This window comes from Bradyrhizobium sp. BR 10261, assembly GCF_019455395.1.
Lineage (GTDB): Bacteria > Pseudomonadota > Alphaproteobacteria > Rhizobiales > Xanthobacteraceae > Bradyrhizobium > Bradyrhizobium manausense.
This window is the reverse complement of record NZ_JACOFQ010000010.1, coordinates 1-113,487: the sequence shown is the minus strand read 5'-3', so window position 1 is coordinate 113,487 and position 113,487 is coordinate 1. Positions and strand designations below refer to the sequence as shown.

General features: G+C 64.2%; 108 protein-coding genes and 1 riboswitch (1 of these 109 only partly in view). Of the genes, 62 read left to right on the top strand and 46 right to left on the bottom strand.

Annotated features, from left to right (window positions below; genetic code table 11):
• From msrB to HYH07_RS13920, 8 genes are all read left to right on the top strand, one after another.
• On the top strand, positions 1-156 hold the 3' portion of the coding sequence (msrB, locus tag HYH07_RS13955) for a peptide-methionine (R)-S-oxide reductase MsrB (protein ID WP_057749122.1). 357 nt of this gene lie to the left of the window's left edge; 156 of the gene's 513 nt are visible here — the last part of the coding sequence; its start codon lies off the left edge, out of view; its stop codon occupies positions 154-156.
• Positions 157-424: 268 nt separating this feature from the next.
• Entirely contained in the window at positions 425-2,689 is a 2,265-nt protein-coding gene (locus tag HYH07_RS13950) for a flagellar hook-basal body complex protein (protein ID WP_220003031.1), read from the top strand.
• 34 nt (positions 2,690-2,723) lie between these two features.
• The gene (gene flgK / locus HYH07_RS13945) at positions 2,724-4,604 is read left to right on the top strand and encodes a flagellar hook-associated protein FlgK (RefSeq protein WP_220003030.1); all 1,881 of its coding nucleotides are present in this window, start codon (positions 2,724-2,726) and stop codon (positions 4,602-4,604) included.
• Positions 4,605-4,622: 18 nt separating this feature from the next.
• Positions 4,623-7,016, top strand: a complete 2,394-nt coding sequence (locus HYH07_RS13940; protein WP_220003029.1) for a flagellar hook associated protein — start codon at positions 4,623-4,625, stop codon at positions 7,014-7,016.
• A 70-nt stretch (positions 7,017-7,086) separates the two neighbouring features.
• A complete protein-coding gene (locus tag HYH07_RS13935; protein ID WP_220003028.1) occupies positions 7,087-7,866 on the top strand; it encodes a hypothetical protein in 780 nt (259 codons plus the stop codon).
• 10 nt (positions 7,867-7,876) lie between these two features.
• Positions 7,877-9,481, top strand: coding sequence for a hypothetical protein (locus HYH07_RS13930; RefSeq protein ID WP_220003027.1), 1,605 nt, complete (start codon positions 7,877-7,879; stop codon positions 9,479-9,481).
• A 16-nt stretch (positions 9,482-9,497) separates the two neighbouring features.
• Complete coding sequence (locus HYH07_RS13925; RefSeq protein WP_220003026.1) at positions 9,498-10,745, top strand: hypothetical protein; 1,248 nt, start codon at positions 9,498-9,500, stop codon at positions 10,743-10,745.
• Positions 10,742-12,238 (top strand): aspartate aminotransferase family protein, encoded by a 1,497-nt coding sequence (locus HYH07_RS13920; protein ID WP_220003025.1) that lies wholly within the window; start codon positions 10,742-10,744, stop codon positions 12,236-12,238. The genes HYH07_RS13925 and HYH07_RS13920 overlap by 4 nt, the downstream gene beginning before the upstream one ends.
• Before the next feature lie 68 nt (positions 12,239-12,306).
• On the opposite strand, the gene flbT is transcribed toward HYH07_RS13920, so the two are convergent.
• The gene (gene flbT, locus HYH07_RS13915) at positions 12,307-12,744 is read right to left on the bottom strand and encodes a flagellar biosynthesis repressor FlbT (RefSeq protein WP_220003024.1); all 438 of its coding nucleotides are present in this window, start codon (positions 12,742-12,744) and stop codon (positions 12,307-12,309) included.
• 322 nt (positions 12,745-13,066) lie between these two features.
• On the opposite strand from flbT, the gene HYH07_RS13910 reads away from it, so the two are divergent.
• The 4 genes from HYH07_RS13910 (at position 13,067) to flaF (ending at position 21,056) form a co-directional block, all read left to right on the top strand.
• Entirely contained in the window at positions 13,067-15,340 is a 2,274-nt protein-coding gene (locus HYH07_RS13910) for a DUF1522 domain-containing protein (RefSeq protein ID WP_220003023.1), read from the top strand.
• 322 nt (positions 15,341-15,662) lie between these two features.
• On the top strand, positions 15,663-17,936 hold the full coding sequence (locus HYH07_RS13905) for a DUF1522 domain-containing protein (RefSeq protein ID WP_220003022.1): 2,274 nt from the start codon (positions 15,663-15,665) through the stop codon (positions 17,934-17,936).
• A 217-nt stretch (positions 17,937-18,153) separates the two neighbouring features.
• Positions 18,154-20,394 (top strand): DUF1522 domain-containing protein, encoded by a 2,241-nt coding sequence (locus HYH07_RS13900; protein ID WP_220003021.1) that lies wholly within the window; start codon positions 18,154-18,156, stop codon positions 20,392-20,394.
• 293 nt (positions 20,395-20,687) lie between these two features.
• Positions 20,688-21,056 carry a flagellar biosynthesis regulator FlaF gene (gene flaF / locus HYH07_RS13895; RefSeq protein ID WP_220003020.1) on the top strand — a complete coding sequence of 123 codons (369 nt, stop codon included), beginning with the start codon at positions 20,688-20,690 and terminating at the stop codon, positions 21,054-21,056.
• Positions 21,057-21,095: 39 nt separating this feature from the next.
• Here the strand turns inward: flaF and HYH07_RS13890 are convergent, their stop codons facing one another.
• The 4 genes from HYH07_RS13890 to HYH07_RS13875 all read right to left on the bottom strand — a co-directional run bounded on the left by HYH07_RS13890 (position 21,096) and on the right by HYH07_RS13875 (position 23,634).
• Positions 21,096-21,455 (bottom strand): hypothetical protein, encoded by a 360-nt coding sequence (locus HYH07_RS13890; RefSeq protein ID WP_057747395.1) that lies wholly within the window; start codon positions 21,453-21,455, stop codon positions 21,096-21,098.
• 159 nt (positions 21,456-21,614) lie between these two features.
• A complete protein-coding gene (locus HYH07_RS13885) occupies positions 21,615-22,112 on the bottom strand; it encodes a hypothetical protein (RefSeq protein ID WP_220003019.1) in 498 nt (165 codons plus the stop codon).
• An 11-nt stretch (positions 22,113-22,123) separates the two neighbouring features.
• Positions 22,124-22,510 carry a flagellar assembly peptidoglycan hydrolase FlgJ gene (gene flgJ / locus HYH07_RS13880; protein ID WP_057747393.1) on the bottom strand — a complete coding sequence of 129 codons (387 nt, stop codon included), beginning with the start codon at positions 22,508-22,510 and terminating at the stop codon, positions 22,124-22,126.
• Positions 22,510-23,634, bottom strand: a complete 1,125-nt coding sequence (locus HYH07_RS13875; RefSeq protein ID WP_220003018.1) for a flagellar basal body P-ring protein FlgI — start codon at positions 23,632-23,634, stop codon at positions 22,510-22,512. Before HYH07_RS13875 ends, flgJ begins: the two co-directional genes overlap by 1 nt.
• Before the next feature lie 282 nt (positions 23,635-23,916).
• Here HYH07_RS13875 and HYH07_RS13870 point away from each other — a divergent pair, with 282 nt between their 5' ends.
• Positions 23,917-24,330, top strand: coding sequence for a flagellar assembly protein FliX (locus tag HYH07_RS13870; protein WP_220003017.1), 414 nt, complete (start codon positions 23,917-23,919; stop codon positions 24,328-24,330).
• Positions 24,331-24,492: 162 nt separating this feature from the next.
• Here HYH07_RS13870 and HYH07_RS13865 read toward each other — a convergent pair whose 3' ends face one another.
• The gene (locus HYH07_RS13865; protein WP_220003016.1) at positions 24,493-24,864 is read right to left on the bottom strand and encodes a helix-turn-helix domain-containing protein; all 372 of its coding nucleotides are present in this window, start codon (positions 24,862-24,864) and stop codon (positions 24,493-24,495) included.
• A gap of 135 nt (positions 24,865-24,999) precedes the next feature.
• Here HYH07_RS13865 and HYH07_RS13860 point away from each other — a divergent pair, with 135 nt between their 5' ends.
• From HYH07_RS13860 to HYH07_RS13850, 3 genes are all read left to right on the top strand, one after another.
• Positions 25,000-25,611, top strand: coding sequence for an NAD(P)-dependent oxidoreductase (locus HYH07_RS13860; RefSeq protein ID WP_220003015.1), 612 nt, complete (start codon positions 25,000-25,002; stop codon positions 25,609-25,611).
• Between the two features lie 216 nt (positions 25,612-25,827).
• Positions 25,828-26,193, top strand: coding sequence for an RNA polymerase-binding protein DksA (gene dksA / locus HYH07_RS13855; protein ID WP_008554760.1), 366 nt, complete (start codon positions 25,828-25,830; stop codon positions 26,191-26,193).
• 536 nt (positions 26,194-26,729) lie between these two features.
• Complete coding sequence (locus HYH07_RS13850) at positions 26,730-27,509, top strand: 2-keto-4-pentenoate hydratase (protein ID WP_220003014.1); 780 nt, start codon at positions 26,730-26,732, stop codon at positions 27,507-27,509.
• A gap of 294 nt (positions 27,510-27,803) precedes the next feature.
• On the opposite strand, the gene flgH is transcribed toward HYH07_RS13850, so the two are convergent.
• From flgH to flgF, 4 genes are read right to left on the bottom strand one after another with little or no spacing between them, the layout of a single operon-like run.
• Positions 27,804-28,565 (bottom strand): flagellar basal body L-ring protein FlgH, encoded by a 762-nt coding sequence (flgH, locus tag HYH07_RS13845; protein ID WP_220003013.1) that lies wholly within the window; start codon positions 28,563-28,565, stop codon positions 27,804-27,806.
• A gap of 9 nt (positions 28,566-28,574) precedes the next feature.
• Complete coding sequence (gene flgA, locus HYH07_RS13840) at positions 28,575-29,708, bottom strand: flagellar basal body P-ring formation chaperone FlgA (protein WP_220003012.1); 1,134 nt, start codon at positions 29,706-29,708, stop codon at positions 28,575-28,577.
• 10 nt (positions 29,709-29,718) lie between these two features.
• The gene (flgG, locus tag HYH07_RS13835; RefSeq protein ID WP_057747386.1) at positions 29,719-30,507 is read right to left on the bottom strand and encodes a flagellar basal-body rod protein FlgG; all 789 of its coding nucleotides are present in this window, start codon (positions 30,505-30,507) and stop codon (positions 29,719-29,721) included.
• A gap of 16 nt (positions 30,508-30,523) precedes the next feature.
• Positions 30,524-31,285 (bottom strand): flagellar basal-body rod protein FlgF, encoded by a 762-nt coding sequence (gene flgF, locus HYH07_RS13830; protein ID WP_220003011.1) that lies wholly within the window; start codon positions 31,283-31,285, stop codon positions 30,524-30,526.
• A gap of 386 nt (positions 31,286-31,671) precedes the next feature.
• On the opposite strand from flgF, the gene fliL reads away from it, so the two are divergent.
• The 6 genes from fliL to HYH07_RS13800 all read left to right on the top strand — a co-directional run bounded on the left by fliL (position 31,672) and on the right by HYH07_RS13800 (position 38,782).
• Positions 31,672-32,172 (top strand): flagellar basal body-associated protein FliL, encoded by a 501-nt coding sequence (gene fliL, locus HYH07_RS13825; protein ID WP_220003010.1) that lies wholly within the window; start codon positions 31,672-31,674, stop codon positions 32,170-32,172.
• Between the two features lie 30 nt (positions 32,173-32,202).
• Positions 32,203-33,405, top strand: a complete 1,203-nt coding sequence (gene fliM, locus HYH07_RS13820; protein ID WP_220003009.1) for a flagellar motor switch protein FliM — start codon at positions 32,203-32,205, stop codon at positions 33,403-33,405.
• Positions 33,402-33,848: a DUF6468 domain-containing protein gene (locus HYH07_RS13815; RefSeq protein WP_220003008.1), complete on the top strand. Its 447-nt coding sequence runs from the start codon at positions 33,402-33,404 to the stop codon at positions 33,846-33,848. Before fliM ends, HYH07_RS13815 begins: the two co-directional genes overlap by 4 nt.
• Positions 33,849-33,857: 9 nt before the next feature.
• Positions 33,858-34,619, top strand: a complete 762-nt coding sequence (locus HYH07_RS13810) for a MotE family protein (RefSeq protein WP_220003007.1) — start codon at positions 33,858-33,860, stop codon at positions 34,617-34,619.
• 102 nt (positions 34,620-34,721) lie between these two features.
• Complete coding sequence (locus HYH07_RS13805; RefSeq protein ID WP_220003006.1) at positions 34,722-38,468, top strand: tetratricopeptide repeat protein; 3,747 nt, start codon at positions 34,722-34,724, stop codon at positions 38,466-38,468.
• Between the two features lie 80 nt (positions 38,469-38,548).
• Positions 38,549-38,782 (top strand): hypothetical protein, encoded by a 234-nt coding sequence (locus HYH07_RS13800; protein ID WP_220003005.1) that lies wholly within the window; start codon positions 38,549-38,551, stop codon positions 38,780-38,782.
• A gap of 233 nt (positions 38,783-39,015) precedes the next feature.
• Here HYH07_RS13800 and fliP read toward each other — a convergent pair whose 3' ends face one another.
• Both fliP and HYH07_RS13790 read right to left on the bottom strand, forming a co-directional pair.
• Complete coding sequence (gene fliP, locus HYH07_RS13795) at positions 39,016-39,777, bottom strand: flagellar type III secretion system pore protein FliP (RefSeq protein ID WP_220003004.1); 762 nt, start codon at positions 39,775-39,777, stop codon at positions 39,016-39,018.
• Positions 39,774-40,742, bottom strand: coding sequence for a flagellar biosynthetic protein FliO (locus HYH07_RS13790; RefSeq protein WP_220003003.1), 969 nt, complete (start codon positions 40,740-40,742; stop codon positions 39,774-39,776). The genes fliP and HYH07_RS13790 overlap by 4 nt, the downstream gene beginning before the upstream one ends.
• A gap of 351 nt (positions 40,743-41,093) precedes the next feature.
• Here HYH07_RS13790 and flgB point away from each other — a divergent pair, with 351 nt between their 5' ends.
• The 9 genes from flgB (at position 41,094) to atzF (ending at position 50,127) form a co-directional block, all read left to right on the top strand.
• Positions 41,094-41,498 (top strand): flagellar basal body rod protein FlgB, encoded by a 405-nt coding sequence (flgB, locus tag HYH07_RS13785; protein WP_220003002.1) that lies wholly within the window; start codon positions 41,094-41,096, stop codon positions 41,496-41,498.
• Between the two features lie 18 nt (positions 41,499-41,516).
• Positions 41,517-41,942: a flagellar basal body rod protein FlgC gene (flgC, locus tag HYH07_RS13780; RefSeq protein WP_220003001.1), complete on the top strand. Its 426-nt coding sequence runs from the start codon at positions 41,517-41,519 to the stop codon at positions 41,940-41,942.
• A gap of 17 nt (positions 41,943-41,959) precedes the next feature.
• On the top strand, positions 41,960-42,268 hold the full coding sequence (gene fliE / locus HYH07_RS13775) for a flagellar hook-basal body complex protein FliE (protein WP_057747375.1): 309 nt from the start codon (positions 41,960-41,962) through the stop codon (positions 42,266-42,268).
• Positions 42,269-42,394: 126 nt separating this feature from the next.
• A complete protein-coding gene (fliQ, locus tag HYH07_RS13770; RefSeq protein WP_027534765.1) occupies positions 42,395-42,658 on the top strand; it encodes a flagellar biosynthesis protein FliQ in 264 nt (87 codons plus the stop codon).
• A gap of 17 nt (positions 42,659-42,675) precedes the next feature.
• On the top strand, positions 42,676-43,446 hold the full coding sequence (fliR, locus tag HYH07_RS13765; RefSeq protein ID WP_057747374.1) for a flagellar biosynthetic protein FliR: 771 nt from the start codon (positions 42,676-42,678) through the stop codon (positions 43,444-43,446).
• A gap of 10 nt (positions 43,447-43,456) precedes the next feature.
• Complete coding sequence (flhB, locus tag HYH07_RS13760; protein WP_220003000.1) at positions 43,457-44,536, top strand: flagellar biosynthesis protein FlhB; 1,080 nt, start codon at positions 43,457-43,459, stop codon at positions 44,534-44,536.
• A 154-nt stretch (positions 44,537-44,690) separates the two neighbouring features.
• Complete coding sequence (gene cckA, locus HYH07_RS13755; RefSeq protein WP_220002999.1) at positions 44,691-47,276, top strand: cell cycle histidine kinase CckA; 2,586 nt, start codon at positions 44,691-44,693, stop codon at positions 47,274-47,276.
• Positions 47,277-47,577: 301 nt separating this feature from the next.
• Positions 47,578-48,570: a Tim44 domain-containing protein gene (locus tag HYH07_RS13750; RefSeq protein ID WP_220002998.1), complete on the top strand. Its 993-nt coding sequence runs from the start codon at positions 47,578-47,580 to the stop codon at positions 48,568-48,570.
• A gap of 171 nt (positions 48,571-48,741) precedes the next feature.
• On the top strand, positions 48,742-50,127 hold the full coding sequence (gene atzF / locus HYH07_RS13745) for an allophanate hydrolase (protein ID WP_220002997.1): 1,386 nt from the start codon (positions 48,742-48,744) through the stop codon (positions 50,125-50,127).
• Between the two features lie 9 nt (positions 50,128-50,136).
• Here atzF and HYH07_RS13740 read toward each other — a convergent pair whose 3' ends face one another.
• From HYH07_RS13740 to HYH07_RS13725, 4 genes are all read right to left on the bottom strand, one after another.
• The gene (locus tag HYH07_RS13740; protein ID WP_220002996.1) at positions 50,137-50,862 is read right to left on the bottom strand and encodes a Crp/Fnr family transcriptional regulator; all 726 of its coding nucleotides are present in this window, start codon (positions 50,860-50,862) and stop codon (positions 50,137-50,139) included.
• A gap of 90 nt (positions 50,863-50,952) precedes the next feature.
• Positions 50,953-51,813 carry an ABC transporter ATP-binding protein gene (locus tag HYH07_RS13735; protein WP_228749524.1) on the bottom strand — a complete coding sequence of 287 codons (861 nt, stop codon included), beginning with the start codon at positions 51,811-51,813 and terminating at the stop codon, positions 50,953-50,955.
• Complete coding sequence (locus HYH07_RS13730; RefSeq protein WP_228749523.1) at positions 51,813-52,637, bottom strand: ABC transporter permease; 825 nt, start codon at positions 52,635-52,637, stop codon at positions 51,813-51,815. The genes HYH07_RS13735 and HYH07_RS13730 overlap by 1 nt, the downstream gene beginning before the upstream one ends.
• Before the next feature lie 14 nt (positions 52,638-52,651).
• Positions 52,652-53,641 carry an ABC transporter substrate-binding protein gene (locus HYH07_RS13725; RefSeq protein WP_220002994.1) on the bottom strand — a complete coding sequence of 330 codons (990 nt, stop codon included), beginning with the start codon at positions 53,639-53,641 and terminating at the stop codon, positions 52,652-52,654.
• A gap of 286 nt (positions 53,642-53,927) precedes the next feature.
• On the opposite strand from HYH07_RS13725, the gene HYH07_RS13720 reads away from it, so the two are divergent.
• Entirely contained in the window at positions 53,928-54,635 is a 708-nt protein-coding gene (locus tag HYH07_RS13720) for a glutathione S-transferase (protein WP_220002993.1), read from the top strand.
• Positions 54,636-54,718: 83 nt separating this feature from the next.
• Here the strand turns inward: HYH07_RS13720 and HYH07_RS13715 are convergent, their stop codons facing one another.
• Together HYH07_RS13715 and HYH07_RS13710 are read right to left on the bottom strand one after the other, a co-directional pair.
• Positions 54,719-54,892 (bottom strand): hypothetical protein, encoded by a 174-nt coding sequence (locus HYH07_RS13715; RefSeq protein WP_167353975.1) that lies wholly within the window; start codon positions 54,890-54,892, stop codon positions 54,719-54,721.
• Positions 54,893-55,190: 298 nt separating this feature from the next.
• Positions 55,191-55,670, bottom strand: a complete 480-nt coding sequence (locus HYH07_RS13710; RefSeq protein WP_220002992.1) for a hypothetical protein — start codon at positions 55,668-55,670, stop codon at positions 55,191-55,193.
• Positions 55,671-55,920: 250 nt separating this feature from the next.
• On the opposite strand from HYH07_RS13710, the gene HYH07_RS13705 reads away from it, so the two are divergent.
• Positions 55,921-57,576, top strand: coding sequence for a fumarate hydratase (locus HYH07_RS13705; RefSeq protein WP_220002991.1), 1,656 nt, complete (start codon positions 55,921-55,923; stop codon positions 57,574-57,576).
• 155 nt (positions 57,577-57,731) lie between these two features.
• Here the strand turns inward: HYH07_RS13705 and HYH07_RS13700 are convergent, their stop codons facing one another.
• The 5 genes from HYH07_RS13700 to HYH07_RS13680 all read right to left on the bottom strand — a co-directional run bounded on the left by HYH07_RS13700 (position 57,732) and on the right by HYH07_RS13680 (position 61,385).
• A complete protein-coding gene (locus tag HYH07_RS13700; RefSeq protein ID WP_220002990.1) occupies positions 57,732-58,028 on the bottom strand; it encodes a hypothetical protein in 297 nt (98 codons plus the stop codon).
• A 107-nt stretch (positions 58,029-58,135) separates the two neighbouring features.
• Positions 58,136-58,690 carry an inner membrane-spanning protein YciB gene (locus HYH07_RS13695; protein ID WP_220002989.1) on the bottom strand — a complete coding sequence of 185 codons (555 nt, stop codon included), beginning with the start codon at positions 58,688-58,690 and terminating at the stop codon, positions 58,136-58,138.
• A 13-nt stretch (positions 58,691-58,703) separates the two neighbouring features.
• Entirely contained in the window at positions 58,704-59,276 is a 573-nt protein-coding gene (locus tag HYH07_RS13690) for a hypothetical protein (RefSeq protein WP_220002988.1), read from the bottom strand.
• A gap of 75 nt (positions 59,277-59,351) precedes the next feature.
• On the bottom strand, positions 59,352-59,834 hold the full coding sequence (locus tag HYH07_RS13685; protein WP_220002987.1) for an MAPEG family protein: 483 nt from the start codon (positions 59,832-59,834) through the stop codon (positions 59,352-59,354).
• Positions 59,835-59,987: 153 nt separating this feature from the next.
• Positions 59,988-61,385 carry a carotenoid oxygenase family protein gene (locus tag HYH07_RS13680; protein WP_220002986.1) on the bottom strand — a complete coding sequence of 466 codons (1,398 nt, stop codon included), beginning with the start codon at positions 61,383-61,385 and terminating at the stop codon, positions 59,988-59,990.
• 101 nt (positions 61,386-61,486) lie between these two features.
• Between HYH07_RS13680 and HYH07_RS13675 the strand changes: the two genes are divergently transcribed.
• Both HYH07_RS13675 and HYH07_RS13670 read left to right on the top strand, forming a co-directional pair.
• Positions 61,487-62,227 (top strand): TetR/AcrR family transcriptional regulator, encoded by a 741-nt coding sequence (locus HYH07_RS13675; RefSeq protein ID WP_220002985.1) that lies wholly within the window; start codon positions 61,487-61,489, stop codon positions 62,225-62,227.
• Positions 62,228-62,394: 167 nt separating this feature from the next.
• A complete protein-coding gene (locus HYH07_RS13670) occupies positions 62,395-62,961 on the top strand; it encodes an SET domain-containing protein (protein ID WP_220002984.1) in 567 nt (188 codons plus the stop codon).
• Between the two features lie 315 nt (positions 62,962-63,276).
• Here HYH07_RS13670 and HYH07_RS13665 read toward each other — a convergent pair whose 3' ends face one another.
• Positions 63,277-63,675, bottom strand: coding sequence for a hypothetical protein (locus HYH07_RS13665; protein ID WP_220002983.1), 399 nt, complete (start codon positions 63,673-63,675; stop codon positions 63,277-63,279).
• 34 nt (positions 63,676-63,709) lie between these two features.
• The gene (locus HYH07_RS13660; RefSeq protein ID WP_220003133.1) at positions 63,710-63,940 is read right to left on the bottom strand and encodes a hypothetical protein; all 231 of its coding nucleotides are present in this window, start codon (positions 63,938-63,940) and stop codon (positions 63,710-63,712) included.
• A 101-nt stretch (positions 63,941-64,041) separates the two neighbouring features.
• Between HYH07_RS13660 and HYH07_RS13655 the strand changes: the two genes are divergently transcribed.
• Entirely contained in the window at positions 64,042-64,863 is an 822-nt protein-coding gene (locus HYH07_RS13655; RefSeq protein WP_220002982.1) for a helix-turn-helix domain-containing protein, read from the top strand.
• A 77-nt stretch (positions 64,864-64,940) separates the two neighbouring features.
• A complete protein-coding gene (locus tag HYH07_RS13650) occupies positions 64,941-65,606 on the top strand; it encodes a DsbA family oxidoreductase (RefSeq protein ID WP_057747357.1) in 666 nt (221 codons plus the stop codon).
• On the opposite strand, the gene HYH07_RS13645 is transcribed toward HYH07_RS13650, so the two are convergent.
• Entirely contained in the window at positions 65,584-66,777 is a 1,194-nt protein-coding gene (locus tag HYH07_RS13645) for a GNAT family N-acetyltransferase (RefSeq protein ID WP_220002981.1), read from the bottom strand. The genes HYH07_RS13650 and HYH07_RS13645 overlap by 23 nt on opposite strands.
• Positions 66,778-66,944: 167 nt before the next feature.
• Here HYH07_RS13645 and HYH07_RS13640 point away from each other — a divergent pair, with 167 nt between their 5' ends.
• Both HYH07_RS13640 and HYH07_RS13635 read left to right on the top strand, forming a co-directional pair.
• Positions 66,945-67,373: a YeeE/YedE family protein gene (locus HYH07_RS13640; protein ID WP_220002980.1), complete on the top strand. Its 429-nt coding sequence runs from the start codon at positions 66,945-66,947 to the stop codon at positions 67,371-67,373.
• Between the two features lie 5 nt (positions 67,374-67,378).
• Positions 67,379-67,846: a YeeE/YedE family protein gene (locus tag HYH07_RS13635; RefSeq protein WP_220002979.1), complete on the top strand. Its 468-nt coding sequence runs from the start codon at positions 67,379-67,381 to the stop codon at positions 67,844-67,846.
• Positions 67,847-67,911: 65 nt separating this feature from the next.
• On the opposite strand, the gene HYH07_RS13630 is transcribed toward HYH07_RS13635, so the two are convergent.
• From HYH07_RS13630 to HYH07_RS13620, 3 genes are all read right to left on the bottom strand, one after another.
• The gene (locus HYH07_RS13630; RefSeq protein ID WP_220002978.1) at positions 67,912-68,241 is read right to left on the bottom strand and encodes a hypothetical protein; all 330 of its coding nucleotides are present in this window, start codon (positions 68,239-68,241) and stop codon (positions 67,912-67,914) included.
• Between the two features lie 114 nt (positions 68,242-68,355).
• Positions 68,356-68,739 carry a hypothetical protein gene (locus HYH07_RS13625; protein ID WP_228749522.1) on the bottom strand — a complete coding sequence of 128 codons (384 nt, stop codon included), beginning with the start codon at positions 68,737-68,739 and terminating at the stop codon, positions 68,356-68,358.
• A 354-nt stretch (positions 68,740-69,093) separates the two neighbouring features.
• A complete protein-coding gene (locus tag HYH07_RS13620; protein WP_220002976.1) occupies positions 69,094-69,336 on the bottom strand; it encodes a PilZ domain-containing protein in 243 nt (80 codons plus the stop codon).
• Between the two features lie 181 nt (positions 69,337-69,517).
• Here HYH07_RS13620 and HYH07_RS13615 point away from each other — a divergent pair, with 181 nt between their 5' ends.
• Complete coding sequence (locus HYH07_RS13615; protein ID WP_220002975.1) at positions 69,518-69,811, top strand: HdeA family protein; 294 nt, start codon at positions 69,518-69,520, stop codon at positions 69,809-69,811.
• A gap of 135 nt (positions 69,812-69,946) precedes the next feature.
• Here the strand turns inward: HYH07_RS13615 and HYH07_RS13610 are convergent, their stop codons facing one another.
• Entirely contained in the window at positions 69,947-70,411 is a 465-nt protein-coding gene (locus tag HYH07_RS13610) for a PaaI family thioesterase (RefSeq protein WP_220002974.1), read from the bottom strand.
• Positions 70,412-70,756: 345 nt separating this feature from the next.
• Here HYH07_RS13610 and HYH07_RS13605 point away from each other — a divergent pair, with 345 nt between their 5' ends.
• Together HYH07_RS13605 and HYH07_RS13600 are read left to right on the top strand one after the other, a co-directional pair.
• Entirely contained in the window at positions 70,757-71,059 is a 303-nt protein-coding gene (locus tag HYH07_RS13605) for a hypothetical protein (protein ID WP_220002973.1), read from the top strand.
• A gap of 96 nt (positions 71,060-71,155) precedes the next feature.
• Positions 71,156-71,410, top strand: a complete 255-nt coding sequence (locus HYH07_RS13600; protein ID WP_220002972.1) for a hypothetical protein — start codon at positions 71,156-71,158, stop codon at positions 71,408-71,410.
• A 30-nt stretch (positions 71,411-71,440) separates the two neighbouring features.
• Here HYH07_RS13600 and HYH07_RS13595 read toward each other — a convergent pair whose 3' ends face one another.
• Entirely contained in the window at positions 71,441-71,629 is a 189-nt protein-coding gene (locus HYH07_RS13595; RefSeq protein WP_148751438.1) for a hypothetical protein, read from the bottom strand.
• 711 nt (positions 71,630-72,340) lie between these two features.
• Positions 72,341-72,508: a hypothetical protein gene (locus HYH07_RS13590; protein ID WP_220002971.1), complete on the bottom strand. Its 168-nt coding sequence runs from the start codon at positions 72,506-72,508 to the stop codon at positions 72,341-72,343.
• A 501-nt stretch (positions 72,509-73,009) separates the two neighbouring features.
• On the opposite strand from HYH07_RS13590, the gene recA reads away from it, so the two are divergent.
• Positions 73,010-74,098, top strand: coding sequence for a recombinase RecA (gene recA / locus HYH07_RS13585; protein WP_057747344.1), 1,089 nt, complete (start codon positions 73,010-73,012; stop codon positions 74,096-74,098).
• A gap of 437 nt (positions 74,099-74,535) precedes the next feature.
• Here recA and gcvP read toward each other — a convergent pair whose 3' ends face one another.
• The 3 genes from gcvP to gcvT all read right to left on the bottom strand — a co-directional run bounded on the left by gcvP (position 74,536) and on the right by gcvT (position 79,089).
• On the bottom strand, positions 74,536-77,400 hold the full coding sequence (gene gcvP / locus HYH07_RS13580; RefSeq protein ID WP_220003132.1) for an aminomethyl-transferring glycine dehydrogenase: 2,865 nt from the start codon (positions 77,398-77,400) through the stop codon (positions 74,536-74,538).
• Between the two features lie 162 nt (positions 77,401-77,562).
• Complete coding sequence (gene gcvH, locus HYH07_RS13575; RefSeq protein ID WP_220002970.1) at positions 77,563-77,931, bottom strand: glycine cleavage system protein GcvH; 369 nt, start codon at positions 77,929-77,931, stop codon at positions 77,563-77,565.
• Between the two features lie 9 nt (positions 77,932-77,940).
• On the bottom strand, positions 77,941-79,089 hold the full coding sequence (gcvT, locus tag HYH07_RS13570) for a glycine cleavage system aminomethyltransferase GcvT (protein ID WP_220003131.1): 1,149 nt from the start codon (positions 79,087-79,089) through the stop codon (positions 77,941-77,943).
• 146 nt (positions 79,090-79,235) lie between these two features.
• Positions 79,236-79,325: riboswitch (glycine riboswitch) on the bottom strand.
• Positions 79,326-79,645: 320 nt separating this feature from the next.
• Here gcvT and alaS point away from each other — a divergent pair.
• Together alaS and HYH07_RS13560 are read left to right on the top strand one after the other, a co-directional pair.
• Positions 79,646-82,324: an alanine--tRNA ligase gene (gene alaS / locus HYH07_RS13565; RefSeq protein WP_220002969.1), complete on the top strand. Its 2,679-nt coding sequence runs from the start codon at positions 79,646-79,648 to the stop codon at positions 82,322-82,324.
• 4 nt (positions 82,325-82,328) lie between these two features.
• Positions 82,329-83,555: a cyclic nucleotide-gated ion channel gene (locus tag HYH07_RS13560; RefSeq protein WP_220002968.1), complete on the top strand. Its 1,227-nt coding sequence runs from the start codon at positions 82,329-82,331 to the stop codon at positions 83,553-83,555.
• Between the two features lie 4 nt (positions 83,556-83,559).
• Here HYH07_RS13560 and HYH07_RS13555 read toward each other — a convergent pair whose 3' ends face one another.
• Together HYH07_RS13555 and HYH07_RS13550 are read right to left on the bottom strand one after the other, a co-directional pair.
• On the bottom strand, positions 83,560-84,060 hold the full coding sequence (locus HYH07_RS13555) for a DUF3455 domain-containing protein (protein WP_220002967.1): 501 nt from the start codon (positions 84,058-84,060) through the stop codon (positions 83,560-83,562).
• Positions 84,061-84,213: 153 nt separating this feature from the next.
• Positions 84,214-85,428 carry an NADP-dependent isocitrate dehydrogenase gene (locus HYH07_RS13550; RefSeq protein WP_057747340.1) on the bottom strand — a complete coding sequence of 405 codons (1,215 nt, stop codon included), beginning with the start codon at positions 85,426-85,428 and terminating at the stop codon, positions 84,214-84,216.
• Between the two features lie 328 nt (positions 85,429-85,756).
• Here HYH07_RS13550 and HYH07_RS13545 point away from each other — a divergent pair, with 328 nt between their 5' ends.
• The 3 genes from HYH07_RS13545 to HYH07_RS13535 all read left to right on the top strand — a co-directional run bounded on the left by HYH07_RS13545 (position 85,757) and on the right by HYH07_RS13535 (position 90,824).
• A complete protein-coding gene (locus HYH07_RS13545) occupies positions 85,757-86,956 on the top strand; it encodes a TrmJ/YjtD family RNA methyltransferase (protein ID WP_220002966.1) in 1,200 nt (399 codons plus the stop codon).
• Between the two features lie 97 nt (positions 86,957-87,053).
• Positions 87,054-88,736 carry a tetratricopeptide repeat protein gene (locus HYH07_RS13540; protein ID WP_228749521.1) on the top strand — a complete coding sequence of 561 codons (1,683 nt, stop codon included), beginning with the start codon at positions 87,054-87,056 and terminating at the stop codon, positions 88,734-88,736.
• Positions 88,737-89,081: 345 nt separating this feature from the next.
• Complete coding sequence (locus HYH07_RS13535) at positions 89,082-90,824, top strand: serine hydrolase (RefSeq protein WP_220002965.1); 1,743 nt, start codon at positions 89,082-89,084, stop codon at positions 90,822-90,824.
• 387 nt (positions 90,825-91,211) lie between these two features.
• Here the strand turns inward: HYH07_RS13535 and HYH07_RS13530 are convergent, their stop codons facing one another.
• Positions 91,212-93,137, bottom strand: a complete 1,926-nt coding sequence (locus tag HYH07_RS13530) for a sigma 54-interacting transcriptional regulator (protein ID WP_220002964.1) — start codon at positions 93,135-93,137, stop codon at positions 91,212-91,214.
• Positions 93,138-93,297: 160 nt separating this feature from the next.
• On the opposite strand from HYH07_RS13530, the gene HYH07_RS13525 reads away from it, so the two are divergent.
• From HYH07_RS13525 to cynS, 4 genes are all read left to right on the top strand, one after another.
• The gene (locus tag HYH07_RS13525) at positions 93,298-94,677 is read left to right on the top strand and encodes a CmpA/NrtA family ABC transporter substrate-binding protein (protein ID WP_220002963.1); all 1,380 of its coding nucleotides are present in this window, start codon (positions 93,298-93,300) and stop codon (positions 94,675-94,677) included.
• Between the two features lie 169 nt (positions 94,678-94,846).
• The gene (gene ntrB, locus HYH07_RS13520; protein WP_220002962.1) at positions 94,847-95,686 is read left to right on the top strand and encodes a nitrate ABC transporter permease; all 840 of its coding nucleotides are present in this window, start codon (positions 94,847-94,849) and stop codon (positions 95,684-95,686) included.
• Between the two features lie 3 nt (positions 95,687-95,689).
• On the top strand, positions 95,690-96,616 hold the full coding sequence (locus HYH07_RS13515; RefSeq protein WP_220002961.1) for an ABC transporter ATP-binding protein: 927 nt from the start codon (positions 95,690-95,692) through the stop codon (positions 96,614-96,616).
• A gap of 13 nt (positions 96,617-96,629) precedes the next feature.
• A complete protein-coding gene (gene cynS, locus HYH07_RS13510) occupies positions 96,630-97,118 on the top strand; it encodes a cyanase (RefSeq protein WP_183240316.1) in 489 nt (162 codons plus the stop codon).
• A 211-nt stretch (positions 97,119-97,329) separates the two neighbouring features.
• Here the strand turns inward: cynS and purB are convergent, their stop codons facing one another.
• Both purB and HYH07_RS13500 read right to left on the bottom strand, forming a co-directional pair.
• Positions 97,330-98,760, bottom strand: coding sequence for an adenylosuccinate lyase (gene purB / locus HYH07_RS13505; protein ID WP_220003129.1), 1,431 nt, complete (start codon positions 98,758-98,760; stop codon positions 97,330-97,332).
• Between the two features lie 73 nt (positions 98,761-98,833).
• Entirely contained in the window at positions 98,834-99,157 is a 324-nt protein-coding gene (locus tag HYH07_RS13500; protein ID WP_220002960.1) for a DUF1476 domain-containing protein, read from the bottom strand.
• 333 nt (positions 99,158-99,490) lie between these two features.
• On the opposite strand from HYH07_RS13500, the gene purC reads away from it, so the two are divergent.
• Both purC and purS read left to right on the top strand, forming a co-directional pair.
• Positions 99,491-100,258 (top strand): phosphoribosylaminoimidazolesuccinocarboxamide synthase, encoded by a 768-nt coding sequence (purC, locus tag HYH07_RS13495; protein WP_172782948.1) that lies wholly within the window; start codon positions 99,491-99,493, stop codon positions 100,256-100,258.
• 13 nt (positions 100,259-100,271) lie between these two features.
• The gene (gene purS / locus HYH07_RS13490; protein ID WP_057747331.1) at positions 100,272-100,511 is read left to right on the top strand and encodes a phosphoribosylformylglycinamidine synthase subunit PurS; all 240 of its coding nucleotides are present in this window, start codon (positions 100,272-100,274) and stop codon (positions 100,509-100,511) included.
• A 37-nt stretch (positions 100,512-100,548) separates the two neighbouring features.
• On the opposite strand, the gene HYH07_RS13485 is transcribed toward purS, so the two are convergent.
• On the bottom strand, positions 100,549-101,565 hold the full coding sequence (locus tag HYH07_RS13485; protein WP_220002959.1) for a magnesium and cobalt transport protein CorA: 1,017 nt from the start codon (positions 101,563-101,565) through the stop codon (positions 100,549-100,551).
• 165 nt (positions 101,566-101,730) lie between these two features.
• Here HYH07_RS13485 and purQ point away from each other — a divergent pair, with 165 nt between their 5' ends.
• Both purQ and HYH07_RS13475 read left to right on the top strand, forming a co-directional pair.
• Positions 101,731-102,432: a phosphoribosylformylglycinamidine synthase subunit PurQ gene (gene purQ, locus HYH07_RS13480; protein WP_220002958.1), complete on the top strand. Its 702-nt coding sequence runs from the start codon at positions 101,731-101,733 to the stop codon at positions 102,430-102,432.
• Positions 102,429-103,403 (top strand): tripartite tricarboxylate transporter substrate binding protein BugD, encoded by a 975-nt coding sequence (locus HYH07_RS13475; RefSeq protein WP_220002957.1) that lies wholly within the window; start codon positions 102,429-102,431, stop codon positions 103,401-103,403. The genes purQ and HYH07_RS13475 overlap by 4 nt, the downstream gene beginning before the upstream one ends.
• A gap of 39 nt (positions 103,404-103,442) precedes the next feature.
• Here the strand turns inward: HYH07_RS13475 and HYH07_RS13470 are convergent, their stop codons facing one another.
• Positions 103,443-103,916, bottom strand: coding sequence for a PaaI family thioesterase (locus HYH07_RS13470; protein ID WP_220002956.1), 474 nt, complete (start codon positions 103,914-103,916; stop codon positions 103,443-103,445).
• Positions 103,917-104,103: 187 nt separating this feature from the next.
• Here HYH07_RS13470 and purL point away from each other — a divergent pair, with 187 nt between their 5' ends.
• Positions 104,104-106,314, top strand: coding sequence for a phosphoribosylformylglycinamidine synthase subunit PurL (gene purL / locus HYH07_RS13465; protein WP_220002955.1), 2,211 nt, complete (start codon positions 104,104-104,106; stop codon positions 106,312-106,314).
• An 89-nt stretch (positions 106,315-106,403) separates the two neighbouring features.
• On the opposite strand, the gene HYH07_RS13460 is transcribed toward purL, so the two are convergent.
• Positions 106,404-107,594, bottom strand: coding sequence for an acyltransferase (locus tag HYH07_RS13460; protein WP_220003128.1), 1,191 nt, complete (start codon positions 107,592-107,594; stop codon positions 106,404-106,406).
• Between the two features lie 182 nt (positions 107,595-107,776).
• Between HYH07_RS13460 and HYH07_RS13455 the strand changes: the two genes are divergently transcribed.
• Positions 107,777-107,950 carry a DUF1328 domain-containing protein gene (locus HYH07_RS13455; protein WP_220002954.1) on the top strand — a complete coding sequence of 58 codons (174 nt, stop codon included), beginning with the start codon at positions 107,777-107,779 and terminating at the stop codon, positions 107,948-107,950.
• 133 nt (positions 107,951-108,083) lie between these two features.
• Here HYH07_RS13455 and HYH07_RS13450 read toward each other — a convergent pair whose 3' ends face one another.
• Positions 108,084-108,443 carry a DUF427 domain-containing protein gene (locus HYH07_RS13450; RefSeq protein ID WP_057747324.1) on the bottom strand — a complete coding sequence of 120 codons (360 nt, stop codon included), beginning with the start codon at positions 108,441-108,443 and terminating at the stop codon, positions 108,084-108,086.
• A 224-nt stretch (positions 108,444-108,667) separates the two neighbouring features.
• On the opposite strand from HYH07_RS13450, the gene HYH07_RS13445 reads away from it, so the two are divergent.
• Positions 108,668-108,904: a BolA/IbaG family iron-sulfur metabolism protein gene (locus tag HYH07_RS13445; RefSeq protein WP_057747323.1), complete on the top strand. Its 237-nt coding sequence runs from the start codon at positions 108,668-108,670 to the stop codon at positions 108,902-108,904.
• 39 nt (positions 108,905-108,943) lie between these two features.
• Complete coding sequence (locus tag HYH07_RS13440; protein ID WP_220002953.1) at positions 108,944-110,146, top strand: low temperature requirement protein A; 1,203 nt, start codon at positions 108,944-108,946, stop codon at positions 110,144-110,146.
• Between the two features lie 169 nt (positions 110,147-110,315).
• On the opposite strand, the gene egtD is transcribed toward HYH07_RS13440, so the two are convergent.
• Entirely contained in the window at positions 110,316-111,287 is a 972-nt protein-coding gene (egtD, locus tag HYH07_RS13435; RefSeq protein ID WP_220002952.1) for an L-histidine N(alpha)-methyltransferase, read from the bottom strand.
• Between the two features lie 50 nt (positions 111,288-111,337).
• Positions 111,338-112,636 (bottom strand): ergothioneine biosynthesis protein EgtB, encoded by a 1,299-nt coding sequence (gene egtB / locus HYH07_RS13430; protein ID WP_220003127.1) that lies wholly within the window; start codon positions 112,634-112,636, stop codon positions 111,338-111,340.
• 240 nt (positions 112,637-112,876) lie between these two features.
• Here egtB and grxD point away from each other — a divergent pair, with 240 nt between their 5' ends.
• Together grxD and HYH07_RS13420 are read left to right on the top strand one after the other, a co-directional pair.
• Positions 112,877-113,203, top strand: coding sequence for a Grx4 family monothiol glutaredoxin (grxD, locus tag HYH07_RS13425; RefSeq protein WP_018647423.1), 327 nt, complete (start codon positions 112,877-112,879; stop codon positions 113,201-113,203).
• A gap of 3 nt (positions 113,204-113,206) precedes the next feature.
• Positions 113,207-113,487: macro domain-containing protein (locus HYH07_RS13420; protein WP_220002951.1), on the top strand; the 281-nt coding region annotated here is incomplete at its 3' end.

The following is a 113,487-nucleotide window of genomic DNA, read 5'->3' as shown; positions in this document are numbered from 1 at the left end:
CGCAGCTTCGGCATGGTGCGCACCGAGGTGCACTGCCGGCGCTGCGGCGGCCATCTCGGCCACGTCTTCGACGACGGTCCGAAGCCGACCGGCTTGCGCTATTGCATCGACGGTTTCGGGCTGGTCTTCCACCCGGCGACGCCGTCGGCGACATAGCTTTCTCCTCGTCATTCCGGGGCGGTCCGCAGGACCGAACCCGGAATCTCGAGGTTCCGGATTCGATGCTGACGCATCGCTCCGGAACGACTTTAGCCCCGGCAATTGTTGCCGGTCCGGCAATTATGCCCCGGTCATCCGACCGGGGCATTTCTGTTTAAGTCATTGATTTCGTGAGAATACCCGCCTTGGCATAGGCCTTGCGACGTCTCCTCCGACTGCGGCCACGGGTCTGCCGGCCGCCGAGATCGGATTTGGAGACAAAGTTATGGGTATCTTCGATGCAATGAACACCTCGGTGGGTGGCCTGCAGGCGCAGTCCTACGCGCTTCAGAACATCTCGGGCAACATCGCGAACGCATCCACCACCGGTTACAAGGGCATCGGCACCAGCTTCGAGGATCTCATTCCCGACGCCTCCGTGCCGAGCAAGCAGGTCGCCGGCGGTGTCACCGCCCATGCTCAGGCCACCATCACCACGCAGGGCACCATCTCGTCCTCCACCGTCGCCACCAACATGGCGATCACGGGCGACGGCTTCTTCTCGATCCAGAAGGCGACCGGCGTTGTCGACAACGTGCCGGTGTTCAGCGGCGTCACCTATTATACCCGCCGCGGCGACTTCCAGCTCAACGCCAACGGCAACCTCGTCAACGGCGCCGGCTATTACCTGATGGGCACCACGGTCGACCCGAAAACCGGCAACCCGACCGGCAACGTCGCCACCGTGCTGAAATTCCAGAACAACTTCATCCCGGCGCAGGCCACCACCTCGATCCAGTACGCCGCGAACCTGCCGAGCGTGCCGAACACGGCGGCGAGCTCGACCGCATCGACCGGTTCGCTGCTGGCGGCCGGCGGCCTGAACCCGTCGGATTTCGCAGCGAACCCGCTGATCATCGGCACGCCGCCGCCGCCCTATACGAATGCGACGATCTCCGGCGCGGCGGCCACCGGCAATCTGCGATCGGCCTATACGGCGACGACCGCGACCGGCACGGTGGCGCTGATAGACAGCGCTTCGGCGGTGGCAACCGGCGCCACGTCGCTCGATTCCGCCGTGACCCCGCATCTCAACACCACCCTTCTCACCAGCCTGGCCAACAAGACGCTGAAGGTCAACGGCCAGACCATCAACTTCGACCCCACCGTTTCCGGCGCCTCGACCTCCGGCAGCACCACCACGATCGGCCTGCTCTCGCCGACCGGCTCAAAGATCTCGGACATCCTGAATGCAATCGCCCTGGGCGGCGGCGCCGGCGCCACCGCGACAATCAACTCCAGCGGCAACATCCAGATCACGACCAGCACCACTGCGGACGTCACGATCAGCGGCAGTGCGGCAAGCCTGCTCGGCGTCAGCAGCGTGACGCGCGGCGGCAACGTGCTGTCCACGCCTGCGATTACGGGTGCGACGCAGCTCGGCGGCACCGCGCAGCCCGGCCAGGCGGAAGTCCTCTCGACGCCCTTCGTGGTCGGCAACACGATCCAGGTCAACGGCACGGGACCCGCCAATACGATCACCTTCGTGGCGTCGGGCGCTACCGCTCCGAACCAGATCAACATCACCGACGACATCTCGACCCTGCTCAACCAGATCGACCAGCTCAGCGGTGCAAGCGGTTCTTCGATCAGCAACGGCGTGATCACCCTGAATACCGGCATCGCCAATCCCACTTTGACGGTGACCAGCAACAACAGCAGCGCCTTCGCCGCGCTCGGCTTCACCTCGACTGTCACCAAGAACCGCGGCGGTGGCGGCACCGCCGGCACCGGCACCGTGATCGGCAACGACATCGCCACCTTCACCAAGGAGACGATCAGCGGCGGTGCGGTCACCGCCTACAACGCCGCCGGCACGCCGGTAAACCTGCAGCTGCGTTGGGCCAAGACCGACAGCGCCTCGCTGGGGACCGGCCATTCCGACACCTGGAACCTGTTCTACCAGACCGATCCGAACGCGACCGGCACGACGGTCGGCTGGGTCAATACCGGGCAGGCCTTCACCTTCGCCGCGGACGGCTCGCTGACCTCGCCGAGCGGCTCGGGCGTCACCATCAACAATGTCAGCGTCGGCGGCCAGTCGCTCGGCTCGCTCGCCTTCAACATCTCCTCGGGCGGACTGACGCAATATGCGAGCACCAGCGGTGCGGTGACCATCAACACCATCACGCAGAACGGCTACGCCGCCGGCCAGCTCCGTTCGGTCGCGGTCAACAACAACGGCCTCGTGGTCGGCACCTTCTCCAACGGCCAGAATCTCGATCTCGCACAAGTGTCGTTGTCGCACTTCAACGGCACCAACTACCTCAAGGCGCTCGATGGCGGCGCCTACGCTGCGACGGACCAGTCGGGCCCGGCGATCGACGGTGCCTCGGGCTCCATCAGCGGCTCCTCGCTCGAAGGCTCGAACACCGACATCGCGGACGAGTTCACCAAGCTGATCGTGACCCAGCAGGCCTATTCGGCCAACACCAAGGTGATCACGACGGCGAATTCGATGGTCCAGGATCTCCTCAACGTGTTGCGCTGATCGGCGCGTAACGTAACCAAAGGCGGCAAGTAAGATGGGTTTGAGTTCAGCCCTTGCCAGTGCGATGAGCGGTCTGCGTGCCAACCAGGCTGCGCTGTCGATCGTCTCGTCGAACGTCGCAAACTCGCAGACGCCGGGTTACGTTGCCCAGACGCCGAACCAGATCGAAGTCAGCACCGGTGACTTCGGCGCGACGGCGAAGACGACAGGCGTCAGCCGCGACATCGACAGCTATGTGCAGAACCAGCTGCGCACCGAGACCGGCGGCAGCGGCTATGCCGACCAGATGGCCAACATTCTGAAGCAGCTTCAGAGTGTCTATGGCACGCCCGGCAACAGCGGCACGCTCGAAAACGCGCTGAACGATTTCACCTCCTCGCTCCAGGCACTCTCCACCAGCGCTGGCTCCTCGTCGGCGCAGCGCGTCGCGCTCGGCGCCGCGCAGGCGCTGGCAACGCAGCTCAACGTCACCACCAAGGGCATCCAGTCGCTCCGCTCCAACGTCGAGCAGGATCTTAGCACCTCGTCGCAAGCCGCCAACGCGGCATTGAACCAGATCGCCGACATCAACATCAAGCTGCAAGGCCTGGCGCCGACCGATCCGTCCGCGGCAAACCTGATGGACCAGCGCGACCAGGCCATCAACGCGCTGTCGAAATATGTCGACGTCCGCGTCACCACCGACGGATCGAACCAGGCCAATATCTATACCACGACAGGCATCCAGCTGGTCGGTGCGGGCCTCGCCTCGCAATTCTCGTTCGCGTCCGTGGGCGCGCTGAGTGCGACGTCGCTCTATAATATTGATCCCGCCAAATCAGGCGTTGGCGCGCTCAGCATCAAGCTGCCGAACGGCTCGTCCATCGACGTCGCCGGCAACAACGTCGTCTCCTCCGGCCAGATCGCGGCCGATTTGAAGCTGCGCGACCAGACGCTGGTGCAGGCGCAGAACCAGGTCGACCAGCTCGCCGCGACGATGTCGAGCGCGCTGTCGGACAAAACCACTGCGGGCACCACCGTTTCCGGTCCGCCCGCGGGTTTCGACATCGATCTTGCCGGCGCGCAACCGGGCAACACCGTCAACATCACCTATATCGACTCCACCAACACCCAGCGCCAGATCACGCTGGTGAACGTGACCGATCCGACCGCGCTGCCGCTCCAGAACGCCACCAATGCCAATCCGATGCAGATCGGCGTCAATTTTTCCAGCGGCATGGGCGCGATCGCATCCGCGCTCAACACCGCGCTGTCGGGCTCGCATTTGTCGTTCTCCGCAGCGCCGTCGCCGGCGACCGCGACGACGCTGCGCGTCACTGACGACAATTCCGGCCTCGCCAAGGTCACCGCCGCGTCGAGTAGCAAGACGGTCTCGTCGTTGACCTCGGGCGGTCCCCAGCTGCCGCTGTTCACCGACGGCGGCCAGGCGCTCTACACCGGCGCGATCACAGGGACTGGCTTGCAGATGACCGGCCTTGCCGGCCGCATCGCCGTGAACACGCAGCTCACAGCCGACCCGACCCGGTTGTCGATCTACAGCACCTCGCCGCTGACCCCCACCGGCGACACCACGCGCTCGGACTATCTCTACTCGCAGCTCACCACGGCGGTGTATTCCTATTCGCCGCAGACCGGCCTCGGCTCGGCGAGCCAGCCGTTCACCGGCAGCGTCTCGAACTACCTCCAGCAGTTCCTGAGCGTGCAGGCCAACGCCTCGACCCAGGCGACCCAGCTCCAGCAGGGGCAGAGCGTCGTGGTTTCGACGCTGCAGGCCAAGTTCAATTCGACCTCCAGCGTCAATCTCGACACGGAGATGTCGAACCTGATCCAGCTCCAGAATGCCTATGCCGCCAACGCCCACGTCATGTCGGTGGTGCAGAGCATGATGAACACGTTGATCCAGGCTCAAGGGTAATCAGTAGGGCTCTGAAACATGTCGATCAGCAGCATCAATTACGGCTCGTCAGTCCTCGGCGCGCAGATCCGCAATATCAACCAGCAGCTCACCGACCTGTCGACGCAGCTCTCGACCGGCAAGCTGTCGCAGAACTATTCCGGCATGGGCACCAACGAGGGCTTTGCGATCGCCTCGCGCGCGCACCTTTCGAACATCGCCGCCTATACCGACACGATCACCAACGTCAACGTCAACATCAACCTCGCCAACACAGCGCTGCAGTCGCTGACGACGATCCGCAACACGGTGCAGACGGGCTCGGCCGGCACCTCGCAGGATCTCAACGTCAACGGCCAGACGGTCGCGCAGAACACCGCCGCCGCGCAGTTCGGCTCGATGGTCGGCGTCCTCAACACGCAGTCGGGCAACCGCTATCTGTTCTCCGGGACCGCCTACAACACGCAATCGGTGGCCGATGCCGGCGACATCATCAACGGCACCACCACCCAGGCGGGCCTCAAGACCGTGATGGCGGAGCGCCAGGCCGCCGATCTCGGCGCCAACGGCATGGGGCGGCTGGTGCAGTCGACGCTGGTGTCCGGCGCGATACAGGTGCAGGAGGATTCGCCGACGTCGCCGTTCGGGCTGAAGATCGCCGCGGTGTCCTCGACGCTGACGGGCGCGACCGTAACAGGCCCGAGCGGCTCGCCGGTATCGTTCTCGGTCAATCTCAACGGCGTCAATCCGAACAATGGTGACAAGCTCAGCGTGAAGTTCACGCTGCCTGACGGTTCGACCGAACAGATCGACCTGACCGCGTCCACCGCGACGCCGACGCCGGTCGGGAGCTTTGCGATCGACCCCGGTAATCCCAATATCATTCCAGCGGTTCCTTCCAACCCGACCATCACGTCAGCGAACCTGAACACCGCGCTGAACACCGCGATCAAGAAGCTCGCAGGCACCTCGCTGGTGGCGGCTTCCGCCGTGGCGGCCGGCGACAATTTCTTCAACACGGCGGGATCAGCCACCGCGAATGCGGCAGCCATTGGCAATCTGGTCTCCTATACCTCGACGACCGGGACAGGCTCGGTCGCGTTGCAGGACAGCGCATCGGCGTCGGCGTCGGCGACCACGTCGCTCGATCCTGCGGCGACACCCCATCTCAACGGCGCCACGCTCACCGCGCTCGCCAATGCTCCGACCGGCACCACTCTGACCATCACCGGCGCGAACGGCGCCCACACGATCACCTTCGACCCCACCGTCACCACTGTCACGACGGCGAGCGGCAATACCACGATCGGATTGGCTTCGGGCAGCACCGCGAAGGTGTCTGATATCTTGAATGCGATCGCGACGGCTGCCGGCGTCCCCTCCGCCAACGTCACTCTGAGCGCCAGCGGCAATATCCAGATCGCGACCGGCACCGCCACCGACGTGGCGGTCACCGGCGGCCCGGCGGCCACGGCGCTCGGTCTCAGCAGCGTGACGCGCGGCAGCGTGCTGTCGACGCCTCCGATCACCGGTTCAACGGTGTTGAGCGGCCCTGCGACCGCTGGCGGCCCGGAAGTCCTCGCAACGGCGTTCCAGGCGGGGTCGTCGGGGCCGCCTGCCGTCAGCCCCGATACGATCACGGTGAACGGTCAGACGCTGACTTTCGTCGCCTCGGGCGCCAGCGGCCCGAACCAGATCAACATTACCGACACCGTCACAACTCTGCTTGGCAAGATCGACCAGATCACCGGCACCACGAAGCCGTCGACCATCCATGGCGGCGTGATCACGATCAACACGGACGATCCCGGGAGCCTCAACATCACGAGCTCGAACGGCGCGGCGTTCGCGGCGCTCGGCTTCACGACCTCGCCGGTCACGGCGGCAAAGGCTCCGCTGCGCGTCGGCTCTTCGCCATCAGGCTCGGCGACGACGCTGGTGAACGGCTCGGCCACCACTGTGAAATGGTACACCGGCAATGACGGGCCGGGATCGGCGCGCTCCACCGCAGTGGCGCGGGTGGATGACTCCGTCACGGTGCAATATGGCGCGCAGGCCGACGAGAGCGCGATCCGCAAGCAGTTGCAGGCGATCGCCGTGTTCGGCACGTTCTCGACCTCGCCCACCGGGCAGTATGCCGGCGGGCAGGTGGCCGCGCTGGCCTTGCGCACCACGCAGGCGCTGACGCCGCAGCCGGGCCAACAGAAGATCGAGGACATTCAGACCGACATCGCGATGGCCCAGAACACGATGAAGGATGCGTCCACGCGCCAGACCCAGGCCAAGGCGCAACTCCAGACCATTGTCGACCAGGCGGAATCGGCCTCGCCCGACCAGGTCGCGAGCGAGATCCTGTCGCTTCAGAACGCGCTGCAGGCGTCCTACCAGACTACCGCCAACCTCGCGCAGCTCTCGCTGGTCAAATTCCTGTAACGGCGCATTAAGGCGCCGTTAACCATGCCTCTTTACCTCTTGGAGAGGATTTGGGCGGGCGGAGCTGTCGATGTCTGACAAGATGCAATTGGTGGTGGCGACACCCTGCTTCGGCGGGCAGGTGTCGAGCATTTACGCGAGCTCCATCTTCGCGCTCCAGCGCGCCGTGCACGGCATGTCCAACCTCGGGCTCAAGGTGCTGTTGCGGGATGGCGATGCGCTGATCACGCGCGCACGCGCCAATCTGGTCGCGATGTTCCTGGACGACCCCCAGGCAACGCATTTTCTGTTCATCGACGCCGATATCGGCTTCAAGGCCGAGCAGGTGTTCCGGCTGATCGAATGCGGCGCCGACGTCGTCGCCGGCTGCTATCCGATCAAGCGGGTCAACTGGGACAAGGCGAGGCGGGCGATCCAGGCCGGCCGGACCGATGTGACGGCGGCCTCGCTCGACTACGTGCTCGAGATCGAGGACCCCGATCGCATCGTGGTGGTCAACGGTTTTACCCGCGTGCGCTATGCCGGCACCGGCTTCCTCATGATCCGCCGCCAGGCGCTGGAGGCGATGTGCCGCCATCCTGATTACGCCAATCTGCAGTTCTTCCGCGAGCATTCGCACGACACGCTGGCTGCGAGCCGGAACCGGTTCGCGCTGTTCGAATGCATGATCGATCCGGCGACCGGCACCTACCTCTCCGAGGACTTCGCCTTCTGCAAGCGCTGGACCGATATCGGTGGCGAGATCTGGGCTGACATCCAGGGCTCGCTCGACCATGTCGGTCCCTCGGTGTTCCACGGCGACATCGCCTCGCAATTCGCTGCCGTGCCTGCGGCGGCCGACGCGGCGTGAGCTTGTCGGGATGAGCATCGGCGCATCCCGCCCGGCAGACATCGCGCGCGCATCCGAGGGCGGCTCGCGCTATCGTCTGCGCGATCTGTTCACGCCGCTGGATACGCTGCTCGTCTCCGGCGGTGACGGGCGGCTGGCGCTTGATCCGAAACAGCGCGCCAACGCCTATGGCTGCGGATCCTCGCCTGAGCCCGAGATCTGGAATTTCGCCTCTTCGACCGCATCGACGATCTCGCAAGGAGCCTATGACCGCGCGGCGCTGGCGCGCGAGGAACTGGTCCACAAATCGCTGTTCGACGAGATCGAGATCGCCTTCGACCGGCGCTGCGAGGACATGCGCGCGGAGCTGCGCGGCCACTTCCTGCTCCCGCCGGGCGTCGATGTCGTGTTCTCCCCATCGGGTACGGATTCCCAGCTGCACGCTCTGTTCCTTGCCCACGCGGTGCTCGGCGCGCCGCCGGTGTCGATCGTGGTCGGTGCCGACCAGACCGGTAGCGGCACTGTTCATACCGCGCGCGGGCACCATTTCAGCACGGTGACGGCGAGTGGCGTTGCGGTGCGCAAGGACGCAGCGATCTCGGGCCTCGCCGGCGACTCGATCGCGGTGTCGCTGCTTGACGCCACTTCCGGCTTCGCGATGCGTCCTGACGCAGATGATGCTGTCATCCGTGCAATCGAAGCCAGCCTCGCGCAAGGCCGGCGCGTACTGTTGCACATCATGGATTCGTCAAAGCTCGGCTGGCGCGCGCCAAGTTTCGCCTGTCTTAATGAGATCGCGCGGCGCTGGCCGCGCGAGGTTCAGATCGTCGTCGATGCCTGCCAGGCGCGGCTCGGCCGCCGCCGGCTGCGTCTCTATCTCGATCGCGGCTACATGGTGCTGATAACAGGCTCCAAATTCTTCGGCGGTCCCGCCTTCAGCGGCGCGCTGCTGCTGCCGAAGGGGTTGTCGCGGGCGCTCGACCGGATCGACCGGATCGCGCCTGATTTCTTCGACTATGCCGGCCGCTGTGACTGGCCGATGGCGTGGACGGCGCTGCGCTCGCGCTTCGAACGCCGTCCCAATTTCGGTCAATGGCTGCGCTGGGAAGCGGCCCTGGCCGAGATCGGCACCTATTATGCTGTGCCCGGCGCCTTCCGCACCACGGCGATGGCCGAGCTGGCAGCCGGCATCGACAGCATGATCGCGCTATCGCCGTCGCTGCGTGCCGTCCCGCAACCCGTCGGCACTGCTGATGCCGATGATGAAGAATTTATGCAGCGATCGATCTTTCCGTTCACCCTGGTGCGCCACAATAGGCCGGTGTCGATCTCGGATACCAGCACCGTCCATCGCGCGCTCGCGCGCGCCATGAACGATGACATCGGCGGCAGCGCCGCGGACCGGCAGGTCGCGGCGCAACGCTGCCTCCTCGGCCAGCCGGTGCGGCTGGAGCAGCCGGACGGTGCGCCGCAGACTGCGTTGCGGCTCTGTGTCGGCGCGCGAGACGTCACCGAGGCCTGGTCGGCCGACAGCGCGCAAGCGCAACGCAATGTGCAGCACATTCTCGATCGCATCGCCCACGTCCTGGTGAAGATCGAGCTGCTGCTTGACCGTACAGCCGCTGTGCCGGCGTAGTCCGTATAGGTGTGAAATGTTGCATCCGCTTGCCGCGCCCGACTATGCCGACCGTATCGGCTTTGCGCATTTGACGCGCCAGGCCTTCGAGGGCGTCGATCTGCTGCCGTTGCGCGAGCATCTGCTGACGCGGATCGCGGAGGGAACGGCGCAGGCCGGCGAGGGCCTGGATCTGTCCCTGATCGCCCAGCTGATGGGGGAGAAGGAAGCCGGGCTCGTCATCCAGTCCGAGGTGCTCTCGTTCCACCAGCTGTTTCGTACCCCTACCGCTGCGCCGAAGCCGGGCCTGCGCGTGCTTGCTCTGGCAGCGGACATCGACATGGGCGGCAACACGCCGATCGAATTCCTGCTCGAAGGTTCCGACATCGAGCTCCTGACACTTTATGTGACCAAGGACAAGGGCCTGCCGGAAACGCTGCCCGAGCACGACGTTGCCATCGTGGTCGCATCCGATTCCGAGGAATGCCGCGAAGCGCTTGCGCTGATCGCAAAGGCTGCGCCGAACTGGCCGCGGCCGTTGCTCAATCGCCCCGAGCTGATCGGCAATCTCGATCGCGACAAATTATTCCGGCTGCTCGCCGGTATTCCCGGTCTCGACATTCCCGTGACCGCCCACGCGACCCGTGCACAATTGACCGCTCTGGCGGAAGGCCGGATTGCCTGCTCGGAGATCACCGGCGAGTTGCACTTTCCGATGATTGCGCGGCCGCGCGGTACGCATGCCGGCGTAGGACTTGCCAAGCTCGACGATGCCGCTGCGCTCGCGGCCTATCTCGCCGAGCGACAGGAGCAGGACTTCTTCGTGGCGCGTTTTGTCAACTACGCGAGCCCCGACGGGCTCTATCGAAAAATCCGGCTCACCGTGGTCGACGGCAAGCCCTATGCCTGCCACATGGCGATCGCCGATCGCTGGGACATCTGGTATCTCAACGCCTACATGGCGTTCAGCGAAGAGAAGCGGGCTGAAGAGGCCATCTTCATGCAGGACTTCGATCGCGCTTTCGCCGCGCGCCACAGATCCGCCCTTGACGAAATGAGCCGGCGCGTCGGGCTCGATTACTTCATCGTCGATTGCGCCGAGAACCAGAAAGGCGAGCTGTTGGTGTTCGAAGCCGACAACACCGCCGTCGTGCACAACATGGATTCGCCCGTCGTGTTTCCATACAAGCCGCCGCAGATGCGCAAGATCTTTGCCGCATTCACGGCGATGCTGTCGCGGCATGCCGAGGGGACCGCAACGGCGGACGTGGGAAGCGCAGCATGAACGAGGTCATCCGCAAGCCGAAGGCCGGCGCCACGAACGGATCGCTCGATCCGCAGGACTGGCGCGCGTTTCGCGACCTCGCCCATCGCATGCTGGACGAGGCGATCGACGGCATTGCCAATGTCCGCGCGCGGCCAGTCTGGCAGCCGATCCCCAACGAGGTCCGTGCGGCTATTCGAACCGACATGCCGCGCGAGGCAACCGATCTCGCTGACGTCTATCGCGAGTTCTCCGAGCACGTCGCCCCTTACGCGACGGGCAACGTTCATCCCGGCTTCATGGGCTGGGTGCACGGCGGCGGCACCGCCGTCGGCATGGTCGCGGAGATGCTTGCAGCTGGCCTCAACGCCAATCTCGGCGGGCGCGATCACATGCCGATCGAGGTCGAGCGCCAGATCGTCGAGTGGATGCGCGGCCTGTTTGGCTTTCCGCAAGGTGCGAGCGGCATCTTCGTCACCGGCACGTCGATGGCGAATCTGATGGCGGTGCTGGTGGCGCGCACCAATGCGCTCGGCACGCTGGCACGGCAGCACGGCATCGGCAGCGACGGTGCGCTGCTCACAGCCTACGCGTCGAAGGCCGCGCATGGCTGCATCTCTCGCGCCATGGACATTGCCGGCTTCGGCACCGATGCGCTGCGCAAGATCGAAGTCGATGCCGATCATCGGATCGATGTCGCTGCTCTGCGCGCAAGGATTGCTGTTGATCGCGAAGTCGGTTTCAAGCCGTTCCTGGTCACGGCGTCGGCCGGCACGGTCGACATCGGTGCGATCGACGATCTCAGGGCGATCGCGGAGCTGTGTCGCGAGGAAGGCATCTGGTTTCACATCGACGGCGCCTTCGGTGCGCTCGCGATCCTGTCGCCGGAGCTCGCGCCGTTGCTCGATGGCATCGCGCTTGCGGATTCGATCGCACTCGACTTCCACAAATGGGGACAGGTGCCTTACGACGCCGGCTTCCTGCTGGTGCGCGACGGCGAACGTCACAAGCAGGCGTTTGCGCAGCCGGCGGCCTATCTGAGCCGCGAAGCGAGGGGGCTTGCGGCCGGCACTGTCTGGCCTTGCGATCTCGGCCCCGATCTGTCGCGCGGCTTCCGTGCGCTGAAGACGTGGTTCACGCTGAAGACGTTCGGCACTGACCGACTTGGCGAGGTGATCGCGCGAAGCTGTGCGCTCGCAAGATATCTGGAGACGCGTGTGCTCGCCGAGCCTCGGCTCGAGCTGCTGGCGCCCGTCAATCTCAATATCGTCTGCTTCCGTTACCGGGCCGACGACGCGGTCAATCGTGAGATCGTCGCCGATGTCCAGGAATCCGGCATCGCTGCGCCGTCGAGCACGATTTTGGACGGCAAGTTCGCGATCCGCGCCGCGCTCGTCAATCATCGTACCGCCGAGAGCGATATCGATGCGCTGGTAGCGGCCGTGATCAGGTTCGGTATGCAGCGGACCGGCGGATTGATCGAGGTCGAGGCGCCGCCGCTCGCCACGGGCTGATGGTCAGGACAAAATAAAAACGCCCCGGACCTGGTCCGGGGCGTTCTTGCTTGGGACGCGCGAAGCGCTCAGGCGGCCGAGCTGACGTCGTTCTTGATATCGCTCTTGGGATGCGTCGCCTCGTACTGGTCACGCAGCTTTTCTTCATAGGCGATTAGCTTGCGGGCATCCTTCAGCGCGCGGTAGAGATCGCCGCTCATGATGTTGTTGTTGATGCCTTCGATGATCGGCCAGGAGCTCGGTACGGCGGTGACGATGTCCCGCACCAGGTTGAAATAGGTGCCGTGCTGGGTCTGTGGGTCCGGCGAGATGTACATCAGCTGGACCGCCAGATAGACGAGCTTGGCCGGCGTATCGGCGGTCTCGGGTGTGAGGATGTCGCGCTCACGCAGGATCGGCACGTTATCGCCGTCGATCAGAAGGCGGGCGCGCTGGTCGGTGTTGGTGATGACGCAGTTCCCGACGATGATGCGTTCGTGCGGTCTGAGCTCGACCTTGAGGGCCATGCCTGTTCTCCATCAACGCTTTTGTAACGAGCGGCGCACGCTTGCCGAATAATGGCTGCCCGCCCTGATTTGGGTCCAATCCTTGCCGAATGTGGTTAACGGGTCGTTAACATTTTCGCGGCAGCCAAAAAATCAAGCGGTGCCAATGCGTTGCGCCCCTGCGACGACGCCGGTCAGAACCCTTGTGGCGCGGGGTTTCCGTCCGACGCGGAGAAAACCCCGTTTTCATTTCACGGATTGTTAGAGGCTCGGAGGCACCGTCCGCCGGTCGTTTGATCAATGGCGGTCAAACAGGACGCGTAGCTACCAGAAAGGTAACAGTATGTCCGGTATCGTTCTCTCCGCATCGGTTCGCCAGAACCTGCTCTCCCTCCAGTCCACCGCTGATCTTCTCGCCACCACCCAGTCCCGTCTGTCGACCGGCAAGAAGGTGAACTCGGCGCTGGACAATCCCACCAACTTCTTCACGGCCCAGTCGCTCGACAACCGCGCCAGCGACATCAACAATTTGCTCGATGGCATCGCCAACGGCGTGCAGGTGCTGCAGGCCGCCAACACCGGCATCACCTCGCTGCAGAAGCTGCTGGACTCCGCCAAGTCGATCGCCAACCAGGCGCTGCAGACCACGGTCGGCTATTCGACCAAGTCGAACGTCTCGACCACGATCGCCGGAGCGACCTCGTCCGACCTGCGCGGCACCACGACCTACTCCAGCACCAGCGCACTGACCAACGTGCTGTTCTCCGGCGCTGCGGGCGGTGCAACGGCTGCGACCAGCGGCACCACGCTCGGTGGCACGGTGGCGACCTTCACGGCCGTCGCCGCCGTCAACGACACGTCGGCTGCTGCGATCACGACCGCCACCAAGCTGTTCGATGCGGCCAGCGGCTTGACCACCGGTGCCAACACCAAGTTCACTGACGGCACCAGCTTCACCGTCAACGGTCATACCATCACGATCTCGGCGACCGCCGTTCCCGCGGCTGCATCCGCGCCGGCTGGCTATGGCGTCACCGGCAACTTCGCCACGGACGGCAATGGCAACTCGATCATCTACACGGGCACGAGCGCGACCACTACGGCCGCGACCGTCGGTGACCTGCTGAACGCGATCGACGTCGCCAGCGGCGCCCAGAACGCGGTCGTCTCCGCCGGCGCTGCGACGCTCAGCACGCCGACCGGCAACACCGCGGCCTCCATCACCGCCGGCAAGATCTCCTTCGTGACCTCGACCGGCGGCGATCTCAACATCACCGGCAAGGCCGACATTCTGAAGGCTCTCGGTCTGACGACCGCGACCGGCTCGGGCAATGCTACGGTCTCGGCGACCCGCACCACCACCTCGGCCTCGCTCGGCTCGTTGATCTCCGACGGATCCACGCTGAACGTCGACGGCAAAACCATCACGTTCAAGAACGCGGTGGTGCCGGCGGCAGCCAACGTTCCGACCGGCTCCAGCATTGCCGGCACCGGCAGCAACGTCGTGACTGACGGCAGCGGCAATTCGACGGTGTATCTGCAGGCGGCGACGGTTGCCGACGTGCTGACCGCAGTCGATCTCGCCACCGGCGTGCAGTCGGTCAAGTCCGTCTCCTCGGGCACTGCGACTCTGCAGACCGCAACCGGTGCGACGAACTCCTCGATCGTTGCTGGTGCGCTGCACATCTCGACCGGTGCGAACTCGGATCTGTCGATCACGGGTACGGGAAATGCGTTGGCCTCGCTCGGTCTGACCGGCACGACCGGCACCGGCACCGCCTTCACAGCGAGCCGCGCCGCAGCTTCCGGCGGCGTCTCCGGCAAGACCTTGACCTTCACCTCCTTCAATGGCGGCACGGCGGTCAACGTCACCTTCGGCGATGGTACCGGCGGCACGGTCAAGACACTCGATCAGCTCAACACGCAGCTTCAGGCCAACAACCTGACTGCCACGATCGACGCCAACGGCCGGCTGACGATCTCGGCGACCAACGACTACGCATCGTCGACGATCGGTTCGGCTACCTCTGGCGGTACCATTGGCGGCACGCTTACCACGGCGCTGACCTTCTCGAATGCGACCGCGCCGGTTGCCGATCCTATTGCCCAGGCCACCCGTACCAACCTGGTCTCGCAGTACAACAACATCCTGACGCAGATCGACACGACCTCGCTGGACGCTTCGTTCAACGGTGTCAACCTGCTCAACGGTGACCAGCTCAAGCTGGTGTTCGACGAGACCGGCAAGTCGAACCTGAACATCACTGGCGTGACCTTCAACTCGAAGGGTCTGGGTCTCGCTGGTCTGGTGCAGGGCACCGACTTCATCGACAACTCGGCCACCAACAAGGTGCTGGCCAATCTGAACACGGCGTCGAGCACGCTGCGTTCGGAGGCTTCCACCCTGGGTTCGAACCTCTCGGTCGTGCAGGTGCGTCAGGACTTCAACAAGAACCTGATCAACGTGCTGCAGACCGGCTCGTCCAACCTGACGCTGGCCGACACCAACGAGGAAGCGGCCAACAGCCAGGCGCTGTCGACCCGCCAGTCGATCGCGGTCTCCGCGCTGTCGCTGGCCAACCAGTCGCAGCAGAGCGTGCTCCAGCTGCTCCGCTAATAGCTGACGACATCGCAAGCAAGTCATGGCGGCGGGGCTTCGGCCCCGCCGCTTTCTTTTTGCTGGAGCGATCGAGAGGTGGTCTGGCGTGACTGAAAAAGTAACCGTTGGTTATGGTTAACGGGGAGCAAACGCCGAAAAAGCTGAAGAGTTTCAGATCGATCGTCACCCATCTCGGCGCGCTCGCACCGCCTTATGGTGAACCGGCGCTTACGGTTCGCAAGCAGGTTTCACCCTTTGTTAGCCATGTCCCCTCAGGCTGTGCCCGTCACTCGATCCGAAGCGATCGAACGAAGACGCGTAAACCAGAAGGGTAAGAGTCATGTCCGGTATCGTTCTCTCTGCGTCGGTTCGCCAGAACCTGCTCTCTCTCCAGTCCACCGCCGATCTCCTCGCCACCACCCAGTCGCGTCTGTCGACCGGCAAGAAGGTGAACACGGCGCTGGATAATCCCACCAACTTCTTCACCGCACAGTCGCTCGACAACCGCGCCAGCGACATCAACAATTTGCTCGATGGCATTGCCAACGGCGTGCAGGTGCTGCAGGCCGCCAACACCGGCATCACCTCGCTGTCGAAGCTGCTCGACAGCGCCAAGTCGATCGCCAACCAGGCGCTGCAGACCACGGTCGGCTACTCGACCAAGTCGAACGTCTCGACCACGATCGCGGGCGCGACCTCGTCCGACCTGCGCGGCACCACGACCTATACCAGCACCAGCGCGCTGTCGAACGTGCTGTTCTCCGGCGCCGCCGGCGGTGCCACGGCTGCGACCAGCGGCACCACGCTCGGTGGCACGGTGGCGACCTTCACGGCCGTCGCCGCCGTCAACGACACGTCGGCTGCTGCGATCACGACCGCCACCAAGCTGTTCGATGCGGCCAGCGGCTTGACCACCGGTGCCAACACCAAGTTCACTGACGGCACCAGCTTCACCGTCAACGGTCATACCATCACGATCTCGGCGACCGCCGTTCCCGCGGCTGCATCCGCGCCGGCTGGCTATGGCGTCACCGGCAACATCGCCACGGACGGCAATGGCAACTCGATCATCTACACGGGCACGAGCTCGACCACTACGGCCGCAACCGTCGGTGACCTGCTGAATGCGATCGACCTCGCCAGCGGCGCCCAGAACGCGGTCGTCTCCGCCGGTGCTGCGACGCTCAGCACGCCGGCCGGCAACACCGCGGCCTCCATCACCGCCGGCAAGATCTCCTTCGTGACCTCGACCGGCGGCGATCTCAACATCACTGCCAGGGCCGACATCCTGAAGGCTCTCGGTCTGACGACCGCGACCGGCTCGGGCAATGCCACGGTCTCGGCGACTCGCACCACCACCTCGGCCTCGCTCGGCACGTTGATCTCCGACGGCTCCACGCTGAACGTCGACGGCAAAACCATCACCTTCAAGAACGCGGTGGTGCCGGCGGCAGCCAACGTTCCGACCGGCTCCAGCATTGCCGGCACCGGCAGCAACGTCGTGACTGACGGCAGCGGCAATTCGACGGTGTATCTGCAGGCGGCGACGGTTGCCGACGTGCTGACCGCAGTCGATCTCGCCACCGGCGTGCAGTCGGTCAAGTCCGTCTCCTCGGGCACTGCGACTCTGCAGACCGCAACCGGTGCGACGAACTCCTCGATCGTTGCTGGTGCGCTGCACATCTCGACCGGTGCGAACTCGGATCTGTCGATCACGGGTACGGGAAATGCGTTGGCCTCGCTCGGTCTGACCGGCACGACCGGCACCGGCACCGCCTTCACAGCGAGCCGCGCCGCAGCTTCCGGCGGCGTCTCCGGCAAGACCTTGACCTTCACCTCCTTCAATGGCGGCACGGCGGTCAACGTCACCTTCGGCGATGGCACCGGCGGCACGGTCAAGACACTGGACCAGTTGAATGCCAAGCTGCAGGCCAATAATTTGGCCGCCACGATCGACGCCAACGGCCTGCTCACGGTGTCCGTGATCAACGACTACGCCTCCTCGACGATCGGCTCGGTTGCGGCTGGTGGCACGATCGGCGGCACGATCACGTCGGCCTTGACCTGGACCAACGCGACGACGCCGACTGTCGATGCGGTCGCTCAGGCCACGCGTTCCAATCTCGTTGCGCAGTACAACAACATCATGTCGCAGATCGATACGACTTCGGTCGACTCGTCCTTCAACGGCGTCAACCTGCTCAACGGCGATCAGCTCAAGCTGGTGTTCGACGAGACCGGCAAGTCGAGCCTGAACATCACCGGCGTGACCTTCAACTCGAAGGGCCTCGGTCTCGCTGCGCTGCTGCAGGGCACCGACTTCATCGACAACGCCGCGACCAACCGCGTGCTCACCAGCCTGAATGCCGCCTCGAGCACGCTGCGTTCGGAAGCTTCTACCCTCGGTTCGAACCTCTCGGTCGTGCAGGTCCGTCAGGATTTCAACAAGAACCTGATCAACGTGCTGCAGACCGGCTCGTCCAACCTGACGCTGGCCGACACCAACGAGGAAGCGGCCAACAGCCAGGCGCTGTCGACCCGCCAGTCGATCGCGGTCTCCGCGCTCTCCCTGGCCAATACTTCGCAGCAGAGCGTGCTCCAGCTGCTCCGCTAATAAGTAGCTGATATCGCGGAATAAAATAGGGCGGCGGGGCTTCGGCCCCGCCGCCTTTCTTGTCGTTCTGGAGGGCCTGCGAGCCGTCAACCCCGCATTAACCCTATCCCTTAAGTCGCCGTTAACCATACTTTAAAGGACAGCCCCTAAGACTCCACCAAAGCACGTTCCAGATCGGCGAGCCCGATTCGTATCCGGTTCAAGAGGAAGACCGCCAATGTCCAACATCGTTCTCTCGGCGTCAGTTCGCCAGAACCTGTTGTCGCTGCAATCCACGGCCGATCTGCTCGCCACCACCCAGTCGCGTTTGTCGACCGGCAAGAAGGTCAACACCGCGCTCGATAACCCGACCAACTTCTTCACAGCGCAGGGGCTGGACAACCGGGCGAGCGACATCAGCAACCTGCTCGATGGCATCAACAACGGTGTGCAGGTGCTGCAGGCCGCGAATACCGGCATCACCTCGCTGCAGAAGCTCATCGACAGCGCCAAATCGATCGCCAACCAGGCGCTTCAGACCACGGTCGGCTACTCGACCAAGTCGAACATCTCGACCACGATTCCCGGGGCGACCCCCGCGGATCTTCGCGGCACCACCAGCTACACCTATGCCACCGCGACCGGCAATGTCGTCACCAACGGCACCGCCGGCGGTACCACCCCGATCACCGGTGCGACCACGCTCGGTGGCATCTCGCAATCCCTGACCGGTAATGCCGCTCCCGACGGTGCCGGCAATGCGGCAAGCCTTGCGACGACCCTCACCTTGCTCGGTACGCCGAGCGCCACCACCATCGCAACCAACGGCGCGCCGTCCGATGGCGATGTGTTGATCGTCGACGGCAAGACGATCACATTCAGGGCAGGGGCGGCACCGGCGGTGGCCAATGTTCCGGCCGGCTTCGGCAAGAACAACAACGTCGTCACCGATGGCAACGGCAATTCCACGGTTTACCTCGGAACGAACGCCGCTCCGGCCGCAACCGTCCAGGATGTGATGGACGCGATCGACCTTGCCAGCGGCGTGAAAACGGCGGCCATTACGGGCGGCACCGCGACGCTGTCGAACTCGTCAGGCACCAACGCCTCCATCGCCGGCGGTCAGCTCACCCTCACCACCGGTACCGGCGCCGACCTCAGCATCACCGGCAAGGCCGACTTCCTCAAGGCGCTCGGTCTGACCACCGCGACCGGCTCCGGCAATGTCAACGTGACGAAGGCGCGTCTCACCAACTCGACGACGCTGGGCACGCTGGTTCAGGACGGCTCCACGCTCAACGTCGACGGCAAGACCGTTACGTTCAAGAACGCGGCCGTCCCTGCTGCCGCTCCGACCGGGTCGACCAAGATCGGCAACCTCGTTACGGACAACAACGGCAACTCCGTCGTCTATCTCCAGGGCGCGACCGTTCAGGACTCGCTGAATGCGATCGACCTGGCCTCGGGTGCCGGCATCGTCAGCGCCGGCGCCGTGGCCGCCGCGAGCGGTTCATCCTTGTCCACCGTCGTCAACGGAGCTCTCAAACTCAGCACCGGCACCACGGCCGATCTGTCGATCACGGGAACGGGTAATGCGCTGTCCACGTTCGGGCTGACCGGCCCGACCGGCACCGGCACGGCCTTCACCGCGGGTCGCTCGCCCGGTCCAGGCAGCATCTCGGGCAAGACCCTGACCTTCACGTCCTTCAACGGCGGCAAGCCGGTGAACGTCACCTTTGGCGACGGCACAAATGGCACCGTGAAGACGCTCGATCAGCTCAACAACCAGCTCCAGGCCAACCACCTGACCGCGACGATCGACGCGAACGGCGTGCTCACGATCACCACCGTCAACGAATATGCGTCCTCGACACTCGGCTCCGTCACCGCTGGGGGCGTCGTCGGCGGCACGATCACCGGCACGGTTGCCTTCACCACCGCGCAGCCGCCGGTGCAGGACCCCGTCGCGCAGACCGCGCGCTCCAACCTGGTCAACCAGTTCAACAACATCCTGGCGCAGATCGACACCACCTCGCAGGACTCCTCGTTCAACGGCGTCAACCTGCTCAATGGCGATACGCTCAAGCTCGTGTTCAACGAGACCGGCAGCTCCACACTCAGCATCAACGGTGTGGTGTTCAACGCGGCGGGTCTCGGCCTCAGCAATCTCGTCAACGGCGTCGACTTCATCGACAATGGCGCGACCAACAAGGTGCTCGCCAGCCTGAACGCCGCCTCCAGCACGCTGCGCTCGGAAGGCTCCGCGCTCGGCTCCAATCTCTCGATCGTGCAGGTGCGCCAGGACTTCTCCAAGAACCTGATCAACGTGCTGCAGACCGGCTCGTCCAACCTCACGCTCGCCGACACCAACGAGGAAGCGGCCAACAGCCAGGCGCTGTCGACCCGCCAGTCGATCGCGGTCTCCGCGCTGTCGCTGGCCAACCAGTCGCAGCAGAGCGTGCTGCAGCTGCTCCGCTAGTTCGAAAGCGCGAACACAAAGTTTGAGACGGCGCGGCGGGGCTAATGCTCCGCCGTTGTTTTGAGGGAGTCCGCTAACACGGGATTAGCTGCGATCGATGCGCATGGTGAGTGCAAGTTTACAGCTTGCATGTTGCGCATCTATCATCGCGCTCATGAAGCACTCTGCGACCCGTAATAATCCGGAGTCCTTCCAAGCGCACATGTAAGCAAATCTTAAGCGCTGCTGCATAGGGTTGGGAAAGAAATCCTTAAGTCCGTTCAAAGGGCTAGGAAGCTTCCAAGGTGTGATTGATGTCGAATTCCGCTGCCTCGGCCTACGCGCGTGTCGCAACGACCACCGCATCTCCTCGCGACATCGAAGCGCAGACTCTGCTGAAGGCTGCCAACAAGCTCCAGGATGCGGTCAACGCCGCTGATCCGTTCAGCGAGCAGACCACGCAGGCGCTGCTGTTCAATCGCAAGCTCTGGACCATCTTCCTCAGCGAGGCGATGCGCGACAACAATCCGCAGCCGCTCGAAGTCAGGCAGAAGATCGCCAATATCAGCGTGTTCGTTTTGAGCCAGACCGCTGCGCTGCAGATGAGCCCGCAGTTCGATCACTTCCGCCCGCTGATCGAGATCAACCGCAACATCGCCGCCGGTCTGTCCGGCCGGCCGTGACGGAGCGAGCCCGGCCACGCTCGACAAATGAGCGGCCGGTTAAGCGCTGAGGTCCGTGTTGAGCGGACGCGTGGGCTCCGACTTCAAATCCAGTGCGTGGAAATAGGCTCGCCGGCGCAGGATCGCCTCGTCGGGAAATTGAGTGACCACTGCCTCGGTCTTTTCGTTGACGACCTGGAAGACCATGGATGCAGCGGCCTGGTCGAACACGACCTGACGCGAGATGTTCGCATTGCTCTGCAGATCATTGCTCGCGGGCGCGCTCGTATCGCTCGCGGCGACCGTCTGGCTCAGCGGCAGATCGGTTTGCACGGCATCGTTCGCCGCCGAATTCGACGTCGTTACGAACTGCACGGGGGCCGGGATCCCCACCGGCCGGATGCTGAAATCTGTACTCATGGCAGCCTCCTGGTTGCCTTGCGTGAGTCAAATCCCAACCCCTCTCAATGCGCAACCATGGAACACCAGGATTGAAGACCCGGTTAGCAAACGTGCCTAACCGCGCGATGCTTTTGCCGCGCGGTTTTTCGTAAAATTTGAAGCAGTTTTGGTGTGTGGCTAGAGCGTGCGACTAACCGCGAGCGGGGTGATGTGACGGGGCCCCGGCGCGGCGCGGCGGCCTGCTGCGGTATAGGTGTTCGGAACATTGCGCTTCTGGATCTCGGCGTTGACGCCGCGCACGACGCTTTCCGAGACCGCATGCGCGGTCGCGAGCACGGTGAGGTTGACCTGGAGCATGGCGCGGAAGGCGTCGTGGTGCCGGTGCAGTGTCGACAGCAGCTCGGGCGCCGATTTTGCAAGCTTGTCCTGGTTCGCCTTCAACTGGCCGACGGCGGCGACATAGCGCTTCGACAGCTCCTGCTTCTTGCCTTCCATCGTCATCGCCTCGCGGACCTTGCCGGCGCGGACCAGTTCGGTCTCGCGCTCGATCAGGCCGAGCAGGGCGTTCATCGCATCCATCAGATCTTCGGCGAGCTTGCGCGCCTCGGCACTGCCGGGCGTGTTGTGCGGGCGCTGCGCTGGCATCGGCTGACGTGACGCGTTGAAATGGTTCATCTCGTTTGACCTTATGCCGTACGAAGAGTGGTTTTGGCCTGCTGCATGATCAGGGTACGGTAGACGTCGCGCGCGACGCCGACGCCGCCGGCGCTGGCAAAGTTCTTGGAATATTGCTCGGTCAGCATCGAGCGCCATACGCCGGTGCCGGGCGTGTCGCCGAACGGACCTTCGCCCTTCAGGCCCGAAGTCATCTGCGCGAACATGCTGTTGAGGAACATGCCTTCGAAATCGGTGGCGGTCTTCTGCGCCTTGGCCTGCTGCTGCGGCGAGACCTTCTGGAGCGCTGCGGCGAGCTCGAAGTCGGGCCGGCCGTTGCGGCTTTCCACCGCGAAGGCGGGGTTCGAGGAAACAGCAGCGGTGGCGAGACGCGCGGTGTTGATCGTGCCAGTCTGCATCACATCACCTCGATGTCGGCTTCGATCGCGCCGGCGGCCTTGATCGCCTGCAGGATGCTGATGAGGTCGCGCGGGCCGATGCCGAGGCCGTTGAGGCCGTCGACGAGCTGTTGCAGCGAGACACCGTCCTTGACGACGGCGAACTTCTTGCCGTCCTCGGTGACGCCGACGCTGGAGCGCGGCGTCACCACGGTCCGCCCCCGCGACAGCGGGTTGGGCTGGCTCACTTGCGGGCTCTCGGAGATCGTCACCGTGAGATTGCCCTGCGCGACCGCGACGGTGGCGACGCGGACGTCGCGGCCCATCACGATGATGCCGGAGCGCTCGTCGATGATGATCTTGGCGGCAAGATCGGGATCGACCTGGAGCTGCTCGATCTCGGTCAGGAAGGCGACGACGTTGCCCTTGAACTCGGGTGGGATCGTCAGCTGCACCGTCGAGGGATCGATCGGCTCGGCACTCTTGACGCCGAGATAGTCGTTGATCGCGGCGGCAATGCGCTTGGCCGTGGTGAAGTCGGCGTTGCGCAGCGCGAGCCGGACATTCGGCAGGCGATTGAGCGCGAACTCGATCTCGCGCTCGATGATGGCCCCGTTGGCGATGCGCCCGACGGTCGGGACACCGCGCACGATTTTCGCCGCTTCGCCCTCGGCCTGGAAGCCGGAGATCGCGAGCGAGCCCTGCGCGACCGCATAGACATTGCCGTCGGCACCTAACAGGGGGGTGACGAGCAGGGTGCCGCCGCGCAGATCCTTGGCATCGCCAAGGGCGGAGACGGTGACGTCCATGCGCGTGCCCTGCGTGGCGAAAGCCGGCAGGTTGCCGGTCACCATCACGGCGGCGACGTTGCCGGTCCGGATCGTGGCGCCGCGGATGTTGACGCCCATGCGTTCCAGCATCGCTTGCAGCGACTGCTTGGTGAAGGGAATGTTGTTGAGGGTGTCGCCGGTGCCGTTGAGGCCGACCACGAGGCCGTAGCCGATGAGTTGGTTCTGCCGCACGCCTTCGATATTGGCGAGATCCTTGATGCGCGAGGTTGCGTTTGCGGGCGCGGCCGATAGCGCCAGCGCTGACAGCGCGGCAAAGGCCACCCCAAAAATCCTCACCCAACGAACGCCTGGCATCCTGTGCTCCCCAAGGCTTTCCGAAAAGCCTCCTCACGTCTCGGACCACCTGCGACACTCCCATGACGAGCTGGTCCGACGCTGTCCTTGCGAGCGTTGTGCCAACCAGGTGAAGAGGGATTAGATGTTTGAATAGGTTGAGTAAATTTGTTTGCTCCGATGTCAGCGGCTGTTGCCGCTAAGGAGCGAAAGTGCCGTGTGTCGGCAGATTTTGCCGGGCCGTTTACGCCTCGTTAACCATAATGCGGCGAATGTGGCGTATCGATCACCCGGATTGCTTCGATGCGCATCTACGGACCGAATGGCACCACGCTTGGGACGCCGGCCAGCCAGGCCAGGCGGACGAGCTCCGGCACCTTCGTGTTGCCGGACACCTCATCGGCGCAGGAGACGCGGAGCGCGGCTGCGCCGAAGGCCACCGCCAACATCGACGGGCTGCTCGCGCTGCAAGGTATCGAGGAAGATCCGATCGAGCGCCGCAAGCGTTCGGTCGCCCGCGGCAAGACCGCCCTGGACGTACTCGACGATCTCAAGATGGGATTGTTGTCGGGCAATCTCGACAAGTCGACCGTGATGCGGTTGCGTGATGCGGCGGCGAATTTGAAATCGTCCTCGGGCGATGCTGGCCTTGATTCCGTGCTGGCCGAGATCGAGCTGCGGGTCGAGGTCGAGCTGGCCAAAGCCGGGCAGGGCTAGTCAGGCATCGCGCGCTGTCATCGCCCGCAAAGGGGGGGCGATCCAGTATCCCAGAGACAGCAATAATTGAGCCGCGAAGCCGCGGCGTACTGGATGCCCCGGTCAAGCCGGGGCATGACAGCCGCGTTTGGAGGGCGCTCTGTGCGTCGCGTTGGCATACGCCTACGCTGCTTCCTCCTTCTGCTGCGCGTCGTAGCGGCGCTGGGCGGCGAGCACGTCTTTCAGATTCTCCTCGGCCCAATCGCGCAGCGGATCGACCGCGGCGGCGAGCGTCACGCCGAGCTGCGTGATCGAATATTCGACCGTGACCGGCACGGTCGCGATGGCTCGGCGCTTGAGCAGGCCATCGCGTTCCAGCGACTTGAGAACCTGGCTCAGCATCTTCTGCGAAATCCCTTCAATCGTGCGGCGCAACTGATTGAAGCGCATCGGCTCGTCGCGCAGCAGCAACAGGATCAGCACGGCCCATTTGTCGCCGACACGATCGAGGACTTGGCGTGTTGGGCACTCGGCGGCATAGACATTGGGTTTCATCTCGGTTTCTCGCGCTTGGCTCTATTGTTCCGGTTACTCCTGCGTAATCAGGTAAGCACAAAGTGCGCTCTTAACACTAGCATTCTTTGCGATATCTAGTCACTGATAGTTACTTAAGGAGCAAAGGAGCCTTTCATGAAAATCGCAGTTGCCGGCGCCTCGGGCCGGGCCGGGTCGGAGATCACCAAGGAACTGTCTCGCCGGGGCCACACGGTTACCGCCATCGCCCGGAACCCCGAAAAAATTGCGGCGCTGCCGAACGTCACCCCGACCAAGGGAGACGTGCTCGACCAGCTCGGCCTGACGAAACTCTGGAGTGGGCACGACGTTGCGGTGAGTTCCGTGCACTTCCTGGCGAGCGACCCGCACAAGCTGATTGGCGCGGCCAAGGCGTCCGGCGTCGGACGCTATCTGGTTGTCGGCGGCGCCGGCAGCCTCGAGGTCGCGCCCGGCGTCAAACTGGTCACAACTCCGGGCTTTCCGGCTCAATACAAGGCCGAGGCAGAGGCGGGGTCCGCGTTCCTCGACCTGTTGCGGCAGGAAGAGAAGCTGAACTGGACCTTCATCTCGCCTTCGGCGCTGTTCGTCGAGGAGGCGCGGACGGGCAAGTTCCGGCTCGGCACCGACCAGCTTCTCGCAGATGCGAACGGCAAGAGCTGGATCAGCTTCGCCGACTACGCCATCGCGCTCGCCGACGAGATCGAGAAGCCGGCCCATCAGAGGCAGCGTTTTACGGTCGGGTACTAGGCTTTTGGCCGCCCCCGGGCTTCTGCTGGATAAACCTTCCTGTGCAAGGGCTTGGGGGCGGTAACCGCGCCATTAAGGAAATATTGTCTGTCACAAGTGGTAGCTATATAAGCCCCGGCTCAACGGACCCCGTTCCGTTCTTGAGTCGTTGCTTAAGAAGATAGGCCGCCCTTGGAAAAGTTGAAAAACTACCGACCGACCGAAAAAGAGCCTTTCATGAACGACCGGCAGAAGGAGTACTTCCGTTTGAAGCTCCTCGCCTGGAAGGATGAGATCCTCAAAGAGTCCAAGCTCACCCTGCAAGCCCTGCAGGAGGAGAACGTGAACCACCCCGATCTTGCCGATCGGGCATCGTCCGAAACCGACCGCGCCATCGAACTCCGCGCCCGCGACCGCCAGCGCAAGTTGATCGCCAAGATCGACGCCGCGCTCCAGCGTATCGAGGACAACACCTACGGCTATTGCGAGGATACCGGCGAGCCGATCTCGTTGAAACGGCTTGAAGCCCGGCCCATCGCGACGCTCTCGGTGGAAGCGCAGGAGCGCCACGAGAAACGCGAGAAGGTCTATCGCGACGAATAGAGTCCGAGCCGCAGCGATGCGGCTCTTTGTTTTTGGGACGCAAGGCGCCGTTTGGCGCCGTCATCAGCGTTTTGCCTGTCGCTTGCCCCCAAGCGCCTCGAGGTATGGGCGCGATCGCGAAAAGTGAATCGCGATCAATGACCTAGAGTCCACTCTTGCAAGCTCACGTGAGTTCACATGAGAAACAGCCTTCACTTCAGGTGCGGGAGGTTTTGCGAGTCGCATCAACGGGATCGGCCCGGATGCTGTGAAGCTGAGCCAGCAGCATCAATTTTCGCTGCAATCAGGCTTCCTGCGACGCGGCAAGGCGCGCATCCCCATAAAGCCTGGCGCAGCTCAAAATTTCCTTAAACGCCGGCAGCAGCGGCGGATCCGGTTTCGTCGGCACCCGACGAGGCGATCCTCGCCACTGCCGAAAGCTGATCCGGCTCGGCCTCGCAAGGCTTGAGGCCGCACCCCCGGCCGCGCTTGTCAGGCCCGGGCGGGGATGCTCCACTGCCGCCCTTGATTTGCGTAGCGTGGGAGAGGCGGCGCCGATGGACAAGATACTCGAAGCCGCAAAGGCGATCGCGCTGGCGCGCCGGAACCATGCGCCACTGGCGGTGCTGGAACATCCGCCTGGTGACGAGGCCGAGGGCTATCAGGTCCAGCGCGCGCTGCATGATCTGCTGCTGCCGCATGCAGGTCCGCTGGTCGGCTACAAGATCGGCTGTACCAGCCAGGTGATGCAGGACTACATCGGCATCCCGCACCCCTGCGGCGGCGGCGTGTTCCAGAAGGGCATGCACGACAGCGGCGTCAAGCTCGCGGCTTCCGACTATGTCCGCGTCGGCGTCGAATGCGAGATCGCCGTGCGGCTGAAGCGGAACCTTGCCGCCGGCGAGGCGCCGTTCACGGCGGAATGGGTCGGCGAGGCCGTCGAGGCCTACCATCCCGCCATCGAGATCGTCGACGACCGCTATGTGAAGTGGGAGACGATGGGCGCGCCGACGCTGATTGCCGACGATTTCTTCGCCGCCGGCTGCGTGCTGGGCCCCTCCGTCCCCCGCTCGTCGGTGCCGGACCTGAAAGCGGTCAAGGGTCGCGCCATCGTCAACGACGAGGAAGTCAGCCACGGCACCGGCGCCGACGTGCTCGGCCATCCCCACAACGCACTCGCCTGGCTCGCCAACCACCTCGCCGCGGAAGGCAAGGGGCTGCATGCGGGACAACTCGTGCTGACGGGGAGCCTGGTGAAGACGCTGTGGCTGAAAGCCGGCGACAAGGTGCGGATGGAGCTGGATGGGCTCGGAATGGTGGAGGCGCAGTTTACTTAGGAAGTGGCGGCCAGTCCCGGCCGTCATTCCCCGCGAAAGCGGGGAATCCAGTACGCCGCGCTGTCCCGATCCAGAAACGAAGGCCTCGAAGTACTGGATCATTCGCCTTCGCGGACGATGACAGCAGAGGGCTTGGCTTGCGCTACTGCTCATCACAATCGCTGACGACAGACAGGGCAAAGCGCCTTCGCCAAAAATACATGCGGCCCTCGCCAGGGGAGCTAGCGAGGGCCGCGTAGTACATCGTCGTTCGCGCCTAGGTTCGCGAGCACGATGTGGGAGCTCGGGAGAAGGCTAGAAGGGCAGCAGCACGTCCATGACTTGCTGGCCGTAGCGCGGCTGCTGCACGTCCATGATCTGGCCACGGCCGCCATAGGCGATGCGGGCCTGCGCGATCTTGGTGGAATCGATGGTGTTGTCGCTCTGGATGTCTTCGGGGCGGACGATGCCGGCAACGATGAGTTCGCGGATCTCGTAGTTGACGCGGATCTCCTGCTTGCCCTCGACCACCAGGTTGCCGTTCGGCAGCACCTGCGTCACGACGGCAGCGACGTTGGTCTGCAAGGCCTCCTTGCGGTCGACGCTACCCTTGCCCTCGCTGGACGCAGTGGAGTCGGCGGTGAGAATGCGGCCGGGCAGGATCTTGTTGGCCTGCGTGATCGTCTTGGCGCCGATGAAATCGGTGATGCCCGAATCTTCCCTGTTGGAGCGGCTGCGCTGCGTATCGTTCTCGATATTGGCCTTGTCGGTGATGTTCACGGTCACGGTCAGGAGGTCGCCGACCTGATGGGCGCGCTGGTCCTTGAAGAAGGCGCGGCTGCCGTTGCGCCACAGCGAGTTCGGATTGTAGGAGGCGACTTCCGGCTTGGGCATCGGCATCTGCACCGGCTTGTAGCCGGGCTGCGTCGTCGGATTGTCGATCGCCGACAGCTTCGGTTGCTCGCCGATCTGGGACAGGCGGTCGATCGAGGAGCAGCCGCCCAGCGCGCTCGCTGTCAGCAACAGTGCGGAGATCGCGATGGCACGAAGACGGGAAGCCGAACTGAAAACGGACATGACGAACTCTTACTTTGCTTGTGCTTGCGAGGCGCGAGCTTGCGGGATCTGGGCTTCTGCGATCTGGCCCGGCGAATTCGGCGTCTGGACCAGGTTGCGGAGGAGGGCTGCGGTGTCGACGGGGGCGGGCGCGTCGTCCCGCTTGAGGGAGGAGGTCTGCTCGACCGCAGGTTCCATCGGCGCGGACTGGCTGGCGCCCTGCACGGTCACTTGGCCCCGGCCGGTGACGACACCGGTCAGCGTGCGCTTGGTCTGCAGATTGAGGACGCTCACCGTGTCGCCCTCGGCACCGCCCTCGATCGCCTTGCCGCGGGTGGTGAGGTAGATCCCCGGGACCTGGTAGATGACGGTGACGCTCTGGTCGCGCGACACGAATTCGGGCTTGGCGATGTCGGCGACGCGGATCGGCGTGCCGGCGCGCATCGGCCGGCGCAGCTGCATGCCGATGGCGCGGTCGCGCCGCGCGGGCTCCCCCGTCACTTCGGCCTTTGGCCGTCGCTCCAGCGCGACGTCGGAGGATTTCAGCATCTCGGTGCGATCGACGTCGCGGGTCAGGACAGCGACCTCGATGGTCTCGATCGCGGTGCCGGTCAGGCGCAGCTTGGTCGGCGCCGCGTTGCTGTCGTTGTTGATCTCGAACGAGATGTCGAAGCGGCCGCCGCGTGCATCGTAGCGGGTCGCAACCGGCTGCAGCGTGCCAGTGTTGGAGGCTTCCAGCCTGATGTCGGAGATGCCACGGTCGAAGGTGACGGTGATGTTGGCGGCATCGCCCAGGCCGAAGCGATGGTCGAGCGCGGAAGCGACCGCGTTTTCGAGGTCCTTGTTGGCCAGCGTGCGGGCAAGCCGCGTCACCTGGACTTCCTTGATGTCGCCGGTCATCACGCCGATCACCTGCTTGGCGCGGAGCACGCTCAGGACCTGGGCGACCGGCAGCGCGCCGGTGGTGCCGAGATCGGGCGAGCGGTAGACCGGAACCTGCGCCGCCGAACCGGCATTGTCGATGAGGTCGCCGACCCGCACCACGTCCGAGCTGACCGTGACGCTGGCGCGCAGCGTCGGCACGGCGATGCCGTCGTCGGCGGCCTGCGCCGGCACGGCCAGCACGAGCAGGGCGGAGATTGTGACAAGTGCGGTGCGGATCATGGTCATCACCTCAGCGGAACAGCGCCGTGGTCGATTGCATCATCTGGTCGGCGGCGCTGATCACCTTGGCATTCATCTCATAGGCGCGCTGCGCGGCGATTAGGTCGCTCATCTCCGAGACGACGTCGACATTGGCCTGCTCAAGGCTGCCCTGGGTGATCTTGCCGTAGCCTTCCGAATTCGCGATACCGTCCTGCGGCGTGCCTGACGACGTCGTCTCAATGAACTGGTTGCTGCCGACCGGCTGCAAGCCCGCCTTGTTGATGAAACGGGTCACGCCGATCTGGCCGAGAACGGTGTTGGTCGACGAGCCCGGCAGCGTCACGGTCACCTGGCCCTGCTCGTTGACGGTGATGCCCGAGGCGTTGTTCGGAATCGTGATGGTCGGCTGCACCGGGTTGCCGCCGGCGGTGACGACGCGGCCCTGATTGTCCATCTGGAACGTGCCGTCGCGGGTGTACTGGAAGGTGCCGTCCGGCATCAGGATCTTGAAGAAGCCTTCGCCCGAGATGGCGAGATCGAGGTCGTTGCCGGTCTGCGACAGCGTACCTTGCGTCATGCTGCGCGGCGTGCCGACGGTCTTGACGCCGCCACCGATGTCGACGCCGACGGGCAGGATGGTGCCCTGGTCCGAGGCCTGGGCGCCGACGCGGCGGACGTGCTCGTAGATCAGGTCCTCGAACGCCGCGGTCTGTTTCTTGAAGCCGGTGGTGCGCAAATTGGCGATGTTGTTGGAGATCACCTGAACGTTCAGTTCCTGTGCCGCCATTCCGGTCGCTGCGGTGTGAAGCGCCTGCATGTCAGTTCTCTCCTAATCAGGCCGGAACGTCGGCGAGCTTTTCGATCGCCGATTTGTGGAGGTCGCTCTGCTGCTGGAGCAGGTTGGCGATGGCGGTGTAGCTGCGCATCACCTCGACCATGCGGCTCATCTCGCCGACCGAATTCACGTTCGACTTCTCGATGTAGCCCTGCTGCAGGGTGGACTTGGCGTCGGGCTGCTGGGTCGCAGAGCCTGTGTCATAGAGATTGGCGCCGAGCTTGGTCAGCTTGGCCGGATCGTCGAACGTCACCATGCGGATCTTGCCGCGGATCGTGTCGGTCTTGGCCGTGCCCTCGAGCACCGTCACGGTGCCGTCGGGGGCGACGTTGATGTCGTGGTCGGTCGGCTGGAACACGATCGGGCCGGCGGTGCCGAGCACGAGGTTGCCGTCCGAGGTCATCAGTTGGCCGGTGCTGCTGAGCGCGAACTTGCCGTCGCGGGTGTAGCGCTCGGCGCCGTTGGCCTGCACGGCGAAGAAGGCGTTGCCGCTGATCGCCATGTCGAGCGGGTTGTTGGTCGCCTCCATCGGCCCCTGGCCGACGTCGCGATAAGTGCCGCGGTCCTGCACGTAGGAGACCCGGCGGTCGGAGCCGATGAAATTGTCCTCATGCGCGTTCGAGCGGAGATACTCTTCGAACAGCGAATGGTCGGCCTTGAAGCCGTTGGTGTTGACGTTGGCGACGTTGTTGGCGATGACATCCATCTGCCGCTCCAACGTCATTTGCCGTGACAATCCGATCAGAAGCGCATTCTGCATCGGTCGATCTCCCCTTGCGTGAGACCTGCCATCTCGCTCTCCCAAGCGCACTGGCCGATCCCGTGAACGAGGCCGTCAGGTTCTCCCAAACCATCCGGTCTCGCCCCTCTCTCAGCGAAAGCCGTGCCAAGTCGGAAAGATGTGCGATTACAGTCGCTTGATTATTTTTCGGCCGACAAAGCAGGGGGCAGAAAGGTTCTGTTAGCCATGTTTGCCCGGCAGATTTTTCCTAGCGGAGGCCCGATTGAAAGGTTCCGTTAACCATTATTACCGTAGCGTTTGCGTGTGAGAGGAGCGCTTTGCGCTGGGGCATTTGTATCGCGTCACTGTCTGCCAGGAGGCTTCGCCCTTTCGACCCTTTATGAGATGAGCGGGCCCGGACGATCATGGCAGAGAATGAAGCGGAAGGCGGTGCAGCCGCCGAAGGCGCGGAAGCCGCTGCCCCCAAGAGCAAGTTCAAGCTGATCCTGATCATCGTCGGCGTGCTGGTCGTGCTCGGCGGCGGTGCCGCCACCTGGTTCCTGTTCTTCCGTCATGGCGACGACGAGCACCATGCCGAGGTCGTGCCGCCGCCCAAGCCGCCGGCCTTCGTCGAAGTGCCCGACATGATGGTCAACCTCGCCGGCGCGCCCGGCGAGCGTGTGCAATATCTCAAGCTCAAGATCGTGCTCGAGCTGAAGGAAGAGAAGCAGATCGAGGCGATCAAGCCGTCGATGCCGCGGGTCACCGACATCTTCCAGACCTATGTGCGCGAGCTCCGCTCCTCCGACCTCAATGGCTCCGCCGGCATCTTCCGCCTCAAGGAAGAGCTGACCAAGCGCGTCAACGCCGCGGTCGCGCCGATCCAGGTCAGCGCGGTGCTGTTCAAGGAAGTCGTGCTCCAGTGAGGATGCAGCGGAAGGGTACAGGCTAGCGTCATGGCCGGCAACGAGCAGATGGACCAGGATGCGATTGCCGCCCAATGGGAGGCGTCGCTCGATTCCGAGGATCCCGCAGAGGCCGCGAAGGCCGCTGCCGAAAACGAACTTTCGGAGACCATGGCCCTGCAATGGGCGGCCATGGTCGAGGACGGCAGCCGCGATCTCGGCAACGGCAAAAACTCCGGCGAGCGGGTGCTGTCGCAGGAGGAGATCGACAATCTCCTCGGCTTCACCGTCGGCGACGTCACGCTCGACGATCACAGCGGCATTCGCGCGATCATCGATTCGGCGATGGTCTCCTACGAGCGTTTGCCGATGCTCGAAATCGTCTTCGACCGCTTGGTGCGGCTGTTGACGACCTCCTTGCGCAATTTCACCTCCGACAACGTCGAAGTCTCGCTCGACCGCATCACCTCGGTGCGCTTTGGCGATTACATGAACTCGATCCCGCTGCCTGCCGTGCTCTCGGTGTTCAAGGCCGAGGAGTGGGAGAACTTCGGCATGGCGACGGTGGATTCCAGCCTGATCTACTCGATGATCGACGTGCTGCTCGGCGGCCGCCGCGGCTCGAGCCAGCTGCGCATCGAGGGCCGGCCCTACACCACGATCGAGACCGAGCTGGTCAAGCGCCTGGTCGAGGTGGTGCTGACCGATGCCGAGCAGGCGTTCCGCCCGCTGTCGCCGGTGACCTTCACGATCGACCGGCTCGAGACCAATCCGCGCTTCGCCGCCATCAGCCGTCCCGCCAACGCCGCGATCCTGGTGCGCCTGCGCATCGACATGGAAGACCGCGGCGGCAACATCGAGCTCTTGCTTCCCTACGCGACCATCGAACCGATCCGGCCCGTTCTGCTCCAGATGTTCATGGGCGAAAAGTTCGGCCGTGATCCGATCTGGGAAGGCCATTTCGCCACCGAGATCGCCCAGGCCGAGATTTCCGTTGATGCCGTGCTCTACGAGGCCGACATTCCGCTCAAGCAGCTGATGCGGCTCAAGGTCGGCGACACGCTGCCGCTGGACATGCGCGCGGATGCCAACGTCACCGTGCGCTGCGGCGACGTCACCATCACCGAAGGACGCATGGGCCGGGTCGGCGAGCGCGTCGCGATCCGCGTGACGAAACCCCTGCGCAAGCCAAGTACGACACTTGCGATGTTCGAGAAGGTGGACGAACAGAATAAGCTGATGGAGGCCCCATGAACCACTCCCTAGGAATGGCGATCGAGACGCTGGTGGCCATCCTGCTGATGCTCACGATCGGCTACTGCATCCTGCTCAACAAGCGGCTGACGCGGTTGAAGGCGGACGAGCATTCGCTGAAGGCCGTGATCGCAGAGCTGATCACCGCGACCGAGATCGCCGAACGCGCGATCGGCGGGCTCAAGCTCGCCGTGCGCGACGTCAACGAGAATCTCGGCAGCCAGCTTGCGGCCGCGACGCAAATGTCCGATCAGCTCTACAAGCAGCTCGGCGAAGCCGACAATGTGGTGCGCCGCCTCTCCAAGATCGCGATCGCGGCGCGCCCCGTGACCAATCCGGAAGCCGCCGCTGCCCCCGTGGCCAAGCCGTCGCCCGCGAAAGCGGTGGCCGCCGCCGCCGAAGCCTTCTCGGAACGACGCAGGTCCAACGGTATCGCCGCATAAAGTCAGGGTATGAAGTCCTTTCGTAACATCCGCGTCATTCCGGTCGTGCTGGTTGCCGTCGCAGGTCTCGCCACGCTGAAAGTGGCGGGGCTCGTGATCAATGGCGGCTACGTGTTCGACTACCAGCCGAACACGTTGAAGAAGTCCTGGGCGCAGCAGAATTTGAACTTCCCGACCGGGCGAGAGGACCCTGACATCACCGGCTCCACGCATGGCGAGCCGAAGGAAACGCCGAAGCCGGCCGCACCCGAGAGCAAGCCCGAGGGCACTTCGGTCAAGATGGACGAAGCCCAGCCGCAGGTCTCGGCCTCGGAGCGGGCGATCCTGGAACGGCTGCAATCGCGCCGCCAGGAGATCGAGGCCCGCCAGCGCGAGATCGACATCCGCGAGAGCCTGTTGAAGTCGGCCGAAAAGCGCATCGAAGGCAAGGTCGAGGAAATGAAGGCCGTGGAGTCCCGCATCAGCGCGACCCAGGCCGAGCAGAAGGCCGCCGAGGCCCAGCGCCTGAAGGGCCTTGTGACCATGTATGAAGGCATGAAGCCGAAAGACGCCGCGCGGGTGTTCGACCGGCTTGAGATGAGCGTGCTGATCGAGATCGCCTCGGCGATCGCCCCCCGCAAGATGTCCGACATCCTGGGACTGATGTCGTCGGAAGCCGCCGAGCGGCTGACGGTCGAGATGGCGCGCCGTGCCAATGGGGGTGGGGATCAGGCTGCTTCCGCCGGGGATCTCCCCAAGATCGACGGCAAGCCGACGCAAAAGCCGAATTGAGGGCTCATACTTAAGAAGTCCTTAATTGGCAAAACCTACATTCGAAGGCATGGGCCGGCCATAGCGCCGGCGTGGACCGTCGAACCGGAAGAAATGCCGCCAATGGCGCGAGAGGCTGCCGCTGGATTTGTGTCGCGAGCCCGCGCCCTGGCGCTGGCGCTGTCGCGCCATGTCCGGAAAGCGGTCTTGCTCGGCGCCTGCGCGCTGGTCATTCTTAATTCTTTTGCCCGCGCCGCCGACCCGATCCGGGGCGAGGCGACTCTCTCGGCCGGCGGCGGCTTCGCCCGCCTCGTCATCAAGCTCGGCGAGGATGTTCCCTCCGAGGTGACGACCGCCGGCTCCATTCTCGTCATCCGCTTCGACCGCCCGGTCGACGTTCCCGTCGATCGCGTGCCGGAGGGCGCGCCCGACTATATCAACTCCGCGCGTCGCGACCCTGATGGCAGCGCCATCAGGCTGTCGCTGGCGCGGCGCGTCACCGTCAACACCATGAATGCGGGCGAGCGCACCTTCATCGACCTGCTGCCGGAGGGATGGAAGGGCCCGCCACCGAGCCTGCCGATGGATGTGGTGAAGGAGCTCGCCGAGCGCGCCCGTGTTGCCGAGCGCGCACTGCGCGCCCAGCGCGCCGCAGCCGAAAGCAAGAAGCGTCCGCCGATCCGCGTGCGCGCCTCGGTCCAGCCGACCTTCGTGCGCTTCGTGTTCGAGATGCCCGACGGCGTCGGCGTTTCCTCCGTGCTCAATGAGCAGAAGCTCACGCTCGTCTTCAATGCCAATCTCAACTTCGATCTCGCCGATGCCGTCGTCGCCGCGCCGCCGAACGTCGCTTCGATCAAGCAGAAGGCTGACATCGATACGACCAGCGTCGAGATCGCGCTGATCGGCGATTCCGACGTGCACTCCTTCCGTGACGACAAGAACTATGTCGTCGACATCGCCTTCCAGCCCGACAAGGGCAAGACCGCGGCGACGCCGGAGGCCGCGATCGCAAAGGCTGAGGCCGGCGGTCACGGACCGGCGCCGGCGGCTGAAAAGGCTGCGGCCGCCAAGCCGAAGGAGGCTCATAGCGAGATCAAGCCGCCGACCTCGGAGGCGATCGCGCGCGAAGCCAAGATCGAGGTGAAGCCCGAAACGCCCGCCGCGATGCCGGCAGCCGAAGCGCCGAAACCTGCTGCTGCCGTCAACTCGACCGAAGCTCCGCATGTCACGGATGCGCCCAAGCCCGCGCCGCCCGCAATGGAAGCCGCTGCACCTGCCAAGCCAATGGCTGCCGAAGCGCCTAAAGAGGTCGCGAAGGAATCCGCGAAGGAGCCGGTCAAGGAACAGACCAAGGAGACGGTCAAGGAAGCAGCAAAGGACGCGCCCAAACCGGCTCCGGTCGAGGCGCAAGCCGGCCCGCCGTCCCCTGTTGCCAGCGTCGATGCGCGGCGCGACAGCGACGGCTTGCGCGTGACGTTCCCGCTTTCCGTTGCAACGCCGGCGGCAGCGTTCCGCCGCGGCGACACGGTGTGGCTGGTGTTCGACTCGCCAAAGCCCATCGATGTCGAAGCGATCCGCGCCCGGGGTGGTGCGATGATCGGCGAGGTCAGCCGCATGCCGCTCGAGAAGGGACAGGCGGTGCGAATCCGTCTCACCCGTCCGCTGGTCTATTCGCTGACCAGCGAGGAGATCGGCAAGGAGACCAACTGGCTGCTGACGCTCGCCGACAAGATCCAGGCACCGCCGTTGCCGCTGATGATGTCTCGCAACATCACCGATCCCGCACTCGCCAACATCGCCATCCCCTTTGCCAATCCGGGCCAGCTGCACAAGCTTACCGACCCTGACGCCGGTGACATGCTCTACGTCGTCACCGCGCAGCGGCCGGTCCGCGGCTTCATCAAGCGACAGGATCTCGTCGATCTCTCGCTGCTGGAATCCGCGCACGGTATCGCGATCCGGCCGAATTCTGACGATGTCGGCGTCGAGGTCGGACAGGACAAGGTCATTCTCGGCAAGAAGGGCGGCCTGACGCTGTCGCCGGTCGACGTCTCTGCGGAGCGCGCACCGACTGCGGTGCGGCCGGTCTTCAGTCCCGAGAGCTGGCGCAAGGGCCAGTCGGAAGATTTCTGGACGCGCCAGAGCGATCTGATCACGGCGATCTCGGCCGTCGAGCCGGCGCAGCGCTCGCTGCCGCGGCTCGATCTCGCCCAGTTCTACATGTCGCGCGCGATGTATTACGAAGCCAAGTCCGTGACCGAGGTGATGCTTTCAGATCCACTCAACAAGGAGGAGAGCAGCGCGCTGATCATCCATGCGATCGCGAGCATCCTGATCGGGCGTACGACCCAGGGCCTGAAGGATCTCGCCAACCCCGTGATCGGCAACAGCCACGATTCCCAGCTCTGGAAGGCGCTCGCTTATGCGCGCCAGGGCAAATGGGCGGACGCCCGCGAAAAATTCAAGAACGTCGAGTTCGCCATCGCCTCGCTGCCGCTGGACATCCAGCGCATCGTGACGATGGATGCGATGCGCGCCTCGCTCGAGGTCAAGGACTATGCCGGCGCGTCCAAGCGCCGCGGCGAGATCGAAGTGGTCGGCGTGCCGCCGGAGGCGGCGCCGGGCTTTGCGGTGCTGCGCGGCCGGCTCGCCGAAGCGCTCGGGCACGACAAGGACGCACTCGACGACTATAAATTCGCGGTTGCCTCGGCCGACCGGCAGGCCGCCGCCGAAGCCAAGCAGCTCGAGGTCGCGTTGCGCCAGAAGCGCGACGAGATCGGCAAGGAAGAGGCACTGAAGGAGCTCGAGACGCTGTCGATGACCTGGCGCGGCGACTCGATCGAGGTCAAGACGCTGCAGATGCTATCGCAGCTCTATTCCGAAAACGGGCGCTACCGCGACGCGCTCACCGCGGCGCGCACCGCGACGAAGATGCAGCCGAACTCGGAAGCCTCGCGCCAGGCGCAGGATCTGGCGTCGGATCTGTTTACGCAGATCTTCCTGGGGCCCAAAGGCGATGAACTGCCGCCGGTCGAGGCGCTCGGGATGTTCTACGAGTTTCGCGAGCTGACGCCCATCGGCCGCCGCGGCGACGAACTGATCCGCCGTCTTGCCGATCGTCTCGCTTCGATCGACCTGCTCGACCAGGCCGCCGAACTCTTGCAATACCAGGTCGACCACCGCCTCGAAGGTGCAGCGCGCGCGCAGGTCGCCGCGCGCCTTGCCATGATCTACCTCGCCAACCGCAAGCCGGACATGGCGATCACGGCGCTGCGCGCCAGCCGCATCAGCGACCTCTCCGGTGAGCTGCGGCAGCAGCGCCTGCTGCTCGAGGCGCGGGCGCAGAGCGACGTCGGCCGCCATGACCTCGCGCTCGACATCGTTTCCAACGTAGCGGGGCGTGAAGTGCTGCGGCTGCGGTCGGATATCTTCTGGGCGGCGCGGCGCTGGCGCGAGTCCGCCGAGCAGATCGAGCTCTATTACGGCGATCGCTTCCGCGACTTCAAGCCGCTCAACGCAGTCGAGAAGAGCGACATCATCCGCGCCGCCGTCGGCTATGCGCTCGCCGACGATTCGATCGGGCTGTCGCGTTTTCGCGAGAAATACGCGCCCTTGATGAGCGAGAGCGCCGACCGGATTGCCTTCGACATCGCCAGCAAGCCGGCCGCCGCCTCCAGCGCCGAATTCGCCGAGATCGCAAAACTCGCCGCAAGCGTCGACACGCTCGACGGTTTCCTCCGCGAGATGAAGCAGCGCTTCCCCGACGCCACCGCCCGCGCCCCGGCCTCGCCGCAGGCCAAGGACGGGACCGAGCACACCGGCTCGCTGCCGACGATCCCCGTCGTGCGGCAGATCAAGATGACGCGGTAGAAATTCTGCTGCTTCTGGCCTCTCGACAGGTGCCGGCCGAGGCGGCAACCTGCCCACCTTCATGCCGGGAGAGCGACGATATGAGCAAGCCTGCCAAGACCGAAGCCGAACTCATCGCCATGGCGCGGGCCGAATTGAAGGTCCATGCCGACGGCCCTGACAGCCTCGTCATCTCTGTTGTCCGCGACGGCGACAGCTGGGAGTTCCGCGGCGACGCCGACCAGGCCACACGTGACAAGCCCGGCTTCCCGGAGAGTGTCGCCATGCTGGTGCAGATCGGCGATCACCTCAGCAAGCAGTATGACGTGAAGTAGGAGCGTCACTCCGCGCGACGCGCGGCCCGAGGCGTCGCCACACACTCGTCATTGCGAGCCAACGGGTCCGCGCAAAGCGCGGCCCGATGACAGGCTCCGCGAAGCAACCCAGAATTTTTCCGCGGAGGCAGTCTGGATTGCTTCGTCGCAAGGGCTCCTCGCAATGACGGGCAAACGTCGGTGGCAATCATTGGCGCCGGGTGGATGCGCCACATGTTGCGCCCGGCGCCCGACTATCCCCCGTAGCTCTGCACCAGGCTCCCCGCCACTAGCGACCAGCCGTCGACCAGCACGAAGAAGATCAGCTTGAACGGCAGCGAGATCGTCGCGGGCGGCAGCATCATCATGCCCATCGACATCAGCACCGAGGCGACGACGAGGTCGATGATCAGGAAGGGGAGGAACAGCAGGAAGCCGATCTCGAAGGCGCGCTTCAGCTCCGAGATCATGAAGGCCGGGACCAGGATGCGCAACGCGAGCTCGTCGGGCGTCGCCGGTGGCGGCTCGCCGGAGAGATCGAGAAACAGCTTCAAATCCTTCTCGCGCACGTTCTTCTGCATGAAGCCGCGCAACGGGACGGAGGCGCGCTGGAACGCGTCCTCGACGCTGATCTGGTTGGCGACCAGCGGGCGGATGCCGTCGTCATAGGATTTCTGCAGCACTGGTCCCATCACGAAGAAGGTGAGGAACATCGCCAGCGCCAGGATCACGGAGTTCGGTGGCGCGGTCGCCGTGCCCATCGCAGTGCGCAGCAGCGACAGCACGACCACGATGCGCGTGAACGACGTCATCATGATCAGGATCGACGGGGCGATCGACAGCACCGTGAGCAGCGCAATCAGCTGGATCGCACGCTCGGTGACGCCGCCACCACCAGCCCCGCCGCCGCCGAGATTGATGCTGATGTCCTGCGCATGCACGGGCATCGCGAGCGACGTCGCGGCGATCAGGACAGAAAAAAAGAATACTCTACGCGGGAACGACGGCAGCCTCACGAAGACGGCTTCGGACGGCCGAGCAGCGAGGCCATCTCGTCTTCGAGATTTTCAAAGCTGGTCTTCTCCTGAGCCGGCCTTGCCGGCGGAGCCGGAGGTGCGGGCGGCTCGGCGCGGGCAGCGCGCGGGGCAGGCGCATCCGGTGCCACCGGCGGGGCGATGGGCTCGCCGGCCGGACGGCGCAAGGCAGCCTCGAGGCGCTGGGCCATCTCGGCGAGATTCTGCTCGGCGCTCGACGGCGCGGCGGCAACGGGGGCCGGCGGCGGAACGGGGGGAGCGGCCTGCGGTACGGGCGGAGGAGGTGGCGGCGCAGCTGCACGCTCGGCGCGTACCGGCGGCATTTTCGCCGGATCGCTCTGGCGCGGCGGGCGCGGCATCAGCGGCGGTTCGTTGCGTGCAACGCGCGGCATTGGCTCGTGACGAGACTCACGCTCGGGACGCGGCATCGGTTCAGGCGGGAAGCCGCCGAGCTGCGGCTCACTGCGGCGCTCGGCCAGTGCAGGCGCCGGCCGGCGGACCTCGTCGGCGAACGACGGACGCGCGGGCCGGGGCGGCGGCTCGGGCATCTGCGGTTCGGGATGGTCGAGCACTTCGGGGCGCGGCGCCTCGTCGGCCCAGCTGCCGGCATCGGGCATCGGAGCGAGGCGCGGCGGCTCGGCGGCGCTGGGACGCTGCGGAATCTGGTCACGGCCGGCGGCGGCGCGCACGATATTCGGTTCGACGACGATGTCGGTGGGGCCCCCGATCATCAGGAGATGCTCGACATTGTCACGGCGGACCAGCACCAGGCGCCGGCGGCCGTCGACCGCGGCGGCGTCGATCACGGCGAGCCGGGGCATCCTGCCGCGCTGGGTGTTGGCGCCGAGCCGGGTGGTCGCGAATCGGCGGACCAGCCACGCCGCGACGCCGATCAACGCCAGAACGACGATGAACGCGACGATGAAGGTGATAGGACTACCGTTCATACCTGTCCCCGGTAATTGGCGCTTCTGTCGTGCCTATGGTCGGATCCCGACCATAGGCCTGCGATGCCCCAAACCTCTGATTTCTTAACGTCCCGCGGCAAGTTTTGCCGTCCCCAACTCTTAATAACCCATGAATCGCCCGATCCAAAACGACTTCTTGGCCTGTGCGTGCGTCGCCAAGCGGTTGGGTTAATGCGGCTTTTGGAACGGGGCGAATCGCGGGGAGGGGGTTGCATGTCTCAATCGGAAACATGGATCCGCCGTGCCTTAACCACCTGTTAACCATACACGCGGCAAATTCTGCCTAGCTTCGGATCTCAGCGTCCGCAAGAGGCGGAAGGAGCCGCAACCATGTCCATCAACGATCTTCCGGTGCTGTCGGCGCTTCGCACCAAGATGCAGTGGCACCAGGAACGCCAGCGCGTCCTGTCCGAGAACGTCTCCAATTCCGATACCCCCAATTTCCGGCCACGCGACCTGGTCGAGCCGAAGTTCGACAAGAACGGAGCCACCACAGGATTGATGGGGACCCTGGCCATGACTGTCACCAGCGCCTCCCACATGACGCCATCGGGTGCGGCCTCAAGCTTCGACCAGAACAAGAACGCGGGTTTCGAGACCCGCCCCGCAGGCAACGCCGTCAATCTCGAAGACGAGATGATGAAGTCCGCCAACAACCAGATGGATTACGCGGCGGTGACCTCGCTCTACTCGAAGAGCCTGCATCTTCTGAAGACCGCGATCGGCAAAGGCTAGAGCGGGAGGAGCTAAATCATGGCGAATGACAGCAGTGACTTTGCCCGCTCCATGGCGATCGCGACCTCGGGCCTGCGGGCCCAGGCCGGGCGCATGCGGGTGATCTCCGAGAACATCGCGAATGCGGACTCGACCTCGCCCACCGCAGGCGGCGATCCCTATCGGCGCAAAGTGCCGACGTTCTCCTCCGCGCTCGACCGCACGCTCGACGCGCAGGTGGTCACGCTCGGCAGGATCAAGCCCGACCAGTCCGACTTCCGCGTCAAATACGAGCCGACAAATCCGGCGGCGGACGCCAGCGGCAACGTCAAATATCCCAATGTGAATTCGGTGGTCGAGATGACCGACATGCGCGATGCGCAGCGGTCCTACGAGGCCAATGTCAACATCATCAGTGCAACGCGCCGGATGATCCAGCGCACGCTCGACATCCTCAAGGCCTGAACAGGAAATTTTAAGCCATGGCAACACCGACAATCGCGGCCAATGCCTACGCCAATCTTGCGCGCGTGCTGGAAAACACCGGCGCGGGCAAGGGCAGCGAGCCGAACGGGCAGTCCTTTGCCGCGCTGCTGAAAGACGCCGTCGGCAGCGTCATGGAATCCGGCCGCAAGTCCGACGCGCAGACCGTGGCGATGGCCAACGGCAAGGCCAACGTCATGGACGTGGTGACGGCGGTCGCCGACACCGATGTCGCGGTGTCCACGCTGGTCTCGGTCCGCGACCGCGTGATCGCGGCGTATGAAGACATCATGAAGATGCCGATCTGATCGTCATTCCGGGGCGCGACGAAGTCGCGAGCCCGGAATCTATGGTGCTCAGATGACGCGGCTGAATGGATTCCGGGTTCTCGCTTCGCGAGCCCCGGAATGACAAGACAGAGTGAGAAATTGAAAATGACCGGACCCGAGACCCTCGATGTCGCCCGCGATGCGATCTGGACCATCGTGATCGTGTCCTCGCCGCTGATGGTGGTCGGGCTGGTGGTCGGCGTGATCGTGTCGCTGTTCCAGGCGCTGACACAGATCCAGGAGCAGACGCTGGTCTATGTGCCGAAGATTCTGGCCATCTTTGCCACAATGCTGCTGGCGCTGCCGTTCATGGCCGACGCGCTGCATTCCCACATGCTGCGGATCTCGTCGCGAATCATCGGCGGCTGAGGCACAATGCGCTCACCATGCGCATCGACGTCTCGCTGCTGCCGGCACTTGCCGCGGCCTTCATGCTCGCTTTCGCCCGGGTCGGCGCGATGGTGATGCTGCTGCCGGGGCTTGGCGAGACCAACATCCCGACGCGGGTGAAGCTGTCGATCGCGCTGCTGCTCACGCTGATCATCCTGCCGCTGCATCGCAATGCCTATCAGGTCGACATGGGCTCGCTCGCGCCGATGCTGGTCCTGATGCTGCATGAGATCGTGATCGGCATCGTGCTCGGCGCCACCGCGCGCGTGACGCTCGCGGCGCTCCAGGTCGCGGGCGCGGTGATCGCGCAGCAGATGGGACTTGGCTTCGTCACCTCGGTCGATCCGACCCAGGGGCAGCAGGGCGTTCTGGTCGGCAACTTCCTCACCATGCTGGGCGTGACCTTGCTGTTCGCCACCGACAGCCATCATCTGGTGATCGCGGCGCTGAACGACAGCTATTCGATCTTTGCCCCGGGCGAGACCGTCTCGAGCGGCGACGTCGCCTCGCTGGCGACGCGCGCCTTCTCCGCCGCGTTCCTGCTCGGCCTGCAGTTGTCGGGGCCGTTCCTGGTGTTCGGCCTCGTCTTCAACATCGGACTTGGGGTGCTGGCGCGCCTGATGCCGCAGATGCAGGTCTATTTCGTCGGCGTGCCGCTGTCGATCTTCGCGGGCTTCATGGTGCTGGCCGTGGTGCTCACCGCGATGATGGGCACCTATCTCGACTACTTCATCGGCGTCATGCACCAGATGCTGCCGCTCAAGTGACGGGTGATCGATGGCGGAAGACAACGATCCAGAGAGTCAAACAGAAGACCCGACACAAAAGCGCCTCGACCAGGCGCTCGAACGCGGCGACGTCGCCAAAAGCCAGGAGATCAACACCTGGTTCATGATCGCGGGCGGCACGCTGGTGGTCTCGACCTTCTCGGGCTCGGTCGGCAGCGGCCTGCTGACGCCGTTGCGCAATCTGCTCGCCAATTCCTGGATGATCAAAACCGATTCCGGCAATCTGCTCGCGCTGATGCAGCAGATCGAGGTCGCGGTGCTGGCTGCGGTCGGCGTGCCGCTCTTGATGCTGGTGATCGCGGCCATTGCCGGCAACATGCTGCAGCACAGGCTGGTGTGGTCGACCGAATCCCTCATTCCCAAATTCAGCAAGCTCTCGCCGGCTGCCGGCTTCAAGCGCATCTTCGGCAAGCAGGCGGGGGTCAATTTTCTCAAGGGCATCGGCAAGCTGGTCGTGCTCGGTGTGGTCATGACCACGATCCTGTGGCCGGAGCGGCACCGCATGGAGGCGATGGTCAAGTTCGATCCGATGGCCATGTTGGGCGCCTCCACCAGCCTGACCGTCCATCTGCTCGGCGCGGTGGTTGCAGCGCTCGCGATCATCGCCATCGGGGATTATTTCTTCCAGTATCGCAGCTGGTTCCAGCGGCAGAAGATGTCGCTGCAGGAGATCAAGGAAGAGTTCAAGCAGTCCGAAGGTGATCCGCACATCAAGGGCAAGCTCAGGCAGTTGCGGCAGCAGCGCTCCAAGAAGCGCATGATGGCGGCGGTTCCCAAGGCGTCGGTGATCATCACCAACCCGACCCACTATTCGGTGGCGCTATCCTACGAACGCGGCATGTCGGCGCCGATCTGCGTCGCCAAGGGCGTCGACAACCTCGCTTTCAAGATCCGGGAGATCGCGCGCGAGCACGACATCCCGATCGTCGAGAACGTGCCATTGGCCCGCGCGCTCTATGCGACCGCAGAAATCGACAAGGAAATCCCCGTCGAGCACTACCATGCGGTCGCCGAAGTCATCGGCTATGTCATCCGGCTGAAGCGCGGTTTCAGTGCCGCGCGGCAATAAAACCCCGGAAAAGTACCGGAAATGGCCGTAAACTGGGAATCAGCGTACCTTTCGCCCCTGTCGCCCTTGCGTCTGCGGGTCCGATTCAGGCAGGGAGGACCCGACGTGCCCTGTGGCACGTTGATTCTCTGCCGACAGGCTGCCCTAGCGTGAAATGACCGCCGAGACCGACCACGATCTGTCACGCGAGCCCGTTGCGGCGCATGAGCCGTCGCCGCGCTCGGGCAGCATTGCGCTGGTGCTGCTGGTGGCCGCCGGCCTCGTCGCGGTCGCCGTCGGCCTGATGACGCTCGGGCGCGCGCAGGCGCAGCCCTACATCCTCGGCATCCTCGCCGTGCTGGCGATGATCGGCCTGTTCAACCTGTTCGCCTTCGCCGCCGGGATCATCCGCTTCGCCGACCGTAATCTCGACGATCCCATCATCGGCCGCATCTCCGACCATGCGTTCGACGGCCTGGCCGTGACCGATCCGCGCGGCCATGTGGTCTATTCCAACGCGGCCTATCTGACGTTGACCGGTGCCGCCGGCCCGCAGGACGTGCGCCCCGTGGAGCGCGTCTTCATCGGCAATCCTGACGTTTCCGAAGCCGTGTTCCGCCTGCTGAAAGCCGCCCGCGAAGGAAAACGGCAGCAGGAAGAGGTGCGCATTTCCGGCCAGGACGGCAGCCACGGGCGTTGGCTGCGCATGCGGGTGCGTCCGCTCGGCACCGGCAAGCGCGAGGCCAAATATGCGGTGTGGTCGATCGCCGACATCACCCGCGACCGCGAGCGCCAGGAAGACGTGTTCCAGGAGCTCCAGCACGCGATCGAATATCTCGATCACGCGCCGTGCGGCTTCTTCTCGGTCAATCCCGCCGGCGAGCTCGCTTATGTCAACGCGACGCTGGCCAACTGGCTCGACTATGATCTCGCCGAGATCGGCTCGGGCGGCCTGAAGCTCGCCGACATCGTCTCGGGCGACGGCGCTTCGCTGCTGTCTTCGATCGTGGCGGTGCCGGGCGAGGTGAAGACTGAAGTCTTCGACATCGATCTGCGCATGCGCACCGGCAAGACCATGCCGGTCCGGCTCTATCACAAGCTCGCCTTCGGCGCCGACGGCGCGCCAGGACCCTCGCGCACGCTCGTCATCAGCCGCGCCCGTGACGAGCGCGGCGATCCTGATCGTGCGGCCGAAGTGCGCTTCATGCGCTTCTTCGACCACACGCCGATGGCGATCGCCACCGTCGATCGCGGCGGCAACGTCGTGCGCGCGAATGCGCGCTACGCCAAGCTCGCGCAGGGCCTCGGGCTCGACAGCGCCTCCAAGTCGATCTTCCGCGCGGTCAATGCGCGCGATCGGCACCTTTTGATTGCAGCCATCAATCAGGCCGCCGAAAACCAGGCGGACATCGCGCCGGTCGAAGTGGCGTTGGAAGGACCCAAGGAGCGCTGGGGCCAGTTCTTCGTCACGCCGGTCGATGCCGCCGAGAACGACGCGGAAGCCGCGATCGTGCACATGCTCGAGACCACCGAGCGGCGTGCGCTGGAAAACCAGATCAACCAGTCGCAGAAGATGGAGACGGTCGGCCAACTTGCCGGCGGCATCGCTCACGACTTCAACAACGTGCTCTCCGCCATCATGATGGCGAACGACTTCCTGCTGAACGCGCACAAGCCGACCGATCCATCGTTCCAGGACATCATGCAGATCAAGCAGAACGCGACGCGGGCTGCGACCTTGGTGCGGCAGCTGCTCGCCTTCTCGCGGCGGCAGACGCTGCGGCCGCAGGTGCTCGATCTCGGCGATGCGCTCTCCGATCTCACCATGCTGCTGCGCCGGCTGATCGGCGAGAAGGTCAAGCTCGACCTGATCCACGGCCGCGACCTCTGGCCGGTCAAGGTCGACGTCTCCCAGTTCGAGCAGGTCATCGTCAATCTCGCGGTGAACGCGCGCGATGCCATGCCCGACGGCGGCAAGCTGATCATCCGTACCGCCAACGTCGCGACGGAAGAGGCGGGCAAGCTCGCCTACAAGGGCATGCCGGCGGCGGATTATGTGCGGATTGAAGTTGCCGACACCGGCACCGGCATTCCTGCTGATATCAGGGACAAGATCTTCGAGCCGTTCTTCTCGACCAAGGAAGTCGGCAAGGGCACTGGCCTTGGCCTTTCAACCGTCTACGGCATCGTCAAGCAGACCGGCGGCTTCATCTACGTCGATTCCGAGCCGGGGCAGGGCACCTCGTTCCACATCTTCCTGCCGCGTCACCACGCCGAGCCGGAAGTCCAGGTCGAGCAGCCTGCGGCCGTGGCGGCCGCGACCAACGGCGCCGCCAAGGACGCTGCGCCCGCCGCTGTGGAGGCCAAGCCTCGCACCGATCTCACCGGGCAGGGCACCATCCTGCTGGTCGAGGACGAAGAGGGCCTGCGCGCGCTGAACGCTCGCGGCCTGCGCTCGCGCGGCTATACCGTGGTCGAGGCAGAGAATGGCGTCGAGGCGATGGAGGTGCTGGACGAGCAGAGCGGCGCGATCGATCTCGTCGTTTCTGACGTCGTCATGCCGGAAATGGATGGTCCGACGCTGCTCAAGGCGATGCGGGAGAAGAACCCTGATATCCGCTTCATCTTCGTCTCCGGCTATGCCGAGGATGCTTTCGAGAAGAGCCTGCCCGAGGGCCAGCAGTTCGACTTCCTGCCAAAGCCGTTCACGCTCAGCCAGCTCGTGGCGGCGGTGAAGGAGACGATGACGAAGCAGGGGTGAGTGAGGTAGGGGCGGAGGCGCCTCAGACTCCGTCATTGCGAGCGTAGCGAAGCAATCCAGACTGCTACCGCGGAGGGATTCTGGATTGCTTCGTCGCAAGGGCTCCTCGCAATGACGGGGAGGGAGCGGAATTCCCCCTCGGTAGACCACCGGTACCCCGCGACCACGGTTCCCGCCCATATCCGGCCAACCCCGCGTCAAATATGGACTTTTACCGTCCCCGCGACCGAGGGCCGCAGCCGCGGGTTCCGAAACCGGCTTCCTTTTTGGTGAAGTCTGCCCATGTTACTGGCACGTCCCCATGCCGGGGATTTGGGAAACGAACATGAATTTCTCGCAATGGTCCCGCAGTCTCGTGAAGACGATTGCCGTCGTTCTGGCGCTCGCGCTGCCGACGGCGCTGGCGATCTCGTCCGCTGACGCCCGCGTCGGCGGCGGCTTCTCGTCGGGTTCGCGCGGTTCGCGGACGTTCTCGGCCCCGCCGTCGACCACGACCGCGCCGGGCTCGACCTCGCAATTCAACCGCACCTATAGCCAGCCGGGCGCCGGCATGAATAATGCTGCGCCCTCGCGCGGCGGCCTGTTCGGCCGCGGCGGCGGTTTCCTGGGTGGTCTTGCGGCCGGCTTCCTCGGCGCAGGCCTTTTCGGCATGCTGTTCGGTGGCGGTCTGTTCGGTGGTCTTGGCGGCCTGTCGTCGATCCTGGGCCTGATCATCCAGATCGTGCTCGTCGTGTTCGTGGTGCGGCTGGCGATGTCCTGGTGGCAGCGCCGCAATTCGCCGCAGGCGGCCTATGCCGGTGCGGGACCGCAGACGAACTATCGCAGCGGTCTTGGTGGCGGTCTTGGCTCTGGTCTGGGCGGCGGCTTGGGCTTCGGCGCCAACAACGCGCCGCTCGAGATCAAGCCTGCTGATTATGAGGCGTTCGAGCGTCTGCTCGGCGACATCCAGTCGGCGTGGTCGAATGAGGACATTGCAAAGCTGCACACGCTCGCGACGCCGGAAATGGTCTCCTATTTCGAGCAGGACCTTGCCCAGAACCGCGCGCGCAACGTCGTCAACAAGGTGACCAACGTGAAGCTGTTGCAGGGCGATCTCGCGGAAGCCTGGCGTGAAGGCGAGACTGATTACGCGACCGTGGCGATGCGCTTTTCGCTCACCGACACGACGGTCGACCGCAACACCGGCGCGATCGTTGCCGGCAGCGAGCAGCCTGGCGAGGTCACCGAAGTCTGGACCTTCGCGCGCCGCCCGGGCAGCCCCTGGGAGTTGTCGGCGATCCAGCAGACCAACTGAGCGCACGCAGAGCAACAAACGAGGGCGTCGTGCCTCAAGCACGGCGCCCTTTTTCGTTGAGCCGCCGATGTCCTGCTACGGCCGAGCATTTTCCGGGAAGCACTTAATTGCTTGTTGCCTCCGCCGAGCTCCCGCAACTTCGCGCCAGCCAGGTGCAGAAGGAGATATTCGGTGAGCCAGTCCGTCGCGCACTCCAGGACACATCATGACAACCCCGCCAGGAATTCGTCCTTGCCGTTGGAGGCGATTGAAGCTGCCTATGACCGGATCGAGGCTGAGCGCGACCGCAATTGCTGGATCTATGTCCGCCCGCGCGAGGAGGCGCTCGAAGCATGCCGCAAGCTCGTGGCGCGCGCGCGGACCGGCGAACATCTTCCGCTGCTCGGCATTCCCTTTGGCGTAAAGGACAATATCGACGTCGAGGGAATGCCGACCACCGCCGCATGCCCGGCGTTCAGCTACACGCCCTGGCATTCCGCGCGCAGCGTCGAACGCCTCAGCGCGGCCGGCGCAATTTGCCTCGGAAAGACCAATCTCGATCAGTTTGCCACAGGCTTGTCCGGCGCGCGTTCGCCCTATGGCCCGTGCGCGTCGGTTGCAGATAGCCGCTATGTCTCGGGCGGCTCAAGTTCCGGGTCTGCGGTCGCCGTCGCGGCGGGGCACGTGGCGTTCGCGCTCGGCACCGACACCGGCGGGTCCGGCCGCATACCCGCCGGTTTCAACAACATCGTCGGAATCAAGCCGACCGTTGGGCTGGTGTCGTCACGCGGGCTGGTGCCGAATTGTCCGACGATCGATTGCGTTTCGGTGTTCTGCAATACCGTCAGCGATGGCGAGGCGATCCTCGACATCATCGAAGGGTTCGACTTCGAAGACCCCTACAGCCGCCGGCCAAGGGCGTTTTCCTTCGCCGGCGGATCGTTGTCATCGTTCCGGTTCGGCCGCATTGCATCCGCCGATCTCGAATGCTTCGGCATGCCGGAATGCGGCGAGCTCTATGAGCGCGCCTGCGCGCGTTTCAACGAGATCGGCGGAACGGCTGTTGAGGTGGACTTCACCCCGTTCCGCCAGGCCGGGGAGTTGATGTTCAGCGGACCTTGGGTTGCCGAGCGGCACTCGGCAATCGCTGCGCTCCTGGACATTGAGTCCGGCTCCCTGCTCGATGTCACCAGGACCGTGCTGGCCTCGGCCGCCGGCTATTCGGCGATCGATACGTTCGGCGCGATTCACCGTTTGCACCGGCTGCGCCGCGACGCCGAGGCGATCTTTGCGGGGATCGATGCATTGGTGGTCCCGACCGCACCGCGGCCCTTCACATTGGAGGAGATGCTGCGCGATCCGGTCACCCTCAACAATCACCTCGGCTACTATTCGTACTTTGCCAATCTGCTTGATCTCTGCGGCGTAGCGGTTCCGAACGCGACATTGCCTGATGGCATGCCGATGGGCGTGACCCTGCTGGCGCCGGCCTGGCACGATCGCGCGCTGATCGGACTGGCGCGGCGATTCGAGGCTGGTGCAGACCGAGCGGCGTTCGAATTGAAGTCCAGCGCCTGAAAGGCGAGATTATTCCATCTCCTGCCCGAGCATCGAAAGATCCAGGATCGAAATCACGGATCTGTCGTACCGGATCGCGCCTTCCTCCTGGAGCCGCGCGAGTTGCACGGTCACCCATTGGCGGGTGGACCCGATGAGATTGGCGAGATCGCCATGGGTAAACGGCATGCCGACGACGATCTCGTTGTCGCGCTTCACGCCGTAGACGTGCGACAGGAAGATCAGCAGGCTGTGCAGTCGCTCGGTCACCGAGCGCGTCCCAAGCATCTGGGCCATCGCCGAATAGCATCGCGCCTTGAACGCCAGGGCATCCAGCAAGGCGACGGCGATCGCCGCCGATTCCAGCGCAAGCCGCCGCAGCGCCGGTCCGGGCATGAACGTCAGCTGGCTGCGTTCGGCCGCAACCGACGTCCACATATGTGGGCCCGTTCCGAACATGTCGGGGCCGCCGACGAAGTTGCCGGGAAACCAGTAGGCGAGGGTGACCTCGCGCCCCGACGGCGCCGCATAATAGCTGCGGATGCGCCCCTCGCTGATCAGGTAGATCCCGACCTGTGCGTCGCCCTGAGACCAGACCAGCTGGCCGGCTTCCAGCGTCTTCTCGCGTCCGATCGCACGCAGGCGATTGCGATCGGCCCGGTTGAGGCCATCGAGCAGGCCAGGCAGCGGCCTGACGAGGTCGTCCGACTCGGCCAGCATCACACCTGCCGCTATCGCGCTGTTCGCCCTGTGCATCGCCGGCTCCACCGTGAGACCCGGCGTCGATTATTCAAGAACCATGCCAGCGCAATGCGATTCTTCTCTCGATTTGCGAGGTCGAGGCGATCAGCTCGCGTCCGACTGATTAAACGCCCGCAATCCTTCGGCGCGGATGACGTCGAGACAATCCTTCTTGAGGGAAAGATAGGATGGTTCGACCATGACCGAACTCGACCGCGGACGCGGCAGCTTGACCGCGACCTCGCGCAGGATGCGGCCGGGTCCCGCGCTCATGATGAGAACGCGGTCGGCCAGCACGATGGCTTCATCGATGTCATGGGTGACGAACACGATTGTCGCCTTGATCCGGTCGCGCAGCTCCAGCAGATTGTCTTGCATCACCGCCCGGGTCTGCGCATCGAGGGCCCCGAAGGGCTCGTCCATCAGCAGCACGCGGGGCTTGTTGGCCAGCGCCCGCGCGATTGCCACGCGCTGTTGCATGCCGCCGGACAGCGTGTTTGGATAGGCGTCGGCGAAACGCTTGAGACCGATCATCGCGATCAGATCGTCGGCGATCGCATTCGCTTCCTTCCTGGACTTGCCATTCATCCTGGGGCCGTGCGCGATGTTCCTGCGGACCGACTTCCAGGGGAAAAGGTGCGGCTGCTGGAACACCATGCCGACATCGGGCCGCGGGCCGCCAACAGGCGAGCCTTCCACCAGGATGTCGCCTTCATAAGGCACTTCCAGTCCGGCGATCGTGTTGAGCACCGTCGACTTGCCGCAGCCCGAGGGCCCGACGATGCAGACGAACTCGCCAGGCGCGACGTCAAAGGACACGCGATCCACCGCGATGGTCTGCGCGCGGTTGGTGTCGAACACGATGCTCAGGTTCGAGACTTGAATGGCCGGTTGCTTCCGCGCCGCCTCCACGGAGGCCGGTGAGCTTGCCAGCGCCAGTTTCACGATCGATCGAGATCCCGACATCAGCGCCACCAGACGGTACGTTCGGCAAGAACCGCAAACAGCCGGTCGGCAATGAATGATATCAGCCCGAGCGCGGCGAGCCCGCCCATGACCTGGCCCGTCTGCATGTTCTGCTGCGCAATCTCGATCCGGTAGACGATGCCGGCGAAAGTGCCGGCAAGCTCGGCCGCGACCAGCGTGTAAAAGGAGATGCTGACAGCGGTGCGCAAGCCCACCACGATGTAGGGCAGCGCGCCCAGCAGCACGATCTCCTGCAGCATCTGCCGCCGCGGCGTGCCGAGCATCAAGGCCGCCCGGATCAGGCCGCGGTCGACCTTCTGCACGCCGATATGGGTCGAAAGCCAGACCGTGAAGAACACGCCCCATACGACGAGGAACAGTTTGCCCGCCTCCGACAGGCCGAACCAGAGAATGACGATCGGCACGAAAGCGATCGGCGGAATTGGCCGCAGGATATGGAAGAGCGGTGACAGCAGGCTCGACATGACCGGGAATTGGCCGGTGAGGATGCCGAGCAGGATGCCGAGCGCGCCGCCGACGATGAAGCCCGTGGTGACGCGATAGAGGCTGGCCGTGAGATCGCCGAGGAATTGTCCGCTTCGTATCCACTCGAGCACGGCCGCGGCAACCACCGTCGGCGGCGGAAACAGCACCATGTTGACGGCCCCGGAGCGCGACGCCAATTCCCAGAGGCCGACGAACAGCGGCAGCGACAGCGCCCCGACCAGAATATTGAGGCGGCGAAGACGGGCTGAATCCGGCCGCCGATTGCGGCCGCTACTGCGAACAGCAATCTGTTGTGGCGCTGACGTGCCGTCCTGCATGGTTGTCCGGGGGCCTATTTCCACGAAAGAGTGACCCGTTCGGGGGCAATCTTTTTCAGCGGCTCGCTGATGATGACCTTGCTGAAATCGGGCATCACAGCTCCCGGAGGATGGTTGCCGCTCTCGAGGCGCCATGCGGAGTGGGTCTTGAGAATCTCGACCAGACGGTCGTCGAGACGCACCCGGTAGACATAATCGGTCCAGATCGGCGCGAACTCGTCCCGCTTCATGCCGACAGCGTCCGCCACCACCGTGATCGCGTCATCCGGATGTGCCTTCATCCAGACTTCGGCATCGATCAGCGCGGCGATGAACTTCTCGATCAGCGCGGGGTTGGCGTCCAGATAGGGCCTCATGACGACGATGTTGAACGTCTCGGAATAAGTGCCTGAAGTATCGAGCTCGGCGACGGCTTCACCCAGGGCCTTCTTCGCGTTGGCGATGTGGGGCTCCCAGGTGTCGATCGCATCGATGCTTCCGGCTGCGAGCGCCGGCAGCATCTCCTGCGGCCGCAGGTTGACGAGGGTGACATCCTTGGCCGTCAATCCCGCCGACTTCAGCAAGGTCGCCGTGTAAACCTCGCTGCCGGTGCCGGCGGTGAATCCGATTCGCTTGCCGCGAAGATCTGCCCTGGTCTTGATGGCGGCCTTGGCCGTGACGACCGTCTTGAGGTCGGAATATTCCATGCCGGCGACGAAGGCGATGGGCTGGCCAGCCATCGCTGCAGCGGTGACCGGCGCCTCGGCCGTCGTCGCGATGTCGGCGCCGCCTCCGATCACGGTGTCCAGGCATTGCTTGCCGGACGTGAAGTTCGAGACCGTGATGTCCAGTCCGTTCCTTTCGAAAATCCCCTTCGATTTGGCGACGATCGCAAGGCCGGAGATCGGCCCGAGGTTTTGCGCAAGCCGGGCTTTGAGCAATTCCGCGGCCGAGGCGCCGCCTGGACTGATGGCAAGGCAGCAAAGCGCAAGTGCTGCGATTGGGCGGACGGTGTTCCAGTGCATGACGATCTCCCCTCGCGCCGCGCCTGGCGGCAGCCCCGATGCGACCGCGGAGACCGCCCTGAACGGTTCCGCCACAGACTCCCGCATCCTCCCTGGCCGGTCGCTTGAGGATCGGCTGATGTTGGCATGCTCGCCCGGCGCCACGATCTCGGGAAGCAATTAATCGACACGGCGTTCGGGGACCGGCGTGATGGAGCGTCAGCAAGGCGGCGCCGTCTCATCCTGACGGAACATTCGACCGCATGCTACATTGGGTCCGTCGCTCCCACGCTCACGGACCCTTCCCATGAAATACGAGCTCTATTACTGGCCCGAGATCCAGGGCCGCGGCGAATATGTGCGGCTGGCGCTGGAGGAGGCGGGTGCGGCTTACGTCGACGTCGCACGCGGCCCGCGCGGCAGCGACGCCATGATGAAGATGATGGAGGCCCGCAAGGGCACGCCGCCCTTTGCGCCGCCATTCCTGAAAGCGGGCAAGCTCGTCATCGGCCAGACCGCCAACATCCTGCTCTATCTCGGCGCGCGACATGGCCTCGCGCCGAAGACGGAAGCGGGCAAACTCTGGGTGCACCAGCTTCAGCTCACCATCACCGATTTCGTGGTCGAAATCCACGACACCCATCATCCGCTCGGACCGTCGCTCTATTATGAGGACCAGAAACCGCCGGCCAAGAAGCGCACGGCCGCTTTCTGGAACGAGCGCGTGCCGAAATATCTCGGCTATTTCGAGCAGCTTCTCGACAGTAACGGCGGTGCCCATGTCACCGGTCGACGCTTGACTTACGTCGATCTCTCGCTGTTCCAGATCGTCGCCGGACTGCGATATGCCTTTCCCAGGCGCATGAAAGCGTTCGAGAAGGATATTCCTGGTCTCGTCGGCCTGCACGACCGCGTCTCCGCACGGCCGAACATCAAGGCCTATCTCGCCAGCGAGCGCCGCATTCCCTTCAACGAGCAGGGCATCTTCCGGCGCTATCGCGAGCTCGACGCCTGAGGTTGCGCTATCCGGCAAGTTGCGGCCGGGCACGCCGAAGGCCCGGTCGTCAGGACCGGGCGATCCATCGCAGAAAGGCTTGATCAGGCGAGCTGATCGATCCGGGTGCCCTGACCCGGGGGCAGCGGCGCCGGCGGCGTCGGCTGGTAAGTCGGGTCGTTGTCCTGGGTCTTGGTCTGGTCGTCCGGCTGCTTGGTCGTGTCGTAGCTCGGGACCACGATCGTGACAGGCGGCGGCGCAACGCTGGAAACGCTCATCCACAGATCCTCACAGATTGAACCTGGTGACGCTGCCCTGCGAGGGACGAAGTTTCCTTCAAGCCAATCGTTAAAATGCGAGGAATCTGGTGGGTTGAATGACGTTTTCTCGCGCCAATCGCCCCGATGTCCCGGCGAGCCAGTGGCCTCTCCTCGTCATTGCGAGCGCAGCGAAGCAATCCAGAATCCCTCCGTGGAAAGACGCTGGATTGCTTCGCTGCGCTCGCAATGACGGAGTACGTCGTGGGCAGCGTCGCGATGCCCTCTACACTCGGGGAAGGAGTGAAGGTAGCCCGGCCTATTCGTCCTTCGGCCGTGTGATCGTGATCGCGGCTTCCGTCTTGGTGCGGGTGCATTCCATGTTGAGGCGCTTGTAGCGCATGGTGATCTTGTCGCCGCGGAGCAGGCCCATGCGCTTCAGGCAGCGCGTCGCGCCAGTCGTGGTGTCGTCCTTGGTCACTGTGAAGATGATCGCGGCCGCGGAGGCCACGAGGTCATAGAACTGCGGCGTCGGCTTGCGGTCGCCCTTGGCGTAGAGCTCGTTGGAATAGGCCTGTCCCTGGGAGCGGCAGCCGAGCGACAGCTCCTTCGCCGCGGGATGGGTGAGGTAGATGATGTTGGCGGCCTTGAAATTGACCTTCAGCCCGTCGATGCCGCCGGCAAGCTGCTTGGCGATGTCGTCGCACTGGTCGGCACGCGCGGGCGCGGCGAGGGTTACAAGGCCGGTGATTGCGGCGGCGACAACAATCGCGCCGCGGACGTGCAGTCTGGAAATCATGATGAAAAGCCCCTTGAGGGCGCGCATTCAACCGTCGCCGCGCGCGAAGCGCAAGGGGTGCAACCCGGCTCGACCGGGCACAACTCCAGCTATTGCACGCAGGCGGCAAAAATGGCCGTCATGGCACCCAAATATGGCACCGAATCGGGATGCCCCGGCCGCGCCAGGACGCCTTCCCTTTGTGGCAAAAAAGCTTAGAACGCTTCCATGCTGAGAGGCCCGCCAGGGCTGCAAAACCCGAGATCGCCCCATGAACGCTCCCACCGCCTTCCCCGACCAGTCCAAGCCCGTCCCGCCCTACAAGCACACCCCGCTGTTCCCGCTGGGCAAGGACGAGACGCCCTACAAGAAGATTTCGTCCGAGGGCGTCAGGGTCGAGAAGGTGCTGGGCAAGGACATGCTGGTGGTGTCGCGCGAGGCGCTGCGGGCGCTGTCGGAAGCGGCTTTCGGCGACATCAATCATTATTTGCGCCCCGGCCATCTGAAGCAGCTCCGCGCCATCCTGGAGGACGGCGAGGCCAGCCCGAACGACAAGTTTGTCGCACTGGATTTTCTGAAGAACGCCAACATCGCCGCCGGCGGCGTGCTGCCGATGTGCCAGGACACCGGCACCGCGATCATCATGGGCAAGAAGGGCTGCAACGTCATCACCGATGGTGAGGACGAGGCGGCGCTCTCGGAAGGCGCGCGCGACGCCTATTTGCGCCGTAACCTGCGCTACTCGCAGGTTGCTCCCTTGTCGATGTATGAGGAGAAGAACACCGCCAACAACATGCCGGCGCAGTGCGAGATCTACGCCGAGGGCGACGACGCCTACAAATTCATGTTCATGGCGAAGGGCGGCGGCTCCGCCAACAAGAGCTTTCTGTTCCAGGCCACGCCCTCGGTGCTGACCAAGGATCGGTTGCTGGCCTTCCTGAGGGAGAAGATCCTGACGCTCGGCACCGCCGCGTGCCCGCCTTATCACCTCGCCATCGTGATCGGCGGCACCTCGGCCGAACTCTGCATGAAGACGGTGAAGCTCGCCTCCGCCCGTTATCTCGATGCGCTGCCGACCCACGGCTCGCCCGATGGCAACGCCTTCCGCGACGTCGAGATGGAGAAGGAAATCCACAAGATGACGCAGTCGCTCGGAGTAGGCGCGCAGTTCGGCGGAAAATATTTCTGCCACGACGTGCGGGTCATCCGCATGCCGCGCCACGGCGCCTCGCTGCCGATCGGGCTTGGCGTGTCCTGCTCGGCCGACCGCCAGGTGCTCGGCAAGATCACCAAGGACGGCGTCTATCTCGAGGAGCTCGAGCATAACCCGGCGCAGTACCTGCCGCAGGTCGAAGAGGCGCTCGGCGGCGAGGTGGTCAAGATCGACCTCAACCAGCCGATGAAAGACATCCTGGCGACGTTCTCGAAATATCCGATCAAGACGCGGGTCTCGATGACCGGCACCATGATCGTCGCGCGCGACTCTGCGCATGCCAAGTTGCGCGAGCGGCTGGAGAAGGGCGAGCCGCTGCCCGACTATTTCAAGAACCATCCGGTCTACTACGCCGGCCCGGCCAAGACGCCCGAGGGCTACGCCTCCGGCGCGTTCGGTCCGACCACGGCGGGCCGCATGGATTCCTTCGTCGACCAGTTCCAGGCCGCCGGCGGCTCGATGGTGATGGTCGCGAAGGGCAACCGCGCACCTGCCGTGCGCGAAGCCTGCAAGAAATATGGCGGCTTCTATCTCGGCTCGATCGGCGGTGCGGCGGCGAACCTCGCCGAGCACTGCATCAAGAAGGTCGAGGTGCTCGAATATCCCGAGCTCGGCATGGAAGCGATCTGGCGCATCGAGGTCGTCGACTTCCCGGCGTTCATCATCATCGATGACAAGGGGAACGACTTCTTCAAGGAGTTGAATCTGGGCTGAGGCGGCGCTCCAGCGCCGTCATTCCGGGGCGCGCCTCTTGGCGCCAGCTATGATGCGCAATTGCGCATCTGAGAATCCATCGGGCTTCAACGTTGGTGGAAGAATGGATTCCGGGCCTGCGTGCTGCGCACGCATCCCGGAATGACCGAGTAGCCTCACGTCCTCGCGCCGGTGAACGGGAAGCTGCCCATCGGGCCGATGCCCATCTCGCCGTTGATGCTGTCGCCGGAGACCGTGCCGGTGAATTCGAGCGTCAGCGGCATCGGATTGGTGATCGAGACTTTCCAGGAGACGTTGTCGCCGCTGACGGTGCCGTCAAAAATCTCGGCGGTATTGCCGTCCGCCCCCTGCGTGCCCGTGAGCGTGCCGCCCGCTTGCTTCAGGCTCAGCGTTGCCTGGCGCTCGCCCATCGGCGTCGTCATGGTCAGATTCCAGTTGCCGTCCACGGCCATTCGCGTCTCCCGAACATTGTCCCGGCGGTTGCGACGACCCGCAACCAGTCCCGGGCCGAGCCTATAGCGCAACTCGGCCCGCGCGCCTAATGTCGTGTCAGCGGCAATCAGGCGCGGGCGGCGGCGCGGCGGCGATTGGTGACGACGATCCGAAACACCACGTACTGCACGGCAAAGGCCAAAACCTTGGCGCCGCCCGCGATCACCGAGATATAGAACGCCCACAGCTTCAGATCGCCGGTCGAGGCGACGATGATCGTGCCGGCACCGAGGGCGAACATCAGCGCGGCCCAGGCATAGCCCGCAGCGATGACATATTCCGGCGCGGTCTCGACCACCATCGGCGGCATGTAGCGCAGCATCCAGCCGCGCTTGAGCATGATCGCGCCGATCGCGAAATGCGCAATCGCGGGCTTGGCCAGCATGAAGCGGGGATCGTTGGTGAGCAGCGTCACCGTGCCGAGCACGACGACGAGCGCGACGCTCGCATAGGTCATGTAGCCGAGCTCGCGCCCCTTGACGCGGGCAAAGATCACCTGCGCGATCGCGCCGGCGACCGCCACCGACGTCGCCAGGATGACGTTGTCGGTGATCAGATAGATCACCAGGAAGACGATGGCCGAGAGGAAGTCGGAGGCGAGGCGGGCGAATACGTCCCTCATTGTCGGTCCTGTTTCACTGCGCTTCCGGCAGCGCGGCGGCCTGCGCACCATACTTGATCTGACGATATTCGGGATACCATTTGGTGAAATAGATCGCGCTGTTGCGGGCGGCGAAGGCGACCGCGAGGCCCGACCACACCGGCAGGCCCGGGAAGTAGAGCAGCGCGATGTTGGCGGCCATCATCAGCAGCGCGGCGACGGTCCATGCCGCGGTGATGATGTAGTTGGCGGTGAGGAAGCCGGGCATTGCCGCCGTCTCGGCGGGAACGGACTCGATCGCGTATTGCAGCGTGAAGGGCCGCCGCGCCAGCATCGAGCCGAGCGAGATGACGAAGATGCCGATATCGACCGAGAGCTTGACGCCGAGCGTGCCGAGCGTGGGGTGCAGCACGAGGAAGAGGCCGATGCCGGCGAACAGGATCGCCGAGCCCGCGGCCAGGATTTTCACCGACCGGCCGCGGGCAACATCGATCACGATCGTGGCGAGACAGATCGCGGAGCCCGCGAACACGCTGATCGTGGCCGAGGTCATGAACATCAGGAAAGTGTAGACGCCATAGGGGGCAAGGATCAGGAAGATCGTCATGGTCGCCTCGGTCGCACCAATCTTTACGATGTCAAGATTGATAGTTCAGCGCCGACGCCGGGTCAAGCAAAATCTTTACAGTGTCAAAATGACGTGAATGACTTGTAAAAACTCAATTGTTGCAATGGTTTGTTCCGACATCTCCTCCGCCATGGCGGCCCAGGGCAGGCGCGACAGGATGGTCAGCGCGGAGGCAATCAGAACGCCGATGGTCAGGAAGATGCTGCCGCCGCGGCAGATCGTGAATTTGCGCGAGCCCGGCTTTGCGTACATGCCGAGCGGATGCAGCAGCCGCGACAGCAGAAGCATGCCCATCAACACGTGAATGCGCAAGACCGATGCGCCTGACATTTCGAGCAGCGCGACCATCAGCGTGATGATGGGGACGTACTCCATGAAATTGCCATGGGCCCGGATCGCGCTGCGCAGGTTTTCGTCGCCGCCATCGTCGAAGGGCGCCTTGCTGCTCCATCGCAGCCGAATGACCTGCAGCGCGAGCGCGGCGTAGATCAGCGCGAGGATGGCGAGATAGTTCGCGGTGATCGAAGGCATATGCATCGAGATCTCCTCTACCCGTCATTCCGGGGCGGCGCGAAGCGTCGAGCTACGGTGCGCAATTGCGCACCTGAGAATCCATCGGGCGGCATCACCTGAAGCGAAATGGATTCCGGGCTCGCGCCAAGTGGCGCGACCCGGAATGACAGGTGAGAGCTATCGCGTTCCCACCCAATTGCCGTGGAAGCCGTCGGGCACGCGATGGCCGAGTTGCACAAGCGCGGCGGGCCCGGCTTCGATGTCGGTGGCGTTGAACACGGCGAGGTCGCTACGGTTCTCCCGCGCGCGCCAGACCACCGCCAGCAGCCAGCCGTCGCCTTCCGCCGCATCCTTCGATCGTTCGACGAACACAGGCTCGGAGACGGTGTCGCCCGCCGGGAGCAGATACTGCCCGAGCCGCTTGCCCGTGCCGTCGACATGAACGATGCCCGATAGGGCGCCGAACATCGGCAGACGCGGATTGGCGCAGGCGTACCAGCCGTGACGGCTCTTCAAGCCGGCACGGCGATCGTCGATGCGCGGGAATTCGCCGGTGAGATCGTCCAGATAAGTCTGCTGAAAGTGGTCGGTCTTGCCGGAGAGATCGAAGCTCCAGCGGCAGTGGCGGGCGCGCGATTTCTCCGGATCCGTCGGCCGTCCATCGGGATGCGGAAACAGCGGCGCTTGCTCGAATTGCATGACGTCGGCGATGATGCGGTCGCCGTCCTCCCACGCATTCATGACGTGGAAGACGTAGCAGGCCTCGGCGCGGAACCAGACGATGTCCTTTGCCGTGCCGTTGCGCTTCATCACGCCGACATAGGCGCCTTTCTCGGGCTCCCAGGCATAGGGCGGCTTGCCGCTCATCGCGCGCTCCAAGCTGCCGGTGAGGGGCAGGATCGGAAACAGCACGTGATGTTCGGTGACGATGAAGTCATGCACCATACTGGCATAGGGCGTCTCGAAGCGCTCGAAGCGCGTGACCTTGCCGCCCGCGTCGATCGATCCGTAGGAGAGGGCAGCGGTCAGCGGGCCCGCCGCATTGTAGCCGAAGAACACCAGCTCGCCCGTGACAGGATCGACCTTCGGATGCGCGGTGAAAGGGCCGGCAATGCGGCTCTGGTAATTGCAATAGCCGCGCGTTGCCAGCGTGTCCGGCTCGATCTCGGTCGGCAGATGTCCTTCTTCAAGCGCGAGCAGCTTGCCGGCATGGAAGATGATGTTGGTATTGGCGACGCCGCCGTCGGTCAGGTTCGTGGGCGCATCCGGCAACCTGCGTCCAAAGCCGCCGAACAGCGCGCGGCCGGCATCGTGCTCGGCGAGCCATTTCGGGGTGCGGACCCAGCGATTGCGGTAAGAGGCGCGTCCCTCCTCCAGATGGAAGGCGTGCAGCATGCCGTCGCCGACGAACCAGTGGGCGCCGGGGGAATCGAACTGCGGATTGGGGCCGTTGCGATAGAGCGTGCCGTTCAGCTCGCGCGGCAATTCGCCGACGATCTTGAGGAAAGGCGCGTCCGCCTCGAACGGGATCGGGGCGATATTGTTGCGGCGCTCGGCGATCACGTCATGGTGCACGGCGTATCCTTATCTTTACATCGTAAAGATGGATAGAGCCGGCCGAGGCTTCCGTCAAGTGAAATCTTTACACTGTCAATATTGCGTCATATAGCTTGCAAATGGCCAAGAGCGACACCAGGGGCGACACCAAGGGCGGAACGGCACGTAGGCCGCGCAGCCCCAAAAGGACATCACAGGCATCTCGTGCCGCGCGCCGCCCGGCAGCAGCGAAGACCGAGACGCCCTATCATCATGGCGCCTTGCGCGAGGCACTGCTGCAGGCGGCCGAACGGGTGCTGGAGCGCGATGGGCTCGGCGGCCTGACGCTGCGCGCGGTGGCGCGCGAGGCCGGCGTCTCGCATGCCGCGCCGACCCATCATTTCGGAGATCTCACCGGCCTCGTCAGCGAGCTCGCGGCGATCGGCTTTCGTCAGTTCAATGCAGCGATGGCCTCTGCTTGCGATACGGCCACCTCGCCGCTGGAGCGGGCCCTGGCGCGGCCAAAAGCCTATGTTGCCTATGCCCAGGCGCATCCCGGCATGTACGGGTTGATGTTCCGCACCGAGCGGCTCGACTATTCGAGGCCCTCGTTGCACGAGGCTGCGGAATCCTCGTTTGCCGGGCTTGCCAATGCCATCAGCGCGATGCGACAGGAGCCGATCAGCGGCAACGCCCTGACTATCGACCAGGGTGCCGCGATCGTGCGGGCCTGGTCGATGGTGCATGGCTTCACCATGCTGCTGCTGGACGGGCGGCTCGAGGATATCCTGGAGCGGCTGCCCGCAGGCACCACGGCGGAGCAACTTCTGGAAGCGATCCTGAAGTCGACGGTGGCGGCCAGAATGCCCTCAGGCACCTGATCGAACGAAACGTTCGATGCCACGGAACTCACGCCTTTGCACATTGTTCACTGTGGGCAAGCATCAAACGATCCAGGGATAGGCCTGACAGCGGTGCGGAATCGTTCTAGAAGAGCGGCTTCGCTCGGGCTCACGCAGCCTGCTCCGCGTCCTCTGTACACTCGATCATGCCAGATATCGCTCCCCGCAAAGCCTATCGCGTCGGCAAGTCCAAGACGGGACTTGGCCTCTTCGCCACCATGCCGATCAAGAAGGGCACCAGGATCATCCGTTATTTCGGACCGCTCCTGGATTCGCGGATCCCCGCGCACGAGGAGATCGAGAACAAATATCTGTTCGAGCTCAACAACCGCTGGACTATCGACGGCTCGGTGCGCAAGAACCTTGCGCGCTACATCAACCATTCCTGCCGGCCCAATGCCGAATCCGACGTACGCCCACGCGAGCGAAAAGTGTTCATCCGCGCCATCAAGAACATCGAGCCCGGCGAGGAGATCAACTACGACTACGGCACCGATTATTTCAAAGCCTATTTGAAGCCGATCGGCTGCAAGTGCCCGTCCTGCGAAAACAAGCGCAAGAAGCAGCGCGCAGAGGCCCGGGCCGAACGCGCCAAGGTGAAGGCGCGCGCGGAGCGCAAGGCGCAGAAAGCGGGTACAAAAACCACCGCGACGAAAAAGAAGAAGCTGAACGGCAAGCATTTTGCCGGCAAGGTCGGCCGCGCGAAGGGGTAGTTCCCGCCGGGTGGCTGGCTCTCACATCGGTTCCCCCGATTGGTCCTCAGGCTGCAACCGCTCCATGCGCAGTGGCCAGGACATTTACGCGAGCTGCCAGCCCGTCGGGCAAAACACCCTGTCGACCCGCGCCCTAAATGGCGCGTTTCCCGATCGTCACGACGTACGGCGGGGAGCAGCTTGCCACACACGCGGATATCGTAGGGTGGGCAAAGCGAAGCGTGCCCACGACAACCGGAGCGGTGGGCATGGCGCCTTGCGCCTTTGCCCACCCTACGGCACCGCACGTTGCAGCGCGTGCGGGACGCGAGCGCTTCACGCAGCGACCGCACCGCCGCTCTTGCGCAAACCCACATACTGCAACTCGGCGAACACGCCGGTCGCGATCGCCTGCGCCACGACCATGAGTTCGCCGAGAAGGTTCGGCGACACCGCGCCCGAGAACAAGAGCGCGACGCTGCCGATTGTCCAGGCGGCATTGCCGACCACGACCAGCAACACCAGCGGCCTCAGCACCGCTGTGCGTGAAGCGAGCCAGCCGACCAGCGCGGTGTAGGCGATCAGGAACAGGCCGGTTTCGCGCAGCAGTGCCTCGGGCAGATTGAACAGGGTGGCAAATGCGCCTGCACCAAAAGTGAAGCCGAGTGCGGCGACGCCGCTGAAGACGGCGTCGGCGAGCAGGGCGCGGCGCAGGAAGGTGGATGCGTCGATCATCAGAAGTCTCCTAGGTTGGGGTGGCTTGGGGAACTCAATGCCTGCAGCGCCACCAGGCGCGGAGCAGGCGGGCGAGGCGGGACGGGCAGAGGCTCCTGCCGACGTTGTGCTCGAAGGCCGTGACATGTGCGACGACATAGTCGCCGGTCGAATGCACCAGCGGCTCCGGCATGTTGAGGCCGCGCGCCAGCATCCGGGTCGCGAGCGTCATCGCCCAGGGAAGAAGGTGGTCTGCAAGGGTGCGGTAGAGCAGCAGCGCGATCATGGTCATTCTCCTGTGCTCAGGAAGATGCGCTGGCCGGGGGCCCAATTCGATTACCTCGCGGGTAATGGAAGGGGTGAATTACGCATGGTAGGTTTTGGGCCATGAACGCACATGCATCCACGGCACACGCCGAATCCAGCCAGCCGATCCATATCGGTGATCATTTGCGCGAATGGCGGCAGCGCCGCCGCATGAGCCAGCTCGACCTTGCCAGCGAGGCGGAGATTTCGGCGAGGCATCTGAGCTTCGTCGAAACCGGCCGCGCCGCGCCCTCGCGCGACATGGTGCTGCGGCTCGCCGAGCGCCTCGATGTGCCCTTGCGCGAACGTAACGTGCTGCTGGTCGCCGCAGGCTTTGCGCCGGCTTTTCCGCAGCGCTCGCTGGAGGATCCCGCCTTGAAATCAGCCCGCCAGGCGATCGACCTCGTCCTGAAGGCGCACGAGCCAAATCCGGCGCTGGCCTATGATCGGCACTGGAACCTGGTTTCCGCCAACCGCATGGTGGCGCCGCTGCTCGCCGGCGTTCCGGAGCGGCTGCTGGCGCAGCCTCTCAACGTGCTCCGGCTCGCCTTTCATCCCGAGGCACTGGCGCCACGCACGGTCAATCTCGCGGAATGGTGCGCGCATCTGCTCGAGCGTTTGCACCGGCAATGTGAGGCGACGGCCGATCCCGAGCTCGTCAAGCTCTATCAGGACCTCAAGAGCTATCCCATCCCGGCGCGCTCGGGGCCGCTGTCCGGCGACAATGTCGCCATTCCCTTCAAGCTGCGCCAGAATGGAGAGATACTAAGTTTCTTCTCCACCACCATGGTGTTCGGTACGCCCGTCGACATTACCCTGTCGGAACTGGCGCTGGAGACGTTCTTCCCGGCAGACGAGCGCACCGCGGAGCGGCTCAGGCAGATGGCCGCGGCCATGACCTAGCGCCTCATGCGTGACCCTTGCCTCGGGGCGGGTTCGGCTTATCTTGGAGCAAACCCGCACCGCCCAAGGAGGCGCTCATGAGCACCCTCAAACCGCTCCAGATCGATGTCGTCTCCGACGTGGTGTGCCCCTGGTGCTATATCGGCAAGCACCGGATCGAGAGCGCGCTCGCGCTTGTGCCCGACGTTCCGGTCAAGCTGAACTTCCGTCCGTTCTTTCTCAATCCCTGGGTGCCGCGCGAGGGCATCAGCCGCGAGGATTATCTCACCACCAAATTCGGCTCGGTCGAGGCCTATAAGGGCATAGCGGGGCGCGTCGTCGCTGCGGCAAGCGAAGAGGGCCTCGTTTACAAGCCCGAGCTGGTCGCACGGCAGCCCAACACGACCGATTGCCATCGCCTGATCCTGTGGGCCGAGGCGATCGGCAAAGCGCCGGAAATGAAGCAGCGGCTGATGGAGCTGTATTTCCGCGATGGCGGCGATCTCACCGATGTGAACGTCCTGATCCAGGCGGCCGCCGATGTCGGCCTCGATGCCGATGACGTGCGCAAGCGCCTTGCCACCGACGAGGACGTCGCGCGTGTGTCGGCCGATGCGCAGGAGGCCGCCGACAAGGGCATCTCCGGTGTGCCGACCTATGTCTTCGCGCAGAAATACGCCGTTTCCGGCGCGCAGGATCCGAACCTGCTCGCCCGCGCCATTCGCCAGGTGTCGGCGGAGATCAACGCGCAGGCGGCGGAGTAGCGTCGGCTCGGTTGCGGAGCAGACGGATCGCGCGGCGCGCGGCCTCGCGCGCATAGCCGCGTGTGATGAGCGCCGCATGAATGAGCGCCACCATCGGACCATGTCGTCGCAGCGGGATCAACACGTCGCCAATCGCAAGGCGGTCGCGCCAGATCGGGTTGATCATGGGATGGTCGGCGCTCGCGGTCGAATCCGCACTTGCGATGGTCGGATCTGCGCAAAGATGGCGAGTCAGATCGAGCGTGAGCTGGACGCCCGGCGAATATTTTGCGAAGCGCTCGTCGATGCCGAGCTTGAAGAAGAAGGCGCGGTTCTGGTGGCGCAGCACGATGCCGGCCGCCACCGGAATTGTCCCGGCGCGCAAGCTGACGATCTCGCATTGCGCGGTCTCGGCAAGCGCAGGGACGGCGCGGCGAATGAAGGCCGCATCGCCCGTGTCCTGAAGCAGCGCGGTGCCGCGCTTGCCCTTCCAGCCGCTGGCCTCGAGTTGCAGGAAAATTTCGAGCGCGGGCCTGATCTCCTCGACCTTGCGCGCGACGTCGAAGCTGATCGCGCCATGTTCAGCCAGGCGACGACGCTGCCGGCGCAGCTCCTTGAGCCTCTTGGCACCGAGCGCCGCGTGCAGCAGCCTGTCGCCATCCTGTGTTGCATCGAGACTGGCACGGACATGGGCGCCGAGCACGCGCGGCTTCAGGCCGGCCCGGCCAAGCGCTTCCTTGATCGCGCCCATCGCGGCGCCGTCAAGCACAACGTCGCGCAGAACCAGCGCATGCGCACCAGCTTCGCGTGCCCGCTGCAGCAGGCCTGTCGCGGCCTCGGCCGAGACGTCGCGGTCGATCAGCGGACTGCACAGCGTGCCATAGGGATGCGCGCTTACCAGGGCGGGCAGGGGGATCTTGCAGGCCCGCCAGAGCGAGACCACCGGCATCAAGCCGATCAGTCGCCTCGAGGCGCCGGCGCGTACGGACAGGGCCGAGGCACCGATACGGCCGCGCGCGGTCGCGCTGACGGCGAGCTCCCAAGCGGGCAAATAATAGCCGTTCGGCTCGGCCGCCCGCTGCGCCAGCGCGCGCCACTGGCCGGGCTCGATGGCTGTGAGCGGGACGAGCGCAGCCGTTGCATCCTCTGGCGATGCCGGATTGATCGCAGCCTGGTGCGCGATGTCGACCACGTCCGTCGTCCCCGTTCACGCTGGCTCAACCGGCGTTAGGTCGTTATGCTTAGCGCAAAGATTGGAAAATACCGTTGGGACGCCGCTTCATTTCGAGCGGTATTGTTAACGTCTCATTGAGCATCGGGCCGCCTGCTGGCGGATGCCCTCTCGCTGCGGAGGATCAAATGGTCGCCACGTCTTTCACGCCGATTGCCTCGCTCCTCGGCGGTGCGCTGATTGGCCTGTCCGCCGTGCTGCTGATGTGGACGACGGGGCGGATCGCCGGGATCAGCGGCATCGTGGCGCGATTGTTTCCGCCTTACGAGGACCGCGAATTGGCCGGGCGGCTCGCTTTCGTCGTGGGCCTTGTTGCCGCTCCAGTGCTGGTGCGGCTCGTCACCGGAAGCCTGCCGGCGCAGACGATCGCGGCGGGGACGCCGCTATTGGTGATTGCGGGGCTGCTCACCGGATTCGGCGCGGTGTGGGGCTCTGGCTGCACGTCCGGCCACGGTGTCTGCGGTCTGTCACGATTGTCAATGCGTTCGCTGGTCGCGACCATGACCTTCATGGCGACGGGCGTTGCCACCGTCTTCGTGATGCTACACTGGGGCTGAGTGCGATGGCCATCCTCGTCCAATTTGCAATCGGCTTGCTGTTCGGCCTTGGACTTGTCATGTCAGGCATGTCGAATCCGGCAAAGGTGCTGAACTTCCTCGACCTCGGCGGCATCCCGGCAGGGACATGGGACGCGAGCCTCGCCTTCGTGATGGCGGGCGCGGTCGCGGTGACCTTCGTCGGTTTCAGATATGTCCTGAAGCTCGCTCACCCATTTTTCGCGGATCGCTTCCACGTGCCGACGCGCAACGACATCGATCCGAAGATCATCGTTGGTCCCGCGATTTTCGGCATCGGCTGGGGATTGGCGGGCTTCTGTCCGGGACCGGCGCTGACCGCGCTCGGGTTTGGTTCGAGGCCGGCAGTGGTCTTCGTCGTCGCGATGTGCGCCGGCATGGTGCTTGCCCGCTTCATCGCACAGCTGCCGTCAGGGACGCGCGCCGCCTCGCCGGTTCATCCGCTCGAGACCTGACATCCAGACGGGACCGGACGAACTGTCTCATCCGGTCCCTTCAGTCGCTACAGTAGGCGTGTCGATTACCAGCGATCGTCGCCGACTCCGACGCCCACGCTGACACCGGGCGCGCGAATGCCGACGCCGGCCCGCGGGCTGTCATCCCAGTCGCGATAGGTGCGGCGCTCGTAATAGCGTTCACGCGGAATGCGGGCGTAGGAATCGCGCACGATCACGCGTGCGCCGCCATGGGTGCGGTAGCAATTGCCGGCGTCATCGCAGACGAGCCGGACCTCCTGAATGAGATCGGGGCTGGTGTATTCGCTGGTCGTGTAGATATCCGCAGCCTTCGCGCCGCTCCCCGCCGCCAGAGCGCCGACACCGGCCAGCAGTGCAATCGTGAACATCCTCATCCTGTCCTCCTCCGAAACTGCCCTCGGCGGTAACAAGAATGAGAGACCGCGATCGTTCCCGGTTGAATTTCAGGTTTTTCCCGGAACCGGATTGTCGTGCGGCGTGAAGTTTCGCTAGATCGGCTGGTAGGCTTCCGACCCGCAGATATCATCTGCTTCCGCGCGCCGCCGGTCGATGATCTTCCCGCCCGATATCGTGACGATGTAGGTCTGGGTGCCCAGTGCCGAGCCGGTGGCGGCGGTGAGGCTCGCGCGGACGCAGGCCGTCCAGCCCGATCCGCGGACCTCGTGATGGGGCAGGGCGACCTGAACTTCGCGCGGATAGGATGTGTTGAGAAAGACCACGTCAATCTGCTCGCGGACCACGCGCTTGACATCCGGCGGCGGCTCGGGCGGCGGCTGTTCGGCCTCCTTGATGCGCATGAACTCGGGCACTGGCGCGCGGCTGTCGGCAAAGCCGCACGCACCGAGCGCGAGCACGCAGGCAAGCAGCGCCATATGAGCAACAATCCGCAACATTCGTGAAGGTCCCCGCGGGCCAACAGATAGGCGCGAATTCGAACGGAACGAAGTCCTGCCCGATCAACATTTGCTGAAGGGCTGGGGTGCGCCGCGTTAGCTATGATTCGTCGCAGGCGCAGATGGGCGGCGGCCAGCGCCATTCGAACGAGGCGGACAACACGCCCAAGGCCGACGAAAGGCCCAAGCTGGGGTAGCGACCCCGGCGGTTCAGGCCTTTCGCCCTTCAACCAGGTGATCGCGCTCGATGCCGCTGGGATGGCCCGGCGAAGTCCGGATCACAAATTGATGCTTGCGTGCGTGTCGTGCGAACCGTCATTCACATCGTGCGCGCTATTGCACGAAGGCGAGGCCGACGCGCCTGTCGTTTCGCCACACCGCGCGGCAATGCCGCACGAAATTGTCGCATGAAATCGACAGGGTGAACGAATGCGGCAATAAAACAGGATTTTCAAGGTCGATCGCGGCACCGCGGTCCGAGATGTTGCGCACCGTGCAAGCCACGCCGCTGCCTTCATAGGTGACCGTACCACCCTTGAAAACCCGATGACGTTGCGTTGCACGTTTTTCGATCATCCGCGTTGGTCCATAGTGACGATTGTGAAAATAGCGCATAGAAATTGCGTTGATCTAAACTCAATACTGGCGCTACTTGCACGGCGCTTAAGATTTCGTTTACGACGTTGAGGCGGCGGGCTCCGCCGTGTTTATCCCGCAAGCCTTTCCTTTATGGCGTTACGCGCCCATGGAGATTTCGATGAAGACCAAGCTTTCCCTTTTGTTCGCCGCAGCGCTCTCTTTGACATCGATGCCCGCCCACGCCGTCAAGTGGGATCTCTCGACCATGACCTGCAAGCAGTTCCTCGAGAGCGGCGAGGACAACATCGCCGTCGTGCTGACCTGGATGGACGGCTGGTACAAGGGCGACGAGGACAACGCGATCATCGATACCGAGGTCTTCATCGAAAACGCCAAGAAGTTCGGAGCCTATTGCGGAAAGAATCCGACCGTCAGCGTCGTCACCGCGGCCGACGAAATTCTCGGCAAGTAAACCTTGAAGTAGTCCTTGAAGCGAGCGGGCCGAGGCGTGATTGCGACCACGCCTCGCCTCTCGCTTCGATATCATTGTCACCGAAAGCCGCGGTGCGCCTTGCGCGCACGCGGCTCTCCTCGATTCGGACGATGCTCAGCCCGGCAGCATCGCGAACGCGCTCGACACCATCGCGACCTGCTTGTTGTCGGCTGCGGAGAGCAGGGTGACGCGACCGAAGCTCATGGTGCGTCCCAGTCGCACCACGCGCGCATCCGCCAGCACGTCTGACGAGGCGACCGCGCGCATGAAATGCGTGGTCTGGTCCACCGTCGTCATCGGACGATAGCCTTTGTTGGCGGCGAGGTTCGCGATCACCATCGCGGTGTCGGCCAGCGCCATCAAAGCCTGGCCGCAGACAACGCCGCCGTTGCGGCATAGCTTCTCCGCGAACGGCATGCGGAGCAGCGCGCCAGGCTGCCAGTCCTGCGCATCGGCCGGCGGCGCGTCCTCGATGCGCTCGACGGAGAGGTTGAGATCCTGGACCCAGGGCGCAAAGACCTCGCTGAGGATGCGTCTGGCCTCGGCGATGCCGAACTCGGCTTCAGGCTGTGATGGCATTGCGGTCGTTCCCTCCTGTGTTGCCCGATGTTTCGTCCACTCTGCCCGCTCGGCGCGGTGACGTCACTGCTGCGGTCGGCTTGAAAATGCCTGACTTCGCCCGATATGATGCCATGCTTGGGAGCGGGTGGACGATGTTGCGTCGATGTGTCCTGGTTTTTTGCTTGGCCGCGCTTGGCCTGGCGCTGAACGGCTGCACCAAATGCGGTCCGATTTGGGACGACTGGCTCCATGAGCCGAAATCGTGCAGGTCGAATCGGCTCTAGCGGGCTGTAGCGGCGCCCGGCGCTGCGCAGAGGGGCAGGGTGTGGTATCCGCCTTCCATCCATGATCAAGGAGTGAGTGATGAAGCTTTTGCGTATGGCGGCGGTGCTGGCGCTGGTGGCTGGACCGGCCTTCGCGCAGGATGGGGCGGCGCCCCATATCAATTTGATGGCCGATGGCCCGCCCAAGACCGATGATGAGAAGGCCGCGGATGCTGCGCGTGAGAAGGCCTACAAGGAAACGCTGAAGAAGATTCCGGATGCCAAGGCGTCCAACGATCCCTGGGGCGGAATGCGCGCCGACCCGCCGAAGCAGCCCGCGCCGAAGACCTCGGCCGCCACCAGCGCGCCCAAGAAGCCCAAGGCCGGGACGGCCGCCAACTGACCGCGCTCCCGGGGGCGGTTGGCGCCTCCGGCGGGACTCGCCTTTGCCGGATGGCGATCCTACATCCTTCGCAGTGTTGCGTTGAGGAGGCAGGACATGGCGGATCGTCCGCGGGACCTCGCCGAGCGGATGGCGCGCCGGCGCAAACCGGCCGCTGCATCGAGCTCGCCGGCCGGCGACGGCTATCTGCGCGAGAGCTTCACCCTGCCGCGCGCCGCGGCAAGAGCAAGGGCGCAGGCCTTTTTCGCGCGCTATCCGAAAGCCGGTTACATGAGCGAGGTCGAAACCTGGCGCGAATTGCCCGGCGGCGACATCGAATTCACCATGCGGCGGTTGCCCAGCGCGGACTAGTCGTCCCGGTTTCGGGTCAACCCAGCCGGTTCATGCCGTCTTGCGCCCGATGGCCTTCAGTTCCCGATCGATGCGTAACTGCACCCGACGGATCGCCAGGAGGTCGATCTTCGTCTCGGTCTTACCTGTCTTGGTTTCGTCGCCGATCCGGAACTGCCATTGCCACACACCCGGGATCGCCGTCTTTGCAACCGTGAACTCTACGCCCCTGTGATTCATGGTCACCTCCACGATTCACCTATCCATGTGCGCAAACATGTTGGGCGTGAGAATAGTCCGCCGACAAGCGAAATTTGCCGTTAAGTGGAGGAAAATTCACGAAGATCCTGAAAGCGCGCGCAGCTCGAAGCATGCGAAATCAGATTGCGAAAGTCGAGGCCGACGATCTCGGCCTTACGACCAGGAACTCTGTTCATGGCAGGAGAACCACGGAATCGCGCGACATGCGCTCACGCGCGAAAAAAAACCCGCCAGGGGAGAGCCGGGCGGGTAGAAGGTTATTGGAGGCTGAGGTGCTGGGCTGCAACACCATAGCCAAATGACCCTAGCCCGCTCAGCTTACGACAGCCTGACAGAACGGATCGGCGACTGGGCATGGAGGCTCGCTGTTGGTCCACCGGGCCAACCGACGCTGGAGCAGTCGCGTCCCAATTCAGACATCTCCGCGCATAACTTCAGACACAAGCGTTGGCGACACTTACCGCGCACGGCGAAGCCATGGGGGATACGTGGCGCGCCGATAGCGGGGTGGCATCATGGACAAGGTTGAGCGGTCATTCGCCGCCGCGACGGCGGCTGGCTTCGTGGTGTTGGTGATCGGCATCGTGCTGCTGGCGGTGATGTAGGCCAGCCCGAGCGGCACGCGCCGCCATAGCTGCGAAAACAACCCCATGCACAGTAGGCAGCGGCTCGTTTCGCGTGGCCTTATCCTTAGTGCACCTTGATCTCGTCCAGGGGCAGATGCAGATCGGCGGCGCGCTCCTCGCGGTCCTTCTTGCGGAACTCGCTTTCCCTGCGCTCGAACTTCAGCATCTCCTCGAGCGCGGCCGCGCGCAGCTGATTGCGCCTGCTCGCATCATGGTGCGCATCTTCCGTCATGACCCGATCCCCGACTGTCGCGGCGCCGTTCTCAAGGAAACGCCCGCGGCCACAGAAAAGTTCTGTGCCGAAGCATTGCGAAATTATGACGGCAGAACGGCTCTTCCGTCTTTGATACACATCATGTGTCAGAAGAGCGCCGAAAGCTCATTTCGGGAAATAGGACGCCTCATGTTCCCCTGCCGGAACACCGCAGTTTAACGGACTTCACATCCTCCACGATCTCGGTAGAAATACGTGGGCCGGGGCTGGAATTTGATCCCGAACAATTATTGCAACCGGCAAGGGGCCATCGCGAGGTGGCCCCTTTCGATTCCGGCATTCGCAAAGGCGGATGAGGGCAGTCCCAAACTTGTGCCGGCCTAATACGGCCAGCCCCTCCAAATCTGAAAAGAACATATTGCGAACCTAGAACAAATAGTGTACATTGCTTTTATCGACGATCCGCCGCGCCAATCGTTTGTCCCGCACCCGAATCCTCGCCATAAGGAGCACGACCCAATGTCCACCACTGCCCTGCGTATCGTCGAAGGATCTTCCATGGACAAGAGTAAAGCTCTGGCTGCCGCGCTCTCCCAGATCGAGCGTCAGTTCGGCAAGGGCTCGGTGATGAAGCTCGGCAAGAACGACCGTTCGATGGACATCGAGGCAGTGTCGTCAGGCTCGCTCGGGCTCGATATCGCGCTCGGCATCGGCGGCCTGCCCAAGGGGCGCATCGTCGAGATCTACGGGCCGGAATCCTCAGGAAAAACCACGCTGGCGCTGCACACGGTGGCGGAAGCCCAGAAGAAGGGCGGTATCTGCGCCTTCATCGACGCCGAGCACGCGCTCGACCCGGTCTATGCCCGCAAGCTCGGGGTCAACATCGACGAGCTCTTGATCTCCCAGCCCGACACCGGCGAGCAGGCGCTGGAAATCTGCGACACGTTGGTGCGCTCGGGCGCGGTGGACGTGCTGGTGGTCGATTCGGTCGCGGCCCTGGTGCCGAAGGCCGAGCTCGAAGGCGAGATGGGTGATGCGCTGCCGGGTCTTCAAGCGCGGTTGATGAGCCAGGCGCTGCGCAAGCTGACGGCCTCGATCAACAAGTCCAACACCATGGTGATCTTCATCAACCAGATCCGCATGAAGATCGGTGTGATGTACGGCTCGCCCGAAACCACGACCGGCGGCAACGCGCTGAAGTTCTACGCTTCCGTCCGCCTCGACATCCGCCGCATCGGCGCGATCAAGGAGCGCGACGAAGTGGTCGGCAACACGACGCGTGTGAAGGTGGTGAAGAACAAGCTGGCGCCGCCCTTCAAGCAGGTCGAGTTCGACATCATGTACGGCGAGGGCGTCTCCAAGATGGGCGAGATCCTCGATCTGGGCGTCAAGGCCGGCATCGTCGAAAAGTCCGGCGCCTGGTTCTCCTATGACAGCCAGCGCCTCGGCCAGGGCCGCGAGAACTCGAAAGCGTTCCTGAAGTCCAACCCGGACATCACCGCCAAGATCGAGACCGCAATCCGCCAGAACTCCGGCTTGATCTCGGAGCAGATTTTGGCCGGCACGCCCGAGAGCGACGCCGACGGCGAGGAGCCGGCGGACGAGTAAGCCTTAAAGCGAGAAGTTTCCGCGAGGAGCGGGCGCTGAGGACGTTGAGTTGCCGACGTCGTCAGTGCCCGTTTCTTTTTGCGCTGGAGTGACCAGGGGGCGTGATGAGGCGCGTTAGTGGCGCCCTAGTTGCGCGTTCAGGGCCGTAGGGTGGGTTAGCCGCGCGGCTTGCGCGAAGCGCAAACCGCTCGGCGTAACCCACCATTGTTCGTCTGTGCGGAAGCAGAGTTGGTGGGTTACGCCGACGACTGCGCTTTGCGCAGCCGCCTGCTAACCCACCCTACGAAGCTTACTCCGCAGCTTGCGCGTAATCGCTCACCGGCCGGCAGGAGCACACCAGCCGTAGGGTGGGCAAAGGCGCACTTGCGCCGTGCCCACCATCTTTCAACGTGGCGGGTGGTGGTGGGCACGCTTTCGCTTTGCCCACCCTACGAAGCTTACTCCGCAGCTTGCGCGTAATCGCTCACCGGCGGGCAGGAGCACACCAGATTGCGGTCGCCATAGACGTTGTCGACGCGGCCCACCGGGCACCAATATTTGTCGGTGCGCGAGACGCCGTCGGGAAAGCAGCCTTCGCTGCGGGTGTAGGCACGAGCCCACGCATCGTCGGCGATGTCGTGCACCGTGTGCGGAGCGTGACGCAAGGGCGAGGCCTCGATCTTGAAGCGGCCGGCCTCGACCTCGGCGATTTCCTTGCGGATCGCGATCATGGCATCGCAAAAACGATCCAGCTCGGCCTTGGATTCCGACTCGGTCGGCTCGATCATCAGCGTGCCCGGCACCGGGAAGCTCATGGTCGGCGCATGGAAGCCGTAATCGATCAGGCGTTTTGCGATGTCGTCGACAGTGACGCCTGATGTCGCCTTCAGCTGGCGGGGATCGACGATGCACTCATGCGCGACGCGGCCCCTGGCGTTCTTGTAGAGCACCGGGAAATGCGCATCGAGGCGCGCGGCGATGTAATTGGCATTGAGGATCGCGATCTCGGTGGCGCGCGTCAATCCTTCGCCGCCCATCATCAGGATGTAGATGTAGGAGATGGTCAGGATCGAGGCCGAACCGAACGGCGCGGCCGACACCGGGCCGACCGCGGCATCCGCCTTAATTGCTGGGTGACCCGGCAGGAACGGCGCGAGATGCGCCCTCACGCCGATCGGGCCCATGCCGGGGCCGCCGCCGCCATGCGGGATGCAGAAGGTCTTGTGCAAATTGAGATGGCTGACATCGGCGCCGTAATCGCCGGGCCGCGACAGGCCGACCTGCGCGTTGAGGTTGGCGCCGTCGAGATACACCTGGCCGCCATGGCCATGGACGATGTCGCAGATCTCGCGGATATGCTCCTCGAACACGCCGTGGGTCGAGGGATAGGTGATCATCACAGCGGCGAGATCGTTTGAGTGTTTCTCCGCCTTGGCACGGAGATCATTGACGTCGACGTCGCCGTTCTTCTCGCAGGCGACCACAACCACGTCCATGCCGACCATCGCGGCCGAGGCCGGGTTGGTGCCGTGGGCGGAGGAGGGGATCAGGCAGATCTTGCGGTGGCTTTCTCCGCGCGCGGCGTGATAGCCGCGGATCGCCAGCAGGCCGGCATATTCGCCCTGCGCGCCCGAGTTCGGTTGCAGCGAGATCGCGTCATAGCCGGTGATGTCGCAGAGCCATTTCTCCAGCCGTGCGAACAGCGCGTGATAGCCGGCCGCCTGCTCGCGCGGGGCGAACGGGTGCAGCGAGCCGAACTCCGGCCAGGTCAGCGGCATCATCTCAGTGGTCGCGTTCAGCTTCATGGTGCAGGATCCCAGCGGGATCATGGCGCGGTCGAGCGCGAGGTCGCGATCCGAGAGCTTGCGCATGTAGCGCAGCATCTCGGTTTCCGAGCGATGCGCGTGGAACACCGGATGTGTGAGGAACGCAGTGGCGCGCTTCAGCGCTTCCGGCAGCGCCTCGCGCGTGGTGGCGTCGATCTCGGCATAGGACAGCGTGCCGCCGAAAGCGCGCCAGACGGCTTCGACTGTTGCTGATGTCGTGGTCTCGTCGAGTGCGATGCGCAGGGCAACGTCGCCGATGCCGAGATTGATCTTCTCGGCGGCCGCTCGCGCGATGATCTCGGCGCGCTTGGCGCCGGCATCGACGCTCAACGTGTCGAAGAAAGCTTCGCTCTCAGGCGCAAAGCCGAGCTTGCGCAAGCCGGCCGCGAGCACGGCGGCACGGCGATGCACATTGCGCGCGATCTGCGCAAGACCCTCGGGGCCGTGATAGACCGCGTACATCGCGGCGATCACGGCCAGCAGCACTTGCGCGGTGCAGATGTTGGAGGTCGCCTTCTCCCGGCGGATGTGCTGCTCGCGGGTCTGCAGCGCGAGGCGATAGGCGGGGGCGCCGCGGGAATCGACGGAGAGGCCGACGATGCGGCCGGGCAGCGAGCGCTTCAGCGCATCGCGCACCGCCATATAGGCCGCGTGCGGCCCGCCATAGCCCATCGGCACGCCAAAGCGCTGCGCCGAGCCGATCGCGATGTCGGCCCCTAATTCGCCGGGCGAAGCAATCAGCGTCAGCGCCAGCAGATCGGCGGCGACGATTGCGAGCGCGCCCTTGGCCTTCAGCGCTGCGATCGCCGGCCTGAGGTCGCGCAAGGCGCCCGAGGTTCCCGGATATTGCAGCAGCGCACCGAGCACGTCCGCCTTGTCGAGATCGTTGAGGGGATCGCCGACGACCAGATTCCAGCCCAGAGGCTCGGCGCGCGTGCGCATCACCGCGAGCGTCTGCGGATGCACGTCCTTGTCGACGAAGAAAGCTTTCGCCTCGACCTTCGAGTGCCGCTCCGCGAGCGCCATGGCTTCGGCGGCGGCGGTGGCCTCATCGAGCAGCGAGGCGTTGGCGACGTCGAGGCCAGTCAGATCGCAGATCATGGTCTGGAAGTTGAACAGCGCCTCCAGCCGGCCCTGGCTGATCTCGGGCTGATAGGGCGTGTAGGCCGTGTACCAGGCCGGGTTCTCCAGGATGTTGCGCTGGATCACCGCGGGCAAAATCGTGCCGGAATAGCCTTGGCCGATCAGCGAGGTGAAGACCTGGTTCTGACGGGCGAGCTCGGCCATATGCGCGATCGCCTCGGTCTCGCTGAGCGGCTTGCCGAGATCGAGCGGGGCGGCCTGCCGGATCGAGGCCGGCAGCGTTTCCGACATCAACGCGTCGACGCTTTTCGCGCCGACCGTCTCGAGCATTGCGGTGACATCGCGCGCGGAGGGGCCGATGTGGCGGCGGACGAAACTGGCGGTGTCGCCATTGGATTTGCGGTGCGCGGTCATCATGGGTCCTCGCTTTAGATTTTGCTGTCGCTGTCATGCCCCGCGAAAGCGGGGCATCCAGTACACGCAGCCGCTTCGGCTGGGGCCGATAGGCCGCGGCGTACTGGATCGCCCGCCTGCGCGGGCGATGACACGGAATATGAGGTCAGAGTTCGCTTCATCTCACGCCGTGTGTGCCTTGTAGGCGGCTTCGTCCATCAGGCCGCCGAGTTCGCTCTTGTCGGCCATCTTCATCTTGAAGAACCACGCCTTGGTCTGCGCGTCCGAATTCACCAGTGCGGGTTCGGCGGCGAGCGCGTCGTTGGTCTCGACCACCTCGCCCGAGATCGGCGCGTAGACGTCGGAGGCGGCCTTGACCGATTCCACGACGGCGGCAGCTTCCGCCTTCTTCAGGGTGCGGCCGACCTTCGGCAGTTCGACGAACACGACGTCGCCGAGCTGCGACTGCGCGTAATCGGTGATGCCGACGGTGGCGACATCGCCGTCGATCGCGAGCCATTCATGGTCGGAGGTGTACAGCGTCGTGGTCATGATCGATCCTCAGCGTTTGTAGGTGTTTTTCACGAAGGGCATGGCGGCGACGGTGACGGGCAGACGCTGCCCGCGCACCTCGGCGAAGAGCTTTGTCTCGAGCGCGCTCAGGTTCGTGGGCACGTAGCCCATCGCAACAGGCGCGTTCAGGCTCGGGCCGAAGCCGCCCGAAGTGACCTGTCCAATCGGCTCACCGCCCTCGCTACCGGCAAACAGCAGCGCGCCCTCGCGCACGGGCGCGCGGCCCTCGGGCCGCAGGCCGACGCGGCGGCGGGATGCGCCGTGATCAAAATGCGCGAGGATCTTTTCGGCGCCGGGAAAACCGCCGGCGCGCGCGCCGCCGCTGCGGCGGCTCTTCTGCACCGACCATTCCAGCGCGGCTTCGACCGGCGTCGTCGCGGTGTCGATGTCGTGGCCGTAGAGGCAGAGCCCGGCTTCCAGCCGCAGGCTGTCGCGGGCGCCAAGTCCGATCGGCATCACGTCAGGATTTTCCAGCAGCATCTTCGCCAGACGTTCGGCATCCGCCGCAGGCACTGAAATCTCGAACCCGTCCTCGCCGGTGTAGCCGGAGCGTGAGACGAAACACGCGAGGCCGGCAACAATATGCGGGCCGGCATCCATGAACTTCATGGCCGGCGCCGCTGCACATGATTTCGTCAGCGCCGACTCCGCCTTCGGGCCCTGCAACGCAATCAGCGCGCGATCGGCCAGCGAATCGATGACACAGGTGTCGGAGAGATGCGCGCGCAGATGCGCCTCGTCCTCGGCCTTGCAGGCGGCGTTGACCACCAGGAACAAATGGTCGCCGAAATTGGCGACCATGAGATCATCGAGAATGCCGCCGTCCGCATTGGTGAACTGGGCGTAGCGCTGGCGGCCAGGTGCGATCGCCACGATGTCCTGCGGCACCAGCCGCTCCAGCGCGCGGGCGGCATCCTCGACCTTGCCCGACCTTGGCCGGAGGGCGATCTGGCCCATATGGGAGACGTCGAACAGGCCGGCGGAAGTGCGGGTATGGAGGTGCTCTTTCAGCACCCCCGCGGGGTACTGCACGGGCATGTCATAGCCCGCAAACGGCACCATCTTGCCGCCAAGGGACAGGTGCAGGTCGTAAAGAGGGGTACGTTTCAGGGAGTCTTTGTCGTCACGCACGGACATCACGGGGGCCCTCGGCGGTTCCCCGGGGACGATTCCCCGAGACAAACCCATCGAAGCCCCATCTGTCGCTGTGCCTGAGAGTATTATCCCGTCGGCGGACGCTATCCGGGTCTTAAGCCCGCCAGCGCCTCTTTCCAGATGTCGTCAAAGCCACGCGGTCCTTTTGCCTGAGAGTTTCCGGGGCGGTTGCTCCTTCGGCGCCGGCACCCAATGCCGGTCTCTCCCGACGTGGCCGTACGATATAGATGGGTAAAGACCACAGGCCAGCCAAGCCTGTCAACGCAGGACTATCGGCTTTCAACGGGATTGCAGGGGATGACGCGAATGCGGCAACCCTCTGATCTCTCTGCACAGTTTCTGGACAGCGAAGCTGGCCTTGTCTAAAAGCGCTTTGGCCCGCAGATATCAGCCCAAATCGCCAGGTTTGCATGGCAAATTGGCGGGTCCTAAAGCGCGCTGAGAGTCATCGCGCTTTGGCTCTTTGTTTGAGCATGATCTCCGGAAAACCGCTTCACACTTTTCCGGATCATGCTCTAGCACACCCGATTGGATGAACATGAGCGGCGTCAACGAGATCAGGTCGACCTTTCTGAACTTCTTTGCCGAGAACGGCCACGAGATCGTGTCGTCCTCGCCATTGGTGCCGCGCAACGATCCGACGTTGATGTTCACCAATGCCGGCATGGTGCAGTTCAAGAACGTCTTCACCGGCGTCGAGAAGCGGCCCTACCAGCGCGCCACCACGTCGCAGAAATGCGTGCGTGCCGGCGGCAAGCACAACGACCTCGACAATGTCGGCTATACCGCGCGCCATCTCACCTTCTTCGAGATGCTCGGCAACTTCTCGTTCGGCGACTATTTCAAGGAGCGCGCGATCGAGCTGGCCTGGAAGCTCATCACTGAGGATTTCGGGCTGAAGAAGGACAATTTGCTCGTCACCGTCTATCACACCGACGACGAGGCGCACGGGCTGTGGAAGAAGATCGCCGGCTTCTCCGACGACCGCATCATCCGCATCCCGACCTCCGACAATTTCTGGGCGATGGGCGACACCGGCCCGTGCGGCCCGTGCTCGGAAATCTTCATCGACCGCGGTGACCATATCTGGGGCGGCCCTCCCGGCTCGCCGGAAGAGGATGGCGACCGCTTCCTCGAATTCTGGAACCTGGTGTTCATGCAATATGAGCAGGTGACGAAGGAGGAGCGCGTGAATCTGCCGCGCCCCTCGATCGACACCGGCATGGGCCTGGAGCGCATGGCCTGCATCCTGCAGGGCGTCGACAGCGTGTTCGAGACCGATTTGTTCCGCCATCTGATCGACGCGGCGTCGTCGGCGCTGGGCAGCGGGCCGACCGAGCAGAACGCAGCCTCGTTCCGCGTCATCGCCGACCATTTGCGCTCCTCGGCCTTCCTGGTCGCGGATGGCGTGCTGCCTTCCAACGAAGGCCGCGGCTATGTGCTGCGCCGGATCATGCGCCGCGCCATGCGCCATGCGCAGCTGCTCGGGGCGAAAGAGCCGCTGATGCATCGTCTGGTCTGGGCGCTGGTCCGTGAGATGGGCCAGGCCTATCCCGATCTGATGCGCGCGGAGAATTTGATCGAGGAAACGCTGCGGCTGGAAGAGACGCGCTTCCGCAAGACTCTTTCGCGCGGCTTGGCGATTCTCGACGAGAAGAGCGCGTCCCTGAAGAAGGGCGACATGTTCGACGGCGACGTCGCCTTCACGCTGTACGATACCTATGGTTTTCCGCTGGACCTGACGCAGGACGCGCTGAAGTCGCGCGGCATCGGCGTCGACCAGGCCGCGTTCACCGACGCCATGGAGCGGCAGAAGGCCAAGGCGCGCGAGTCCTGGAAGGGCTCGGGCGAGGCGGCGAGCGAGGCAATCTGGTTCCCGCTGCGCGAGAAGCTCGGGGCGACCGAATTTTTGGGCTACGAGACCGAGAGCGCTGAGGGCGTCGTCTCGGCGCTGGTGAAGGACGGCGCCGAAGTTGGCAGCCTCAAGGCTGGCGAGACGGGCGCGATCGTGTTGAACCAGACGCCGTTCTACGCAGAATCGGGCGGCCAGGTCGGCGACACCGGCGTGCTGACGGGCGAGGGCGGCATCAAATTCCGCGTCACCGACACGCAGAAGAAGCTCGGCGATTTCTTCGTGCATGTCGGCACGGTGGAGGGCGGCGAGCTGAAGGTCGGCACGGCGCTGCAGCTCGAGGTGGATCATGCGAGGCGCTCGTCGATCCGCGCGCATCACTCGGCGACGCATCTCATTCACGAGGCGCTGCGCCAGGTGCTCGGCGATCACATCGCCCAGCGCGGCTCGATGGTCGCGCCTGATCGTTTGCGCTTCGACTTCGTGCATCCGAAGCCGATCACGCCGGAAGAACTTGCCCGCGTCGAGGACATCGCCAATGACGTGGTGCTTGAGAACGACGAGGTCACGACGCGCGTGATGGGCGTGGATGAAGCCCGCGAGGCCGGCGCGCGTGCACTGTTCGGCGAGAAGTATGGCGACGAGGTGCGTGTCGTCTCGATGGGCAAGACCGCGCGCGAGCGCGGCGCCAATGCGCTCGGCTGGTCGGTCGAACTCTGCGGCGGCACCCATGTGCGGCGCACCGGCGATATCGGCCTGATCACGCTGACCGGCGAGAGCGCGGTCGCCTCCGGTGTGCGCCGCATCGAGGCGCTCACTGGAAACTACGCCCGCAAGCACGCCAACGACACCATGGCGCTGGCGAAGACCGCGGCGAATGAGCTGCGTACCTCGCTCGACGACGTTCCGGCGCGCATTACCGCGCTGATGGAAGAGCGCAAGAAGCTCGAGCGCGAGCTCTCCGATGCCCGCAAGAAGCTGGCGATGGGTGGCGGCGCGGCGGCCGGTGGCGGTGCAGCGTCCGGCGTGCGCGAGGTCGGCGGCGTCAAGCTGATGGCGCGCGCGGTCGAGGGCATCGAGATGAAGGATCTCAAGAGCCTCGCCGACGAGGCCAAGAAGCAGATCGGCTCCGGCGTGGTCGCCATCGTCGGCGTCACCGAGGACGGCAAGGCGGGCGTCGTGGTCGGCGTCACCGCCGAACTCACCGCGCGCTTCAACGCGGTGAACCTCGTGCGCGTCGCCTCCGAGGCGCTCGGCGGCAAGGGCGGCGGCGGCCGTCCCGACATGGCGCAGGCCGGTGGCCCCGACGGCGCCAAGGCGACCGAGGCGCTCGCTGCGATCGAAAAAGCGATGGGGGCTGCGTGAAGCCATGCGCCTCGTTCCGCGAGGACGTGGGCTTCGCGATCCCAACCTAAGGGATCGCCTCTACGAATTGCTGGAGCACGATCCCTTGGCCTACTCGGTCGGATCGCGCTTCATCCAGCTGGTCATCAGTGTCATCGTGCTCGACGTGGTCGCGATGATCCTCGCCTCGGTGCCGGAGCTGGACGCGCAGTACGGCACGCTCTTTTCGGCGATCAAGATCGTCTCCATTGTCGTGTTCGCGCTGGAATACGCGGCGCGGCTGTGGACGGTGGCGGGCCACACGCCGCGCAAGGGCTCGGCGCTGTCGGACCGGCTCGGCTACGCCTTCTCGGCGCTCGGCATCATCGACCTCATGGCGTTCCTGCCCGCTGCAATCGTGCTGGTGATGGGGCGCCACGCGACGCTCGCCGCACTTGGCGTGCTGCCGTTCTTCAAGCTGATACGGTATTCGCCGGCGATGCGCTCGCTGCTCGCGGCCGTGCATGCCGAGCGGCGCGCGCTGATCGGCTGCGTCGTCATCCTGATCGGCGTGGTGCTGACCTTCGCCTCGCTGCTTTATGCCATCGAGCGCGACGTGCAGCCGACCAAGCTCGGCACCATTCCTGAGGCGATGTGGTGGGCGATCGTGACGCTCGGCACCGTCGGCTATGGCGACGTCGTGCCGGTGACGGCGCTCGGAAAATTTGTCTCGGTGTTCGCGATCATCTCGGGCTTCGCCATGATCGCGCTGCCGGTCGCGATCATCTCGACCGCCTTTGCCGAAGAGGTGAAGCGGCGCGACTTCGTCGTCACCTGGGGCATGCTGGCGCGGGTGCCGCTGTTCTCGCATTTGTCAGCCGCCGAGATCGCCGACATCATGCGGCTCTTGCGCGCCCGCACCGTCGAGCAGGGCGAGATATTGGTGCGACGGGGGGATCCCGCCTCGTCGATGTATTTCATCACCGCGGGCGAGGTCGAGATCACGCTGCCGAACCAGCAGGTGCGGCTCGCGGACGGTACCTTCTTCGGCGAGATCGCACTGCTGCATAAAACAAAACGCAGCGGCACGGTGACCGCGACGCGCAAGACGCGGCTGCTGGTGCTGGACGCGCAGCATTTTCACGCCCTGATCGAGCGCATGCCGACGCTCGCCGCCCATGTCCACAACACCGCGAAAGCGCGGCTGGAGGAGACCGGCGATCTCGCGGCGACGGAGCTGGCGCAGGCCGAGCGAGAGCGCACCGACCGCTGAGCGGTCAGCCCCTCCTCAGGAAGATGTAGTCGGCCGAGTAGGGCGCGCTTCTGAACTCGCCGGCCTTGTCGCAGGACCCGTCGAGCTTGCCGCCATGGGTGTTGATGCGCTGGACTGTCGTCACCCGCGTCAGCACGCCGCTGCCGCGGCGGGAGGCGACCTCCAGCTTCAGCCACGGGATATCAGCCGCCGTGGCACCGGATGCATTGCCGATGGCCTTGCCGACCACGGCGCTGCCGTCGGCGAGCTCCCAGTTCGGGCCGGCATAGTGGCGGCCGATGGTCTTGCCTTCGGAGAGCAGTGTCGCGATGGGCTCGCGGAAGGTCCAGGCGAGCTTGCCGTCGGTGCCCGCCTTGCACTCATAGACCTGCGCGCCCTCGGCATGGACGCTGAGCACGGCGGTTTCACCCGGGGCGGCAATGGCGTCGGGCAGGGGATCAGCAGCGAATGCGGACGTGCTTGTCAGCGCGGCGAGTGCGAAGGCAAGGCTCTTGAATGTCGGCATGCTGCGTCCTCGGAAAAGGTCTCGTCATTGCGAGGAGCTCGCGACAAAATTGCGAAGCAATTTTGCGCTGAAGCGACGAAGCAATCCAGCCTGTCCCCGCGGAGGGATTCTGGATTGCTTCGCTATGCTCGCAATGACGGCGTGGTTGGCAGCTTACGCCGCGAGCGCCTTCACCAGATTGTCAGCGACCTTGTCGAGGAAGCCGGTGGTCGAGAGCCAGCGCTGGTCGGCGCCGACCAGCAGCGCGAGGTCCTTGGTCATGTAGCCTTCCTCGACGGTGTCGACGCAGACCTTCTCCAGCGTCGAGGCGAACTTCGCCAGTTCGGGGTTGTTGTCGAGCTTGGCGCGATGGGCGAGGCCTCTCGTCCAGGCGAAGATCGAGGCGATCGAGTTGGTCGAGGTCTCCTTGCCCTTCTGGTGCTCGCGGTAGTGGCGGGTCACGGTGCCGTGGGCGGCTTCGGCCTCGACGGTCTTGCCGTCCGGGGTGAGCAGCACCGAGGTCATCAGGCCGAGCGAGCCGTAGCCCTGCGCGACCGTGTCGGACTGCACGTCGCCGTCGTAGTTCTTGCAGGCCCAGACATAGCCGCCGGACCATTTCAGCGCCGAGGCCACCATGTCGTCGATCAGGCGGTGCTCGTAGGTCAGGCCCTTGGCGTCGAACTCCTTCTTGAACTCCTTGTCGAAGATCTCCTGGAAGATGTCCTTGAAGCGGCCGTCATAGACCTTGAGGATGGTGTTCTTGGTCGACAGGTACACCGGATAGCCGCGCAAGAGGCCATAGTTGAACGAGGCGCGGGCGAAGTCGATGATGCTGTCGTCGAGGTTGTACATCTCCATGGCGACGCCGGCGCCCGGAGCCTTGAACACCTCCTTCTCGATCACGGTGCCGTCCTCGCCGACGAACTTCAGCGAGAGCGTGCCCTTGCCGGGGAATTTGATGTCGGTGGCGCGGTACTGGTCGCCATAGGCGTGGCGGCCGATGATGATCGGCTTGGTCCAGCCCGGAACCAGGCGCGGCACGTTCTTGCAGATGATCGGCTCGCGGAAGATCACGCCGCCGAGGATGTTGCGGATGGTGCCGTTCGGCGACTTCCACATCTGCTTGAGGCCGAACTCCTTCACCCGAGCCTCGTCAGGGGTGATGGTGGCGCACTTGACGCCGACGCCGACCTTCTTGATCGCCTCGGCGGCGTCGATGGTGACCTGATCGTTGGTCTTGTCGCGGTACTCCATGCCCAGGTCGAAATAGAGCAGCTCGACATCCAGGAACGGGTTGATCAGCTTGTCCTTGATGTACTGCCAGATGATCCGGGTCATCTCGTCGCCATCGAGCTCGACGACGGGATTGGATACCTTGATTTTTGCCATGATCGGGGAAGCCCTCTTGGGAACGGCGCCATTGGCGCCAACGTGAATATCCGCCGCCTCTTAGCACTGGATCGCGGCCGGCGAAAGCCAAGCGATTATGCACTTTTAGCCCATCCAGCTTCCACAGACGGGGAGCGGGGCCCCGGGGCGGGGGTGAGGTTTCAGGCGAGATTCAAAAGTCGAATCCAAGCCGTTATTTCCCTTGAGAATTTTCTCAGGACAGGCAAACGACAGGCGGGCAGAGCCCGGGCCGGCCGGTAGCCGCCTTGAATCATTTCTTAAGTGGGCCTTGCCAAGGCCTTGAGAGACAGTGTGAAAGCGAAGCCAGATGTCGGGGACTGACAAGAGCAAGACGGGCCTTTCCCTCGACGGTCCCATCGTCATCCTGGTCGAGCCGCAGCTCGGTGAAAACATCGGCATGGCCGCGCGCGCCATGGGCAATTTCGCGCTTGGTGCCTTGCGCATCGTCAACCCGCGTGACGGCTGGCCCAACATCGCCGCGCAGCGGGCAGCTGCCGGCGCCGACCACATCCTGGAAAAGGTCGAACTGTTCGACACCGTCGAGCAGGCGGTTGCGGACCTCGACCTCTTGTTCGCCACCACCGCGCGCCCCCACGACCAGGCCAAGCCCGTGGTCGGGCCGGAGGCGGCAGCCAGCGAGATCGCCGGGCACCTCGCGAGGGGCGGCAGGTGCGGTATCCTGTTCGGCCGCGAGCGCTGGGGGCTGACCAACGAGGAGGTCGGACTCTCCAACCGCATCATCACCTTCCCGGTCAATCCGGGCTTTGCCTCGCTCAACCTCGCCCAGGCGGTGCTGCTGGTCGGCTACGAATGGTTCAAGCTGATGACGGCGGGCGAGCTGCCTCACGCCATGCCCGAGCGGTCTGAGCGCGCCTCGCAGCACCAGATCAACGCCTTCTTCGAGAACCTGGTCCGCGAGCTCGACAAGGTCGAATTCCTGCGGCCGGCCGAGAAGCGCGACACCATGCTGGTGAACCTGCGCAACATCTTCACCCGCATGGAGCCGACCAAGCAGGACATGCACACGCTCCACGGGGTGGTGATGGCGATCGCGGAAGGGCGCAAGGGCCCGGCCAAGGGCGGCGTGCTCGACGGCGAGCAGGCCACGCGCCTGCGCGCGCTATTGGCGGAGCACGGGCAGGCTGGCGGGGCGCCCGACAGCGGCTCCACGGTGCGCGGCCTTGCCCGCCTGCTCCGGCGCAACCCGACGGATGCCGAACGTTTGCTGTGGCAGGCGCTCACGCGCGACCGTCGCTTTGCAGGCCAGTTCAAGCGCCAGACTCCGGTCGGGCGGCATATTCCGGACTTCGTCTCGTTTCCGCACCGGATCGCGATCGAGCTGGTCAATCCGGGCGAGGGCGAGACAATTGCCGCTGATCGCGCGTCGCGGCGGGCGTGGCTGGAGGCGCGGGATTATCGCGTGCTGGAGATCCGGGCCGCAGATGTGGAGCGAGATCTGGAGACGGAGCTGGTGCGGCTGCAGGGGATGATCGAGGAAGCGACCTAGCCTCGACCAACGAACCCACAAGACTGCCGCAACCGAGGGCTGTGCAGACACGTATTCGGTTGCTATGACAGTTCCCGGGAATGAAGTTGGGGACTGCATGTTTGGAATGACAGGTCGCGCACTCGTCGGTGCGGCAGCGGGTGTGGGTGCGTTGGCGCTAACGACCTTGCTGGAAATCTCAAGTGCCCGCGCGGAAATGCCTTTGACCGCCAAGTGCAACGCGGTTGGAAATTTCAGTGTTGATGACCGGATCGCGGGCTGCACCGCCATGATTCAAGCGGCGACGGACATGCAGCAGGGGGTGGTCATGGCGCACTTCCGACGCGCCATGTTCTACCGCCAGAAAGGTGAGATCGACCTTGCGATCGCTGACTACGACCAGATCATCGAGCACTATCCAGACAATCTGAACGCTCGACTGGATAGGGCTTCTGCGCATATCCAAAAGCACGAGTTCGAGGCCGCATTGCCTGACTATAGCAAGGTGATCGAACTCGATCCCAAGAATACCTATGCATATCTCGGACGAGCTTACGTCTACACGGCGAAACGCGACTACGTTCGCGCGATCTCCGATTATGATCAGGCCCTTCTGATCCACCCGGACAATCTTAAAGCACACGTCGACCGCGGCCTTGCTTACATCCGTGACGGGGATCCGGATCGGGGTATGGCCGACTGTGATCGGGCGGTCGAGATCAGCGCGCAAAACGGCGATGGCCAATTGTGCCGTAGCCGGGCTTACCTCGCGAAGGGCAACAGAGAGCTGGCCTTGGCTGAACTCGACCGAACTAGTCAGATTAGTCGAAAAGATGGGAGCTTCTACAACTTCCGTGCCCAGTCGTTCCTCCAATTGGGCGATTTCAACCGAGCTATGGCCGACTTCGATAGAGTCATCGAGCTAAATCCACGAAGCCGATACGCATACATCTGCCGCGGTCTCGCCCGTTCTGGAAATGGCGACTATGATCGTGCCATCGCGGATTACACCCAGGCATTGCAGTTGGCGCATCAGAGTCCCAAGACCCTTGGTGACGCAAAGGCCCAGAGCCAAGGCCAAGATGACAGCGCCGGTCCCCTGTCGATCGACAGTGAACCACTTGCAATTGCGTCTGAGGATAGTCCTGCGCTTCGGGCACGGGGAGCAGCGTATTACGCCAAGGGGGATTTCGACCATGCTCTCGCGGACTATAATGAGGCGATCCGTTTTAATCCTAAGGACGTTGGTGCGCTCGCGCTCCGCGCCAATGTATACAGGGCCAAAGGTGATTTCGATCGCGCCATCGCGGATTATGATCAAATCTTGCTAACCAACACCAGGGATTCGCGCGCCTACTTTCATCGTGCGAGGGTCTATTGGCAGATGGCATCGTTCGCAAAATCGTTGACCGATCTCGATCAGTCAATCCAGCTCAATCCAAAGGATGCCTATCCGGTCTTGTGGCGCGAAATTGTCGCAAGGCGCGGTGACCAACCGAGCCGGCTGAGCGAGGCCGCAAAGCAGCTGGACACAACAAAATGGCCCGCGCCGATCGTCAATCTCTTTCTCGGCACGATGACGCCAGAACAAGTGCTCAGCGCTGCCAACGATGCCGACCCCGTGAAGAAAAAGGGGCAGGTCTGCGAGGCGAATTTCTATGGTGCAGAACTCGCCTTGCTACGCGGCTCGAAGGAAGAGGCGTTGAAGCTGCTCGATCTGGCTGCTGCCGATTGTCCGAAGACCTTTATCGAGAAGCAGGCTGCCGACGTCGAGGTTAGCTCGCTGCGAGCGAGCCACTGACGGGCGTTGGTGGATTACGCCCCGCAGATGCGCTTTGCGCATCCGCAGGGCTAATCCACCCTACGCACCGGTTGCGAAGTTAGTCTCGTAGGGTGGGCAAAGGCGCATTGCGCCGTGCCCACCGCTTTTGTGTCGGAAAGAGATGGTGGGCACGCTTCGCTTTGCCCACCCTACGGCACTGCCGATGTGGAAATTAGCTCGCTGCGAGCGGGCCGCTGATCCGTCAGGCACGGCCCGCGTCGTTTCGCCTACAGCTTGCAATCGGTCGGTTGCTAATGCTACGGTTGGTAACATTACGGGTCGTCATCCAGCGGTTGCGGCGGCGAGCGGAAGAAAGAATGCGCCATGTCCAGTCGATCTGCCCAACGCGACACGAGCATCACAACCCTCATCCCCGGGCTCGACGCGCTGGCCGCGGAGGCGATGGCGGAGTGGCAGGTGCCGGCGGTGACGCTCGCCGTCGTGCAGGACGGCGAGACGGTGCTGCTCAGGGCATGGGGCCAGCGCGACGTCGAGGCCGGGCTGCCCGCGACGCCGGAGACGCAGTTCCTGATCTGCTCGATCACCAAGACGTTCACCGCCACGGCGTTGGCGCTGCTGGTGGACGAGGGACGGCTCGACTGGACCAAACCGGTCCGCGACGTCATTCCCGAATTCCGCCTGCATGACGCGATCGCGACGGAGCGCGTCACCGTGCGCGATCTGCTCAGCCATCACTCCGGCCTGCCCCGCCACGACTGGATTTGGATTCCAGCCGATCTCTCGCGTGGCGAGATGATGACGGCGCTGCGTCACCTCGAGCCGGCCCGGGACATCCGCACCGAATTTCAATACAACAATCTCGCCTACAATGTCGCCGGCCTTGTCGTCGAGCGCATCAGTGGTCATAGCTATGAAGATTTCATCCGCACCCGGCTGACCGACAAATTGCGGATGCCGGTCGGCTTTTCGGCCGAGGAGCACGCCGCTGCCACCGACGCCGCCGTTCCCTATCTGGTGGAACGCGGCGACGTGCGCTCGCGCAGCAAATTCTTCCCCATCACCACGACGGGCGCCGGCGCCATCGTCACCTCGGTTGCCGCCCTCGCCAACTGGATGAAATTCTTGCTGGCCGAAGGCGAGTTCGCCGGCGAGCGCCTGCTGTCGTCCACGCGGGTCCGGGAGATGCAATCGCCGCTTGTCTTCGCAAGCGCTGCAGAGTGGGAGGAGTTCGGCCATTCGCATTACGGGCTGGGCTTCAACAACACCACCTACCGCGGCGAGCGCGTGGTCGGACATTCCGGCGGCTGGCTCGGCTGGAGCACGCTGATGCGCCTCATGCCGGCGCGAAACACCGGCGTCGCCGTCTTCACCAACACCGGCGCCAACCCGGTGTCCAGCATCCTGATCAACCGCGTTCACGATCATCTCGCCGGCAACGAACCCGTGCCGTGGCTGGACCGCCTGCGCGACATGCGCCGCAAGGCGCTGGCGCAGCAGAAAAGCGACGAGGCGGCGAAGCCGACGGCGCGCAAGCTGAACACGAAGCCCAGCCATGATCTCGCGGATTTTTGCGGCACCTATGAGCACCCGGCCTATGGCCGGGTGGTCATCACCCAAGACGGCGACAGCCTGCATTGGGCCTGGCGCGGCACCAAGGCGAAGCTCGCGCACCGGCATTATGATTCGTTCCAGCTGCCTTACGTTTTCGGAGAGCTCAATCCGGACGATCTCGTGATTACCTTTGCGACCGACCGCGACGGCAACATTGCTAGCCTCTCGGCCCAGCTCGAGGCGCTGGTGCCGGATATCGTCTTCACGCGCGCCGCCGCCGGCGAATGTATCGACCCTGCGTTCCGGTCGGCCTGCGTCGGCGAATATATTCGCGGCGATCAGACCCACGTGGTCACCGAGGATGCCGAGGGCGAGCTGACGCTGAAAATTCCGTTCGTGCCGCTCTACCGGTTGCGGCCCTACCAGGGCGCGACGTTCAGCATCGTCCAGCTCGACGGCTATCGCACCGAATTCCGCCGCGGCCCGTCCGGTGCGATCGAGGAACTCGTGTACCACCAGCCGAACGGCACCTTCATCGCGAAGCGCAGCCCGTAAGGGCGGATGAGTTAGCTGGCGGCTTGTAGGGTGGATTAGCCGAAGGCGCAATCCACCATGCTTCAACGAATCGGGACGAAGTTGGTGGATTACGCCCCGCAGATGCGCATCGCGCATCTGCGGGGCTAATCCACCCTACGAACGGCAAGGCTTGGTCGAGCAGAGATAGGAGGTCTCGTGGGGTGGACTAGCTTCGTAGGGTGGGCAAAGCGAAGCGTGCCCACCATTGCTTCGAGGAATCCGAGATCGAAAACGTGGGCACGGCGCTGCGCGCCTTTGCCCACCCTACGAGATCGCGCTTGCGGTTTGTAGGGTCGATTCGGTTAGCCGAAGGCGTGCTCCAACGAATACGGGGCGCCGTCGATGATGAGCAGCGTGAGCGCGCGCTCACATAGCCCGCGGACGAGGCGCGATGCCCAGCGCCTTGATCCGCGAGGCCAGCGTGGTCGGCTTGATGTCCAGCATCTCGGCCGCGCCGCCGGGGCCGAACACTTTTCCACCGCAGGCCTCCAGCGCGGCCAGAATGTTGGCGCGCTCGTGGTCGCGCATTTCCGATGATGTCATGACGGCCGGGCGCGCGTCGGCCTTCTGGCGCGCGGTGCCGGTCGCGGCTTGTGTGCCCGAGGCATCAGGCAAATCGATGCGCAGGCGGCCGTTCTGCGACAGGATCGCGGCGCGCTCGATCACGTTCTGCAGTTCGCGGACATTGCCGGGCCAGTCGTAGCGGGCGAGCCGCCGCGCATCGCCCTCGGAGAGGCGCAAATTCGACTTCAGCGCCTTGCCCTCGCGGTTGAGAAAATGCTGGGCGAGCAGGGGAATGTCCTCACGCCGATCGCGCAAGGGGACGGTCTCGATCGGGAATACGTTGAGGCGGAAATAGAGGTCCTCGCGGAAACGGCCGCGCTGGACCTCCTGCTTGAGATCGCGGTTGGTCGCGGCGATGACGCGGACGTCGACGGTCCGCGTGCGCTCCTGTCCGACGCGCTCGAAATTTCCCTCCTGCAACACCCGCAGCAGCTTGCCCTGCAATTCCAGCGGGATCTCGCCGACCTCGTCGAGGAACAGCGTGCCGCCATCGGCAAGCTCGAAGCGACCGATGCGGTCGCGCGTCGCGCCGGTGAAGGCGCCGCGGACATGGCCGAAGAACTCGCTCTCGAACAGCTCGCGCGGGATCGCGGCGCAGTTGACGCGGATCAGCGGCCGGTCGCTGCGGGTGGAAGCCTCATGGATGGCGCGCGCGATCAGCTCCTTGCCGGTGCCGGACTCGCCGGTGATCATCACCGCGGCCGTGGTCGGTGCCACCAGCTTGACCTGGCGCAGCGTCTTCTGGATCGCCTCGCTTTGACCGATGATGCCGCGCGGATTGGTCTCGATGCGGATTTCTTCCTGGAGATAGGCGTTCTCCAGCTCCAGCCGTTCGCGCAATCGGTCGACCTCGGCAAGCGCGGCGTGCAGCTTCTCGTCGGCCTCGCGGCGCTGGCTGACGTCGCGAAACACCACGACCGCGCCGACCACGACGCCGCGGTCGCGAATGGGAGTCGAGGTGTATTCGACCCAGGCCGGCGAGCCGTCCTTGCGCCAGAACACCTCGCCGTCGACCTGGTGCACGGCACCGTCGCGGAACGCCGCATAGATCGGGCAATCATGGTTGTGATAATGCCGGCCGTCGTGATGGGTGTGGTGGACAATCGGATGAATCTCCTTGCCGACCAGCTCCTCGGCCGTCCAGCCCAGCATCCGCTCGGCCGCCGGGTTCACGAAGGTGGTCTTGCCTTCGGCATTGACGCCATAGATGCCTTCGCCGGCGGCGCGCAGGATCAGCTGGTTCTCGCGCTCGATGTCCTGGAACACGCGCTCGACCCGCTGCCAGGTGGCGATGCCGCTGCGCATGTGATCCTCGGCGGCGGCATCGACGTTGCGGCGGCGGCGCGCTTCGAGATCGGTTAGCGTCAGCAGCAGCAGCGTGCGGCCGTCATGGGGCAGCAGGCACCCGGCATATTCGAGCCTGAGCGTTTGCCCGGTGGCATGGCGCGGGGTGAGCGACGTGGTCCAATAAGCACCCTTGTGCAGCACGGCCTGGGTGAACACGGTGAGGGCCGGAAGCTCGCCAGCGTGGAGGGTGCTGGCCCTGGTCTGTCGCAGCAGCGCGCGGTCATAGCCGAGCAGGGCGCAGGCGGCCGGATTGGCATCGATGATCTCATCGCCATAGGGATCGACCAGCAGCGTGGCTTCGACCGAAGATTCGAAGGCTGCGACGCGTGGGTCGATGGCTGGAGCCACATCATCGTGGGCGAGCATTGGCGTCGTTGCCATTGCGAAATCTCGTAATTGCACTACGAAATCTCGTTTATCACGAGTTTTCGTAATGACCAAGTCAGAGGAAAATCGCTGTGTTGTCAAGGCGCTGGCTGATGCTGAAGGCATGGCATGCTCCTTGCTGAACTCTTGCTCGCAATGACGCGCAGGAGGTTCGATGTCCATTTTCGACAATCCGTTTGATCCCGATCGCAAACTTCGGGCCGGCTGCGCCTGTGGCCAGCACCAATCCGCGGCGGAGCACGATCAGGCCGCCGCGCCGCGCTGTGCTCCTGTCGAGAGCGAGCAGCAACGTTATGAGGGCGTCGTTGCGTCTGCCGTGATGCGCGCGATGTTTCCGCAGGATGTGGCGCGGCGCGCCTTCCTGAAATCGGTCGGCGCCTCCACCGCGCTTGCCGCGCTGTCGCAATTCTTCCCGCTGAAGACCGCAACGGAGGTGTTCGCCGACACCGGTGCGCCCGAGAAGAAGGACCTCAAGGTCGGCTTCATCCCGATCACCTGCGCGACGCCCATCATCATGGCGGCGCCACTCGGCTTCTATTCAAAGCACGGTCTCAACGTCGAGGTGGTCAAGACCGCAGGCTGGGCCGTGATCCGCGACAAGACCATCAACAAGGAATACGACGCCGCACACATGCTGGCGCCGATGCCGATCGCGATCTCGCTCGGCCTTGGTGCCAATGCCATTCCCTTTGCGGTGCCCGCGATCGAGAACATCAACGGGCAGGGCATCGTGCTCGCGACCAAGCACAAGGACAAGCGCGACCCGAAGGACTGGAAGGGTCTGAAGTTCGCGATTCCGTTCGACTATTCCATGCACAATTACCTGCTGCGCTATTATCTCGCCGAGCACGGGCTCGATCCTGATGCCGACGTGCAGCTTCGCTCGGTGCCGCCGCCGGAGATGGTCGCCAACCTCCGCGCCGACAACATCGACGGCTTCCTCGCGCCCGACAACGTGTGCCAGCGCGCGATCTATGACGGTGTCGGCTTCATGCATTTGCTGTCGAAGGAGATCTGGGACGGCCATCCCTGCTGCAGCTTTGCCGCCAGCCGAGAGTTCATCACGACGGCGCCGAACAGCTTTGCGGCGCTCACGCGCGCCATCGTCGATGCCACCGCTTATGCGTCGAAGGCGGAGAACCGCAAGCAGATCGCCGAAGCCATCGCACCCGCCAACTACATCAACGCGCCGGTGACGGTGCTGGAACAGGTTTTGACCGGCACCTATGCCGACGGTCTTGGCGGGGTGAAGACCGACGCCAAGCGCGTCGATTTCGATCCTTTCCCCTGGCAGTCCTTCGCGGTGTGGATGCTGACGCAGATGAAGCGTTGGGGCCAGATCAAGGGCGATGTCGACTACAAGGCGGTCGCCGAGCAGGTGTATCTGGCGACCGACACCAAGAAACTGATGACCGAGATGGGACTTACGCCGCCGGCAAGCGCTTACAAATCGTTCGCGGTGATGGGCAAGACGTTCGATCCGGAAAAGCCGGAGGATTACGTCGCGAGCTTCAAGATCAGAAAGGCGTCGTGATGGACGCCGTTCTTTCCTTATCGTCGTCCCGGCGAAGGCCGGGACCCGTAACCACCGAGCGGAGTTTGGCGAAGACTCATCGTTCGGTACTCCTGCCGGATGCGATCGATAGTTTCCGCGGTATGGGTCCCGGCCTTCGCCGGGACGACGCGGGGAGTGGGCTTGCGCGATGAACTCCTCCCTCCGCCTCCGTGCCGGCCTCGTCTCGATCGCGCTGCTGGCTGCGTTCCTCGGCATCTGGCACCTCGCCACACGATCGACGGCATCCGTTGCAACCATGAGCCCTGAATATGCCAAGCTGATGGGCCTGACGGCGACGCAAGGCAAATCCGCCATGCCTGGGCCGCTCGATGTCGGCGCCAAGCTGTGGGAGCACCTCAAGCGGCCGTTCTACGACAACGGGCCGAACGACAAGGGCCTCGGCATCCAGCTTGCCTATTCGATCGCGCGCGTCGGCACCGGGTACCTTCTTGCCGTGCTGGTCGCGATCCCGCTCGGATTCCTGATCGGCATGTCGCCACTGCTGAGCCGGGCACTCGACCCCTTCATCCAGGTGCTGAAGCCGATCTCGCCGCTCGCCTGGATGCCGCTTGCGCTCTACACCATCAAGGATTCCTCGATCTCCGCGATCTTCGTCATCTTAATCTGCTCGATCTGGCCGATGCTGCTCAACACCGTCTTCGGTGTCGCGAGCGTGCGCAAGGAATGGATCAACGTGGCGCGCACGCTGGAGGTCGGCACCATCAGGCGGGCCTTCACGGTGATCCTGCCGGCGGCGGCGCCGACCATCCTGACCGGCATGCGCATCTCAATCGGCATTGCCTGGCTCGTCATTGTCGCCGCCGAGATGCTCGTCGGCGGCACCGGCATCGGTTACTTCGTCTGGAACGAGTGGAACAATCTCTCGATCACCAACGTGATCATCGCGATCCTCTTGATCGGAATCGTCGGCATGCTGCTCGACCAGATCCTCGCGCGCTTCACGCGCATGGTTACGTTTCCGGAGTAGGCCGTGACTGACAAATTCATCTCCATCGAAGGCATCGCGAAGCGCTATCCAGGCTCGGGCGGTGCCACGACGACGATCTTCGAAAATCTCTGGCTGTCGATGGCGCGCGGCGAGTTCGCTTGCGTGATCGGCCATTCCGGCTGCGGCAAGACCACGGTGCTCAACATCCTCGCCGGCCTCGATGCGCCGAGCGAAGGCGCCGTCATCGTCGATGGGCAGGCGATATCGGGCACCAGCCTCGACCGCGCCGTGATCTTCCAGAGCCACGCGCTGCTGCCGTGGCGGACCGTGCTCGGCAACGTCGCCTATGCCGTGAGCTCGAAATGGCGGAGCTGGGACCGCGCCAAGGTCAAGGCGCATGCCCAGACCTTTATCGATCTCGTCGGCCTGACGGGTTCGGAACACAAGCGACCGTCCGAACTCTCCGGCGGCATGAAGCAGCGCGTCGGCATCGCGCGGGCGCTGTCGATCACGCCGAAGATGATGCTGATGGACGAGCCGTTCTCGGCGCTCGATGCGCTGACGCGCGGCACGCTCCAGGACGAGGTGCGGCGGATTTGCCTGGAGACCGGGCAGACCGCATTCATGATCACCCACGACGTCGACGAGGCGATCTATCTCGCCGACAAGATTTTCCTGATGACCAATGGCCCCGGCGCTGTGCTGGCCGAGGTCGTCGAAAACCCGTTGCCAAGGGATCGCGCCCGCACCGACCTGCACCGCCATCCGCTCTACTATGCGCTGCGGAACCACATCATCGATTTCCTGGTAACGCGCAGCAAGACCTTCGTCGCCGAGATGCAGGACCACGATCCGCGCAACGTGCCGACCGTGCATATCGGCAAGCCCGGACTGACGATCGCCTCGGGCAGTGAAGAGCAGCAACGACAAATCTGGACACCCGGGAGCAATCCCGGATTGAGCGCCTAACAAGGAGACCGACATGAAACGCGAAGACCTCACCGAAAAACTGCTCGACATCAAGCGCGAGAAGGGCTGGAGCTGGAAGCACATCTGCGAAAAGATCGGCGGTTATTCCGAGGTGCTGATCGTCGGCGCGATCATGGGCCAGATGAAATTGACGAAACCGCAGGCCGCGAATGCCGGCGAGCTGTTCGGCCTCTCGAAGGCCGAGACCGCGATGCTCAACGAAGTGCCGATGCGCGGCACCGGCACGCCGATGCCGCCGACCGATCCCTTGATCTACCGCTTCTACGAGATGGTGATGGTGAACGGTCCGGCCTGGAAGGCGCTGATCGAGGAAGAGTTCGGCGACGGCATCATGTCGGCGATCGATTTCGACATGGCCATCGAGCGTGTCGCCAACCCGAAGGGCGACCGCGTCAAGATCACCATGTCAGGCAAGTTCCTGCCGTACAAATATTACGGCGCCAGCGGCAACGTGCCGGAGTACGGGTTCAAGGAGGGCTGAGGGGGCGATGGACACTCGCCTGGCGCCCAGACAAAGGTGCGTTCCCTCCCCCCTTGTGGGGGAGGGCTAGGGAGAGGGGTAGCCCAGGAAAAGGTGCCGGTTGTTGATGATCCGTCGTGTGGGTGCGCGACGGATAGAGTCCCCGTGTGGCACCCCCCTCCCTGACCCTCCCCCACAAGGGGGGAGGGAACGGAGAGACCATCGCTATCGGCTACAGAATCGCGCCCGGCGTGTATTTCGCCGCCGCGGGCTTCGCCTTTGCCAGCGCGTCGACCTGCTCGGCGAAATAGTCGACCTGGGCGCCGGCGTCGCCGGAATTGGCGCGGCCGTGCTCGAGCACGCGGGCGAGCTCGGCTTCGCTGAGACCGAGGCGCTGGTCGGCGGCGAGACGCTTGAGCAGATCGTTCTGCACGATCTTGCCGGTGCGCAGGTCGCGGATGGCCGCGACCGCGTGCTCCTTGATCGCTTCATGGGCGCCTTCGCGGCCCGCGCCCTTCTTCACCGCTTCCATCATCACCGTGGTGGTGAGCAGGAAGGGCAGATAGCGGTTGAGCTCGGTGGCGACGACGGCGTCGAAAATTTCCATCTGGTCGAGCACCGAGAGCAGGGTCTCGAGCAGGCCGTCCATGGCGAGGAAGGCATCCGGCAGCATGACGCGGCGGACCACGGAGCAGGAGACGTCGCCCTCGTTCCACTGGTCGCCGGCAAGGCCTGCGGCCATCGCGAGATAGCCCTTCAGCACCACATGCAGGCCGTTGATGCGCTCGCAGGAGCGGCTGTTCATCTTGTGCGGCATCGCGGAGGAGCCGACCTGGCCCTTGGCAAAGCCTTCGCTGGCGAGCTCATGGCCCGCCATCAGGCGCAGCGTCTTGGCGAAATTGCCGGGACCGCTGGCAAGCTCGGTCAGCACGCTGACGGCGCGGAAGTCGAGGCTGCGCGGATAGACCTGGCCGACTGCGTCAAAACTCCTGGGCAGCCCGAGATGCTTGAGAATTTGCTTCTCGAGAGCGCGCGCCTTGCCGGCATCGCCGTTGAACAAAGTGATCTGGTCGAGCCTGGTGCCGACGGCGCCCTTCAGGCCGCGCGCGGGATAGCTCTCGAGCACGCTGACGAGGCTCTGATGCGCCACCAGCATCTCCTCGCCGAACATGGCGATGCGCTTGCCGAGCGTGGTGACCTGCGCGGCGACGTTGTGCGTGCGCGCCGTGAACGGCATGTCGCGGAATTGCTTGGCGTGCTTGGCAAAGCGAATGAGGGCGGCGATGCTCTTGGTCTCGATCAGCTGGAGCCCGCGATAGACCTGGAGCTGCTCGACATTCTCGGTGAGGTCGCGGCTGGTCATGCCCTTGTGCAGGTGCTCGTGACCGGCGAGATCGCAGAACTCCTCGATCCGGGCCTTGACGTCGTGGCGGGTGACGCGCTCGCGCCGCATGATGGAGTCGAGGTCGACCTGGTCCTTGACGCGCTCATAAGCCTCGATCACGCCATCTGGCACCGGGATACCGAGGTCGCGCTGGCCTTTCAGCACGGCGATCCAGTAGTCGCGTTCAAGGCGGACCTTGCCTTCGCCGCTCCAGATGGCGCGCATGGCGGGCGAGGCATAGCGTTGGGCGAGGACGTTGGAGATGTGATCCTGAGACATGCCGCCCATTTGGCACCGCCGGGGGCCGGCTGCAAGCCCGGCAGGACGAGCAGCCCGCCGCTCGCTGTTAAGCTTACCTGCCGGCCTTCACTTCGGCCGCCGCGACCGCGATCAACTCGCTCATCTTGGCCCGAATCGCCTGTTCGGTGAGGGCCACGTTCCCGGCGGCGAAATCGGCCATGACCTTGCGCAGCACGTCGCCATCGCCGGCCTCCTCGAAATCGGCAGCGACCACCTCCCGGGCATAGGCGGCAGCGTCTTCGCCCGTGATTCCGAGCTTTTCGGCCGCCCACAGCCCCAGCAGCCGGTTGCGGCGGGCCTCCGCCCTGAACTTCTGCTCCTCGTCGAGGGCAAACTTCTTCTCAAAGCCTTCTTCGCGCTTGTTGAATTCGCTCATACGTCTTCCAATTCCTGAACGGGCTAGTGGACGCGGGAGCCCTCGTTGCGAGGGGCCCTGCGCATGCCTAGATAAAGGGCAGGATCGGCGAAACAACGAGCCGTAAAGCCGCAGGCAAGGCGGTATAAGTCAGCGTCGGATGGGCCGGATCGATTGTGCTGAGACAGCCAATCGGATAGGTTGCCTGAAGGCTTGGTTCCCGTTCTGTTTCCTCAGGTTTTCCTTGGGTTATAGATGGGTTCCCGGCCGTTCACGGCAGCTCCGCTGTGGGTTGTAACCTGGTAACCGGAGCACACCAAATACATGGATTTCAACAAAACACGGTACATCCCAATGAGCCGTCGGCGTCGCATTTATGAAGGCAAGGCAAAGGTTCTTTACGAAGGTCCCGAGCCCGGTACCCTGATCCAGCACTTCAAGGACGACGCCACCGCGTTCAACGCGAAAAAGCATCAGGTGATCGAGGGCAAGGGTGTCCTCAACAACCGGATCTCGGAGTACCTGTTTCAGCACCTCAACGACATCGGGGTGCCGACCCACTTCATTCGCCGCCTCAACATGCGTGAGCAGTTGATTCGCGAGGTCGAGATCGTGCCGCTGGAAGTGGTGGTGCGGAACGTTGCCGCCGGCTCGCTGTCGCAGCGCCTCGGCATCGAGGAGGGCACCCAGCTGCCCCGTTCGATCATCGAGTTCTACTACAAGAACGACCAGCTCAACGACCCCATGGTGTCGGAAGAGCACATCACCGCGTTCGGCTGGGCCACGCCCCAGGAGATCGACGACATCATGGCGCTCGCCATTCGCGTCAACGATTTCCTCACCGGCCTTTTCCTCGGCATCGGCATCCGCCTCGTCGACTTCAAGATGGAGTGCGGGCGCCTGTTCGAGAACGAGATGATGCGGATCATCGTCGCCGACGAGATCTCGCCGGACAGCTGCCGCCTCTGGGACATCAAGTCGAACGAGAAGCTCGACAAGGACCGGTTCCGCAGGGATCTCGGCGGCCTGCTCGAGGCTTACACGGAAGTGGCAAAGCGCCTCGGCATTCTCATGGAGAACGAGCGTCCGCAGGGCACGGGTCCCGTCCTGGTGAAGAGCTAAGAGGAATATCGACGTGAAGGCACGTGTTACCGTTACCCTGAAGACGGGCATCCTCGATCCGCAGGGCAAAGCCATCGAAGGTGCGCTGAAGTCGCTCGGCATCGACGGCGTCGCCAGCGTCCGCCAGGGCAAGGTGTTCGACATCGAGCTCGCCGGCGCCGACAAGGCAAAGGCGCAAGCAGCGCTGAAGGACGCCGCCGACAAGCTGCTGGCCAATACCGTGATCGAGAACTATCGGGTCGAGATCGTGTAAGCCGAGGAGCCTGGTCGCGGCCAGGCTCTCTTGCCTCTCACAGCCAGCCGACGCGGCGGAAGCGCCAGTACAGGCCGGCGCAGGCGAGCGCCATCAAACCCATGACGACGAAGTAGCTGTACTCCCATTGCAGCTCGGGGATGTATTTGAAGTTCATCCCGTAGATGCCGGCGACGGCGGTGGGGACGGCGAGGATCGCAAGCCATGAGGCGAGCTTCTTCGACACCGCCGTCTCCTGCGCCTGGCCGACCAGAAGGCTCGCCTCGAACGCGAAGGCCAGCACCTCGCGCATGGAATCGATGCGCTCCTGGATATTACGGACGTGGTCGGTGACGTCGCGGAACAGCGGCTGCATGGCCTGCCGCACCATCGACAGCTCGTCATGCTCCAGCCGGCGGCAGACTTCGACCAAAGGCCCGATCGCGTTGCGCAGCCGCAAGAGGTCGCGGCGGAGCATGTACAGGCGCTCGATCTGCGCCTTGGTGATCGGCTTGGAGAGCACGTCGTCCTCGATGCCCTCGACCTCGTCGTGAATGCTCTCGAGCACGGGCGAGTAATTGTCGACGATGAAATCGAGGATCGCATAGAGGATGTAGTCCTCGCCGCGGGCGAGCGCTCGCGGACAGCTTTCGCAACGCTCGCGCACCGGTGTGTATGACGTCGAAGGGCCATGACGCACCGAGACCAGATAGCCTTCGCCGACGAAGATGTGGGTCTCGCCGAAGGCGATCCGGCCCTCGATCAGTTGCGCTGTGCGCGCGACGATGAACAGGGCCTCGCCATATTGCTCGATCTTCGGCCGCTGATGGGCGTGGTTGGCGTCTTCAATGGCGAGCTCATGCAGGTCGAACTGCTTCTGCACGGCGGCAAGCAGCGCCATGTCGGGCTCGTGCAATCCGATCCAGACCACGTGGCCGGGCTTGGCCCGCCAGCTCGAGGCCTCGCTGATGGCGATATTGGCGACGCGTCGGCCGTCGACATAGGCGCCGGCAGCGACGACGCCCTCGGTGGGCACTGGTTCGGCGGGAGAGGTGGGCCGTGACGGGACATTCATGGCATCAATCCCGGGTAAAATCGTTGGGCTCACCCGCCCTGGCTATGGCCTGTGTACAAGGCCATTGCGCAAGGCTAGCACTGGTAAAATTCCCGTCAAATGGCTATGTCTCCTGACGAATTGGCCGCCAGGCCACCGATTCCAGCCATCGTCGGAACCCCAAGCATGAAAGCCGCCATCCTCGTCTTCCCCGGCATCAACCGCGAGCGCGACATGGCGCGGGCGTTGAGGCTGATCTCGGGCCATGAGCCGGCGATGGTGTGGCATGCCGAGACCTCGCTGCCTGCGGGCACCGACCTCGTCGTCGTGCCGGGCGGCTTCTCCTACGGCGATTACTTGCGCTGTGGCGCGATCGCGGCGCGGGCGCCTGTCATGGATGCGGTGCGCGACTATGCGGCCAAGGGCGGCCTCGTGCTCGGCGTCTGCAACGGCTTCCAGATCCTCTGCGAGTCCGGGCTGCTGCCGGGCGTGCTGATGCGCAATGCGCGGCTGAAATTCATCTGCAAGGACGTGCATCTGCGCGTCGAGCGTTCCGACACGCCGTTTACCCGCGGCTACAATGCCGGCCAGGTCATCCGCGTGCCGGTCGCCCATGGCGAGGGCAATTACGAGGCGGATGAAGAGACCATCAGGCGCATCGAGGGCGAGGGGCGGGTGCTTTATCGTTACTGCTCGGCTGATGGCGTGGTCGACGAGGCCAACAACATCAACGGTGCGGCGCATTCCATTGCCGGCCTTCTCAACGACAAGGGCAACGTGCTCGGCATGATGCCGCATCCCGAAAACCACGTCGAAGACATCATGGGCTGCACCGACGGCCGCGGGCTGTTTGCAGGCCTCGCGGCGCATCTGGAAAAGGCCGCGTGATTGCTGTGATTGTGAAGCGTGCGCTCGCCGCGATCGCGGCGCTCGCGCTCACGCCTGCGGCATTCGCGCAGGATTTTCCAAAGCGTCCGATCACCATGATCGTGCCGTTCGCGGCCGGCGGCACGTCGGACGTGATCGCGCGCACCGTCGCCGAGCAGATGAGCGTGGCGCTCGGCCAGTCCATCGTGATCGAGAACGTCGCGGGCGCCGGTGGCTCGACCGCGCTGGCGCGCGCCTCCCGCGCCGAGTCCGACGGCTACACCATTGCCATCGGCAATGCCGGCACGAATGCCGCGACCTACACGATCTATCCCAAGCTGCCGTTCACGCCCGAGTCGTTCGCGCCGATCGCGATGGTGGCCAAGACCTTCGGCATCATCGCACTGCGCAAGGATTTCCCGGCGAAGGATTTGAAGGAGTTCATCGCCTACGCCAAGGCCAATCCGGGCAAGATCAATCTCGGCCATGCCGGGGTCGGTTCGTCGAACTACCTTATCTGCAAGAGTTTTGTCACGGCGGCGCGGATCGACGCGACGCTGGTCGGCTATCGCGGCGCTTCGCCTGCGCTGACGGATGCGATCGGCAGCCAGATCGACGGCGTCTGCGATGCGGCCGCCTCGGTCTCGCAGTCGATCAACGAGAAGCTTGTGAAGGGGCTCGTGGTCGGCTCGACGGTGCGGCTTGCCACGCTGCCCGATCTGCCGACGTCAACTGAGGCGGGCCTGCCCGAATTCGAGGCGCAGGGCTGGAACGGCCTGTTCGCGCCCAAGGGCACGCCGCCCGATATCATCGCCAAGTTGAATGCGGCGGCGCGCACCGCGGTGGAAACCGAGGCGGTGAAGAAGCGCTTTGCCGATCTCTCGACCGTCGCACCTGACTCCGACGAGCATGCCCCCGAGATACTTCAGAAGCTCGTGACGCGCGACGTCGAGAAGTACCGCAAGATGCTGGCGGACGACGCCAAGCAATAGCAGTCCGCGCGAGCGCAGTTGCCGTTGCCGCCGGCACGGTCACCGCGGCGCTGCCGGCTTCCGCTTCACCCGCTTGATCGTGCCGGAGAAGGTGAACAGGCGGCGTTCTCCGGACATCATCTCGCCGCGCAGAAAGATCAGGGAGCCACCGGCGCGGGTGACCTCGCCGGTGCACTCGATCAGCTCGCCCTCGCGGCCGGCATCGAGGAATTCGCAGGCGAAATTGACGGTCACGCCCTTGCCTTGAAGGGCGTGGCGGCCGATCGCGAACAGGCAGTAATCGGCGAACGCCATGAAGCAGCCGCCATGGACGTTCTGGGAGCCGTTGAGGTGCTTTTTCTCGACCCGGAAGGCGCAACGGACCCGGCCGTCCGCCTCGAAGCGGTGCCAGAAGGGGCCGATATGATTCTCAAAGCTGTCGCGGATCCAGGTCTGCCAGCCCGCGAATTCGCCCTCGGTCGCGACATGGAGGTCGGGACGGTGGGGCGGGGGCGTTTTGGTCAATTCGTGCAAGGAAATGGGCCTTCAATTGCGGGTCTTCAGCCCTTAAATCCGATCTGTCCACGCCGTGCAATTGTTGTTCCCGCGACCGCCCGCCCTCCAAAACGTGGGACAGCGGGAAAATGCGCCATAAAGGGCTTTTCGAAGCCGTCCGATCTTCCTAAGAACGGCCAAACCGCCGCCGAAAGCTCCTGAAGCCATGAAGAACGAACCCAAGATCACCCCCGAACTGGTTGCCGCCCACGGGCTCAAGCCCGACGAGTATGAGCGCATCCTGAAGCTGATCGGACGGGAGCCGACCTTCACCGAGCTCGGCATCTTCTCGGCGATGTGGAACGAGCACTGCTCGTACAAATCTTCGCGCATCCATCTGCGCGGCCTGCCGACCAAGGCGCCGTGGGTGATCCAGGGCCCCGGCGAGAATGCCGGCGTGATCGACATCGGCGACGGCCAGGCCGTGGTCTTCAAGATGGAGAGCCACAACCACCCGAGCTATATCGAGCCCTATCAAGGCGCGACCACCGGCGTCGGCGGCATCCTGCGCGACGTCTTCACCATGGGCGCGCGCCCCATCGCCTGCCTCAATGCGCTGAGCTTCGGTGCGCCCGAGCACGCCAGGACCCGGCATCTGGTCTCCGGCGTGGTTGCCGGTGTCGGCGGCTACGGCAATTCCTTCGGCGTGCCGACCGTCGGCGGTCAGGTCCGCTTCCACACCCGTTATGACGGCAATATCCTCGTCAATGCGATGGCCGTGGGCCTCGCCGACGCCGACAAGATCTTCTATGCCGCGGCCTCCGGCGTGAACATGCCGATCGTCTATCTCGGCTCCAAGACCGGCCGCGACGGCATCCACGGCGCCTCGATGGCCTCGGCCGAATTCGACGACAAGTCCGAGGAGAAGCGCCCGACCGTGCAGGTCGGCGATCCCTTCGCCGAGAAGCTGCTGCTGGAAGCCTGTCTCGAGATCATGGAGAAGGGCTGCGTCATCGCGATCCAGGACATGGGGGCGGCGGGCCTGACCTGCTCGGCGGTCGAGATGGGCGCCAAGGGCGACCTCGGCGTCGATCTCGATCTCGACGCGGTGCCGACGCGCGAGACCGGCATGAGCGCCTACGAGATGATGCTTTCGGAGAGCCAGGAGCGCATGCTCATGGTGCTCAAGCCCGAGAAGGAAAAGGAAGCCGAGGCGATCTTCAAAAAGTGGGGCCTCGACTTCGCGGTGGTCGGCTACACCACGCCGAGCAAGCGCTTCGTGGTCAAGCATGGCGGTGACGTCATGGCCGATCTGCCGATCAAGGAGCTCGGCGACGAGGCGCCGGTCTATGACCGGCCGCATGTGCCGTCCGCGGCGCTGCCGGTCGTGCATGCGCGCGAGGTGCCGGCGCCGATGGCGCTTGGTGCCGCCCTGGAGAAGCTGATCGGCACACCGGACATGTGCAGCAAGCGCTGGGTCTGGGAGCAGTACGACCACGTCATTCTCGGCAACACCATGCAGCGTCCCGGCGGCGATGCCGCCGTCGTGCGCGTGCAGGACGGGCCGAAGGGGCTGGCGCTGACCGTCGACGTCACGCCGCGCTATTGCGAGGCCGACCCGTTCGAAGGCGGCAAGCAGGCGGTGGCGGAAGCCTGGCGCAACATCACCGCGGTCGGCGGCAAGCCGCTCGCGATCACCGACAATCTCAACTTCGGCAATCCTGAGCGACCCGAGATCATGGGGCAGTTCGTCGGCTGCCTGAAGGGCATCTCGGAAGCCTGCCGCACGCTCGACTTCCCGGTCGTCTCGGGCAACGTCTCGCTCTACAACGAGACCAATGGCCGCGCGATCCTGCCGACGCCCTCGATCGGCGGCGTCGGCCTGCTCGACGACTTCACCAAATCGGCTTCGCTGGCGTTCAAGGCCGAGGGCGAGGCGATCCTGCTGGTTGGCGAAACCCATGGTTGGCTCGGCCAATCCGTTTATTTGCGCGACATCTGCGGTCGCGAGGAGGGCGCACCGCCGCCGGTCGACCTTGCTGCCGAGAAGCGCAACGGCGACTGCGTGCGCGGCATGATCCATGCGGGCACCGCGACTGCGGTGCACGACCTCTCCGACGGTGGGCTCCTAATTGCGCTGGCCGAAATGGCGATGGCGGGCGGCATCGGCGCAAAGCTGCTGGCAGCGCCGACCTCGCTGGTCTCGCAGGCCTATTGGTTCGGCGAGGACCAGGCGCGCTATCTCGTCACCGTGCCGGAAACCGAAGCCGGCCGCGTGCTCGCCAAGATGCGCGGCTGCGAGGTGCCTTGCGTGCGTATCGGCACCACCGGCGGCGATGCGATCGCGATCTCGGGAGAGACGCCTGTCACGATCGATGCGCTACGCGCCTCGTTCGAGCGCTGGCTGCCGGAGTATATGGGCGGGAAGGCGGCCTGAGACCGCCACTCACTCCGTCATTGCGAGCCAACGGGTCCGCGCGAAGCGCGGCCCCGTTGGCTCGCAATGACGAGTGGAGAGGCCTGGCCTTACAGCACCTTCGATGCTCCCGGGATTTGGCGCAAGGCGCGCGTCAGCGCCCAACTGAGCGCGACCGTCAGCACGAATCCCACCATCGCCTTGACGATCGCTGGCAGGTCATAGTCGAACAGCCAGTATTGCAGCCAAAGCGCGATCGGGTAGTGCACCAAAAACATGCCAAAGGCGTCCCGCTGCATCGGATCGAGCAGTCTGGCCGAACCCGATTGTTTGAACCGCTGGAAGAAGGCCAGGATCAGAAACATGATGGCCACGCTGAAGACGGTGACGTTGGCCGCGTAAAGTCCTTCATACCAGTTCGGCAGCGGTGACGGATTGCCGAGGATCTCTCGCTTGATGAAGATCAGCGTCCAGAGCAGGCAATACGGAACGATGGCGAGGACCAGCCACTCCCAGCTCACTTTCGCCATCCGGCCCTCAGCCGAGAGCAGTCCGCGATCCATATTGGCAAGGCCGATGCCGGCGCCGAAAAAGAAGTAGGTTGCATAGAGCATCACGCGCCCGTGCTGGACCGAAAACGGCCCGAACTCGAACCAGTTGCTGGGTCCGAAATACATCAGCCCGGGGACGTAGAACGCGGCGCTCACGGCCAGCATGACCGCGAAGAATTCCGCGGGGCGCCGCCGTCCGCGCACCGACAGGCGGTTGATCGGGTCGAGCAGGTTGGGCCGCAGACTGTAAAGCAGGCATGCGATCAGGTCGAAGGCGAACAAGACCCAGAGAAACCAGATCGGCCCTGATGGCCACGGGCCCTTCGTGATCGTCGTCCACCAGAACTGTGAAAAGCCGATCTCGGGATCATTCCGCAGAGAGATGGCGTAGTAGGCGATCGGAATGACCGTGAACGCGCAGATCACGAACGGGATGCCGAGCCGGCGAATACGGTCGGCCAGATAACTTGCCGGCCCCTTGCGAGCGATTCCCGACCAGGCGAACAGGCCCGACAGGAAGAAGAACATCGCCATGAAGAAGCTGTCGGTCGCCAGCACGATCATGTCGAAGCCGAAGAAGAACTTCGGGTCGGTATGACCGAAATAGGTGTAGGGGATAACGGCATGGTGCAGCAGCACCACCAGCGTCAGAAAGGTGCGGGCCCGATCGAGCGATAAATTCCGCGTCCTGGCCTTCGGCTCGGCATACGTCTCCGCGCCCATCGTCGCAGAAGTTGACATCGTCATCATGGCCGCCCCAGTCGCGTTTCCGTCCCGGCCGGACCTAGCGCCGGGACCCCGATTCAGCAAGCGCAGTTTGCGCCGCGACATTCTTCCATCGTGCCTTAGGAACCAGTTCCGCGCAACGCAGTTAGCGTTCCCGAAACGGTGAGCGGCCGCCGATTGCGGTCCCCAATGTTGCGGAGCTGGCGATGACGATCCTGAAATGGGCCCTGATATTCCTGCTGATCTCGATCGTAGCCGGTGTGCTCGGCTTTACCGGCATCTCTGCCGCCTCCGCCGACGTCGCCCGCTTCCTGTTCTACGTCTTCGTCGTGATCTTCCTGGTGCTGCTGATACTCGGGCTTACGGTCTTCAGGGCGTAGCCGGGCTCCCTCCACACACTCGGTCGTCATGGCCGGGCTCGTCCCGGCCATCCACGTTCTTGGCTGCTGCGGGTGAGAAAGTCGTGGATGCCCGGGACAAGCCCGGGCATGAGGCAAATGCCTGTGTGTGCAACTACCCCACTTCCTCGATCTTCACCTTGTCCGGATAGAAAGCGAGATGGCCTGTAATCTCCGCCATCGCGGGGAAGGGCGTCTCGTAGGTCCAGATGGCATTGTCGAGCGTCTTGCCGTCGGCCTTGATGCTGTAATAGCTGGCATCACCCTTGTAAGGGCAGTGGGTGGTGCGCTCGGAGCGCTCCAGCAGCGCCATGTTGGCGTCTTCGCGCGGCAGATATTGCACTGCCGGATATCTGGCCTCCTTCAGCGTCAGCGCCTTGGTGCTCTCGGCGATCACGATGTCGCCCGCCGTCACGCGGACGCGGCGGGGATTTTGGGTGATGGTGATGGGGTGGTCGGGGCCTGGAAGCTTCATGATTTCACGCCTTTTCGATCAATCTGCCGCGCGCGGCACTTTGTCGTGCCTTTATCCTGATGGGATCAGGGATATAGTGCCTGAAAGCGTGACGTAGAAGGCCGTTCACGCTAAGTTTGGTCCTGCCGGCAAGTTCGGCTTTACGGATCCGGACCCCGGCAAATGATTCGACGCCAAGGCTGCAAGCCGTCACGCTGTAAGCCGACATAAGGAGCAAGACCCGAATGCCCATGGACGCCCACGATATCGAGGCGATGATCAAGGCAGCGATCCCCGATGCCGAGGTGACCATCCGTGACCTCGCCGGTGATGGCGACCACTATGCCGCGACCGTGATCTCGGAATCCTTCCGCGGCAAGTCCCGCGTCCAGCAGCACCAGATCGTCTACCGGTCCCTGCAGGGACAGATGGGCGGCGTGCTGCATGCGCTGGCGCTGCAAACCGGCGTACCCAGTGCTTGAATAGACTGCACCTGACCTGATCGCGCGACGGGGATGCTGATGGCTGCGGACAATCCGCGCGGCGCGATGTTTCGCGTCATCGTGCCGAACCAGCCGAGCCGCGTCACCAATGCCGAGCTGTTCTTCGACCTCGTTTTCGTCTTCGCCGTCACGCAGGTTTCGCACACGCTGCTGAACCACTTCACGCCGCTCGGCGCGGTCGAGGTCACCCTGCTATTCCTGGCGGTGTGGTGGGTGTGGGTCTACACGGCCTGGGTCACCAACTGGCTCAACCCCGACCTCACGCCGGTCCGCATCCTGATCTTCCTGATGATGCTGGGCGGCCTCGTGCTGTCGACCACGATCCCGACCGCCTTCGATGGCCGTGGCCTGTGGTTTGCCATCGCCTATGCTGCCATGCAGGTTGGACGGACCGCGTTCTGGCTGTTCGCGACTCCTCCCCATCGCACCGCCGTGCGGCACAATGCGATCCGCATTCTGGTCTGGCTCTGCGGCTCTGCGGTGTTCTGGATCCTGGGCGGTCTTGCCCATGGCGAGGAGAGGCTGTGGTTCTGGATCGTGGCGCTCGGAATCGAATACGTCTCGCCCGCGGTCCGCTTCTGGGTTCCCAAGCTCGGCTTCTCGTCGGTCGAGGCCTGGGCCGTCGAGGGCGGCCACATGGCCGAGCGCTGCGCCGGCTTCATCATCATCGCACTCGGCGAGGCCGTGGTCGTCAATGGCGCGACCTTCGCCGAGCTGACTTGGAGCGCGGACAACATTCTGGCTTTCGTCACGTGCCTGGTCGGGAGCATCGCGATGTGGTGGATCTATTTCCACAAGGGCGCCGAAGCCGGCTCCGAGGTGATCTCGAAAGCGGCCGAATCCGGCCGGGTGGCGCGGCTGGCCTACACCTATCTGCACATGCCGATCGTCGCCGGCATCATCCTCACGGCCGTCTCGGACGAGCTGGTGCTGAAGCACCCCACCGGGCATCCCGATGTCCGCACCATCGTCAGCACGATCGGCGGTCCCCTGGTGTTTCTGGTCGGCACCATTCTGTTCAAGCACTCGATTCGCGGCTTCCTCCAGCTCTCCCACGGCATCGGCATCATCCTGCTGTTGGCGCTGTGGTGGTTCGCCGCCGACCTGTCGCCGCTCTGGCTCTCGGTCGCGACCAGCGTGATCATGATCGTGGTCGCGGTGTGGGAATCGGTGTCGCTGGGATCGAAGGTGGAGGAGGTTGAGGACTCGGGGGCCACCTGAACAAGCTCCTCGTTCTTCGAGACGACCGCTTGCGCGGTCTCCTCAAGATGAGGCTAACCGGCGTCGGTGCCGCTGAAACTGGTGCCGCATACTCCGTCCTCATCCTGAGGAGCCCGCCTCAGGCGGGCGTCTCGAAGAATGTGCCGCAGGATTGCTCGCGCCGGAGCTCCTACTCCGCCACCTCCAGCGCGTGCACCGAGAACATTTTCGCCGCATCCGTCCAGCTCTCGCGCACGCGCCAGCCGGCGGCTTGCGCCAGCGCGGCGAAGCGCTCCAGGCTGTATTTGTAGCTGTTCTCGGTGTGAATGCTCTCGCCGGCCCGGAACGAGAAGCTGGTGCCGAGCAGGCGCACGGTCTGGCTCTTCTTGCTGATCAGATGCATCTCGATGCGGTGCCGGTCGTGATTGTAGATCGCACCATGGGTGAACGCCGAGAGGTCGAAATTGCCGCCGAGCTCGCGATTGATCCGCACCAGCACATTGAGATTGAATCGCGCGGTGATGCCGGCCGCATCGTTATAGGCGGCATGAAGCAGGCGCTCCTCTTTCTCCAGGTCGGCGCCGATGATCATCTGCGCGCCATGGCCAAGAATCTGGCGGGCGCTCCTCAGGAACGCCTGGGCTTCATGCGGCTCGAAATTGCCGATGGTCGAGCCCGGGAAGAAGCCGACCTTCGGCATTGATGCGACCGCCTTCGGCAGGCCGAACGGCGTGGTGAAGTCGGCGGCCACCGGATAGATGCCGAGCGAGGGAAAGTCGCGCTTCAGGCCATTGGCCTGCGCTTGCAGGAAATCGCCGGAGATGTCGACCGGAACATAGGCGGCGAATTTGGCCTGGTTCAGCAGCAGGCGGACTTTTGTGGTGGAGCCTGCGCCGAACTCGACCAGGGCGGCATTCTCGGGGATGATCTTTGCGATCTCGCTGCCGCGCTCCTTCAGGATCGATAGCTCGGTGCGCGTCGGATAATATTCCGGCAGCCGCGTGATCGCCTCGAACAGCTCCGATCCGGTCGCGTCGTAGAAATATTTCGGCGACAGTTTTTTCGGCTGCTGCGAGAGGTCTTCGATCGCCTCGCGGGCGAATGCGGTCGTCTGCTCGTCGGGGAGATGGGCTTCGGCCAAAGCGCTGGCGTGCACATTCATGATACTCTCCTGAACGCGCTGTCCGGCGCGTATTCGTCGTCGGATGAGAACTAGTCGTAGTCGGCGAGCCGCAACCCCGTGAACTGCCAGCGGTGGTGCGGATAGAAGAAGTTGCGATAGGTGACGCGGCTGTGACCGTCAGGTGTCGCCAGCGAGGAGCCGCGCAGCACCAGCTGGTTGACCATGAACTTACCGTTGTACTCGCCGAGCGCGCCTTCGACGGCACGGTAGCCGGGATAGGGCGAATACGACGACCGCGTCCATTGCCAGACGATGCCGAAGGCATCGTTGAGCTGCCCCGCGCGCGCCGCGACCTCCCATTCCATCTCGGTCGGCAGATGCTTTCCGGCCCAGCGCGCAAACGCATCGGCCTCGTAATAACTGACGTGGCAGACCGGCGCATCGGGATCGACCGGCTTGAGGCCGGCGAGCGTCATCACCTGCCATCCGCCATCGGCCTCGCGCCAATGGCCCGGAGCCTGCCAGTCTTCCTTGCTCGCCGCGGCGAAGCCGTCCATCAGCCACAGCGTCGCACGCCGGTAGCCGCCGTCGCGCATGAAGGCGAGCCATTCGCGGTTGGTGACGAGATTGCGCGCGATCTTGACCGGGCCGACCAGCGCGCGATGCGCCGGCTTCTCGTTGTCGAAATGAAAGCTGTCGTCGACATGGCCGACGGTGTGGATGCCTTCGGTGAGCGCGAGCCAGTCTTCGCCAGCGCGCGTCGCCGCCGGAAACCGCCAGTCCTTGTCGTAAGCCGGATAGACCGGGTTCTGCGCGAAGGCGTGCAGGATGTCGGTGTACATCAACTCCTGATGTTGTTGCTCATGGTTCAGCCCGACTTCGACCAGCGGCGCGATCTCGCGGAGCTTGTCCTCGCCGGCCTTGCGGAAGAATTGGACGATCGCGGCATCGACATAGCTGCGATAGGCACCGACCTCGGTGGCGCTGGGCCGCGTGATGTCGCCGCGATGATTGCGGGCGTGGCGCGGGCCGGCGCTGACGTAATAGGAATTGAACAGGAAGGCGAAGTCGGGATGGAAGGGGCGGTACCCGGGCGCGTGCTCGCCGAGCAGAAACTGCTCCCAGAACCAGGTGGTATGGGCCCGATGCCATTTCGCCGGGCTCGCGTCCGGCATGGATTGGATCTGCTGGTCCTCGGGTGAGAGCGGCGCGGCGCGCCGCTCAGTCTCGGCACGAACGGCCAGAAACGCGCTCTCCAGCGCCTGCGCGAGGCCATCAGGGGTGGCCGGGGGTGACGAAAGCGGCTGATCGGCCGTAGCGGAGGCTTGTTTCGTCACGTTTTTCTCCAGACAGGACAAGAGAACGTTGTTGGCGAACCCAGGTTCCAAAACCAAGGTTCGTCCTAGATAGGGGCTCCGTTACGGTATGAAAGTCCTCCCCGGCGATGATATTCGTTTCATCATGCAATGGCGCCGGGGCCGCCCTGGCCTGATGTCCAGGGACTGCTCTTTGCCATTTTACTTTGGATGCACAACGGTTTGGGCTACATATATAGGCAGGTATCGGGTTAACTCGGCTGAGCCGGCCCGGATTGATAAATGAGGGCTCTGCCCCAGAAGGACACGGATATGAGCATCGCGGAATTCATCGACAACGAGGTGAAGTCGAACGACGTGGTTCTGTTCATGAAGGGGACGCCGCAATTTCCGCAGTGCGGTTTCTCCGGCCAGGTCGTGCAGATCCTCGACCACATCGGCGTCGGTTATAAGGGCCTCAACGTGCTCGAATCCGCCGAGCTGCGTAACGGCATCAAGGAATATTCGAACTGGCCGACGATCCCGCAGCTCTATGTGAAGGGCGAGTTCATCGGCGGCTGCGATATCGTGCGTGAGATGTTCCAGGCCGGCGAATTGCAGCAGCTCTTCTCCGAGAAGGGCGTCGTCGTCGCGGCCTGATCCGTGACAGTGCTGACGCGTCGGATCGGCGACGTCCAGCTCGAAATCATCGTCGCCGACATTACGACCCTCGGCGTTGACGCCATCGTCAACGCCGCCAACTCGTCTCTTCTTGGTGGGGGCGGCGTCGATGGTGCGATTCATCGCGCGGCCGGCCCGGAGCTGGTGTCCGAATGCCGCATGCTCCACGGTTGCAAGACGGGCGATGCGAAGATCACCAAAGGCTATCGGCTCAAGGCCGCGCACGTGATCCACACCGTGGGACCGGTCTGGAACGGTGGTAC

Coding starts and splice junctions, on each gene's coding strand:
- HYH07_RS13650 (WP_057747357.1), top strand. CDS start 64,941: ATGAGCACCCTCAAACCGCTCCAGATCGATGTCGTCTCCGACGTGGTG.
- HYH07_RS13525 (WP_220002963.1), top strand. CDS start 93,298: ATGTCCATTTTCGACAATCCGTTTGATCCCGATCGCAAACTTCGGGCC.
- HYH07_RS13925 (WP_220003026.1), top strand. CDS start 9,498: ATGTTGCATCCGCTTGCCGCGCCCGACTATGCCGACCGTATCGGCTTT.
- flhB (WP_220003000.1), top strand. CDS start 43,457: ATGGCGGAAGACAACGATCCAGAGAGTCAAACAGAAGACCCGACACAA.
- grxD (WP_018647423.1), top strand. CDS start 112,877: ATGAGCATCGCGGAATTCATCGACAACGAGGTGAAGTCGAACGACGTG.
- HYH07_RS13595 (WP_148751438.1), bottom strand. CDS start 71,629: ATGAATCACAGGGGCGTAGAGTTCACGGTTGCAAAGACGGCGATCCCG.
- HYH07_RS13920 (WP_220003025.1), top strand. CDS start 10,742: ATGAACGAGGTCATCCGCAAGCCGAAGGCCGGCGCCACGAACGGATCG.
- HYH07_RS13500 (WP_220002960.1), bottom strand. CDS start 99,157: ATGAGCGAATTCAACAAGCGCGAAGAAGGCTTTGAGAAGAAGTTTGCC.
- HYH07_RS13545 (WP_220002966.1), top strand. CDS start 85,757: ATGTCGGGGACTGACAAGAGCAAGACGGGCCTTTCCCTCGACGGTCCC.
- HYH07_RS13555 (WP_220002967.1), bottom strand. CDS start 84,060: ATGCCGACATTCAAGAGCCTTGCCTTCGCACTCGCCGCGCTGACAAGC.
- HYH07_RS13705 (WP_220002991.1), top strand. CDS start 55,921: ATGAACGCTCCCACCGCCTTCCCCGACCAGTCCAAGCCCGTCCCGCCC.
- HYH07_RS13865 (WP_220003016.1), bottom strand. CDS start 24,864: ATGAAACCCAATGTCTATGCCGCCGAGTGCCCAACACGCCAAGTCCTC.
- HYH07_RS13935 (WP_220003028.1), top strand. CDS start 7,087: ATGTCTGACAAGATGCAATTGGTGGTGGCGACACCCTGCTTCGGCGGG.
- HYH07_RS13655 (WP_220002982.1), top strand. CDS start 64,042: ATGAACGCACATGCATCCACGGCACACGCCGAATCCAGCCAGCCGATC.
- HYH07_RS13715 (WP_167353975.1), bottom strand. CDS start 54,892: ATGAGCGTTTCCAGCGTTGCGCCGCCGCCTGTCACGATCGTGGTCCCG.
- HYH07_RS13485 (WP_220002959.1), bottom strand. CDS start 101,565: ATGAATGTCCCGTCACGGCCCACCTCTCCCGCCGAACCAGTGCCCACC.
- HYH07_RS13940 (WP_220003029.1), top strand. CDS start 4,623: ATGTCGATCAGCAGCATCAATTACGGCTCGTCAGTCCTCGGCGCGCAG.
- fliM (WP_220003009.1), top strand. CDS start 32,203: ATGGCCGGCAACGAGCAGATGGACCAGGATGCGATTGCCGCCCAATGG.
- gcvH (WP_220002970.1), bottom strand. CDS start 77,931: ATGACCACGACGCTGTACACCTCCGACCATGAATGGCTCGCGATCGAC.
- fliQ (WP_027534765.1), top strand. CDS start 42,395: ATGACCGGACCCGAGACCCTCGATGTCGCCCGCGATGCGATCTGGACC.
- cckA (WP_220002999.1), top strand. CDS start 44,691: ATGACCGCCGAGACCGACCACGATCTGTCACGCGAGCCCGTTGCGGCG.
- HYH07_RS13640 (WP_220002980.1), top strand. CDS start 66,945: ATGGTCGCCACGTCTTTCACGCCGATTGCCTCGCTCCTCGGCGGTGCG.
- HYH07_RS13605 (WP_220002973.1), top strand. CDS start 70,757: ATGAAGCTTTTGCGTATGGCGGCGGTGCTGGCGCTGGTGGCTGGACCG.
- HYH07_RS13850 (WP_220003014.1), top strand. CDS start 26,730: ATGGACAAGATACTCGAAGCCGCAAAGGCGATCGCGCTGGCGCGCCGG.
- HYH07_RS13950 (WP_220003031.1), top strand. CDS start 425: ATGGGTATCTTCGATGCAATGAACACCTCGGTGGGTGGCCTGCAGGCG.
- HYH07_RS13930 (WP_220003027.1), top strand. CDS start 7,877: ATGAGCATCGGCGCATCCCGCCCGGCAGACATCGCGCGCGCATCCGAG.
- purL (WP_220002955.1), top strand. CDS start 104,104: ATGAAGAACGAACCCAAGATCACCCCCGAACTGGTTGCCGCCCACGGG.
- flgG (WP_057747386.1), bottom strand. CDS start 30,507: ATGCAGGCGCTTCACACCGCAGCGACCGGAATGGCGGCACAGGAACTG.
- recA (WP_057747344.1), top strand. CDS start 73,010: ATGTCCACCACTGCCCTGCGTATCGTCGAAGGATCTTCCATGGACAAG.
- HYH07_RS13665 (WP_220002983.1), bottom strand. CDS start 63,675: ATGATCGACGCATCCACCTTCCTGCGCCGCGCCCTGCTCGCCGACGCC.
- HYH07_RS13725 (WP_220002994.1), bottom strand. CDS start 53,641: ATGCACTGGAACACCGTCCGCCCAATCGCAGCACTTGCGCTTTGCTGC.
- HYH07_RS13615 (WP_220002975.1), top strand. CDS start 69,518: ATGAAGACCAAGCTTTCCCTTTTGTTCGCCGCAGCGCTCTCTTTGACA.
- HYH07_RS13690 (WP_220002988.1), bottom strand. CDS start 59,276: ATGACGATCTTCCTGATCCTTGCCCCCTATGGCGTCTACACTTTCCTG.
- fliL (WP_220003010.1), top strand. CDS start 31,672: ATGGCAGAGAATGAAGCGGAAGGCGGTGCAGCCGCCGAAGGCGCGGAA.
- purQ (WP_220002958.1), top strand. CDS start 101,731: ATGAAAGCCGCCATCCTCGTCTTCCCCGGCATCAACCGCGAGCGCGAC.
- dksA (WP_008554760.1), top strand. CDS start 25,828: ATGAACGACCGGCAGAAGGAGTACTTCCGTTTGAAGCTCCTCGCCTGG.
- HYH07_RS13660 (WP_220003133.1), bottom strand. CDS start 63,940: ATGATCGCGCTGCTGCTCTACCGCACCCTTGCAGACCACCTTCTTCCC.
- HYH07_RS13540 (WP_228749521.1), top strand. CDS start 87,054: ATGTTTGGAATGACAGGTCGCGCACTCGTCGGTGCGGCAGCGGGTGTG.
- purC (WP_172782948.1), top strand. CDS start 99,491: ATGAGCCGTCGGCGTCGCATTTATGAAGGCAAGGCAAAGGTTCTTTAC.
- HYH07_RS13670 (WP_220002984.1), top strand. CDS start 62,395: ATGCCAGATATCGCTCCCCGCAAAGCCTATCGCGTCGGCAAGTCCAAG.
- flgA (WP_220003012.1), bottom strand. CDS start 29,708: ATGATCCGCACCGCACTTGTCACAATCTCCGCCCTGCTCGTGCTGGCC.
- HYH07_RS13695 (WP_220002989.1), bottom strand. CDS start 58,690: ATGAGGGACGTATTCGCCCGCCTCGCCTCCGACTTCCTCTCGGCCATC.
- gcvP (WP_220003132.1), bottom strand. CDS start 77,400: ATGACCGCGCACCGCAAATCCAATGGCGACACCGCCAGTTTCGTCCGC.
- HYH07_RS13675 (WP_220002985.1), top strand. CDS start 61,487: ATGGCCAAGAGCGACACCAGGGGCGACACCAAGGGCGGAACGGCACGT.
- HYH07_RS13710 (WP_220002992.1), bottom strand. CDS start 55,670: ATGATTTCCAGACTGCACGTCCGCGGCGCGATTGTTGTCGCCGCCGCA.
- HYH07_RS13560 (WP_220002968.1), top strand. CDS start 82,329: ATGCGCCTCGTTCCGCGAGGACGTGGGCTTCGCGATCCCAACCTAAGG.
- HYH07_RS13720 (WP_220002993.1), top strand. CDS start 53,928: ATGAAATACGAGCTCTATTACTGGCCCGAGATCCAGGGCCGCGGCGAA.
- HYH07_RS13910 (WP_220003023.1), top strand. CDS start 13,067: ATGTCCGGTATCGTTCTCTCCGCATCGGTTCGCCAGAACCTGCTCTCC.
- egtD (WP_220002952.1), bottom strand. CDS start 111,287: ATGAATGTGCACGCCAGCGCTTTGGCCGAAGCCCATCTCCCCGACGAG.
- HYH07_RS13635 (WP_220002979.1), top strand. CDS start 67,379: ATGGCCATCCTCGTCCAATTTGCAATCGGCTTGCTGTTCGGCCTTGGA.
- purB (WP_220003129.1), bottom strand. CDS start 98,760: ATGTCTCAGGATCACATCTCCAACGTCCTCGCCCAACGCTATGCCTCG.
- HYH07_RS13890 (WP_057747395.1), bottom strand. CDS start 21,455: ATGAGTACAGATTTCAGCATCCGGCCGGTGGGGATCCCGGCCCCCGTG.
- HYH07_RS13535 (WP_220002965.1), top strand. CDS start 89,082: ATGTCCAGTCGATCTGCCCAACGCGACACGAGCATCACAACCCTCATC.
- HYH07_RS13630 (WP_220002978.1), bottom strand. CDS start 68,241: ATGAGGATGTTCACGATTGCACTGCTGGCCGGTGTCGGCGCTCTGGCG.
- HYH07_RS13800 (WP_220003005.1), top strand. CDS start 38,549: ATGAGCAAGCCTGCCAAGACCGAAGCCGAACTCATCGCCATGGCGCGG.
- cynS (WP_183240316.1), top strand. CDS start 96,630: ATGAAACGCGAAGACCTCACCGAAAAACTGCTCGACATCAAGCGCGAG.
- ntrB (WP_220002962.1), top strand. CDS start 94,847: ATGAACTCCTCCCTCCGCCTCCGTGCCGGCCTCGTCTCGATCGCGCTG.
- HYH07_RS13620 (WP_220002976.1), bottom strand. CDS start 69,336: ATGATCGAAAAACGTGCAACGCAACGTCATCGGGTTTTCAAGGGTGGT.
- HYH07_RS13700 (WP_220002990.1), bottom strand. CDS start 58,028: ATGGCCGTGGACGGCAACTGGAATCTGACCATGACGACGCCGATGGGC.
- HYH07_RS13805 (WP_220003006.1), top strand. CDS start 34,722: ATGGCGCGAGAGGCTGCCGCTGGATTTGTGTCGCGAGCCCGCGCCCTG.
- HYH07_RS13735 (WP_228749524.1), bottom strand. CDS start 51,813: ATGTCGGGATCTCGATCGATCGTGAAACTGGCGCTGGCAAGCTCACCG.
- HYH07_RS13460 (WP_220003128.1), bottom strand. CDS start 107,594: ATGATGACGATGTCAACTTCTGCGACGATGGGCGCGGAGACGTATGCC.
- flgB (WP_220003002.1), top strand. CDS start 41,094: ATGTCCATCAACGATCTTCCGGTGCTGTCGGCGCTTCGCACCAAGATG.
- HYH07_RS13885 (WP_220003019.1), bottom strand. CDS start 22,112: ATGAACCATTTCAACGCGTCACGTCAGCCGATGCCAGCGCAGCGCCCG.
- HYH07_RS13905 (WP_220003022.1), top strand. CDS start 15,663: ATGTCCGGTATCGTTCTCTCTGCGTCGGTTCGCCAGAACCTGCTCTCT.
- fliE (WP_057747375.1), top strand. CDS start 41,960: ATGGCAACACCGACAATCGCGGCCAATGCCTACGCCAATCTTGCGCGC.
- HYH07_RS13790 (WP_220003003.1), bottom strand. CDS start 40,742: ATGAACGGTAGTCCTATCACCTTCATCGTCGCGTTCATCGTCGTTCTG.
- fliR (WP_057747374.1), top strand. CDS start 42,676: ATGCGCATCGACGTCTCGCTGCTGCCGGCACTTGCCGCGGCCTTCATG.
- flgC (WP_220003001.1), top strand. CDS start 41,517: ATGGCGAATGACAGCAGTGACTTTGCCCGCTCCATGGCGATCGCGACC.
- flgH (WP_220003013.1), bottom strand. CDS start 28,565: ATGTCCGTTTTCAGTTCGGCTTCCCGTCTTCGTGCCATCGCGATCTCC.
- HYH07_RS13455 (WP_220002954.1), top strand. CDS start 107,777: ATGACGATCCTGAAATGGGCCCTGATATTCCTGCTGATCTCGATCGTA.
- alaS (WP_220002969.1), top strand. CDS start 79,646: ATGAGCGGCGTCAACGAGATCAGGTCGACCTTTCTGAACTTCTTTGCC.
- HYH07_RS13550 (WP_057747340.1), bottom strand. CDS start 85,428: ATGGCAAAAATCAAGGTATCCAATCCCGTCGTCGAGCTCGATGGCGAC.
- flgK (WP_220003030.1), top strand. CDS start 2,724: ATGGGTTTGAGTTCAGCCCTTGCCAGTGCGATGAGCGGTCTGCGTGCC.
- HYH07_RS13870 (WP_220003017.1), top strand. CDS start 23,917: ATGCGCATCTACGGACCGAATGGCACCACGCTTGGGACGCCGGCCAGC.
- flgF (WP_220003011.1), bottom strand. CDS start 31,285: ATGCAGAATGCGCTTCTGATCGGATTGTCACGGCAAATGACGTTGGAG.
- HYH07_RS13685 (WP_220002987.1), bottom strand. CDS start 59,834: ATGCATATGCCTTCGATCACCGCGAACTATCTCGCCATCCTCGCGCTG.
- HYH07_RS13750 (WP_220002998.1), top strand. CDS start 47,578: ATGCCGGGGATTTGGGAAACGAACATGAATTTCTCGCAATGGTCCCGC.
- HYH07_RS13740 (WP_220002996.1), bottom strand. CDS start 50,862: ATGCACAGGGCGAACAGCGCGATAGCGGCAGGTGTGATGCTGGCCGAG.
- HYH07_RS13530 (WP_220002964.1), bottom strand. CDS start 93,137: ATGGCAACGACGCCAATGCTCGCCCACGATGATGTGGCTCCAGCCATC.
- HYH07_RS13860 (WP_220003015.1), top strand. CDS start 25,000: ATGAAAATCGCAGTTGCCGGCGCCTCGGGCCGGGCCGGGTCGGAGATC.
- HYH07_RS13810 (WP_220003007.1), top strand. CDS start 33,858: ATGAAGTCCTTTCGTAACATCCGCGTCATTCCGGTCGTGCTGGTTGCC.
- flaF (WP_220003020.1), top strand. CDS start 20,688: ATGTCGAATTCCGCTGCCTCGGCCTACGCGCGTGTCGCAACGACCACC.
- HYH07_RS13590 (WP_220002971.1), bottom strand. CDS start 72,508: ATGACGGAAGATGCGCACCATGATGCGAGCAGGCGCAATCAGCTGCGC.
- HYH07_RS13900 (WP_220003021.1), top strand. CDS start 18,154: ATGTCCAACATCGTTCTCTCGGCGTCAGTTCGCCAGAACCTGTTGTCG.
- gcvT (WP_220003131.1), bottom strand. CDS start 79,089: ATGTCCGTGCGTGACGACAAAGACTCCCTGAAACGTACCCCTCTTTAC.
- flgJ (WP_057747393.1), bottom strand. CDS start 22,510: ATGCAGACTGGCACGATCAACACCGCGCGTCTCGCCACCGCTGCTGTT.
- HYH07_RS13600 (WP_220002972.1), top strand. CDS start 71,156: ATGGCGGATCGTCCGCGGGACCTCGCCGAGCGGATGGCGCGCCGGCGC.
- HYH07_RS13875 (WP_220003018.1), bottom strand. CDS start 23,634: ATGCCAGGCGTTCGTTGGGTGAGGATTTTTGGGGTGGCCTTTGCCGCG.
- HYH07_RS13625 (WP_228749522.1), bottom strand. CDS start 68,739: ATGGCGCTGCTTGCCTGCGTGCTCGCGCTCGGTGCGTGCGGCTTTGCC.
- HYH07_RS13440 (WP_220002953.1), top strand. CDS start 108,944: ATGGCTGCGGACAATCCGCGCGGCGCGATGTTTCGCGTCATCGTGCCG.
- flbT (WP_220003024.1), bottom strand. CDS start 12,744: ATGGCCCTCAAGGTCGAGCTCAGACCGCACGAACGCATCATCGTCGGG.
- HYH07_RS13815 (WP_220003008.1), top strand. CDS start 33,402: ATGAACCACTCCCTAGGAATGGCGATCGAGACGCTGGTGGCCATCCTG.
- HYH07_RS13610 (WP_220002974.1), bottom strand. CDS start 70,411: ATGCCATCACAGCCTGAAGCCGAGTTCGGCATCGCCGAGGCCAGACGC.
- HYH07_RS13450 (WP_057747324.1), bottom strand. CDS start 108,443: ATGAAGCTTCCAGGCCCCGACCACCCCATCACCATCACCCAAAATCCC.
- HYH07_RS13730 (WP_228749523.1), bottom strand. CDS start 52,637: ATGCAGGACGGCACGTCAGCGCCACAACAGATTGCTGTTCGCAGTAGC.
- HYH07_RS13445 (WP_057747323.1), top strand. CDS start 108,668: ATGCCCATGGACGCCCACGATATCGAGGCGATGATCAAGGCAGCGATC.